The organism is Chryseobacterium gambrini (assembly GCF_900156825.1).
GTDB classification, from domain to species: Bacteria; Bacteroidota; Bacteroidia; order Flavobacteriales; family Weeksellaceae; genus Chryseobacterium; species Chryseobacterium gambrini.
Window position 1 is genome coordinate 173,015 of the sequence record NZ_FTOV01000003.1, and the last position, 115,343, is coordinate 288,357.

The window sequence follows — 115,343 nt, forward strand, 5'->3', positions numbered from 1 at the left end:
AATAAAGCATTTTCTTCTAGATTTTAAATCTTCAATGTTAAGGTTTATATCTTCCTCTTTAATACCTGCTTCTTCTAATCGGGAAAATAAGATTTGTCTTATTGCTAACTCTGCTAAAACAGAGTTATTAATTCTTTTTCTTAATTTATCACCTTCTGTTATTTTATGCATTAAATTAGAAAATGCTTGTGTTTCTCCATTTTTTGAAACAACTGATTCAGTTTTATGCTGCTCTATAAATTTACTCAATTTAATAATTTCTACATCATAAAAATATTTTTTATTAAGTTGTTTTTTGATTTCTTCAATGACAACCTCTCTTGAACTACCTATAGGAGCACATATACCTATAAATAACTCTTCAGTTTGAGTATTTTCTACTTTATCTCTAGTTGTTTTACCTTTGCTTAAATTTAATTCATTATTTAGCTTTTTTGATGCGTCCATGGTTTTTTAGTTATATAGATAAATATATAAATTTTTTATTATAATATATTTAAATTTGTATTATGAAAAAATATTCTTCCAAAAGAAGTATTCAGATACTTGCACACCTTCTTCAGCAATACGGAATTTCAGATATCATTGTTTCCCCAGGATCCAGAAATGCACCTTTGGCGATTCATTTTTCAGAGATCGACAGTTTCAACTGTTACAGTATTGTGGACGAGAGAAGTGCGGCTTTTGTAGGAATGGGAATGGCGATGAGCGAAAAAAAACCGGTTGCAGTTACCTGTACAAGCGGTTCAGCCTCCGTAAATTATTATCCGGCAATCACCGAAGCTTTTTATTCCAATATTCCGCTTTTGGTGTTAACTGCTGACAGACCAACGGATTATGTGGATATTTTCGACGGACAGACGATTCGTCAGAATAATCTTTTTCATCAGCATTCTTACGGAGATTTTCAGCTTTTGGAAGATGGAAAGGAAAATGCGGAAGACATTAATTTTGATATCATTAAAAAAGCCATTGAACTTTGTATTGAAAAACAAGGTCCGGTTCACATCAATATTCCTCTTGAAGAACCTTTATATGAATTAATTTCAGAATTACCGACTTTCCCGACGGTTGAAAAAACAATCAAACAGAAAGAATACGAAATTCCTTCTAACCTTATTGCAGACTGGAATACTTCGCAAAGAATCATGATTCTTGTGGGAACCAAAGATCACAGTCCGGAATTGGAAAATCAGCTGACGCAATTGGTTAAAAATCATACGGTTGTGGTGTTGAGTGAAGCGAATTCAAATTTATACCACGAAAAATTTTTCAGGCATATAGACCGATACGTTTTCAATTTCACGGAAGAAGATTTTAAAATGTATGCGCCTGATTTGCTGATTACAGTGGGACAGAATGTTGTTTCCAAAAAGGTGAAACAGTTTTTAAGAAAAGCAAAACCAAAACAGCACTGGCATTTAGATCCTGTATGGCAGCCGGATACGTATTTTGCTCTGACCGAAAAGATCGAGGTAAAACCTGAAGTTTTCTTTTCTAAATTATTAAAATTTGTCAATCTCGAGCCTAAACCTTATTTCAATCTATGGGATGTTTTAAGAGATAAAAAGGATGCAAAACATGAAAAGTTCATTAGTTCCGTGGATTTTTCAGATTTTTATTTTTTCAATAAAACGGCACAGATTGTTCCTGAAAATTACAATATTCATTTCAGCAACAGTTCGGCAATACGCTATGCGCAGCTTTTCGATTACGGCAAAAGAAGAATTTACTGCAACAGAGGAACGAGCGGAATCGATGGTTCAACTTCTACAGCAATGGGATTTGCAATCAAAAATTCTAATCCTACCTTGTTGATTACCGGAGATTTAAGTTTTTTCTATGACATTAACGGACTTTGGAATCAGTACATTCCTCCGTTTGTAAGGATTATGATTTTCAATAACGGCGAAGGAAATATCTTCAAAATTATTCCGGGACCGGGAAATGCCAATCCGAATACGTTAGACGAATTTATCGCTACAAAACATCATAAAAACGCTGAGTATTTAGCCAAACATTTCGGATTCTCCTACACAAGAGTAGATGAAGAGGTAACTTTAGACCGTGTTCTTGAAAATTTCTTTAAACCTGATGTTCAACCTAAGGTATTGGAAATCAATACGCAGGCATTGCATAATGCTGATATACAGAAATCGTATTTTAACTTTCTGAAAGAAAATTAAAGATCTAGATATTCTTCATTTCCAGGTAAATTGATAATCCTGTCCAAAGGATAAATGAAATTTTCGTCAAAATCGTTCATCGCGTTAATGATTTGGAAATGAGAGAATTGCTTGATGTTCTGTAAAGTGATCTCGGCTTCTTTTACTTTTTTGTGTTTTAAAAGATTTTGTCTCTGTACACCATTCAGAAGATACGTTGAAGGAGTAAACCAGTCTTTTCCTTTTAAAAATAAAAGGTTGGAGTAGGAAGTGTCTGTAATGTGATTGTTTTTAACGATGATGATTTCTTCGGCTTTGGATTTCATCTTCATCTTTTCGAGCTCTTTCCGGTCTTCAAATTTAAAAGAATAATCGTAGCTGTTGTTTTCTACCAACTGAAAATCGTCAATTTCAGGAATCGCATAAGGAATCATCTGAGTGCGGATTTTCTTATCAAGATCATACACGATTCTCAGCTTGAAAAGTCCGTCCTCATCATGCTCAAGATGTTTATAAATCTTGGCAATATCTATGGTACCTTCCTTTCCAAAATGGGCGAAAGTCTGGTCTACACGCTTTTGATGAAATTCCAATAAAAAAATTTCCTGATCTTCTACTTTAATGCTTTCAATGAATTGGGACATAGATTTTGTTTTTCATTTCCTGATATTCGTCTTCTAACCTGCTCATGTGTGTAATTCCGCCTCCGCTTTTAAAGAAAAGCTCTTCTCCTTGTTTTTCGATAAAACGGATCATCACACAACTGTCGACATTTTTTCCGTCAAACCAACCGCAAACGCCTGTATAATATCCTCTTTCATAACCTTCTGCATCCAGAATAATTTCCAGTGTTTTAGGTTTTGGAGCTCCCAAAATAGAACCTGCAGGAAGCAGTTTTTTCATGATGCTTCCCAGTTTTCCATTAAATTCAGGTTTGATGTTTCCTGAAATTTCGGAACTCATGGCATATAAATCTTTTTGCTTTGTTTTGATGAAATCGATGTACTGAAATTTGTCAACTTTCACATCGTCTGCCACCATGCTCAGATCATTCCGGAGCAAATCTACCACTGTGTAATGCTCGGCTTTCTCTTTTTTATCATTTTTAAGAATTTCCGCTGCATTATCCAGAGAAGCATCAATAGTGCCTTTCATGGGATAGGTAAAAATTTTTCCGTCGTTGATCTTTACAAAAGTTTCAGGAGAAAAAAATACGAAAAAATCTTTATAAAAAACTTTATATTTCGCCGAAGAATGATAAAATATTTCTTTTAGTGTTAAATTCGTCTCAATTTTAGTTTTTCGGGTATAATTTACCAGATAAGAATTTCCGAAGCGAATATTTTTCTGAACTTTATCAAACCCTGTTTTAAAGCTTTCCAAAGTTTCAGGATAAGAAATCCATTCTAATTTTTTGTTTAAATGAGGCTCTGTTTGTACTTTTGAAAAGTTTTGAAAATCAATTAATAAGCCTGATTTTTCAATTTCATTTTCTTTAAAGATTTCAACATTCTCCGTAAGAAAATCAATGATAAAAAAGTAGGGAACTTTCTGTACTGAAAGTTCATCCATTTCTATAAATTTTTGATGATTCGCCGAAAACATTCCGCAAAAGTAATTATTGATGTTTACTTTTGCACAAAATTTTTTTAATGGAAAACAAATATCCACAGAAACCGGGATTAGATTTTATACTGAAGCAGGCATTTTTCTACTGGAATAAGACGCTGATTTTTCAGCTGATGTTTTCGGTGCTTTACTTTGCCATATTTTTCACCTCAATGTTTTTCTTTGCAGAAAAATTCGGGGTATTGGAGCAGCAGCAGCAACTTATCGAAGCCTATCAAAACGGGATGGATGCTTATCTGGCAAAAGCGGCGGAACTTGGACAAACGGATAATTCTCGGTATTTCAGCTATGCTTTACTGGGAACACTGGTTTTCCTTTACCCTTTAAATCTTGGGTTTTTTCAGATTTTCCGAAAGATTGATTTAAAAGAAAAAATTGAGATCAGTGATTTACTGGCGGGTTACAACGGAACGAACTTTTTCAGATATATTTCGTACGGTCTGTTTTGGTTTTTGATCTATGCCATGATCTTCAATACCTTAATTTTGCCTGTTATCTGGGTTTGCATTACGATTTTTGTAGCACCGATGATGTTTTTCATGAACCGAACCATCTTCGAATCGATTTCTTTAAATTTTAAAGCGCTGAAGATGTATTTTCTGGAAATATTTGTGTGTGTGATGGTTGCAGTAATTTTTAAATACATAGGATTTGCCCTGTTTTTTGTAGGAGGTTTATTTACATTTCCTTTCTGGAATGCGATGATTTATTCGCTTTACAAAACCATTTTCTCCGAAAAGGAATAAATTTGGAGTGATTTTAATATTATTTCTGCCAAAAAAAGATTAATTTGGTAGTAACAACATTAAAAAATCACACCATGTCAGAATTTGATGAATTTGATCAGCAGGGTTCTGTTCCGGAAAGGAATACAGGATCTATTATTTCTCATGCTTTCGAAATCTATAAAGGAATTTTTCTTTATGCGATTGCTGCAATGATCGTTTATGTAATTGGCGATTTTGTATTACAGTCTGTTACAGGTTATAATTCCTGGGAAGGCTTTAGCGGTTTTAAAGATATTGAGGATGGCGATTTTTCTCAATATAATTATTTGACCCGACCGGGAGCTTCTTTGTATTATTCTGTTTCGAGTGTTTTTGGCATTCTGTTTTCTCCTATTTATGTAGGACTAATTTATATTGCCAATAAATTTAATACAAAAAATGCAATAGAATTTTCTGATCTATTTATTGGGTATCGTCAAAATTTAGGAAATATCCTTCTGTACTGCTTATGCACTACAATTATTTTTGGTATTTCCGCAGCACTGTGCGGGATCCCGTTCTTGTTTGTTTATCCACTTTTTCTTTTAGGTTATCCTATCCTTTTGTTTGAGAATGCAAATGCAATAGATGCAATCAGCAAGACTTTTAACATCGCAAAAGAAAATTACGGTACGTTTTTAGGTGCAGGTCTGTTGGGCGGATTAATTAGTATAAGCGGAATTGTTCTTTGCTGTATAGGCATCATAGCTACTTTTCCGTTTATCATGATCGTAATGTATTCTACTTACTGTGCCCATTTAGGAAAACCAAGACAAATAATAAACAAGTAATGAATAAAAATGAACAAATAAGCAGCGTCAAAATAAAGCAGGTGTTTCTGCTGGCAATTATTTTGATATTGGCGGCATTAATCTGTTATAATCTTGCGCTTTTTATCCCTTCCGTATTGGGAGCAATCACCATATATGTGGTGTGCAGGAGATATAATTTTTATCTGCAGGAAGAAAAAAAGTGGAAACCGTGGCTTGCCTCATTAACGCTGATGTTTGCGAGTCTGGTTATTCTCATTCTCCCGATTTATTTTATAGGAGATCTTTTAATTGAAAAATTAGGAAATGCGCAGGCTTACATGGATAAGTTTAATGTATTTCTGGAAAAAATTCATACTTATATTTTCGATAAAGTAGGGTTTGATATCTTAAGCAAAGAAAATATGGATAAGCTGAAAAGCAGTGTAGGACAGTTTTCTACAAAAGCCCTCAGCGGAACTTTTAATACAATGACGGTTGTTATGTCGGTGTATTTTATTCTTTATTTTATGTTGGCAAAACCTCGTTTATTCGAAAGAATTCTATCCTCTTCAGCTCCTCTGAAAAGATCCAATGTATCTATGATCGGAGAGAAAATGAGGAAGCTGATTATGGCAAATGCGATCGGAATTCCCGTTGTTGCTCTCGGACAAGGAATTGTTGCTTTAGTGGGATACTTCATTTTTGGCACACCAAGTCCGGTTTTGCTTTTTGCATTAACGGCGGCAGCTTCTATGATTCCCGTTGTGGGAGCAGCAATTGTTTATGTTCCTGTCTGCGTTTATATGATTGCAGAGGGAAACACCGGAGCGGGACTCGGGTTGGCGGCTTATTGTCTTATTGTGGTAGGATTAACGGATAATGTGCTGCGTTTTACCCTTCTGAAAAAGCTAGAAGACATTCACCCTTTAAATACGGTTTTCGGGATTATTATGGGGATGAATTTATTCGGTTTTATGGGGCTGGTTTTTGGTCCTATTTTAATTTCATTAACTTTGCTTCTGATTCAGGTATACAGAAACGAATTTTCGGATGATGATACTCCTGATCTGCAGTTACCGGGTAAAGATGATGCCCTGGAGCAAAAAATCGATTTAATGGTATAAGATGGAAGACGGAATAAACCCTGAAATTTTAAAAGAAATCTGTTTCTTAAAGATGCCTTTCGGGAAATACGAAGGAACAGTTCTCGCGGATCTGCCGATAAGCTATCTGGAATGGTTTGCCAGAACAGGAATGCCCAAAGGAAAGTTGGGAATGCAGTTATCAACAATTTACGAAATAAAATTAAACGGTCTAATGGATTTGCTGACTCCAATTCGGGGAGGAACGGTGAATTTTGAAAAACCTAAAACAAAAACGTATAAATTTTAGCATAAAGTTTCGGCGGCATCGAAGATGCCGCCGAAACTTTTTTCAAATAGATGCTATCTATAAGTATGTTTTCAGCTAATTAATTGATTTTTCAGTAGTATGCTTCAATTTTAATCTAAAGAATTCTCAGAGAGATAAAAGAGAAAAAGCCTGAATTCATTAAATTAGAAAGTTTAATTTCATTATTACTTAGTAAACCTGCCACGGAATTGTTTATTTTTTTTGTTTTGCCTCTGAAGGTTTAGTTTTTCTGCATGCGCATTCATGATGTTTGCTTAAATATTCAATGGTTGATCTGCACATTTTTTCTAAAACAGAAAGATGGATATCAGATAATTTTTTTACATAAATACACGATTTTCCCATTCTATATTTTCCAAGTTCTTCCAGTAAATATTGGGTTTCTTCAGTTGGAGAAAATACATATAGTGAAAATGCGGATTTACGAGGTGAGAAGCTGATCAGAGGCATGTCTCCTGCATGTCCGCTTTCGTATTTATAATGATAACTGCCAAATCCGATAATTGCAGAGCCCCACATTTTGGGTTCAAAGCCAGTCCAGTCACTCATTAGCGAGATCAGTTTAAAACTTTCCTCTTTCTTTTGTTCATTTTCCACATAAGAGTTGATGAAATTTGTAACATTTACTTCTGTTTCGACTGTTTTATTTTGGGGCATAGAAGATTATATTTTACAATTAATAATTTATTCCTTCAAAGCAGCAATTTCATCCCTTAATTTCGCGGCTTTAATAAAATCAAGATTTTTCGCAGCGGCTTCCATTTCCTTCTGCTTTTGCGCGATTACTTTTTCCATATCTTCAGAAGTGTAGCTTGCTTTGGCTTCAGCAACTTTCTGTAAAATTTCTTTTTGCGTATATTTCTCATCCGGAAAATCTTTGCTTCTTCCGACAAGGCTTTCAGAAATCTTCTTATTTAAAGCCACCGGAACTTTGCCGTGTTCTTCGTTGTACTGCATTTGTTTTGCACGGCGGTATTCAGTCTCATCAAGCGTTGCCTGCATCGATTTGGTGATCTTATCAGCGTACATAATCGCTCTTCCATTAAGATTTCTCGCGGCACGACCAACGGTTTGGATCATCGATCTTCGGCTTCTCAACATCCCTTCTTTATCCGCATCCAGAATCGCTACTAAAGATACTTCCGGTAAATCCAGACCTTCTCGCAATAAATTTACCCCGATTAAAACATCAAAAAGCCCCACACGCAGATCCTGCATGATCTGGATGCGTTCCAAAGTTTCCACATCGGAATGGATGTACCGTGTTCTGATCCCGAATTTGGTAAAATATTTTGTTAATTCCTCCGCCATTTTCTTGGTTAACGTCGTTACCAGAACCCTTTCATCAAGATCCGCTCTTTTCTGGATTTCCTCCATTAAATCATCAATCTGATTCAGCGTTGGACGGATTTCTATAATCGGATCTAAAAGTCCGGTCGGTCGGATAATCTGCTCAATATAAGCACCTCCTGTTTTTTCCAGTTCATAATCCGCAGGAGTTGCCGAAACATAAATAACCTGATTCTGAATGGCTTCAAATTCTTCAAATTTCAAAGGACGGTTATCCATTGCGGCAGGAAGTCTGAATCCGTATTCCACCAAAGCTTCTTTACGGCTGCGGTCGCCTCCGTACATCGCATGAACCTGCGGAACTGTAACGTGGCTCTCGTCAATCACCATCAAATAATCTTTAGGGAAATAATCCAATAAACAGAAAGGTCTTGTTCCCGGCAATCTTCCGTCGAGATACCTCGAATAATTTTCAATTCCGGAACAGTAACCCAGTTCTTTAATCATCTCCAAATCGAGTTCGGTTCTTTCCTGTAACCTTTTGGCTTCCAGTGGTTTTTCAATAGAATTGAAAAAATCAACCTGCTTTACCAGATCATCCTGAATATCGCGGATTGCGCCGTTCAAGGTCTCTTTTGATGTTACAAAAAGATTGGCAGGATAGATCTGAATCTGTTCAAAAGCTCCTGTCACATTTCCCGAAACCGGATCAAAACTCTGGATTTTTTCAATCTCATCCCCGAAAAACTGAATTCTGATTGCGTTATCCGCATAAGCCGGGAAAACATCAATCACATCTCCCTTTACACGGAATGTACCTCTTTGGAATTCGTTTAATGTTCTGGAATATAGTGCATTAACTAAAGAGTGAAGAAGTGCGGTTCTGGTCGCTTTTTCACCAATCGCAATGGAAATTAAAGATTTGTGAAATTCTGTCGGGTTTCCGATACCATAAATACATGATACGGAAGCAACAATCAGAACGTCCCGTCTTCCGGAAAGTAAACTCGCGGTTGCGGAAAGTCTTAGTTTTTCAACTTCTTCGTTGATACTCAGGTCTTTCTCGATATAAGTTCCGGTTGTGGCGATGTAAGCTTCCGGCTGATAATAATCGTAGTAACTTACAAAATATTCAACGGCATTTTCAGGAAAGAATTCTTTAAACTCCATGAAAAGCTGTGCCGCCAAAGTTTTGTTATGAGCTAAAACCAAAGTCGGTTTCTGTACATTCTGCACCACATTGGCAACGGTAAATGTTTTTCCGGATCCGGTAACTCCTAAAAGCGTTTGGTATTTTTCTCCGATTTCGATTCCTTCGGTGAGCTTTTCTATCGCTTGTGGCTGATCTCCGGTAGGTTTATATTCTGATTGAAGTTTAAAATTCATAAAAATTGTGATGTTATCCTAACAAAAATACGAAAGAAATATTTGACATCGGGAACTATTTCATACCACAGATTCATTAAAATAGACGAAAGACTTTATATAAAACAAAAACAGCACCCAATCTGAATGCTGTTTTATTTAAAAAAAATCAATCCTAATTTTGAAAATACATCGTTAGTGGAATTCTCATTCTGTAGCGAACTTGTTTTCCGTCTTTTTCAGCAGGTTTCCAGGTTATATTTTCATTGGCTTTTTTGAAGGAATTCACTGCCTCTGTATTAAATGCTTCATTGTTTCCCGCGGCTTTAACATCGGCAATATTTCCGTCTTCCAGAACAGTGTAGTTGATTTCAGTTCTGTACGTTTCTTTGCTTACATTAACTTTATTTCCGTCAAAAGATTTTGAAATATTATTCCTTAATTCATTAATCCCTCCCGGATATTGAGGAAGCAGTGTGGGCTCTTCTTTTACCGTTTCATTTGTTGTACTTTGTGAAGTTTCCTGCTTTACTATTGTGTTTTTACCCTCTTTTGGTCGGATGGTATCCTGAACTTCTTTTTCAGTATTTGCTTTTTTTAAAAGTTCTGCAACGTTCTCAGTTTCGTTATGTAAAGCATCATTTTTGAAAACATTACTATTTTCTTCATTATTTTCAATGATCTGATCTTTCACCGGTTCTGATATTGTTTCCTGTGTTTTTTCGATCATCTTTTCGATTGGAGTTGCATAGGTTCTCTGCACAAACAGTCCGAAAGCAATCATTAAAACAGGAATACTTATTACTTTTTTTAAGTCTGTAATTTTTGATTTTTTGGTGTTCATCATAATAAATCGTTTTTTGGTGTTTTTGAAATTGAATGTATGGGTAAGGTTATAGTTTTGGTTTGAAATAATTTCTTCCAGAATTAAATTCTGATAGTCTTTTATGGTAAAATCATTTTTTAAGACAGATTCGTCCGCCAGAAATTCATGATTGGTAATTATTGCTTTTTTGTAGAAATACACAGACGGATTGAACCACGTAAAAGCCTTTATGATTTCAACAATAATAATATCAATGCTGTGTTTCTGTTCCAGATGACTCTTTTCGTGAAGAAATATTCTGGAATCTATTTTGTTGTCAATCAGATAGTTTTTTCCTAAATAAATCGTATTCCAGAAGCTGAAAGGCGAAATAGATTCATTTGTGATGATGATATTTTGATTCTGATAGATCATTTTTTCACCCTTCAGATTTTTAATTTTTAAATATGAAATAATAGTTCTTGTCAGGAAAATCAATGTTACGATTCCGTACAATATCCAGATCAGATTCATCCAGTTAAAGCTTTCCTGTTTCGGCGTAATGTCCATAACCTGTAGTGTTGCTTCAATCGTTTTCTGCAAACGATTAACAGGTTTTTGAGCTTCCGATTGAATGGAAATGAACGGAACGGTGTAAGAAAATACAAGGGAAAACAAAAGGTAAAACCTATTGAAACCATACATTTTCTCCTTCTGCAAAAACACGTAATATACGGTCAAAAGCAAGGAAGAACACAGAATTATTTTTAAAACGATCATCATTTTTCGTCGATTTGCTGGTCGATAATTTCACGGAGTTCTTTCAGTTGTTTTTGGGAAAGCTTTGCATTGGACGTAAAAAACGATGCAAACTGCGTTACGGAACTGTTGAAAAAACGGTCAATCATGGAAGTCATTTCTTCTTTGAAATAGGCTCCTTTCGCGATCTTTGGATAATATTCGCGGGAATTTCCATACAATTTGTAGCCAACAAAATCCTTATTTTGCATTCTTTTCAGAAGGGTGGCAATAGTTGTAGTGGCAGGTTTGGGTTCAGGGTAGGATTCTAAAATGTCCTTCATGAAAACTTTTTCTTTTTCCCAAAGAATTTCCATGAGATCTTTCTCAGAATCGGTCAGTTTTATTTCTTTCATATTCTACGGATTGTTATTTGTTTCTACAAATGTAGAATAAAAATTTAAACCACCAAATTTTATGGCATTATTTTTCCATTTGAAATTAAAATAATAATCCTAATTCAATGAAAATCAGTAAATTTTATATTTCAGCAATCAGTTTAATTCTCCTGTTTTCATCATGCAAAGAAAATAAACTTAATGCCCAAAAGCTCGGAAAAGACGGAAGCGTAGAAACGAAAGAGCCTAATTCTCCCGAATATAAACCTGCTTTTGCCGGACAGACCAGAATAAAAGCTGTAAAAACCTCGACGCCTTACAAGGTTGAAATTTTAAATAAAGATCTTGGAAAACCTTGGGGAATTGTCAATTTACCGGACGGAAAATTTTTAATTACGGACAAAAGAGGATATATGAATGTGGTTTCTGCCGACGGAAAAGAAATTTCAAAAATCGAAGGCTTCCCGAAAGTAGATTCCAAAGGGCAGGGCGGAATGTTAGATGTGGCTTTAGATCCTGATTTTAAAACAAACAATATCATTTATTTCAGTTTTTCAGAACCTTATGAAAATGGAAATCATACTGCGGTTGCAAAAGGAAAACTTTCTCAGGATTTAAAAACGATTTCTGAAGTAAAAGTAATTTTCAGAGCAACTCCAACGTACGACGGAGACAAGCACTATGGAAGCCGATTGGCGTTTGATAAAGACGGAAATCTGTTTGTAAGTACAGGAGAAAGATCAGATAAGCAAACCAGAGTTTATGCTCAGAGAACAGATAATTATTTAGGTAAAATCTTAAAAATAACGAAAGAAGGACAGCCGGCTCCCGGAAATCCTTTCATGGAAAAAACAGGATTTAAACCTGAAATTTATGCGTACGGAATCAGAAATCCGCAAGGTCTGGCAATCGATCCGAATGGAAATTTGTGGGATGTAGAAATGGGACCGAGAGGAGGCGATGAGATCAATTTAATAAAACCCGGGAAAAATTATGGTTGGGGAGATGTAACCTATGGAATCGAATATTCCGGAGATAAAATCAACAATGGGACGACTCAAAAAGCGGGAACAGAACAGCCTGTTTATTACTGGGATCCTGTAATTTCACCAAGCGGAGTTACGTTCTATACCGGAAATATCGACGAATGGAAAGGAAATCTGATGATCGGCTGTTTAAGTGGAGAACACATCAACCGGATTGTAATGAAAGATAACAAAGTGGTGGGTGAAGAAAGGCTTCTGGAAGATCAGAACGAAAGATTCCGCGATGTTCTCAATGGAAGCGACGGAAATTTGTACGCTGTTACGGACAGCGGAAAATTGTATAAAATTTCTAAAAAATAATAGTTTTGTTCAGATAAATAATGGCTTCCGAATTTCCAGAAGCCATTATTTATTATGAGATAAGATTAAAATTTAAAATTAAATCTTGCAAAAACCTGTCTTCCTGCAAATCCCATCTGTACAGGATCAAAAATACCTCCTGATTCTGTATTTCCGGCTGAAGCCGCCTCTTTTTGTAATGTAGGATATCGGTTGAAGAGATTTTTGCTTCCGATCGTCAGATTAATATTTTTAGAAAATTCGTAGCCGAAAGAAAGATCCGCAGTTACTTTTGGATTGTATATTTGGTAATCATCCGGTCCGTTGTAGCCTACCAGAGTCACTTTGTCAAATCTTACCAACTGTAAATTAGCATTGAATTTACTGATCTTATAATTCAGGTTTAAATTGATCTTCGTTTTCGGTGCAGAAGCTAAGATAAAAGCTCTTTCTCTCGGACTGAGATAAATGTCTTCTTTTCCTTTCAGCCTGTCGGAAGTATTCACTTTTGTGATCTCCATTTCATTGTAATTTCCGGCTAATGTTGCGGTCAGTTTTCCTTTTCCGATATTTTCGTTAAAACTTAAAATAACATCAATCCCTTTAGTTCTCGTGTCTATTGCATTGGTGAAAAACTGAGCCTGATCGATACGGTTTTCAATTAAAATATTTCCGATGGCATCATCATCCTGCGAGAAATTTCCTGTTAAAACAATTCTGTCTTTTACCTTGATATAATACCCGTCAACTGTTGCTGTAAATTTTCCGGTGTTAAATGTGAATCCTGCACTTCCGTTCACAGAAGTCTCCTGTTTGAGCTGCGGAATTCCGACTGCTTTTGCCAGATTACTGTCATTAGACGCCAATTGAATGGTAACCAGACTTCCTCCCTGAAAATTCGTAAACTGCAGGCTGTAATATTTCTGAGCCAGGGACGGCGCTCTGAAGCCGGTAGAAAAAGATCCTCGGAATGCAAACTGTGGCGTTATTTTGTATCGTGTTGCCAGTTTTCCGTTCAGTGTGCTTCCAAAATCATTATAATTTTCGAATCTTCCGGCAACACTTACCATCCAGTTTTTGGTAATATCGAGTTCAGTATCTACATACGCTGCAAAATTATTTCTGGACTTGTTAATTTCCTGAGAATATCCGGGAAAACCCTGAGAACCGCCCGGTCTTACATCTCCACTTAAAGGATTGATTACCAATAATGTTGAAGGGGTACTTGCCGTCACGACATTTCCGTTCACGTCATACATCGCGTAAGAAGCTTCTTCTCCTTTGATAATATTGAATTTTTCATATCTGAATTCTGAACCGAATGCCACATTCAGCCCTTCCAGAACCGAAAACTGTCGGGTTGCATTAAACCCTGTTGTATTCTGCAGCAGAGAATGCCCTCCCGCATCAAAACTCGTAGGTGATTTTACGCCTAATGTTGCATTGATGGTATGATCTATCTGATAGGTAAATCTGTTGCTTCCAAACGCATTATACGCATCCACTTCCCAGTCTGCCACTTTAAATTTTAAGCCATTGTCAAAAGTAAAATCTGAAATGCTTGTATCCTGAACGGGATTAAAACCATTAGGATAAACCTGCGGAATATTACCGTCTGTATCCGCGCTTCTTGTCCATGCATAAGCGTCTGTATTTCTGTGCGAAAAGCCCTGTCTGGAATAAAATTTTAAATTATCGGATATTGGAATTTCAATATTTCCGAAAAAATAAAAATTCTGTGATTTTGCATCCCCGAATCTTTGTCTCGGAGCATCATATTTTTCAGGATTGGCATTACGGATGGCATATTCTTTATTGACAAATTCTGCCGTAAAATTTCCGAAACCACCTTTAGAACCTATTTTTGTTCCGTAGTTTCCATAGAAATCAAAAGTATTTCCGTCTATTTTTCGGTCAGAAACCACATCTTTATCTCCCGGACTTTTAAAAAGATTCACTCCATAAAAAGCATTGCCTTCAAAACCATGATTACGGTCATTTAAAATAACGTTGATTACTCCTGCAATCGCATCCGAACCATATTGCGCCGATGCTCCGTCACGAAGAACTTCAATTCTCTTTATCGCACCTACAGGAATCGTATTCATATCCGATCCTGTATTTCCACGGCCTTTTGTACCAAAAAGATTGATTAATGAAGACTGATGGTATCTTTTTCCGTTGAGCAAAAGCAAAGTCTGATCGGGACCAAGTCCTCTTAATGTTGCAGGATCTACTGCATCCGCTCCGTCTGATCCGGATTGTTTATTGGAATTGAATGAAGGCGCTGAAAACTGTAAAAGCTGGTTGACTTCAATCTGCCCTGTTGACTGGCTTACCTGCTTAATGTCGATGATGTCAATCGGAACCGGAGTTTCTACAACTGTTCTTTTTTTATTCCGGCTTCCTGTAATGGCAACCTCATCAATTTTTCCTTCTTTTGATATGGTGTCATTAATCTGTTGAGAATACAGAACGGAAGATGCTCCAAGAAAAAAGGCACTTATGTATTTAATTTTCATATTGTATTAGATTTAAATTAGCAATTATATCAAAAATATTAATTTTTGTTTTTAAATCATTAATAAAATATGGTTTTGTTTGATAAATGTATTTAAATTAAATAAAAATTATGATATCATGGAAAAAATGAATGGTATTTTAAATAAAAAAAAAGTTTCCGGAAAAAAGTTTTAGCCTTTTTAATTAAATCGCAAAAGCAGTTAAGTCTGAAATTAGGGTAAGATATATTTGAAAAAAAACGGATTCAAGTTTTATTGAATCCGCTTCGGTATTTTTTAAAAACTATTGATTATTCTGTTCAGTCCTTCGGTGAGGATTTCCTGTGAGGTTGAAAAACAGATTCTTACGTGTCCTTCAGCGCCTTTTCCGAACCATCGTTCCGAGCCGGGAACAATCGCTACTTTTCCTTCTTTTAAAACGTGCTGTGCAAATTCGTCACTCGACATACCGTTGTTGATTTTAGGAAAAATAACAAAAGTGGCTTCGGGAAGATTAGGAATTAGAACGCCCGAATTGCTCAGCATACTGTGGGCTAAATCTCTGTTGTGCTGTAAATGCGTAAGAAAATCATTAAACCACGGTTTTGCCTTATCAATGGCAACGCTTGCTGCAATCTGCGATAATGTAGAAACACCTTCAATGGTAGAATTGAACATGGATTTTTCTGTGAAATCATCCATTAATTCCTGATCGTTGCATAAGACCGCACCAATTCTCAATCCTGCAATTCCGAATGATTTTGAAAATCCGAATACGGTAAAACTTTTCTTTTTAGCATTCTCGGAAACAGAAGAGTAGGTGTTGAATTCTTTTTTATCATACACAATATCGCTCCAGATTTCATCGCTCATCACCCAAAGATCATGAGCTGCCGCAATGTCTGCAATCTTCTGTAAAATCTCTCTGGAATATATTCTTCCGACTGGATTATGAGGATTACAGATGCTGATGAGTTTTGTTTTCGGAGAAATTAAAGAGACCAACATTTCAAAGTCGATATCTCCTGTTTTGGAATCTACCGCGCACAATTTAATGTTTCCGCCCACAGAATCCACTGTCTTTTTGAAAAGGAAATCTACCGGATCGAAAATAATAGCTTCATCTCCGGGATTCAGCACATATTTGGCAACCATATACATTCCCATCGCGGCACTGTTAACAGCCAACACATTTTCTGGCGTAAAGCTGCCTTTTTTCCCCTTGTTAAAATGCTCTGCAACACTTTTTTTGAACTCAGGTAGTCCGGAGAAAGGACCATAGCTTAAATAGCCGTCCTTAATGTATTCTATGATTCCGTTTTCTATTTCTTTAGACATTCTGAAGTCCGGATCTGCTGCCGTTAAAGGGATAATTCCTTCTTCCAGAGTTGCCCATCTTCCGTTGTAGGCTTTTCTTTTCAGTGCTTCAAAATTGATATCGTTGTTTGTAAACATTTTATTTGTATGAAATTGGTAAAGTGTTTTTAGGCTGTTCGTTCAGAGGTAAAAGGAATTGTTCCAGCAGGGCTCTTCCGTTTTTGATGTGGATTTCGATTTCAGATTTCCGGTCTTCTTCGTATTTGCTGAAGGTTTCCTGAAGATCATTTCCTTCGGCTAAAAGTTGGGTTAAAGTGAAAGAGTCTTTCAACGCAGAGGTAACTCCCTGACTTGTAAAAGGAATTAATGGATGTGCTGCATCACCGATGAAAACAACATTTTGATGATAAAAAGGATTTAATTTTTCAAGCTCATAAACTCTCCAGATGTGTGCATTTTCATAGCCAGAACCTTCGATAATGGATGAAATCAGAGGATTCCAGTTGCCAAAATTATCCAACATAAACTGCTTGATGCAATCCGGAGTGTAATCTTCGTTGATGAAATGTTTGGTGATATCAAACTGGCAGTACCAAAGGATTTTTGAGGATGAAAGTTTTAAAACGCCAAAAGTAAGCCCGCCGTTTTCATGATGAAATTTCAGAAAATTGCTTTCGATTTTGCCTGCCAGTTCTTCGTTTTCAATGATGTTTACCACTTCATTTTCCAGAACGGCTTTCATGATTTCATCCTGAAAAATAGTTCTTCTGATGCGGCTTCTTGATCCGTCTGAAGCAACAACCACATCTGCTTCCAGAATAGTATTTTCGTCCAGTGTAATTTCTGCTTTTCCCTCCGAAAATCCGTTCAGCGCAACCGTTGAATTGTAAGAAATTTTATCTGAAGGAATTCCTTTGGCAAGAATCTCAATCAGGGCGCTTCTGGAAACTACAAAAACATCATCCAGATCTTTTTCGGAAAGAATTTCTCCGCTTTGGTTATAATGGATGTATTTTTTCAGAAAACTTCCTTTTGCGTAAAGGTCATTAATATCAATAATGGCTGAAAGATGTTCAATTCCTTCTTTGGGAAGTATAAATCCGTGTCCTTTCAGATCATTTGGGGTTCTTCTTTCGTAGAGATGATAGTCGATATTATTTTTTTCCAAATAATTTGCCATACTCAGACCGGATACACCGGCTCCTATGATTGCAACTTTGCCCATCTTTTTATTGTTGTTAATTTTGTTTTAATTTGTAAAATTTTCATTAAAAATGAATAATCTGCGAAAAAATTTTATTCTAAAAATCAGATGTATTCTTTTAATGAACAGGATAAATGTTTTCTTTAGTGCTGTATTCAGCTAAATAAAGAAAATAATCGCAGAGAAGATCTTCTGCAATAGTATTTAAGTAAAAAAGAAAGACTATTCCGGTGCCTTGAAAATATTATCATCGGAATGGAACCCTGCAACACCGCCGCTTACCGCAAATTTCATTGCCGAAGCTGCCGTCATCCCTACAACAGGTTTAATGTTTTTTTCTTCGGTAACGATTACCCAGCCCGAAATAGCATAAGAATGGGGGAGGTATACCGCTACATAATTGTGTTTTTCAACGTCTGCCATTTCTTTTTGCGTTAAAAAACCAATTCTCCATATTTCAGGATTTTCGTTGGTTTTTACCCAGACAGGATCGTTGAATTTTTTTTTGTCTCCTACAAATGAGGACATTACATCTTTTGTTGGAGTATAAATATGTTTTACGCCCGGAGTCTTTTCAAGAAGACGGTCCATAGAATCGAAAAAGAACTTTCCGACCACGAATTTGTTTCCTAAAAACCCAAGAAGCGCCGTAATTAAAATGGTTGAAATAAAAACCAGCCCCGGAATTTCCTTGGCAACAGAAGGAATAATATTATCAATAGACGTTACAACATACCAGATAACAAAAATTGTCAGCCCGATCGGACCGATAATAACGAGTCCCTGAAAGAAATTTTTCAGGAAAAAATTGGCAATATTTTCAAACGTCAGTTTTTTCAATGTATCTTTTTTTATCCGTGGATGGTTTCGCCTTTTCCGTAAGACTGAATGACTTTGGCTTCATATTCCAGCCATTCTTCCCAGCGTTTGTTTACTTTTTCTTCGTCTCCGAGCTGTCTTGCAAACCCGATGAAGGTGGTGTAATGGTTGGCTTCCGAAATCATCAGTTCTCTGTAGAAGGTTTTAAGCTCTTCATCTTTAATATTTTCAGTCAGAACTTTAAATCTTTCACAGCTTCTGGCTTCGATCATGGCTGCAAAAAGCATTTTATCGACAATAAGATCATCCCTGTTGCCGCCTTTCTGGATAAAATTTACCAGTTCGTTTACATAATCGTCTTTCCGGGTGCGTCCGAAAGTATAGCCTCTTTTTTTAATAATCTCATGAACCTGACGAAAATGCTCCAGCTCTTCCTGCGCAATCGCGAGAAGTTCCGTTACAATTTCCGGATATTCAGGAAGCATGGTAATTAATCCTATTGCATTGGTAGCGGCTTTTTGCTCGCACCAAGCATGATCCGTTAAAATTTCTTCGATGTTTCCTTCAGCAATATTTGCCCACCTTGGATCGGTAGGAAGTTTCAACTTAAACATGTTTTAAAATTTTCTGTAAAATTAAAATAATTTGCGATACGATTAAAGTTTATTTAAATATTCAGAACGTTTAAAAAATATTTTTCTTAATAATTTAAAAATCTTGGTATTTAATTTGTTTTAACTAAGAAACCAAATTAAAAATATAAACAATGGAAACTATTACCACTTTAAAATCTAAAGCAGGAGCTATACTTTCAGCAATGCTTATTCTATTCATGTCGGCTTTCAGCTTTGCTCAGGAAACAGCAACGGGCGGCGGAACGGTAACCACTGAACAAACAACCACCACGACAACAGAATGGTACACCAATCCAACGTACATCATTATCGGAGCTGTTGTTTTAATCGTTATTGTTGCCCTTATTGCAAGAGGCGGAAGAAGCAGAGATTAATGAGAAGCCGTTCTGCTTCTTAAAAACTCTAATATTTTCCAACCCCATTCATCAACTTTTTTCAAGCCGGCTGAAATGATGAATGCCAGAATAATATTGATCCCGTAAATTAAAATCATTAAAATCCACCAAGGCATATTTCCCTTCATTGGAACGACTAAAAAGTAAACCAGTGAAGAACTTATCCCTTGTGCGAAATAGAAAAATATCGCGTTTTTACCAATGTGGGTCACCACATTTTCTTTTGTGATCTTTAATCGGTTATAAAAAACAAAAAGCGTTACCAAAGAGAAGAAAGTCCAGATAATGTACGGAATTTGTGGCGGAAATTTATTTTTATTGATTTTGTAAAATATTTCCTGTCCGTAAAACCCGAACAGTCCTGCCAGTGCAACCGCAACCAATCCGTATAATACAGGAATCATCCTGTCCGGAATTTTCTTGCCTTTCATTCTGTTACCAATTAGGAATACAGTCATGTAAAAAGCAACATATCCTACTTGTCCCGAAGGATAAATTTCCGGAAAAATATTAAATAATAAGGTTAATCCGGCACAGAGTCCGATGAACCAGTTAACATGTTTCGGAAAGAATTTTAATATTAAAACTCCGAAAACCGTTAAAATATAATAGACTTTTAAATACCAGAAGCTCCCCATTACCACAGGAAAAGTATCTGCATTGATGTATTGGTGAAGATACCAGTTGCCCAAATTTTCCCATTGCGGAGCGGAAGAAATACTTGTGGTAGCATACTTTGATCCGAAGGTTGAATAAAAATTCTGCAGCCATTCCAGAGAAAAGAAAGTGAGCCCGAAAACTTTAAAGAAATAATCCAGAAAGAAGAGTAAGGTTACAAAAATCATATACGTGATCTGCAGTTTCAGCAATCTGTATAATGTTTTTTCGATATTGGAACCGGATGTAATTCCACTTAAGGCATAAAACAGGGCAACATCGAAAACTAAAGAGAAAACCCTTACTTCCGGCTGAATATAAAACTGTCCCGACCAGAAAGCGGTATGGATAAAGATAATGGAAATGGTAGCCAGTCCTTTTGCGAAATCAATATAGAGGTCTCTGTTCATTTGTTACGTATGATGCTTCAAAAGTAAGAAACTTTACGAATATCCGGATAAAGAAAAAGAGACAGGAATAATGTCCTGCCTCCCGAGAAAGATATTTCAAAAATGATGATTTACTTTAAGTTTTTAAATTCTTCAGCAGAAATTTCGCCGGTCTGAATTTGTTTCAGCTCATCAAGATACTGCTTCATGTAAGCATCAAGTTCCGGATACTGGCTGTTTTTTGCCATTTTGTAGGTTCCGTTTAAAACTCCCTGATAATAATAGAAGAAGTTGTAATCGAAATCTGCTGCAGTAAGGCTGTACTGTCCTAATAAAAATCCTAAACGGACTGCGGATCTTCTCTGCGGAGGTGTTCCGTGGTGTCCCGGACTTGTGGTCTGATAGTCTCCGATGCTCTGTGCAAATTCATAAGCGGCTGCAATCTGTGCAAAACTTGTCTGGTTGTAACCGTTGGGTCTTCTCAGGTAATATCCTGCAAAGCCGTCTGCTTCCAGTTCGTTGGGTCTTGCTGTGGATTCTGTTACCGTAGGAAGTCCGAAAATATACTGCAACTGGTGACCATACTCATGAGCAAGGATCATTGCATTTACAATATCTCCTCCTTTTGCTTTTGCATCATAATAAATGGCATAGCCGTAATAAATTTTTCCTGTAGAATACGAAATGGCATTGTAGGTAGAGTTAAAATTTGAAGGATCATTCACAAATCTTAAGGTTGGGTTGCTTCTTCCCCACATACTGGCAATTTTTGTCATTTGGGAATTCATAAAGTTGGTGTCTGCAGAATTCTGTAGTGAAGTAAGCAATACAGATGAAGAACTCCAGTACTGATCTACGTAATAACAAACTCTTTCAAGAGCATTCGGCTGTTCCGGTTTCAGGTTTTCTGCCTGTTGTTCTGGTTGTACAGGCGTTTCCATGGTGTCGTCGTTACATGCTGACAAAGAAAGTGCAGTGATGGCTCCCAAAAGAATCGGGAATTGGATTTTTCTTTTCATATATATAAATATTTTGGTGAAAACGAAGATATAAATTTAAACGGAATTTCATATCACTTTATTGTGAAAAATTATTCAAAACATAGTTAAAATTTTATTTTAAAAAAGATTGAATTGAATTTGAACAGATTAGAAAATATTTCTTATATTTGCACCTCGAAATAACTAAAAATCTATAAACAATGTTTGCAATTGTAGAAATAGCAGGGCTTCAATACAAAGTTGAGCAAGACCAGAAGTTGTTTGTAAACCGTTTAAAAGGAGATAAAGGAGGAAAAGTATCTTTTGATAAAGTACTTCTTACTGTAAACGGAGCAATCACGGTAGGCGCCCCAGCTGTAAGCGGAATCACTGTAGAAGCAGAGATCCTGGATCATGTAAAAGCTGATAAAGTAATCGTTTTCAAAAAGAAAAGAAGAAAAGGTTACAAAGTGAAAAATGGTCACAGACAATCTTTAACTCAAATTCAGATTACTGGTATTACAGGATTTGAAGGAGCTAAAAAAGCAGAAAAACCTGCTAAAAAGACAACTAAAAAAGCTGACGCTGAGGCAACTGAAAGCGCAGAATAATTTTTTAAACCAAAAAACCTTAAAATAAAATGGCACACAAGAAAGGAGTTGGTAGTTCCAAAAACGGTAGAGAATCTCACTCTAAAAGATTAGGTGTAAAGATTTTCGGTGGTCAAGATGCTATTGCGGGTAACATCATCGTTAGACAAAGAGGTACTCAACACCACCCAGGTGCAAACGTGGGTATCGGTAAAGATCACACTTTGTTCGCATTAGTTGACGGAAAAGTAGTTTTCAGAAAGAAAGCAAACAACAGATCTTTTGTATCTGTAGAAGCAAACGCATAATTTCAGCGTTTTATAAAAATTAAAAGCCTTGGCAATTTTGCTGAGGCTTTTTTTGTGCCCTGAAATAAGGAAAAGTTAAAGTTTTTATATTTATTCAATTTAACGGGAAATATTTATATATTTGGTAACTATCAAATAACTAATATATTGCGTAAGCCGAAAAGCAAACAGAGTAGGCGACAAATTAAACCAAACTAATATGAAAAATCTAAAAAAACTAACGAAAAGACAGCTTAAAGCCATTGCTGGAGGAGAAAGATGTCCGATTCCCGCAAATTGGTGTTACGAATGGTGTACGTGGACAGCATGGCAAAAACAACACTGTATTAATTCGGTTATTGATGTAATGCCTTGTGACTGTTAAATATGAAACTCAAGCCTCATATCGGGGCTTTTTGTCAACTTTATAAAATCTATTACTATGAAAAATTTAAAAAAAATCAAAAGACAGGATCTTAAAAATGTAATGGGAGGAGCTGCTCCGGATCAGGGATGTTTACCATGCGATGTCTATTGCAGCATTCCGGAAGGGCAGAGACCGCCGTGTAAAATTGTGTACATTGTAGCGCATTGCAATAGCTGCAAAGGTTATGGTGAAGAATCTTAAGAAATAAAAAAAACTCCTTCGCGCTGAAGGAGTTTTGTATTTTAAAAGCCGACCTGAAAACCTGCTTTAATTCCGAAAGTTGAAATATCCGGTCTGTTGAGGTAATTTCCGCGCCAGTTGAAATCCACTCTGAAAATTCTTAGGTTTCCGAAGCCGATATTTTCGATTCCGAAACCGTATTCATAATAAACGTGTTCGCTTGGAGCAGAATATTTGAATCCTTCCACATTAATTGCTTTTGAAGCATCGCTTAATGTTCCGTAAGCTCCTCTGATAAACGCAATTTCTCTTAGTTTTAATTTCTTGATCAAAGGAATATAAGAAAGGATTTTCCCGTTAAAATGATGCTCTAAATGCAGCGTTGTATAAGTGTCTGCAACAAATTCATAATAGTTGAGCTGTGCAAAGGTATTTTGCGCCAGACTGTACGACTGGTTCCCCGGAATGACGTTCTGCAAAGCCAACGGAACCGTATCGAAGTTCTTTCCAGCTTCAAAGTTGATTAATGTTTTTCCCCAGCTTCCAATTAAGACGGGTTTATAGAACATGAACTGCAGTTTGTTATAATTAAAATCTGACCCGAATAATCCCTCAATTCCTCTTGTGTATTTTAACACAATAGTCGGAGCCAAAGTTCCGTGCTCATATCGGTCGATTCCGGTTTGGGAGAATTTTGCACCCGGTCTTGCAATTAAACTTAAAGTAAAATGTGAATCGTTGGTTGTTTTTCTCAGATCTCCGTTTTTGTAATACATCAGATTAAACCCGTCTGGATTTGCTGATTTAATGCTTTGCATGGTTCCGTCTAACCTGATCTGGAAGTTTTTCCATGGCTCAATAGACGTAAACAGGTTGGTTTGATTAACGGAGCTTAAAGAAGCATTTTCTCCCCTTGCGAAAAGCGTTGAAGAAGCAAAAGTTCTTGCCATAATTCCATCGTCATTTGTAAGCTGAACACCCAATTGCAGAATGTCTCTTCTTGTTCCAGCACCTATTGTAAAACGGTTTACTCTGTTAAACATGAATCTTCCTTCAGCACCATATTTTACCTGTTGGTCTTTAAAACCGTAAGCCGTGTAAAACTGAACTCTCCAAGGGTCATTTCTTGTGAAATACGTTCTTGCTCCGATTCTGATTCGGTCTCCTTCAACATCATTTTTTCCGTAAACGGAGAAAATCGGACCTAAATCTATTCCTTTTGTAATGTTGTAATATCCTGAACCCAACGTTTCATAAAGCTTTACAATACGGTTGAACTTCGGAGTCTGCTGAAGTTTATCAAGCATATCATAAATTCCCTGTTCGCTTTTTGAGAGAGAATCCGGTCTGGCTTTTACCCAGTAAGCATCATCTTTTTCTACGAATTTATCATCATATTCTTCCTCGTTTCTTTTAAAAATTTTATCCTCAAGAGGTTTGTTGAACTGATATTCCGAATAATCGACGGATCTTTTGGCAATAATGCTCTTTGAGGTTTTCTTCTTGGAAAAAGGAGTCATCTCGATCTCTGTTACAAATTTTCTTGGCAGAAAAGTGTTTTCATCGGGGTTGTCGTATTCCAGTTCTGTAGAAATCCCGTTAATGAAGTTTACATTGATCTTTTGCGTGGATTTTAGGGTTGCTCCCAAAACGGCATAGCTGTCGGTATCAATGTAAAGATATCCCTGAAATGCTAAAACTTCTGTTCTTTTGGGCTGATAACGGATTTTAAAGGCATTTTCTCCCCGCATGGAAATGGTATCTACCAAATTGTAATCATACGTACTGAACCCTGTTTCTCCGACCGGACTTGGAAATCCGATGTCGAAATAATTTAACGTGTTATCGTAAATGTTGATGTCACGGTAAAGGTTTTTTGCCGTTAAAGTAATGATCTGGTTATCCTGAAAACCTGATGTCTTTTGAGCAACCAAAAGTCTTTTTGATTTTTTGGAAGGTCTGTTTTCGCCGTAATTTTCATAGATGGCTTCATTCAGGAAAACGGGAAGTCCTATTTTTCCGCTTGCGGTAGAATCTTTATAATCGAAAATAAATTCGAGTTTATTAAAGATTTTTCTCTTCATAAATGCACTGTCCAGATTGTTGGCATCAAACTGAATTTTCTCGTATTCTTTATAAGTGTAGGTATCGAATTTATCTAAACCGTTGTTTCTTTTTCGTTCCCAGACTTTCTGCATAATGGCATAAGCGGGATTTTCTTTTTTGTTTTTATATTTCGGCTTTTCGTTGTGGATAACGACTTCCTGTATGCTGCTTACTTTTTCCTGAGCCAGTTTTACAAAAATATTGGTGGCATTTTGAGGAGTTACGTCTATACTTTCTAAGGAATAGTTTTTTCTTAAAAACCGAAGTTTATAGATTATGCTGTCCGACTGTACGGCAAAGGTTCCTGAGGTTGTTGTAAGGGCAGCTTTTTCATTTTCATTGATGAAAATATCCACTCCGGAAACTTCTTTATTGGTTTTTGCATCTACAATTCTGCCGTTTGCCGAATTTTGTGAGTATACGAGATCCGCAAAAAATAGAAATAAAAAGAGGGAGTAATATTTGGAATTATTAATTAACATTTGTAGTTTCTTCAAGCTATTTGCATAAACAAAAATTATGCACTTTTATTATAAAAAAATAAATATTATTTAAACTTTTAATGGTTTAAATACAAAACTGCAAATGTAATGAAATAACACCATCGTTTTGATGGTGTTATAGTTATTGTTTTGTTAAAATATGATGATGTTAATTGAATTTGTGAAAAAAATATTCATTCAAATAAATTTCTGTTTAGAGTAATTTCATTTGATAGAATAGCTTATTTTGTGTAAAGGATTAGTTCCTTATATAAAAAAAGTTTTTTTCCATTTCGTAATGGTATTACGGCTTAGATTAAAATGATGAGCAAGCTGAGTATTATTCAACTTATTTTTTTTCTGATAATTTAAAATTTCAAACACAGTTTCTATGTCGTATGATTTGTGAAGTTGATTTTCATTTACTTCTAACGAATTGTTAGAATTAAAAATCTTTTGGTTAAGCTGAATAACATCTAATGCGGAGATAATTTTTTTCCTGAAGAAATAGGAGCAGTCGCTTTTCTTATTGGGGAATTTTTTTTCTATAATATCTAAGTAAATTTTTTTATAATCAGGTTTTAATTTTTCCATAAAATGTTTTTATTTTAATTGTAGAAACGACATCATCTTTGAAAAAAAGAATCAATACAGATTTTGATCCCATCCAACCGGTTTTAATAATGTATGTCCAAATGTTGTCAGGATAATAATTGAATTCCTGTCCAAAATCATTTATTAACTGTATTTTGTTTTTACCTAAAAGATGTTGGTAATCGGAATATTTCATCTTATAATGATTATTACTATACTTTATCTATCCTATCCGTAACATTATATTTACTAACCCACTTGTGCAAAGTAGCTTTAGGAATTCTGTATTCTTCGATAATCTGTTTTTTTGTTTTTTCATTATTAACCAGAAGTTCCAAGATAAAGTCTATTAGTTCTTTTGTATAAACATTCTTTCTGAATTGAGGAACCAGGCTTTCTTTTTTTATGTCTCTGGATTTGTGAAGATGAACTTGTGGTGAAAATAAAATAAGATGCTGTGTGTAAACTCGAAAGAAATCGTAATCCAACACTTTGCACCATCTTAATAAAATCTCGCTTTCAACACTTTTTCTTTCATACGTTTCTTTTATTTCTTTTTCTGTACATTGAAAGAATTTGCATAAGCGCATCATTTCGATTTTTATATCGTCTGCTCTCATTTTAATTAAAGAGCCGATATGTATATCTTTAAAGTCAATATTCATCGCAAAATAGTATTATTCTCAAGCATTATGTAAAAACTAGTGATTCTAAATATTAACTAGTTTATTTAATTATGTGAAGCAAATATATTAGCAATAATCAATCAAAACAGATTTGATTATAGTTAAAATCCGATAATGGAATATTTTATAGATGTATTCGTTATTTGTCATACCTCTGTAATATTTTCAATAATGAGTCTTCCGAAAAGTTTGTCTTCAAAATATCTTCAATATCATTTTTCTGTTCTTATTGCAATATTTTGTTTTTCTATAGCAAGATTAGAACTTGATTCTTGTCAAGAAGCAGATTGTTTATAAAATATTCATTATTGATATCTAATTTTTAATATTCAGATACTATACGAAATTATTTTAAAATGATATTGTAATTTGTGTATTTTTTAGTTAAAAAATAAAAAATGTAATGAATATGTTATTTATTTGTATCTTTATTTGATAATTTATTAATCTTTTTTTTAATTCTTATTTAAAAAAGATGGGTCTTAATTGTAAATTATATCAATCTCTGTTTTGATGAACGAAAAAGAAATTCAGTCAAAAATATACAAGATAAAAAAGGAACTTATTTCCAATTATATTCTTTTTTTATCTAATATTCTCTTTATTTTTTCTTTAATCTTTATTTTTTTTATAAAAGATAAATTCTTAGCTTACTATATTTCTGTAGGGTGTTTGTTTTTAATCTGTACTTGGAACATAATCAGATGGAGGTTTTCAATTGATAAAATTGTTCATTGCTATTTTATGCTTTCACCTCTTTACGCTTCTTGTTTAATTTTAAAATATTGGGATATAACTATGGTTAATTTCCTGTGGATCATTATACTGCCTTTGGGGGCTTTTGTGTTTTTTGGAAGAAAGGAGGTGGTTGCATACACTATTTATGCATTTTTTATTATCATAATACTTTTTATTATAGTGCATACCTCAAACATAGAAATTGTTCACAATAAAAGAGAATTAATAACAGATGTTATAAATCTTATTGTTATTATTTTTAATATGCTTACGATTGCATTGGCACTCTATTATAAAGATAAAATCAGAGATTTACGTTCGATGGTAGATGTTGCCAGAGTTAAAGAAGATATTATTGTTTCTGAAGTAGTAAGTGAAAAAGCAATTGAACGTTATGAAGAATTGTTCGCAAAAATTGAGCAAACGATCCATATGAATAATTATTTTAAAGACCCCAATTTCAATCTTACGGATCTCTCTTCTGTTATGAAAATTAATAATGGCTATCTTTCTAAAGCTATTCGACATAAGGGCTTTGCAAATTTCAATCATTACCTAAATTTTCACAGGATAGATTTTGTAAAAAAACTTATCGCAAAAACGGATTTAAGAAAGGTTACTATTATGTATATCTATTCAGAAGCTGGATTTGGCAGCCAGTCTACATTTAACCGTGTATTTAAAAATATTGAAGGAATTACTCCCTCTGAATATATTGATAAGTTTACCAAAGGGGTTGAATGTTAAAATTTTTAGACCTTACATGGTTTTAAATTTATAAATACATAAAAAAAGACCTACATTTCTGTAAGTCTTTCTGCTCCTCCTGCTGGGCTCGAACCAGCGACCCTCTGATTAACAGTCAGATGCTCTAACCAACTGAGCTAAGGAGGAATTTCCTATTGTTTTATTGGTGCAAATATAACAGGAATATTAATATCAAACAAATTTTTATTTTAAAAATATCTAAATTTTTCCTTTGATAATGGGTGTTTTGAAGCTATTTGACTATTTATCAGATAATTAAATTTAATGATAATTGCAAAAAAATATTTGATGAGACCACATAAAAAAAGACCTACATTTCTGTAAGTCTTTCTGCTCCTCCTGCTGGGCTCGAACCAGCGACCCTCTGATTAACAGTCAGATGCTCTAACCAACTGAGCTAAGGAGGAATGTCCTTTGTTTTAAGTGGTGCAAATATAGGACGAATATTTATACCCTGCAAATATTTTTTAAAATTTTGTAAAAATATTATAGTTTTCCGGCAAAGATCTTGAAAATGTCGCTTCCGAAGATCAGTAACATCAAGCCTAACAGGAAGATAACACCGATCATCTGTGCGTTTTCCAAAACTTTCTGAGGAACAGGTTTACCAACGATCATCTCATAAAGCGTGAAAAGAACGTGTCCTCCATCCAATCCCGGAATAGGGATCAGGTTTAGGAATGCAAGCCAAACCGAGAACATTGCGGTAAAGCCCCAAAATGCAGCCCAGTTGATCGAAATTTCGCCATTGGCATTTCTGTCTACCGGCATGTTTTTTACAATCGCAATCGGGCCTCCTACATTTTTGTATCCCTGAATCTTAGAATTAAACATAATTTTAAACTGCTTCACCTGCATGGTTAAAGACTCAATAGATCTTTCAAAACCTCTGGGAATAGATTCTCCGAAAGAATATTTTTTATCCGTAATAACGTTCGCTAATGCTTTCTGATCTACACCAACACCTAATTTCCCGTTTTTATCAACAGACGCAGCAATTGTTTCAGGTTTTCCGTTTCTTACAACTTCTATGTTTACTGTTTTTCCTTTATTTTCAGATAAAGAAGAACTTACTTCATCAAAATAAGGCGTCTGTTTTCCATTGATGGCAACAATTTGATCCCCTTTTTTCAGCCCTGAAGCCTGAGAAGCAGGAGTTGCCAGAGTATCGATAATCATTGGAAATCTCGGCGTAATATAAAGTTTGCCTTCTTTTTGTTTTAAAACTTCTGCAACCCCATCCTTATTAACAGGGAAGGTTACTTCTTTCCCGTTTCTCAGTACCGTTACATTATCTCCCAAAAGAATATTAATAGAAGCATTTTCTAATCTTTCAGCAGGTTTTCCGTCGATATTAATGATCTTATCACCATTCTGGAAACCCATCTTTTTTCCGGCTTCCGTAACCCCGATTCCGTTGTTGAATTTGGTAAGATCTGTGTATGTTTCACCATTAAAAAGCGAAAGGCACGAGTAAATTAACCAGGCTAAGAAAAAGTTAACCGTAACACCGCCCAACATGATAATAAGTCTTTGCCAAGCCGGTTTTGCACGGAATTCCCATGGTTGTGCAGGCTGCTTCAACTGTTCGGTATCCATGCTTTCATCCACCATTCCGGCAATTTTTACATATCCTCCGAAAGGAAGCCATCCGATTCCGTATTCCGTTTCGCCAATTTTTTTCTTGGCTAAAGAAAACCACGGATCGAAGAACAGATAGAATTTTTCAACTTTGGTTTTAAAGTATTTGGCGGGTAAGAAATGCCCAAGTTCGTGTAGGATAACCAGGATAGAAATGCTCAATATAAATTGAAACAGTTTGATTGCTATTTCCATTAATGCTTTTTATGTTTAATTTGCAAAGGTAACAATTATCAAAACTATGCCAAATAAAAAAGCTCCCCGAAACGAGAAGCTTTGTCATATAATGTAATGATTTATTATAAATTAATCGAAACTCCGAGACTGCCATTGTTGCCGACTTCTGCAAAAACGCCGATTCTTTCAGTAAAAAAGTACCTCGCTCCGATGTGAGCTCCCAACCCGAAATTACTGCCCACAACTCCCACATCTGCACCCGGATAAATATCAAGTTTTTCAGGAAGCTGTAAAGCGTCTTTCAGATGAAAATTGATTCTTCCAAACACAAAAGCACGGTTTTTATCGTCATTGTCTTTGTAATTATCAAAATAAATATTCAATCCGGCTCCTACAGAAATTAATTTATTCAATCCGTAATCATAGGTTCCTGTAATTCCTGTTCCGTAACCCCATGCGCTCAGTCCGGCATTGATTTTCTGATCTCCTTTTCCTGTCCACGCCTGAGCATTGACAAATGTTCCCGCAAGCATGAGAACAAACATAAAAAACAACTTCTTCATAAATTTTACTTTTTACTGATTACTAATATGATTTACTTTTTGTTGGTTTATCGCAAGAACGTTAAATTTTGACTATCATGACACTTTAAGACGCATGAAAAGCATAGACTATTCAATGATAATTCATTATAAATCTTATCGGCGATAAAATTCTTTGCAATTAACCAAAAAATAAGGCCAATTTCTATTGATTAAATATCCGCAACAAAAATAAAACCGAAATCATTGAAAAATCGTATTTTTAGGGAAGTTTTTTAACAAAGTTTATGAAGATTACGGGACTTAATTTAGATATCATCTGGAAAAACAAAGCAGAAAACTTTAACATTATTGAAAAGGAATTACAGAATCAGGACGCGGATCTCTTTCTTTTACCTGAAATGTTTTCCACAGGCTTTTGTATGGATGCTTCCGAAGTTTCCGACAGAAATCTGGAATCGCTGGAGTTTTTAAAAAAGATGGCGAAGGAAAAAAATGCAGCGTTTTGCGGAAGCGCTCCGGTTGAAGAAAACGGAAAGTTCTACAACAGAATGTATTTTGTGAAGCCCGATTCTCAGATTGATTTTTATGATAAAAGACACCTTTTTTCTTTTTCGGGTGAGGATAAGGTGTACACTCCCGGAAAAGAAAGGGTGATTGTAAATTATCTGGGATTCAGAATTCTTTTGCAGGTTTGCTATGATCTTCGTTTTCCGATTTTTGCAAGAAATAATGATGATTATGATGCGGTTTTGTATGTGGCAAACTGGCCCGAAAAAAGAGTGGGAGCATGGGAACATCTGTTAAAAGCGAGAGCTATTGAAAATCTGTCCTTTGTTTTTGGATTAAACAGAATCGGGACCGATGGAAATAACCTGTTTTATCAGGAAAGCTCACACTGTTTTTTTGCAGACGGAACAGAAATTTCACAAAAGAGCGGAAATCTTGTAACGGCAGAATTAAATTTAGAAGAACTGAAAGATTTCCGAAGCCATTTTCAGTTTTTAAATGACCGCGATTCATTTTCAATTGAATTTTAAAGGAAATATATCAAAATTAAGGCTAAAATTTTCTCAATCTTAGCCTTAATCTTTATTTCTATGCATACTGCTTTAGAAGCTGAGTCAATGTATTTACATCATGCACACCGCTTTCTTTCCACAGCATCTCTCCCTGTTTGAAAATAGCTAATGTCGGAACACCACGAACGCCATACTGATTGGCAAGAGCAGGATACTGATCCACATCTACCTTAATGATTCTTGCCGAAGTTCCTATATTTTCTTTTACGGTATTTAAAACAGACGACTGTACTTTGCAAGGTTGACACCACGTTGCAAAAAAGTCAATGAGAACAGGTCTTTCCGAATCAATAATTTCCTGAAATGCTTGAGACATAGTTGTTGGTTTTATTTTAAAAGAAACACTTTAGTTTAAAGATCCCGAAAAGCTTACCATTTAAAATCACTTAAAAAAACGGAGGTTACCGAAAACTTTGTGCTGTTAAATGCTTTTCAGTCAATAAACTAAAGCGCTGTGACATTTATATTTAATGCAAAATTCTAAAAATCTTAATATTACATTGTTTTCGACTGACATACGAAATCTGAAGTCGGGAATTTTTCCGTTTTCTTAATTGCGCCGAAACCTCCTTCTATTTCAGTAAAGTTTCTGATTCCGTTAGAGTTAAGAATGCTTGCTGCAATCATGCTTCTGTAGCCTCCTGCACAATGAAGGAAAAAATGCTCAGAATCATCAATCGTGTGAACCCAGTCGCTGATTACGTCCAAAGGTTTGTTGTAGGCATTATCGATATGTTCCGCAGAATATTCCGAGATCTTGCGAACGTCAATTACTTTTGAGTTTTCATTATAAAGTTCTGCAAATTCTGCAGAAGAAATTCTTTTTACCTCATCTGTTTCTTTTCCGCTGTTCTTCCAAGCTTCAAAACCTCCTTTAAGATAGCCAAGAACATTGTCGAATCCAACGCGGCTCAGTCTTGTGATGGCTTCTTCTTCCATGCCTTCATCTACAATAAGCAGTAAAGGATGCTTTACATCCACAATCAGAGTTCCCACCCATGGTGCAAAATCTCCTTTTAATCCGATATTTACAGAATTCGGAACAAATCCTTTATAAAACTCTCCCGGACTTCTTGTATCTAAAATTAACGCGCCTGTTTCTTCTGCAAATGCTTCAAAGTCTTCAACGGAAACTGCCGTTAAACCTTTATCCATTACCGCATCAAGACTTTCATAACCGCCTTTGTTCATGGCAACATTCATCCCGAAATATTTCGGTGGAGCCGTTAAACCGTCTAAAACTTCACGGATAAAAGATTCTTTATCTGGCTGATTTAAAGCATAATTTGTTCTTTTTTGATTTCCCAGAATATCAACTGTTTCCTTCTGCATATTTTTTCCACACGCAGAACCCGCTCCATGAGCGGGATAAACCGTGATGCTGTCATCCAAAGGCATAATTTTCGTGTGAAGACTGTCATATAAAATTCCTGCAAGGTCTTCCTGAGTAATACTTCCCGCTTTCTGGGCAAGATCCGGTCTTCCCACGTCTCCTAAAAATAAAGTATCTCCTGTAAAAATGGCTGTTTCAACTCCTTTTTCGTCGATCAGAAGGTAAGTGGTGCTTTCCATCGTGTGACCGGGAGTGTGAAGAGCTTTTATTTTTACTTTTCCGATTTCAAAAACCTGGCTGTCTTCTGCAATAATGGCTTCAAACTCAGGCTGAGCGGTAGGTCCGTAAACAATAGGCGCTCCTGTTTTTTTGCTTAAATCCAAATGTCCCGAGACAAAGTCTGCATGGAAATGCGTTTCAAAAATATATTTTAAAGTTACACCGTCTTTTTCCAACCGATCCAGATAAGGTTTTACTTCCCTTAGCGGATCGATAATCGCTGCTTCATTCTCAGATACGATGTAGTACGCACCCTGAGCCAGACATCCCGTGTATATTTGTTCGACTTTCATTATGTGATTGTAACCGTTTTAATGTTTTATATTTGAAATACAAAAATCGGATTTATTTTTTTAAATACCACCAAAATAAAAAATGGATACTGATAGAATAAATCTATAAAGTTTTTATTTGTTCTAATTTACGATTCTTCATCTAAATAATTCTGAAAGATTCGTCTGATTTTTTGATTATATGAAATATTTCAGAACCAAAATTAATTTAACGGTTCTTCATGGTCAGATTTTACAAAAAACTTTATATTTATAGGTTAAAAAAGAGCAAATGGCAGACAAAACACAATTCATTGAAGAATTAAATGCGAGATACACTCCCAAAGGAGATCATATTATATTAGGAAAAGGAATGCTGGATGGCGAAGTCGTTCCGGAAGTTAATGTTACCATTCCGTTAAAAACCATTAACCGCCACGGATTAATTGCCGGAGCAACCGGAACCGGAAAAACAAAAACACTGCAGGTTTTCGCAGAGCAGCTTTCGCATCAGGGAATTCCTTCTCTGGTTTTGGATATTAAAGGAGACTTTTCGGGGATCGCAGAAGCGGGAACTGAAAATCCTGCCATTCAGGAAAGATATGCCAAAACGAAACTTCCGTACAATCCGCAGGCTTTTCCGGTAGAATTAATGACCATTTCCGGCGAAAGAGGCGTGAAGCTGAGAGCTACCGTTACAGAATTCGGTCCGGTTTTATTAAGCAAAATCTTACAGTTGAATGATACTCAGCAAAGCATCATGTCGATTGTATTTAAATATTGTGATGATAAAGGTCTTCCTTTAATTGATCTGAATGACCTGAAAAAAGTCCTTCAGTACGTCACAGAAAATCCACAGGGAAAAGCCGAACTTTCTTCCAATTACGGTTCGATAGCTTCTGCTTCTCTGGGCGCAATTTTAAGATCCATCGTCGCATTGGAACAGCAGGGAGCTTCCGGTTTCTTTGGAGAACTGAGTTTTGACGTTCACGATTTACTGGAAACAAGAGACGGAAAAGGAGTGGTTAACATTCTGAGAGTTGCAGACATTCAAAGTAAGCCGCAGTTGTTTTCAACATTTATGCTTTCTCTCTTTGCGGAAATTTACATGACCTTTCCGGAGGAAGGCGACAGCGGAAAACCGAAATTGGTTTTGTTTATCGATGAAGCGCATTTAATTTTTGATGAATCTTCAAAAGCTTTGGTCTCACAGATTGAAACCATGGTAAAACTGATCCGTTCAAAAGGAGTCGGAATTTATTTTATCACGCAAATTCCGGGTGATGTTCCCGAATCGGTGCTTTCTCAGCTCGGTCTGAAAATTCAGCACGCATTACGAGGGTTTACCGCTAAAGATAAAAAAGAAATCTCCAAAGCAGTAGAAAATTATCCGACTACAGAATTTTATGATGCTCCAACGCTGATCCAGAATCTGGGAATTGGGGAAGCTTTCGTTACCGCTCTGGATGAAAAAGGAATTCCGACACCGCTGGTTCATACCTATTTAATTTCACCAGAATCCAGAATGGACGTTCTGAATGACGATGAAATTTCAGATTTAACAAAAAGATCAGCTTTGGTTGCCAAATATGACAAAGTAGTGGATAACGAATCTGCATATGAAATTTTAGTGGACAGAATGGAACAGGCTGCACAGGAAGCATCGCAGAGTTCTAACCAGAAGACAAAGCCTGTAAAAGAAGAACCCGGAATTTTCGAGCAGGTTTTACAGAGCAGGGCGGGAAGAACCTTTACCAGCACACTGATGCGTGAAGGAGCAAAAGCAATCTTGGGAATGCTTGGTCTGGGAGGAAGACGAAGATAAATATTTTTATTATTTTAGCAGAATTGCCTTATTCCTATTGATGTATTGGCATAAGTTATGTTTCCAGATGTAAAGGAAATGAATCGTTAATCTAAAAGAAGTTGTAAAAAATTTAAATGTATTCAATAATAGACATAGAAAGTAATGGTGCAGGTTACAGGAAAGAATGCATTATCGATATTGCGGTTTACAGATATGACGGTCAGAAAATTGTGGACCAGTTTATTTCATTGGTAAACCCCGAAAGTGATATTACCCCTTTTGTGCAGAAATTAACCAATATTACCCCGAAAATGGTTAAAACTGCACCGAAATTCCATGAAATAGCCCGAAGAATTGTTGAAATTACGGCAAATACAACTTTAGTAGGTCATAACATAGATTTTGATTACAGAATGCTTCGTCAATCGTTTCAGAGGTTGGGTTATGAGTTTAAAATCAATACTTTAGATACAATTCCTTTAGCTAAAAAACTGATTCCAGATGAGGTAAGTTATTCTCTCGGAAAATTGGTGAAATCTTTAGGAATTCCTCTAACCAATCATCACAGAGCAGAAGGCGATGCAAGAGCAACGCTGGAATTATTCAAACTTCTGATTTCAAAAGACACAGAAAACGAAATCATTCAGAAGCAGCATGATGAAACCAATGCGAAAACCTACATCAACAAAATCAAGGAATTAACGCAGGATCTTCCCAACGAGAAAGGCTTTGTGTATTTTCAGAATGAAGCAGGAAAAATAATTTTTTCCGATCATGTTCAGGATGTTAACAAATTTTCGAAAAAAGTTTTCAATTCCAAATCTAAAAAGTGGGAAACCATTCAGAAAGACGTTGAACAGATCAATTACGAACTTACCGGAACGGATATCATTGCCAAGCTGATTCTGAATTCAAAAGGAATTAAAAAAAGAGAAATCCTTCCTTTCGGTCTGTATTGTAGAAACGGAAAATATGTGGTGGAAAAAAATAAGCTGAATAAACTGGAAAAACCGATTTTGAAATTCAGGTCTTTTACGCAAGGCTCGAAAGCCGTTCAGTTCATCGCAAAGTTCGAAGAATATAATGATATAGAGGTTTTTAAAAAGAAAATCGAATTCAGAAAACGAAATGAACTCTGGTTAGGACAAGGCAGAAAGTTAGGCGAAAAACTATTTTTGATTGTCGAAAACGGAAAAGTGGTTTCTTACGGTTTCTACGAACTTTTTACGCAGATTCAGACTTTAGGCAAGCTTAATAAATTAAAGATCGATCTGCTTTCACAATCTGCAGACCTCGTTAATGAGCTGCAGTTAGCTTTGCTGAGAGGAGATTTTGAAACCCTGCCTTTGCCGAAATAGAAGAGAAATGAAATTTATCTGATTAATAAGAAACCATTTTAAAATCAGGTTTTTAAAAATAAAAAAGAATTAGTATTTTTGTAAAAAATTTAAAGAAAGCAATGCTAAATTTTAAACAACATAAAACCGGTAAAAAGGGAACTGTAAAGTTCTCTAAGGTTTGGAATGTATAAAAGAGTTGTATTGCATAAAAAATAATTATGAATGGCAGACTCTTTATTCGAAGAATCTGCCTTTTTTATGCTAAAAAGAAATTATGAATTCAAAAGAATTATTAAAGATTGCCAATGAGTTTGGCACCCCGGTGTATGTTTACGATGCCGAATCCATTAAAACACAATACGAGAAACTTACCTCTTCTTTCCTAAAACACACAAAGTTTTTCTACGCAGCAAAAGCGCTTACCAATATCAACATCCTGAAGTATGTGAAAAATCTGGGAGCTTCATTAGATTGTGTATCCATCAATGAAGTAAAACTAGGTTTAAAAGCAGGCTTTACGAAAGAAAAAATACTTTTTACGCCCAATTGTGTAGATCTTGCCGAGATTGAAGAAGCGATGACTTTCGGGGTGCACATCAATATCGATAATATTTCTATTCTGGAGCAGTTCGGGAACAAATACGGAAACTCTTACCCGATTTTGGTAAGAATCAACCCGCATATTTTTGCCGGCGGAAACTATAAAATTTCTACAGGACATATCGACAGTAAATTCGGGATTTCCATCCATCAGGTTCGTCATATCGAAAGAGTGATGAAATCTACCAACCTTAATGTGGAAGGTCTTCATATGCACACCGGAAGCGAGATCAAAGATCCGGATGTTTTCCTTCAGGCTTTGGAGATCATGCTGGAATTATCCGAACATTTCCCGAATCTGAAATATCTGGATATGGGAAGCGGATTTAAAATTCCTTATCAGGACACCGAAGAAGAAACCGATGTAAAAACATTAGGAAAAAAAGTGGAAAAAGTAATCTCCGAATTTTCAAAATCAACCGGAAAAAAATTCGAATTATGGTTTGAACCGGGTAAATTCCTTGTCGGAAAAAGCGGATATTTACTGGTGAAAGCCAACGTGATTAAACAAACAACGGCAACTGTTTTTGTCGGGGTGAATTCAGGATTCAATCATCTGATCCGTCCGATGTTCTACGATTCGTATCATGTGATTGAAAACTTATCGAACCCGAAAGGAGCGGAAAGAATTTATACCGTGGTAGGAAACATCTGCGAAACGGATACTTTTGCATGGGACAGAAAGCTTAATGAAGTAAGAGAAGGCGATATTCTGGCGTTCCACAATGCGGGAGCTTACGGTTTTGAGATGAGTTCCAACTTTAATTCAAGATTAAAACCTGCCGAAGTTCTGTTTTTAGACGGAAAAGCACATCTCATCAGAAAAAGAGATGAGTTTGAAGATCTTTTGAAAAATCAGATCGAGGTATTGTAGATCGGGAAAAATGCCTTAACTTTATAGAACAATAGTAATAATTTATGAAAAAAATATTTTCAGTTTTGGCAGTAACGGTTTTTGCCTTTTCATTTTCCCAGACTTATGTAAATGTTTCTTCGGTTAAAAAGCAGGTAGATAATGTTTACAAAGGCGGACAGGAAAAATTTGAATATGACCTCACCAATAATTTGAGATATACAGCAAATGCATTTCAGGTAAACGGTGATTTTACATTGAATTTTAAAGTAAATGAAAAGGGAGATATTACCGATGTTAAACTTTTACCTGAGCTTTATGATAAAGGATTTGAAAGAGAAGTGAAGAGAGATTTGGGCAGAATGAAAAAGCATTTTGCAGTAAATCAACCAAAAAATGTTTCCGTTGGATTAAGTTTCGGAAGAGATTTGAAACCTTCAGACGGCAGACTGGCGTTTCAGGGAAGAGATTCTTTTGCGAATCAGAATACAAAATAATCCGGCTCGAAGATATATGGAAGCTCCGCAAAATGCGGAGCTTTTTTTATTGTTTTTTAATATTTATTTTACACTCTTGGCATAATCTTTACATCTCTACATTATCAGTCCATTCCAAAATATTTCTGAAACATCAACACTAAAACATCAAAATATGGCTAAAAATATTGCAGAGCAAATTGTAGAAATGCTCGAAAACGCCAATGTGAAAAGAATTTATGCCGTTACAGGCGACAGTTTAAACCATTTAAATATAGCCGTTAAAAAAAGCAGCATCGAATGGATTCACGTAAGGCACGAAGAAGCCGGAGCTTATGCAGCAGCTGCGGAAGCGGAACTGGATGGTTTTGCGGTTTGCGCGGGAAGCTGCGGACCGGGACACGTTCATTTAATCAATGGGGTTTATGAAGCGCACCGTTCTCATGTTCCGATGTTGGTTATTGCTTCCACGATTCCAAGTGAAGAAATGGGGATGGATTATTTTCAGGAGACCAACACCATTAAGTTATTCGACGATTGCAGTCATTACAACCAAATGATTACAAGACCGGAACAGGTTCAGCGAACGGTACAGACGGCTATTCAGCATGCAATTTCCAAAAAAGGCGTTGCCGTAATCGGTCTTCCGGGAGACGTTTCGGAACTGGATGCGGAAGAAGCGGTGACTTCCAATAAAATTTTCAGAACAAATCCTGTTATTCGTCCTTCAGATGAAGAATTAAAAGAACTCGCAGATTTAATCAACGACAGTAAAAAAGTAACGATCTATTGCGGAATCGGCGCGGAAAATGCCAATCCGGAAGTTGTGGAACTTTCAAAATATTTAAAAGCTCCGGTGGGATATTCTTTCCGCGGAAAAATGTCTATTCAACCCAATAATCCCAATGAAGTCGGATTAACCGGACTTCTGGGACTTCCTTCAGCTTATCATGCCATGCACGAAGCCGATCTTCTGATTCTTCTGGGGACAGATTTTCCTTACGAGAAATTTATGCCCGTCAAAAATAAAATTGTACAAATTGATGAAGCCCCTGAACGATTGGGAAGAAGAGCAAAACTGGAACTGGGATTAACGGGCGATGTAAAAGAAACCATCAAAGCACTTTTACCATTATTGAAAGAAAAAACAGACAGTAATTTCCTTAAACAGCAGCTTGAGTTTTATGAAAAGGTTAAAGAAAATCAGCTAACCTACGTGAAAGATCCGGGAACCGAAAACGCCATTCAGCCGGAATTTGTTACCCATACTTTGGATAAACTGACAAAGAAAGATGCCATTTTTACGGTAGATACAGGAATGTGCTGTGTTTGGGGTGCGAGATACATCACAGGAACCGGAGAACGGAAAATGCTCGGTTCTTTTAATCACGGTTCGATGGCGAATGCGATGCCGATGGCAATTGGAGCGTCTTTAGCGTATCCTGAAAGGCAGGTTGTAGCTTTATGCGGCGACGGAGGTTTATCCATGCTTTTGGGAGATATGGCAACGATTTTTCAGTATAAACTACCAGTGAAAATTATTGTGTTCAATAACCGGTCTTTAGGAATGGTAAAACTGGAAATGGAAGTCGGAGGAATGCCGGACAATGAAACGGATATGGTTAATCCGGATTTTGCAATGATTGCCCAAGCAATGGGATATCCCGGAAAAAATGTAAATAAACCTGAAGATGTGGAAGCTGCCATTAAAGAATGTCTTAATTATAACGGTCCTTATCTTTTAAATATTTTTACCAATCCGAATGCACTGGCTTTACCGCCGAAAATTGAAGCCGCGCAGGTTTTAGGAATGACAAAATCCATGGCTCAACTCATGTTGGGTGGAAAAATGGAAGAAGCGCTCGACACTGTGAAAAGCAATTACAAACACATTAAAGATCTATTGTAATATCCATCATCAGATAATGCTTTTCTCTCATTGGTTTAAGTATTATCTTTGTTTAAGTAAATTTAATTTTAATGAAAAATCCTATGAGAACGATACTGATACTTCTTACGTTTTTTGCATCAAATTTTGCTTTTGCCCAATTTAATGATGTAGAAGAAAGAGACGATAATTTTATGACTGAGAACAATAAAAATATTCTCAAAATAGATATAAAAGAGCCCCTGTTGCAGGTAGCCGTAAAAAACTGTAACGATTTTAAGGCGGCAAGTTTCGAAGGCGGAATTCCCGCTTACAAAGAAATGCTGAGAAAATATATGTACGATTACCTGAATACAGATTTCTATGTGCTGAATGGTGATTTCACATTTACCCTTACCGTAGACCAAAACGGAAAAGTCACCAATATCGAAGGAAGCCCGAAAGTTTCAAACAGTCAGGTGTTTTTTGATGATATGAAATATGTCGTAAGAAGAATCAAGAAAAACTGGATTCCTGCAAGCTGCAACGGACAGCCTGTAACATCTCAGGTCAAAATAAAAATGAATCTGTCTTCCATTGCAACAGATGTATAAGACAACTTTTAATAACCATGAAAAAATATCTTTTAATTTTACCTTTATTGCTTATTGGCGGTAAAGGCTTTTCTCAGGAAAATACAACTCAGGTTCAGCAGACAGCGGAAAATTATCAGAAAGCAGAATTTCCGGGAGGCGATCAGGCATTTCAGAAAGAATTCATGAATATGGTTCATGCCTATATCGATATGGCTCTGTATGCCATTCAGGGAAAAGTTACCTTTGTGTTTAATATTGATTCCAGAGGAAAAATCAGCCAGATCGATGTTCTTCCGAAATTCAAAAACAATGAAATGTTTATCGACGATATGAAATATGCGGCGAAAAAAGTAAAAGGAAAATGGACTCCCGCAAAGAAAAACGGCGTTCCGGTCGATTCAAAATTTGTTATGAAGGTGAATTTCAGTACGAATACTTATGATCATGATTAGAAAATTATTTCCATTTATTATTTTATTGTGTTTTTCATCTGTCTGTGCGCAAATCAGTAATGCTTACTATTCCGTAGGTGAAGAAGCTTACAAAGGGGGGGCTGAAAAGATGTATCAGGATATCCACGATGTAATGACAAGAAAAAATCTTCAGAAATGTCCTAAAAACGAGTATTTTTATGTCAAACTAAGAATAGATCGCACAGGAAAACCGGGACTTATACAAGACAAGCGAACAAAAGAGTTTATGCAAAAATCTCCGTGTGCATATGATTATGTGATAAAAACACTCGGTGAGCTTCACGATTGGATTCCCAGTAAAAACGTAACGCTTTCGGATGGTACACTTTATGAATTTCCGTTTTTTCCTAATGATTTGGTTGGAGATAATTACAAAAAAGATTATAATGCAAAAGAACAGACAGAAAAGGCATCCTATGAAGGAGGGACTGATGCTTTCAGAAAGGAACTTGCTTATTTAATCGGGGAATATCTTGCAGATTTGTACAAGCCGGAGGGGGTTTTTGAATTATCTTTTACGGTAAATGAAAACGGTAGAGCATCGGATTTTGATATTTTTCCCAAATCTCCCTCATCTGAACAGTTTGTGAAAGATATAAATACAATTACTAAAAGAATGAAGGACAAGTGGACCCCTGCAAAATTCAGAGGACAAAATATTTCTTCAAGAAATGTAATTAAAATAAGATTCAGAAATGATTAACTCCTGACATTCTGTCACAATATTTTGTATCTTTGCAAATTCAATAAGTTCAGAATTTAATGTTTTGAGTTCAAACCGGTATGTGTAGAACCTTAGACGTTAAATTTTAAACCTCAAATTCGATTATCGTGCAGGAAAAATATATAGACGAAACAAAACAGGGAGAAGCTTTTGCCATTGCGGAAAAAGCAGAAAACTCAAAGAAATTATTCTTGGAGAGCTACGGTTGTCAGATGAATTTCTCTGACTCTGAGATTGTTGCATCCATACTTAATGAGCAGGGGTATAATACCACTTTAAAAGCGGAAGAAGCAGATTTAATTCTTTTAAACACCTGTTCTATCCGTGAAAAAGCAGAACAAACGGTAAGAATGCGTCTTTCACAGTTCAAAAACCTGAAAAAAGAAAAACCGAACATGACGGTTGGAGTTTTGGGCTGCATGGCAGAAAGACTGAAAACCAAATTCTTAGAAGAAGAACAGTTGGTGGATCTTGTGGTTGGTCCCGATGCATACAGAGACTTGCCTAACCTTTTAAAAGAAACTGAAGACGGAAGAGATGCCATCAACGTAATCCTTTCCAAAGAAGAAACATATGCAGATATCAATCCTGTTCGTTTAGGCGGAAATGGGGTTACGGCTTTTGTAACGATTACAAGAGGCTGCGATAATATGTGTACGTTCTGCGTTGTTCCTTTCACAAGAGGAAGAGAAAGAAGCCGTGATCCGCATTCTATTCTGGATGAATGTAAAAGTCTTTGGGAAAGCGGGTATAAAGAAATTACCTTATTAGGACAAAACGTAGATTCTTACCTTTGGTATGGAGGCGGTCCTAAAAAAGATTTCGCCAAAGCATCAGAAATGCAGAAAGCTACAGCCGTGAATTTTGCCCAGTTGCTTGATCTGGTTGCAAAAGCCGTTCCTGAAGTGAGAATCCGTTTCTCTACTTCCAATCCGCAGGATATGAGTTTGGATGTATTCAGAATGATGGCAAAACACGATAACATCTGTAAATACGTTCACCTTCCGGTTCAGAGCGGAAGCAACAATATGCTGGAAGCCATGAACAGACAGCACACCCGCGAAGAATATTTAGATTTAATTAAAAAAGCAAAAGAAATCGTTCCCGAAGTTGCTTTTTCTCAGGATATGATCGTCGGTTTCTGCAACGAAACAGAAGAAGATCACCAAGGTACATTAAGCTTAATGAGAGAAGTGGAATACGACTACGGTTATATGTTCGCTTACTCAGAAAGACCGGGAACTCCCGCTCACAAAAAGATGGAGGACAATATTCCGGCAGACGTTAAACAGAGACGTTTGGCAGAAGTCATTGCCTTACAGGGAGAACTGTCCAGAAAAAGAATGAAATCTTATGTAGGAAGAGTTCACCAGATTTTAATTGAAGGAATTTCCAAAAAGAACGAAAACCAGTGGAAAGGAAGAAACTCCCAGAATGCAGTTTGCGTTTTCGATAAACTGGAAGGTCAGAAAATTGGTGACATTGTGGACGTTTTTGTTTTTGACAATACACAGGGCACACTTTTAGGGGAAACGGTAAAGTAATTTATTGGGCAGCTTAGAACTTTGTTCATAGCTTTCGATTAAAGCCTTCGCTTTTATCTCATGTATGCCTTCCGTTCCTGCTTTTTTATTTTTTTGGAAAAATAAAAAGAGCTCCATTCAAGTCGGGCTGCGTGCATCTCAATAGTGAGTAAGTTTTAATATAAAATTGAGAATACTCTTTCAAAATGAAAGATTTACAAAATACACAACTTTTACAAAATATTTCTTCATTACTCGATAATGCAAGAAAAAAAGTTGCTGTAGCTGTAAATCAGACCATCGTTCTTACCTATTATGAAATAGGAAGAATGATTGTTGAAGATGAACAGAATGGAGAAAACAGAGCAGAATATGGAAAAGCTGTTCTTAAAGATTTGTCATTACATCTTACAGAAAGATTTGGTAAGGGGTTTTCTGTTTCAAATCTTAAACAAATTAGGCAATTTTATATTGTCTATTCAAAAGGACAAACACTGTCTGACGAATCGGGAGTAATAACAAATCAAAAACCAGCCCGGCAAGATTCTATAAAATTCAACCTTTCATGGTCTCATTATTTGAAGTTAATGAGAATCACTGATATTAATGAAAGGAGGTTCTACGAAATTGAAAGTTATAAAAACAACTGGAGCCTAAGAGAATTGCAGATACAGTATGATTCTGCTTTATATGCAAGACTGTCTTTAAGCAAAAATAAAGAAGAGATTCTTCAGCTTGCTGAAAAAGGACAAATTATAGAAAAGTCCAAAGACCTCATCAAAGATCCTTATGTTTTGGAATTTCTGGGGTTGTCTGAAAAGCCTCATTATTCTGAAAAAGAATTAGAATCTGAATTAATTGATAAACTTGAACATTTTCTTCTGGAATTAGGAACCGGATTTACCTTTGTTGCAAGACAGGACAGAATAACCTTTGATGAAAAGCAATTCCGTATAGATTTGGTGTTTTACAACAGAGTTTTGAGATGTTTTGTCTTAATTGATTTAAAAATCGGCGAACTCAAACATCAGGATATCGGGCAAATGCAGATGTACGTCAACTATTACGATAGAGAAAAACGCCTTGAAGGTGAAAATAAAACCATAGTCATTATTCTTTGTCAGGATAAAAGTGAAGCTTTGGTAAGATATACTTTACCGGAAGATAACGAACAGATTTTTGCAAGTAAATATTTTACCATATTGCCAAGTAAACAAGATTTTATTAACATTTTAAACTCAGACAATGGAAAAATTTCATAAATATTGCCTAAGTGTATTGTTGGTAATAATCTGCAGCAATATTTCGGCTCAAATTTCCAACGGAACAGCCGAAAGTGAAGACTGTAAACAGCTTTATGAGCTTTATAACCGGATTTTAAATCAGGGTTGTGAAGATTTACAGGAAACCTGTACAAAAGAAAATCCTGTACAGAATATAACGATCAATCAAAAGCATCCTGCAATTGATCTTATCGGTAAAATTTTCTTCCATAAACAAAAGAACAATTTTCATCACGATAAAACAGGAACCGATTTTTATGATAAAGAAAAACATGATCAGCTCCTGAAAAATTTTGAAAAGAACAGCAGAGAAACGCTCTTCGCTGAAATTTTATATTTTAAAACCAGAGTTTCAAAAGTCAGAAATAAAGATTATTTGGACGTTGTAAGTTAAATTTAAACTCAATTATTTTTAAACTAAACAGCAGATTTACAATTAATTAATGTAAATCATATTCAAATCAATAATCTAAAAATTTACTTATGAGCAACGAGCTTCAAAATATAAAAAACCGTTTCGGAATTATCGGAAACTTTCCGGCTTTAAACCGTGCTTTGGAAAAAGCCATACAGGTCGCACCAACCGACATTTCAGTCCTTGTTATCGGGGAAAGTGGAGTGGGGAAAGAATTTATTCCGAAAATTATCCATTCAGAATCCAAAAGGAAACATCAGCCTTATATTGTCGTTAACTGTGGAGCAATTCCGGAAGGAACGATTGATTCTGAACTGTTCGGACACGAAAAAGGAGCATTTACAGGAGCTACAGCAACCAGAAAAGGATATTTTGAGGTTGCCGATGGCGGAACGATCTTTTTAGATGAGGTGGGAGAGCTTCCTTTACAGACCCAGGTTCGTTTACTTCGTGTCTTGGAAAGCGGCGAATTTATGAAAGTAGGTTCTTCACAGGTTCAGAAAACCAATGTAAGAATTGTCGCTGCAACAAATGTGAACATGATGAAGGCAATTCAGGACGGAAGATTCCGGGAAGATCTTTATTACCGTCTCAATACAGTGCAGATCGATATGCCGCCTTTGCGTGAAAGAAAAGGGGATATTCATTTGCTTTTCAGAAAATTTGCCATCGATTTTGCTGAAAAATACAGAATGCCGGAACTTGAACTTGAGCCAAGTGCGGTACATTACATCGAAAATTATACGTTTCCCGGAAATATTCGTCAGTTGAGAAACCTGGTGGAGCAAATGACGGTCGTAGAAAGGAACAGACACGTAGCCGTTGAAAAACTGGCGGAATATATTCCCATGGAATCACACCTTCCCATGGTTGTCAATACACCAAATACGCCAAAGCAGAACGATTTCGGAAGCGAAAGAGAAATCATGTACAAAATTCTATTTGACATGAGAAACGATATTAATGATTTAAAATCCTTAACTTCGGAATTGATAAAAAATCGCGGAACATCTGATTTGAGCAGTCACGAGAAAAATTTAATCAACAGAATTTATACTCCTGAAACACAGCAGAATGTGGCTCCCGGTTCTTTACTGTATTTTGAAAACAATAATAATCATAATCCGGTAGTTCAGAATCCGACAATTATTTCAGAGCCGGACAACAGCTACGAAGATATTGAAGATATTGAAATTGAAGAAAACAGACCCGAATCTTTATCCCTTCAGAATAATGAAAAAGATCTGATTATCAAAGCATTGGAGAAACATAAAGGAAGAAGAAACAAAGCGGCAGACGAACTGGGAATTTCCCAAAGAACTTTATACAGAAAAATAAAACAGTATAACTTAGAAGAATAATAAACTAAAAATTAAATCATGGTGAAAATTAATGCAAAACCGGTCAATTTCAAATTAGGAGATTACATCAGCGACGGATACGAATTCTACAAAGCAAATTTTGGAAATTTGTTGGGCGCTTTCTTCCTCGCAATGATCATGTCAATCATTCCTTTTTGCGGACTTTTGGCAGTGGGAAATTTTTATAAATATTGCCGTGATTTAAGAGCCGGAAGACAGGTAAGCGCAGGAGATATTTTCAATTTTGATAATTTCACGCCTTACTTTATGATTCAGCTTATTTTATTCGCCGGAATAATGGTCGTTTATATTCCCATGATTATCATGATGGTCGCAATGGGAGAACAGGATCCTTCAACCGGGGCTCCTGCTGTTTTTTTCATTTATATGTTCTTTGTGTATGTTGGGATTTTATTCGTAGCCCTGAAAGGTTTTTATATGCCCGCTTTAATTTCCCTTGCAGGAGTTACAGAGATTAAACAGGCATGGAAAATCTCTTCGGTGATGAGTAAAGGAAACCTTTGGTCCATCTTTTTATATTCACTGGCGGTAGGATTTTTATCTCAGTTAGGAGTTATAGCATGTTTTATTGGCTTGATTTTTACAATACCATTTGCCTATGCTTCTCACTATTTTGCCTATGAAGATGCATTGAAGCAGGTTACTTATGATGAAATTCAGGAAATTGGAATTAAAAATGAATTTTAAAATTAAAAATATTAAAATAGGACAGCCGAAATTTTGGCTTTTAGTACTGTGCTTATCAGTGCTGAACTCGTGTTACAGTTTTACGGGATCATCTCTTAAAGATGAAAAAACAATTCAGATCAATGAATTTCCCAACAATGCTCCTTTGGTAAACCCTACATTGTCACAGCAGTTTTCTACGGATATCCAGAACAGATTCCTTCAGAGAACCACTTTGAAAGGGACGAAGGAAAATCCGGACATTCTGGTAGAAGGTGAGATTACAGATTATTCCATTACACCCACAACTATTGGTTCCAATACGGTTACCAACCAAAGTACAGGAGGAGTGGTACAGGAATCCCAGAATAAACTTACCATCACGGTAAAAGTTCATTACGAGAACAAACTTCATCCGGAGTTAAGTTTCGACCGAACATACAGTGATGAGGCAGTGTTCAACAGCAATCTTTCCCAGTCTCAGATCGAATCTTCACAGGTGAAAATTGCAACGGACAGAATTATAAACAAGATATTTAACGATATTGTAGCGAATTGGTAAGATGAATCATAGAGTTTTAGAATTATTAAAGACCCCGAAAAACATTCAGTCAGAGGATCTCCATCTTCTGAAAGAAGAGATTAATTCTTTTCCCTATATTCAGAATATCAGAGCGTTGTATTTGTATGGGGTGCATTTGTATGATAAAGACAATTATCAGAAAGTACTTTCTACAACAGCCGCTTATACCACAGATAAAAAAATCCTTTATCAGCTGATTAACGGTAAAATTCAGCAGAAACCAAAACCTGAAATAAAACAGGAACAGGTAAAGGAAAAAAATATTCCTTCAGAAAATCCGCTTAAGATTTTGTATCAGGCAAAAGCGGGAGGTTTTCCGCTTAAAAGAGAGGAAAATCCTATCATTGAACCTCAACCGGAAATTGTTGAAGAACCAGTATCGGAAATCGTTAAGCCCGAAGAAGAACCCCGTATTCTTCCGGCTCCGAGAGAAGAAATTAAGCATCTTTACATCAATGGAGAGCGAAACAGAATTCTGTTCGAAGGAGAAGAAAATTTTCTTGAAGATGATACTTTTGAAACAATTGATCTCGAATCTACACTGGAATCCGGTTCTATCGTAACCCAGAAAGCTGAGAAAAAAGAAGAGTCTGCTTCGGAAGAAAAGCCGACTGAAAATATTCCGGCTGTAAAAGAAAATGAGGAATTCATTCCTGAAACTACAGTTGAAGAAGAAAACGTAAATTCTGAAGCTGAACAAGAGGAAACTTCAGATAACTCAGAGTCGGAATCTTCTAAAGAGGAAACTGTATCCGAGATTCAGATTCAGGAAGAAGAAAATAAATCAACAGAAGAGCAGTCTGATCATATTTCAGATGAAGCTGAAAACGAAGAGCTAAAACCGGCGGAAGAAATTTCAGAATTCACCCCTGAAACCATTGTTGAAGAGGAAAATCTAAATGCTGAAACTGAAAAAGAAGAAGTTGAAGACCTGTCAGAATTAAGCTTCCATGAAACAGAAGCTTTCCTTCCGGAAGTACAGGTCTCTGCAAATGAATCTGTTGGAGAACCAAAAAATGAAAGCAGCCAGTCTGAAAATTCAGAAATAATTTCTTCAGAAGAGTCCGCAGAATTTACGCCTGAAACCATTATTGATGAAGATGAAATTTCATCCGAGAAAGAAGAAAAGGTTGTTCAGAATGATGCTGAACTAAGCTTCCACGGAACAGAATCTTTCCTTCCGGAAGTGAAAATTCAGGCAAATACAGAAGAAAAAATTACGGAAGCTCCTCAGCTTAACCTCAATAAACATGAAGACGAAATGCGCCGTCTCATTGAGGAAGTGGAGAAAAAGATGAAAGAAAAAGCGGCTGCGGAAGAATATAAAAAAGAAGAAGAGCCTGAAAATATCGGTCACGACATCAGTTTTGCCGAAACCCAAAGTTTTGAAGTAAAACCTGTTGAAACGGAAACTCAGGAAGAAATTAGAACGGAAAATCCAGTAGCAGAAAACAGTTCTGAACAGACAGAGGAACCAAAAGCCGAAGTCAGTGAAGAAAAAGAAGAAGTTCCGGCAAAAGAAGAAGAAGCGGAAGTTCAGTCTGCGTGGAAACCAATGTCTTTTGATTCCAATCTTCTGGATTCTCTGATCAGTAAATCTCCCGAAGTTCCTCAGCCTAAAACTGAAGAGCTTAAAACAGATGAAGCTGTGGAAATTCAGCAGCCGGAGATTGCAGAGCAGGAGCAAGTTGCAGAAGCCGAAACTGAATCGGATTTCGACGAAGAAAGCATCGTGTCTGAAATTTCAGAAGAAACAACTGAACAAAATACCGATGAAGATGTTTCTGAGAATTCAGAAGAAAATAAAGAGGAAGTTCCGGTAATGAACGTTTCGTTTTTCGGATCGGGATGGACGATTCCTCAACCAGAAAAAGAAAAAATGACAGAAGAACCCAAACAGGAAAGCAAAGAAGAAAAAACAGTTGAAATTCCTGTGGAAAAACCTGCAAAAACAACCAAACCGAATGTCTTCGACAGCAATGTTCCGGGATTCATCAATACATGGCAAAGCTGGCTGAAAATCGACAGAACGGAAGAAAAACCTAAAGAGGAGAAACCCGATCTGAAAACAAAAGTGATTGAGACTTTTATCGAAAACAATCCGAGAATCAGTCAGTTAAAAGAAGAAAGTACCTTTGTCGTGAAAGAAAAAGGAGACGATATCTCGCATTTGATGACAGAAACACTGGCAAATCTTTATTTTGAACAGAAATTATACACCAAAGCCATAAAAGCATTTGAAATTCTGATCAAGAAAACCCCTGAAAAGAAAAAATATTACGAAGGTAAAATTCAGGAAATTAAAGATTTCAGAACCAAAGGATAACCTAAAAACGAAACAATGAGCTTATTGTCTATTAACGCTTTTCATATCCTTTTTGGTGCGGTTGCGGTCATCATCTTATACATTGCGGCAATTGCTGTTCTCTTGAGAACAAAATCTGGAATTCTGCCTTATATGGCGTTAATCCTTTTTCCCGTCATAGGTCCTTTAGGAATTCTTCTTGGAAATTATAACAGGAAAATAAAATAAATAAAAGAGCGGAAAATTTTTCCGCTCTTTTGCTTTTATGTCTGTTGAGAAAGTTCTTTATTTTTCCTGAATTTCCGCCACAATCTTCGTCCGAACACGATAACACCTATAACGATTATAATAGCGCAGATTCCTGCAATAATTGGAGCGACCATCGCTAAAAAAGCCATGATTCCCGCTCCGGCTGTTTCTGCGGTTCCGACGACGGAATTTCCCAAACCTCCCGTTGTTACCGTAGATGCAGCCCGAAGTCCCGCAAATCCAGAACTGATGGTGCCTGCGGTTCCGCCTCCCGCAATTAAAGCTAAAGCCCACTGTGGAAAAGTTCCCAGATCTGCAAACTGACTGGCAAACAAAACAGAACCCGCAATCGTCGCCATCGGAACAGAAATCGTGTCCAGCAAATGGTCTATAAAAGGAATGTAATAGGCTAAAATTTCTACAATGGTTGCAATTCCTGTTGTGATTAAAGTGGGAAGTCCGGAAAGCCATTCAAAATTTTCGCTCATGGGAATCCAGTGCATATAAGAAGCAAGACTTACGGCAAACATCGGAAGAAATACCCGGAATCCGCTTGCTGCAGCCAGTCCGATACCAATAAACGCACTCAGAAGATAGGGTAAATAAGGAACGTTGTCTAACATGTTAATTTTCAGATTGATTGTTTTCCCGAAGGTACAAAAAAATAAATTCTGAGAAATTTTCTGATAAAAATACTGTGAATGAAATTCAACTTAAAAAATAAACGAAAAAATAAGCGATAGAAAAGATTAAGACTTCTTCTGAGCCTGACAAAGCTTAATAAACTGTGCCTCTACATCCTGAAATTTTTCGGGCATTTCCGGAGATGCCCAAAACATCATCGCCATTGTTTTATCGCCGAAAGCCTCTTTAAAAAGATCTTTATTCAGACGGTAACATTCTCTTAAAAGCCTTTTGATACGGTTTCTGTGAACCGCTTTTTTAAAATATTTTTTGGAAACCGAAACCGCAAATTTCGTGCTTTCAACAGGTGTTGTCGGTTTGTTTTTAAGAATAATGATTCTCAGATTCCCATTCGTTCTCCATTTACCTTTTTCGAAAAGTAAAGAGATCTCGGTATTTTTCTTGAGTTTTTCGGCTCTGGGATATCTGAAGTTTGTCATTTACGGACTGTAAAGATAGGATTTGTATGATGTTTTTCCCACAGATTTTAAAAATTCAGGCAAAAATATCCGAAACTTTCGCAAAATCTGCGGGAAAAAATTAATTTTTCTTGGTTAAATAATTGATGACTTCCGCTGCGGCATACAACCCGAAAATTGCAGGAATAAAGCTGATGGTTCCATAAAAAGACCGTTTATAATTCGTTCCGTCCGTCATTTTTAAACTGTCGTCTTTTTGCAGCTCATCAGAAAAAACACATTTAAATCCTTTGTTTATTTTTTCTTTTCGAAGCCTTTTTCTTACCTGTTTTGCGAGATAGCAGTTCTGGGTTTTGCTGATGTCTTTCACCATTACTTTGCTCGGATCTGTTTTTCCTCCGGCTCCCATGGAACTCACAAGTTTTATTTTTCTCTTTTTTGCCGCTTTTATAAGGCAAAGCTTAGGCGTTACACTGTCGATACAGTCCAGAACATAATCAAACTTTCCGTTGTCAAGAATTTCTTCCATTCTTTCAGGATTCAGGAATTCGTTGATTTTGATGAGGTTAAGTTTCGGATTAATATCCAACAACCTTTCGGCAACTACTTCTACTTTGTGTTTTCCTACTGTAGAATGCAAAGCGGGTAACTGTCTGTTAATGTTTGTAATATCTACCGTATCGCCGTCCACAATCGTCATGTTTCCGACTCCGGCTCTTGCAAGAAATTCTGCAGCAAAAGAACCGACACCACCCAAACCGACAACAAGAACTGTTGCTTTATTCAACTTTTCCAAACCTTCCTCCTTTACGAGAAGCTCCGTTCTTTCCAACCAGTATTTATCCATTTTTTATTGTCTCTAAATTTTCTGCAATCTGTTTGTTTAAATTTTCCAGCGAAATTCCCTTTATTTCAGATACTTTCTTATACAATTCTTCGAGGCTGAAATCGTCATTGTCGGTTTCCAGAAAGATTTTATCTAAAGGAGTAATTTTCAAAGTATTTTGCAAAGATAAATTATACAAAACCGCTTTTCCAAAACTCAGGTAAAAATTATTTTTCATAAGATCTTCCGCAATCCTTTCCTTTTTATTAAAACCATGAATAATCATGGGTTGTTCTGCATTTTTTTTAAAAGAAATCACTTCATAAAATTTTCTTACACAATGAATGATCATCGGCTTTTTTACTTCATTCGCAAATTGTATCTGTCTTAAGAAAACTTCTTCCTGAATCTTCTGATCAGTCTCTACGAAAGAATCCAGACCGCATTCTCCAATCGCGAAACAGTTTTCAGACACCCTATTTTTCATCCATTCAAACTGCCTGTCAACAGCATTCACATCAATATCTTTCGGATGTATGCCTATTGAGTACGGAATATCGGTCGGAATCTGTTCAATATCCAGATTGTAAATTCCGTTTGGCATATTTTTCTTATGATGATGAAAATCAAAAAAATCCATTCATCAAAATTACTATTAATTTAGATTTAACGTAAATTTCTTAAACGAACGTTTATAAATCTGTTAAAAATTTCTTAACTTTACTCAAAGTGCACTTCATGAAGAAAAAATTTACAGAAAAGCAAATACATATTTTAGATATCGCGGAAGAGCTTATTGCAAAAAAAGGATATGAGGGAACCTCCGTAAGAGATATTTGTTCAAAGGCAAATATCAACGTCGCGATGATCTCCTATTATTTTGGCTCGAAGGAAAAGATGATGTCGTATCTTTATCAGTACAGGGTTTTAAAAACAAGAGAGACTTTTTCAGAATTTGCAGATACCATTAAAGACGGAAAACCGGAGATGCAGCTGAAAGAAATTATTAAATATATTGTTTCCCAGTTATTTAAATATAATTACTTCCATGGGTTTGTTACGCAGGAGCTTCGCCACACAGAAAATTTAAAAGATGAACTGCTCGATTTTTATCAGCTCTTCGTTAAAAAATTAGATGAAGTCATTAAAAAAGGAGTGGCTTCAGGCGTTTTTACCTTTACTCCCAAACCGGAAGATATTTTAACAACCATTATCGGTTCCACTTTATTTGTGATCCGCAACAGGAATTTTTATGAACTGTATGTTCCTAACAAAAGCGAGGAAACCTATGCTAAAGAAGCCGAGAAAAAAGTGAGAATGAATCTTTTAATGACGGTTTTTGCCATTTTGGGATACGCTGCAGACTAAAATTACGTTAAATAATCATAAAAAAAAATCTATTGGCAAAAAAGTTATATTTTTGCAAATTAGTAAATCGGCTGTGTAATCCGAAAACTGTTGAACTTTTTATATGAAAAAATATATTTTAGGTATTTTTACTGTAGCAGTAGTAGCTTCTTGCGTAAGTAAGCAGGAAAGAGCAATGAAAAGTGCGGATAAAAATCTTATCTTAAAAACTGCCAATGAAAACTTTGCTAAAAAGAAGTGGAAAAACGCTTTGGCACTTTACGACAGGCTTCCGAACCTTGTTGCAGGAACAGATGATGCTCCCAATGTGGTTTTTAATTCTGCGTATGCGAATTATTACGACAAAAACTACAGATTAGCGGGAAATCAGTTTAAAAATTTCGCAATCAGCTTTCCTCAGGATAAAAGAAGAGAAGAAGCGGCATATATGTCTGCTTTGTGTTATTATGAGGGATCAATGGATTACAATCTGGATCAGTCTACAACACAGACGGCAATTAATGAGCTTCAGGACTTCCTGAACAATTATCCGAATTCAGAAAGATCTAAAAACATCAATACCCTTATTGACGAATTGTCTTACAAGCTTGAATTCAAAGCGTACGAAAATGCAAGACAGTACTACAAAATGGCAGAATACAAAGCAGCCAATGTAGCATTTGAAAACGTTCTGGAAGATTTTCCGAGTACCAAACTTCGTCCGCAGATTTACGATTATATTGTAAAATCCCGTTACGAACTGGCAACAAAATCGGTGTATGATCTTAAAGATGAGCGTATAGAAAGCGCATTGTCTTTCACAAGACAGATCGAAAAAGAAATGCCGAACACGGAAGTTTCTAAAACAGCTTTGGAAATCAGAAGCAAGCTTGAAAAAGAAAAGAAAGATTTTGTCGTAGTTAAGAAAAATACGGAGGCGAGAATTGCAGCTTTAACGGAGAGACAGAAAAAGCTGGAAGCTCAGAATGCAGAAAAGGCAAAAACAATTCAGCAGGAGAAAGATCAGATCGATGCAGAAAAGAAAGCAATGCAGATCCAGAGGGACAGTGCAGCGATTAGCACACCTCCGCCGGCGGCGACTTTCAAAATTAAAAGATAATTCGTAAATTTGCGAACTTAAATAAAATTAATATTCTCAAAATGAGTGTAAAAGATACAAAAGCAGAAGTAAATACCATTACTTACGATAAGGATAAGATTGAAGACAAAGTAGGCTCAATCTACGAAGCGATTGTTATCATGGGAAAAAGAGCAGAGCAGATCAACGCTGAAATTCGTACAGAACTTCACAATAAGCTAGACGAGTTTGCTGTTCATAATTCTACATTGGAAGAAGTTTTCGAAAACAGAGAACAGATCGAGATCTCTAAACATTACGAAAAACTTCCAAAGCCGACTTCTATTGCAATCGAAGAATGGCTGAACGAAGATGTGTACTTCAGAAAGACTGAAGAGAGAAAATAAAAATCAGTGTATTTTTTATATATGAAGGTCATAAGGAAATCTTTTTCTTTATGACCTTTGTTGTTTGGACGGCTTTGTGAGAAAAAATAAGTAATTTAGTATTCTTAAAAATTAAAATTGAATGAGTCTTTCCGGTAAAAAAATTCTTATCGCGATTTCCGGAGGAATTGCAGCCTATAAAATTCATTTTCTGATCAGAGATTTTGTGAAAAAAGGAGCCAAAGTTCAGGTGATTATGACGCCTGATGCAGAACATTTCGTTACCAAGCTCAGTATTTCCACTTTATCCAAAAATCCGGTGTACTCAGATTTTTACAGCCATAACGGCACATGGAACAGCCATGTTGAAATGGCTTTGTGGGCAGATGTAATGGTTGTTGCGCCCTGTACAGCAGGGACATTGTCTAAAATGGTTCACGGATTATGCGATAATCTTGTGATTGCAACCTATATGTCTGCAAAATGCCCTGTTTTTATTGCGCCTGCAATGGATCTGGATATGTATGCACATCCGTCCACAACCAGAAATCTGGAATTGGCAGAAAGTTTCGGACACCATATTATTCCGGCGGAAAGCGGCGAACTGGCAAGCGGATTAATCGGGCAGGGAAGAATGGCAGAACCGGAAACCATTGCAAAATCAATTGAAGATTTTTTTGATTCTGAAACTGAAAAAACATTAGCTGGAAAAACCGTTTTAATTACAGCCGGACCAACATATGAAGCCATTGATCCTGTGAGATTCATCGGGAATCATTCCTCTGGCAAAATGGGCTTTTCTCTGGCGGAACAAGCTGCTAAAAGAGGCGCAAAAGTAATTTTAATTTCCGGACCGAGTGCTCAGAAAATCAATAACGAAAATGTTGAGCTGCATAAGGTAACCTCAGCAAAAGAAATGTTATCCAAAGTTCTGGAGTTTTACGATACAACAGACATCGGAATTGCGAGTGCAGCCGTTGCAGATTACGCTCCGAAAGAGATCGCCAAAGAAAAAATTAAAAAGAATGACGAAAATTTAACGATTGAACTGGTTAAAAATCCGGACATTCTTAAAACAATGGGCGAAAAGAAAACCCATCAGTTTTTAGTCGGTTTTGCATTGGAAACTCAGAACGAAGAGGAAAATGCCAAAGGAAAGCTGGAAAAGAAAAATCTGGATATGATCGTTCTTAATTCGCTTCGTGATGAAGGAGCCGGTTTTAAAAATGATACCAATAAAATAAAAATATTTACCAAAACGGGAAAAACAGAATTTGATCTGAAATCTAAAGAAGAGGTAGCGAAAGATATTTTGGATTTCGTTGAGGAGCAACTTTTAAAATAAATTGATCTTACCTTATTATGATGAATTCTTAGGGCTGCCTTTTGGGAAAATATTCTCAATAGCTCAAAAAGAGTATCACAACCCGTTTTTCATTATTCTGTCTGCGGTTTTAGGTAAAATTTTATGGATAAATTTCAGCAGTTTGGTTTTACCAATGTAGCTTTCCCATTTGTCTGACTTGAAATTCCGCATAAATTCATCAACAAGCTTTTCAGGAGTAATTTTTGATTTTCCTCGTCCTTCTGTCATAGGTGTGTCAATTAAAGCAGGAATAATTTCAAAAACTTTGATCCCTGTTTCTTCTAATTGATAGCGCAGTGTTTTAGTAAAACTATGCATTGCCGATTTTGTGGCACAATAAACAGAAGCTGATTTTTTTGGGGAGATAAAAAGTCCGCTGCTTACATTGATGACTGCGCTATTTTTGTTTTTCAGAAGTAAGGGCAATAAAAATCCGGTCAACTTTACAGGAGCTGTAAAATTGGTTGAAATTTCATATTCTATTTTATCAGCAAGTTCTTTTTCTTCAATAAAACTGTAGTTGAACTGAACGGCTGCATTATTGATCAGAATATTTAAATCCGAATGGTGTTTTTCGATAAACAAAACCAGCTCTGCTAAAGAATTTTCATAGGTTAAATCTCCCTCAAAAACTATAATTTCCGGAAATTCAGCTTTGATCTGTTCCAATTTGGCAAGATTTCTTCCTGTAATGATCACGGTATTGTTCATTAATAAGAAATGTTTTGCTAAAGCAAGCCCAATTCCTGATGAACCGCCTGTGATTAAAATGGTATTTCCGGTTGCCGTCATTTCTTTTCTTGTTTAAATTGTTCATTAAAATCCTCAAAAAGATTCTCCTGTCCTACAATGATGTCTTTGATTTCAAAATAGGGGATGCCATAAATTTTGGTGTCTCTCAGCAATTCAATTAACAGTTTGTAATCATTTAAATCTGTTGTGGTTACAATCATGAAATCTGAAACGGATGTGTGAAAGTACTCACTGTCAAAAAGCTTTACGTTGACTGTTTTGCTGACACGGATAAAAATCGGGGTAAGTTCTTTTTCCACAAACAGGCTTCGTTCATCTCTTGTTAAAGACAGCCATTGCGGTGTTGCATTCATTAAAACCAGAATAGTATAAGGTTTTTGTACCGTGCTGTTCTGTCTGTTCTGCGCATTGCCGAAAAAAGAGATCGCGGTTAAGAATGCAAATAATAATTTCTTCATTTTGCCTTGTTTTAAATTACAGGACAAAATTCTGAAAGCGGTAAGACAATTCCATTTACATAGGTAAAGAAATTTACTTTTCTGAAATTTTTCTTCTGATTCTGCTGAGCTGCGTTGGAGTTACTCCCAAATAGGAAGCGATGTGGTATTGAGGGATGAACTGCTCTAAGTGAGGATATTCCTTTTGGAAGATCTCATATCTTTTGTCCGCATCCAAAAGAACAATCTCTATTTCTCTTTGTTCCTTTTGTACAAAATACAATTCTGCTAAAATTCTTCCTGCTCTTTCTATTTCAGGATACAAGTCATAAAGCTTTTCGATATCCGAATAATTGGCTACCTGCAGACTACAATCTGTGAGAGCCTGTTGATTGATCTGATTGGGCGTTTTCGTGATCAGAGAAGAATATCCGCCAATGAAACAGGGGCTTACAAAGAAATGTTTATTGTACTCAACGCCTTCTCTGTTTCTGTAAAATGCTCTCAGAATACCGCTTTCCAAAAAACCAATTTCTTTCGCAGTTTGTCCTTCAGAAATAAAAAATGCTCCTTTCTTTAAAGTTCTGGGAGAAAATATTTCAGACAGCTTTTCCCAGCCATCAGACGATATTGCAGTCAGACTGTTAAAAAATTCTTTTAAATCATTCATTATGTTTTCTTTAAAACAGATATAAAAATAAACACCTTGAACAGAATGAAATGCAAAAATTATTTCACTTCAGATGATTGTCTTTTCAGGGATTATATTTTTTATCAGAAAAATGTTTAAATTTTATGGTTTCATTCTGAGAGTACATTTTTAATGCAGTCGAATGATTTTAGATAAATATAGATATAATTCCCGATATTTTGTCGTATACTAAGAATAATTTTAATAAATTTCCGTTCTCAATTTTTAGTAGATAATGAAAAAATTTTTAAGCATATTTTTACTTCTGTTTTTATTCAGTCAGAGTTTTTCTCAGGAGTTACTGGCAACGGTACAAGTGAATTCCCAGCAATTGGGTGGAAGTAACCAGTCTGCCTACAAAGCTCTGGAGAAAAGTTTGAGAGATTTCATCAACAATACAAGCTGGACAGGAAAAAGACTTCAGAATTTTGAAAAAATAAAATCCAACTTCGCGATTGTGATCAGCGAAAGAGACGGAAACCGTTTCAGAGGAAGTATTGTGGTACAGGCTGTTCGTCCGGTTTTCAACACAACGTATGAATCTCCTTTGCTTAACCTTCAGGATACAAGATTTTCTTTTGATTACGTGGAAAATGAAAACCTTATCTTCAACGAAAGACAGTTTTCCGGAAAAAATTTGATTGATGTCATCAGTTTTTACATTTATGTCATTTTGGGAATGGATGCAGACAGTTTTCAGTCGATGGCGGGAACGCAATGGTATCAGAAAGCACAGCAGATTGCGCAGAACGGAGAATCTCAGAATACCTATGATGGCTGGAAGCAGATCAATGAACCGAGAAGCCGTTCTATCCTCATCAAAGAAATCATGAGCCCGAACTGGAGCCAGCTTCGTGCAACCATTTATTCTTATCACAGAGCGGGACTGGATAATCTGTTCAATCAGGACCAGAGTCAGGGAAAAAAAGTAATTTTTGATGCTTTAATGCAGCTAAAACAATACGAAAACTCATTCCAACAGGCATATTTCTTCAATCTTTTCATGGATTCCAAGGCAGATGAGATTTTCAACATCTTCAATTCCGGAAATAACGGAGGAATTGTTCTGGGCGATCTTAAGAATGAAATGATCATCCTTTCGCCAAAAAATACCGAAGCAAGATGGAATAAATGGAAACAGTAATTCTCTTGAATTCTGAAATCTAAAGTTCTATATTTGCAATAGCCAAATAATCGCTATTATCAATGCTTTCGAGAATTTACATTAAAAACTTTGCCCTTATTGATACCCTTGAAGTATCATTACACAACGGTTTACAGGTGATTACCGGAGAAACCGGTGCGGGAAAATCTATCATTTTAGGTGCGCTCCGATTAATTCTGGGTGAAAGAGCAGATGTAAAATCGATCTCAAAAGCAGAAGAAAAAAGCATCGTAGAAACGGAATTTTCCCTGAATAATCAGTTCAAAAAATTCTTTATCGAAAATGATCTGGATTACGAACACCAGACCATTATCCGAAGAGAAATTTTGCCTTCCGGAAAATCAAGAGCGTTCATCAATGATGTTCCTGTAACTCTGGATATTTTAAAGGAACTGTCTTCCCAACTGATCGACATTCACTCACAGTTTGAGACATCGAATCTTTTTACGGCAGAATATCAGTTTAAAATCATTGACGGACTTTCTGAAAACAAACAGATCATTCATGAGTATCAGAATGAATTTTCAGATTTTCAAAGCCTTAAAACACAGCTCAAAAAACTGCAGACGCAGCTTTCGGATTCCAATAAAGAAAGTGACTATAAAGCATTTCTTCTGAACGAACTTGAGGAACTTCATCTGGATAATGTAGATTATGAAGAACTTCAGAATCAGCTCTCCATTCAGGAAAATGCGGAAATGATCTCCGATAATCTGGCTCAGGTTTTATCAAGATTTCATCAGGAAGAAGTAGGGATTTTATCATTTTTTAATGAAGCGAAGAACAAACTTGCCAAAATTGCGGAAGTTTCCCAGAGTTTTGCGGAGCTCGATGAAAGGCTTGAAATGTCTTTTGTAGAATTAAAAGACATTATCTCCGAGCTGGAAGATGAAGCGGAAAGCATAGAAGTAAATCCTGAAAATTTAGCGCTACTGGTTGAATTAAACAACAGAATCAATAATCTTTTTGTAAAACATAATGTTTCCGATCTTACAGAACTCAAAGAAATTAGAGATCAGTTAGCCGGAGAACAGCAGGGTGCGTCCGAACTGGAGGCTCAGATTGAAGAAGTGGAGGAAAATATTTCCAAAAAGGAAAAAACACTTCAGTCTTTGGCTGAAAAACTTTCGAAAAACAGAAAAAAGAGCATTCCTGTTTTCATCAAAAAAGCGGAATCTTTACTGAAAAAACTAGGGCTTGAAAAAGCCAGAGTTGATATTGAACTTTTTGATACCTCCGAATTCAACCCGTTTGGAAAAGAAAATATCCAGCTTTTGTTTCAGGCAAACTCAGGATTTCCGTTAAAGCCGATACAGACGGCAATTTCCGGTGGTGAAAGATCAAGGGTAATGTTGGCGGTAAAAAAGATCATTGCAGAAAGCGATGAACTTCCAACCTTAATTTTAGATGAAATTGATACCGGAGTTTCCGGAAAAGTAGCCGAAGAGATCGGAAATCTGATGCGCGAAATGTCTGCCGATATGCAGCTGATCGTCATTTCTCACTTAGCGCAGGTTGCCGCAAAAGGAAACAACAATTATAAAGTGCTGAAACAGGACATAGCCGGAAAAACACAATCTACCATTGTCCCATTAAGTGACGAAGAAAAACTGAACGAGATTGCACAGTTGCTTTCCGGAAGTAAAATTACCGAAGCGGCTTTGGCGCAGGCGAAAGAGTTGATAGGATAGGTTTGAATTAATTTAGCTCATAGATGAAAATAAAATTATCAATGCTGTTATTGTTTATAACAATAACTGTCTTTCCTCAAAATATAAATTTAGAAGGAGTCTGGATTTTAGATAAAATTACATTTGAGAATGGAAATATTATCGAAATCAATGATCCCGATTTTTCTACCTATTCTCAATACAAATTTTCAAATAATAAAATGGAGGTAAATGGAGTGGAGGTTCCAATAACTATATTGCCAAAAAAAATATCTACTCCTGCTTTAAATATTGATTATGAATTTCAAGATAAATATCTTCTTCTTAAGAATTTATCTAGTGGAAAAATTATTTATCTTTTAAAGCCTGAATCATTCGTTGAAATGTATCCTGAATTTTTGCCTAAAAAAATTATTTTGGATGATAGATCAGTTTATGAAGAAAATTTGGTAATAAGGGCAGATTTTAATCGTTTGGGTGGATTTGATGTTTACTTACGAGATTTTATGTACAGTTATAAAGATTACCCAAAAGACAGAAATCAATTCATAGTGCAATTTGTTGTTACAAAAGAATCCAAAGTAACTGATATTAAAGTTATAAAGGGTTTGTCTAATGATTTTGATAGTAAGCTAATATCTTATATAAAGAATTCTGAAAAATTTTTTAAAAACCAAACGAATAAAGATTTTTTAATAAAAAAAACAAATTCAATCCATATTGAAAATGAAGGGCATTCAGATCTTTCTAAAGAAGATCCCAGTATTATAAAAATTTATGAGAAGGGTAATTCATTCTATTTAAAAAATGATTTTGCAAATGCTATTAAAATTTATGAACAAGTTAATTCTTTAGGAGCAAATAATGAGAATTCAATGCTGAGATCAATATATGTTAACTTAGGGGTTTCATATCTTGCGACTAACAAAATAGAATCAGCATGTGAAAGTTTTAATAAAGCTGGCGGACTTGTAAATTTTAAATCAAGAAATTATATAATTAATTTTTGTAATAAAAAATAAAAATTATTTTATATTTCACTGACTTTTAATCAAGGTCTGCGAATTTCTGTAACAATTCTATCTTTATATAAACTAATGTAATAAAAGATGGCTATGTTTTTAAAATTCCTCAGGTTAGAAATCAAAAGCTTTTTTCGGGGCAGTTCTTTAGGTATCAATCTGGCAATGAAGATTCTTCGATTTATTGGGATTCTTTATTTTATGGCTTGTCTTGTAGGAGGAGCTTTCGGCGCATTTTTTTATATTCAGGAAGAAATGCATCAGAATCCCATTAAAGTGGTTTCAAAATTCATGATTGCAGCTTGGGCGGTTGATCTCATTGCCAAATACATATGGCAGGAATTGCCGACACAGAATATCAAGCCGTTTCTTACGCTCAATATTCCCAAAAAGACATTGGTGAATTATATGTTGGGAAAAACATTTCTGTCAGCTTTCAGTTGGTTCAATTCCCTGTTCCTGATTACTTTTTCCATCATTGCATTATTCAAAGGATATGATGTTTTAGGCGTTGTTGGATGGCTCATTGGGATTTCGCTGTTATTTTACCTCAATAATTTTATCAACATTCTTTTTAACGATAAAGAAACCATTGCCATTGTTGTCGGATGTATTTTTGCAACAGTTGCAGGATTGGCGTATTACAATATTGTTCCGGTTCTGGATTATTCTGAGCAGTTTTTTTATAATTTTTTTGAAAGGCCTTATTTTGTAGTGATTTCCATCGGGTTGTTTTTCGGGTTGTGGAAAATCTGTTACAACCATATCCGGAAAATATTTTATCTGGATGAAGGTCTGGAAGCTAAAAAAGAAATCGGAAGAACCGAGAATATTACCTTTCTCAACAAATACGGAGCGATCGGAACGTTCATCAACAATGATATTAAAATGCTGAAACGCAATAAGGTAACGAAAGGGATTTTGTGGGGAAGCATTATGTTTCTTTTCTACGGATTGCTGATGTTTTCGTCACCGATTTACAAAACACCGGCGATGATGATGTTCATGGGATTATTTGTAACCGGAGGATTTCAGTTTATGTTCGGACAAAGGGTTCCTGCTTTCGACAGCTCTTATTATCCTTTGATGATGACGCTGAATGTCCCTTACAAAGAATACCTGAAAGCAAAATGGTGGCTGATGAATATTGTCAACGCTTTTTCCATGATTCTGGCGGTTTGCTATGCCTATTTCGGCTGGGAAATGTATCTCACCTTCTTCGCTGCCGGAATTTACAATATCGGAGTAAATTCCCAATTTACACTTTGGTCGGGCGCTTTTAACAAAACGCAGATGGATCTTAATGCCAAAGAAAAAAGATTCGGACAGAAAAACAGCTTTAACGTAAAAGCGCTTCTGCTTTTAATTCCGAAGATGTTTCTTCCGATGCTTGTTTTCGCATTGATGCAGAAATTTTTCAGTATTACAGCGGGAGTTATCAGTATCGGAGTTCTGGGAGTAATCGGATTTTTTATCAGAGAAAAGATCTTCGATATTATCGTAAAACACTACAAGGTAGAAAAATACAGTACATTAGAAGCATTCAAAAACAAAGATTAATATGATCACCATTAATAATTTAACAAAAACATACGGTAAAGCAACCGTTTTAAATATAGAACATCTGGAAATTCCGAAAGGGGAAACATTCGGTCTGGTAGGAAACAACGGAGCCGGAAAAACCACTCTTTTCAGCTTAATGCTTGATCTTATTCAGGCTTCTACGGGATTTGTAAGCATCGACGGGATAAAAGTAAATGAATCTGAAGCATGGAAAAACAAAGTTTCCGCTTTTGTAGACGATTCTTTCCTCATCGGTTATCTTACCCCGGAAGAATATTTCTATTTCATCGGGGAACTGAGAGGGCAGAATAAAGCCTCCGTTGATGCCTTTTTAAAACAGTTTCATGATCTTTTCAGTGGTGAAATTTTAAACTCCGGAAAATACGTCCGTGATCTTTCCAAAGGAAACCAGAAAAAAGTAGGAATTGTGGGCGCCATCATCGGAAATCCCGAAATCATTATTCTGGATGAACCTTTCGCCAATCTGGATCCTTCCACACAGATTAAGCTTAAAAATTTAATTAAAGAACTGTCTAAACAGGACGGAGTAACATTTCTTATTTCCAGCCACGATCTTTCGCATACTACAGAAGTATGCAACAGAATTGTAGTGGTAAACAAAGGGCAATTGGTAAAAGATATTCAGACCAATCCTGAAACCCTGAAAGATCTGGAGAAGTATTTTGCAGATCAGATTTCCAGTCCGGTAGAAGAGGATTCTGTATTATAGATATTACCAATACATCAAATTTGAAAATCGTTGATCTGTAATTGTGGTACATCCGCTAATTTTGTCAGGTTAAAATTTAATCTATGGAATTAATTGAAAAACTGAACTGGAGATATGCTGCCAAAGCAATGAACGGTCAGAAAGTACCACAGGAAAAAGTGGATAGAATAGTAGAAGCGGCAAGACTGGCTCCTACATCAAGCGGTCTACAGCCTTTTGAAATTATAGTGATTACCAATCAGGAAGTTAAAGAACAGATCAAGCCTCATGCATGGAATCAGCCGCAGATTACAGATTGTTCGCATCTATTGGTTTTTGCAGCGTGGGATACTTACACAGAAGAAAGAATCAATGCAATGTTTGATCTTACCAATGAAGTAAGAGGATTTAAAAATGAAGGTTGGGAAAATTACAGACAAATGCTGTTGAGTACCTATCCGCAAAGATCTGCAGAAGAAAACTTCACTCATGCCGCAAAACAGGCTTATATCGGATTCGGAGCTGCGATTATTGCAGCCGCTTTTGAAGAGGTAGATTCTACACCAATGGAAGGATTTATTCCTGAAGAAGTTGATAAGATTTTAAACCTGCAGGAAAAAGGTTTAAAAAGCGTTCTTTTATTACCGATCGGCTACAGAGATGCTTCCAATGACTGGTTAGTGAATTTAACCAAAGTAAGAAAACCAAAAGAAGAATTCATTACAGAAATCAAGTAATTATTGATTATTTTACTCATAGAAACACCCTTTCAATTGCTGAAAGGGTGTTTTATTTATTTTTCGCTAAATTTTAAATAAATCTTACATACGGTTTGTCATTCCGTAGGAATCTAAGCTGCGTTTTGTATAAAATATATTAATATATTGTTGAGATTCCTACGGAATGACAAAAACATCAAATTCCATGGCAAGATTAAAACTCAGCATTCGGTTTCCAATCCACCACTGCTCTGATGAAAGCTTCTGCATTTTCCACAGGAATATTCGGTAAAATTCCGTGTCCTAAATTGGCAATGTAACGGTCTTTGCCGAAACGGTTGATCATTTCCGTCACCATTTTTTTAATTGTTTCCGGAGTTGAATGCAGTCTTGCAGGATCAAAATTTCCCTGAAGCGTCATTGTATGATTGGTTAAAGTTCTTGCAAACTCAGGCTTAATCGTCCAGTCAACGCCCAAAGCAGAAACCGGAGACTGCGCCATATCTTCCAGAGCAAACCAGCATCCTTTTCCGAAAACCACAACGTGCGTTAAAGGGCTTAAAGCTTCAACGATCTGGTTGATGTATTTCCATGAAAATTCCTGATAATCTGCCGGAGAAAGCATTCCGCCCCAGGAATCGAAAACCTGAACCGCAGAAACCCCTTTTTCAACCTTTCTTTTCAGATAAGCAATCGTTGTATCGGTAATTTTTTGAAGTAATAAATGCGCCGCTTCCGGTTGTGTAAAGCAGAAAGATTTAGCAATATCAAAAGCCTTGCTTCCTTTTCCTTCCACACAGTAGCAGAGTATCGTCCACGGAGAACCTGCAAAACCGATCAGCGGAATTTCATTATCCAATTTCTGTAAAGTCAGTTCAATGGCATCAAAAACATAACCTAACGTATCATTCACATCCGGAACCACCACATTCTGCACATCTTCCATCGTTCTGATCGGATCATCCAGCCATGGACCTACAGATTCCTTCATTTTGAAATCAATTCCCATTGCCTGCGGAACAACAAGGATATCAGAGAATAAAATCGCTGCATCCAAAGGAAATCTTCTGATCGGCTGTACGGTAATTTCGGAAGCAAGTTCCGGTGTCTGACATCTTGTGAAGAAGTCGTATTTGTCGCGTAATGCAATAAATTCCGGCAAATATCTTCCAGCCTGTCTCATCATCCAAACCGGCGGTCTTTCTACGGTTTCTCCGCGAAGTGCTTTTAAGTATAGGTCGTTTTTAATCATAATATACTAGACTTTATTGCCAAGAATGACAATTAAAATATCAATTTTTATTTAAAATCTCTTTTCGGATCAGCTTCAGAACAGAAAGTAATGTGCTTCCTTCCGAAACCAAAACAGGCTTTGAAGTATGCTTTCTGAGTTCATTGGCAGTAGTTTCTCCAATGGAAACCAGAATCATATCCCCAAAAGAATTTCGATTTGCAAAACTACGAACTCCGCTCGGACTAAAAAACACTGCGGCATGATATTTTTCATTTATCAACGGATTGATTTCCTCCGTATTGTACACCGTTATTTTTCTGTAGCTGATGTTTTGAAGGGGAAGATTTTTGTCAAGCACGTCTAATGCGATATTTCCACAGAAATGAAGAAATTTTTCCTGCTGACAGTGCATAATAATAAACCGTGAAAGTTCTTCCGCGTTTTTCAGTACTTTAAACGTTCCGAATCCGTTTTTTCTCAGCTCTTTTTTCGTCTTTTCACCGACGCAGTAGATTTTATTGTAGTTTTTCGCCGTAAAATCTTCGTTAGGTTTAAATCCGTTTTTAAAAAATGAACTTACTCCTTTTGCGCTGGTAAAAATCAATGAATAATCTTTAAGATCAAAAGCATCAGTGTTTATAGAACTTGTTTTAATTACCTCAACACAGTCAAACGAAACATCGTCTCCCAATTCTTTGGTTACAATCGCCGGATCTAGGTTTTTGGTAAATAAAATATTCATTACGGTTGGTCTTTTAAATGTAAATCGGCAGTCTGAAGCCTTACTTTGTTCATAAAATCCTTTCCCGGATCTTCTTTTCCTGTGAAATAATTCGGATCAGATTCTCTCCAGAGTTTTGAATTTCTGAAGATTCCGTATTCCGAATGTCCGATGAGGTATTCTATTTTATATTTTTGGGTTAAATACCGTATCAGTTGTGCATTCGCGGAAACCTGTTTGTCCGTAAGCGGTTCTTTTTTACTTCCGATATTTTCAATTCCGATGGCGCAGTAATTCAAGCCAATCGTGTGTCTGGCAAACTGATTCGGTTCCATCAACTGGTAAACCGTTCCGTCTCTGTCAATGATGAATTGTGAAGAAACATTCAGCGTACTTTGCCTTTTCAGGGTATTTCTTGCGTTTTCAAGATGCGTTTTATTGAAATATTTAAAATTGCTTTCCACATTTCCGCCCGCTGTATAATGAAGAACGATCATTTTCGGAACAATCGTTGGTGTTTTCTGAACCAGACCATGATGCTCTTTCAGATATTCTAAACTTAAACGAACTCTTTCTTCAGAATAATTGATAGGCTTATTGATGATTTTCAGTTCGTTTTTTTGAGCTGATGCAAAACCCATCAACATAAAAACCAATAAGCAGATTACATTTCTCGTCATTATTTCTGATATTGATAATGTCCTGTAATGGTAAACTTAAACAAACAATCTTCCAAAACCTGTCCGCCTCCGATATTGTGTACAATTAGATACCTTTTCCCGTCCGCCGATTTTCTGTTCACTACAATTCCGATGTGCGTTAAATTTCCCGGAAGATCCCAGGTTACAATATCTCCGGGAACATATAATTCAGGTTTGGTTTCAATGGATTTTGATTTTCCAAATTTGGCAAAGAACACTCTCAGGTTGGGAACTCTGCGGTGGTCGATATTCGTGTCGGGCTTTTTCAGTCCCCATTTTTTAGGATATTTAGAAAAATTTTTCGCCATATCTTCATGCACTTCTTTCTGAAGATCAATCCCCAGTTTTCGGTAAGCTCTGATCACAACATCGGTACAAACGCCTTTGTCCGCAGGAACGTCTCCGTTCGGATATTTGATGTTAAAATAAGCAGGATCGTAAGTTACTCTGTCTTTTGTTAAGCTTAAAGCTGCATCAGACAGTTTTTGGGCAAACTGATTCTGTGCTTTTCCAAAAAACACGCAAAGAACTACAATAAATATTGAGAAATATTTCTTCATAGAAATCCGGAACCTTAAAAGTTAAAATGTAAAAAGTGAATTTTAGATCTGGCTTTTAATTTCCGCCATCAATTCTTTTCCGCCGTTTTCAAGAACAGTTTTTGCAAATTTTTCCCCGAAATTTTCTTCATTATTATATATGAAGCTTTCATCGGTTGCGATGCTATTCTTTCCATCCAGAGAACAAAGCGCTGCCTTGAAACGGATCTGGTCTTCAAAAAGTTCTGCAAATGCTCCGATAGGTGCGGTACAGCCTCCTTCAAGCGTGCTCAGGAAATTTCTTTCCATTTCCACACAGATCTGCGTATTTTTATGATTGGTAAACTGTCTGATGATTTCATTGATTTCAGTTTTGTCTGAATGTCCTGCGACAGCAATCACTCCCTGCGAAGGAGCCGGAATTAAAAACGGAATCATTTCATAATCAATGTCCATTTTCATTCTCTTAATTCCTGCCAGAGACAGAATGGTCGCATCAAAATCTCCTTCTTCCAGTTTTTGAAGCCTTGTCTGAATATTTCCACGAATGTCCGAAAATTCAGCATTGGGGAAGTTTTTCAGCCAGAATGCTCTTCTTCTTAAACTGCTGGTTGCCAGTTTAAGCTCGTGAAGTTCTTTGTTTTTTGCAGATTCCTTTCGAATCAAAACATCCTGCGGAAAATCTCTTTCCAGATAAGAAACGATCTCAAGGTTTTCGGGAAGTTTTGTAGGAACATCCTTTAAAGAATGTACGGCAATATCAATTTCGTCATTTAATAAGGCAGCATCAAGATCTCTGGTGAAAACGCCTGTAATTCCTAATGAATAAAGAGGCTGTGTAAGGTTTTTATCGCCTGAAGAGACAATAGGAACGATTTCCGTTAAATAATTGTTGTTCTGAAGATGCCTCGCAACTTCTCTCGCCTGCCAAAGTGCCAGTGCAGAATTTCTGGTTCCGATTCTAATGCTTTTCATTGAATTCGTTGTTTGGTTGTTCAACTAATATTTCGTGCATTAATTTACTAATTTCTTCGGCTTTTAAAGGATTATCGATGATATATTTTGCAAAACGGTTGGTGATTTTCTGGATCATTTTATCAGAAAGTTCCATATCCGTGATGTTTATGTATTTATTTTTTTTGTAAAAATTATGCATTTCATTGCGTTCCATATTCTTAAGAACCGCTTTGAAATGATGAATATTGGGCGCCAGTTTTCTCTTTTTTTCCCACTCAAGGAAGTCTTTCGTCATTTCCTTGATGATTTTTTCGGCTTTCGGGATCTCTTTTTCTCTCTGCTGAATGGTCTCCTGAATCTGTTTGGAAAGTTCATCCACGTCAATCAGCGTTACATTTTCATTCTCCTTTACGTTTTTATCCACATTATTCGGGATGGATAAATCGATTACCAAAGTTTCTTTTCCGTTCGGGAAATGAGACCTGTTCACGATGGGATGTCTTGCGCCGGTAGCAACGATAAGAATATCTGTATTGCCCAATTCTTTATCAAAATCGGCGTAATCAATATGCGGAATATTGTACTTCTCGGATATCTTAGCTGCCGTTTCCTGAGTTCTGTTGGCGATTTTTATTTTGGGCTGGTAAACGTGTTTTACCAGATTTTCGACCGTATTCTGCCCGATTTCTCCTACACCAAGCAGAAGAATATTTTTTTCGGTAATTCTTTTCTGGCTGTTTAAAATGTAATGAACCGCCGCATAAGAAACAGAAGCAGCTCCGTTGGAAATTCCGGTTTCGTTTTTTATTCTTTTCGAAATCTGAATGGCGGAATTGATGGCTCTTTCGAGATAAGGATTAGAGTTCTGTCTTTCTTTTTTGAAACGGTTGTAGGCTTTTTTAATCTGTCCGATGATCTCAAAATCTCCGATAATCTGGCTTTCCAGTCCGGCTGCGACTCTGAAAAGGTGGATTAAAGCTTCTTCTTTCGTTAAAATATTTGCAAACTGAAGAAAATCCATCAGATTAACCCCGATTGTTTTGCAGTATTCTTCAGCAACAAGAAGATAGTTAGGAGAAGTGGTATAAATTTCGGTTCTGTTACAAGTCGAAACGACAAATGAATCCCCTAAATCTTCATTATGGATCCGGGTAACGAAATTCTTAATGTTTTCATCAAAAAATGCAAATTTACCTCTTGTTTCTGCGTCAGCTTTTTCGAAACTAACGGAAAGCACAGCAAAATTAGACGTCTGATGTATGTTTGAATATTGTAACATAAGCGTGGCAAATTTACGTTTTTTTTAGCAAACCACTTTCTGAAAATGTATATGATAATTATCGTAAAAAACTATTTCGGAGATGGTAAAATAGGATGTCTTGTTGTTAATAAACGTTAAAATTATTTTTTAAAAAAGATAAATTTTCATCATTTGGATACTCCGTAAAGATATTTCACAAAAAAGAAGAAGTTAAGGACTGCCGTTTTACCTGCATTACGCCTGTGTTTATCTTAAATCCAGCTTAAAATAAATTATGTAAATGCTTAGAGCAAAAGTTAATAGCCGATTACAAATTTTAATAAAAATTTAACCAAATTATATGCCCGCGGAATTTCTTTGGTAGTCTTAAATTTATATCTTTGTAACTCTTTAAAAAATCAGAAGTAAAAGTATGAGTTTATTCGATATGTTTACGCAAGAAATTGCGATAGACCTTGGTACTGCCAACACCCTTATCATCCATAATAATAAAATTGTTATAGACCAGCCGTCTATTGTCGCGATCGAGCGTTCGACAGGCAGGCCGATTGCCGTGGGTGAACAGGCGAAACACATGCAGGGGAAAACTCATGAGGACATCAAAACAATCCGTCCGTTGAAAGACGGGGTAATTGCCGATTTCCATGCTTCTGAACACATGATTAAGGAATTTATCAAAAAAATTCCGGGAATTAAAGGGAAATTTATTCAGCCCGCATTAAGAATCGTAATCTGTATTCCTTCCGGAATTACGGAGGTTGAAAAAAGAGCGGTAAGAGATTCTGCCCAGAAAGTAAACGCTAAAGAAGTTCGTTTGATTTATGAGCCGATGGCTGCAGCAATAGGGGTTGGAATCGACGTACAGAAACCTGAAGGAAACATGATCATCGATATAGGTGGCGGTACTACAGAAATTGCTGTTGTAGCTTTAGGAGGTATCGTTTGCGATAAATCTGTAAAAATTGCGGGAGATGTATTTACGAATGACATCGCGTATTACTTAAGAACGCATCACAACTTATATATCGGAGAAAGAACAGCGGAGAGAATTAAAATCGAAGTTGGTTCTGCCGTTGAAGACCTAGACGTAGATATCGAAGATATTCCGGTACAGGGAAGAGACCTTATTACAGGAAAGCCAAAAGAAATTATGGTGGGTTATAAAGAGATTGCAAGAGCATTGGACAAATCGATCATCAGAATTGAAGATGCGGTAATGGAAACACTTTCTCTTACTCCTCCGGAATTGGCGGCAGATATTTATAAGACAGGAATTTATCTTGCCGGTGGCGGTGCATTATTAAGAGGTCTTGCAGACAGATTGCATAAAAAGACAGGTCTTCCTGTATTTGTAGCAGAAGATCCGTTGAGAGCGGTTGTTCGCGGAACAGGTATTGCACTTAAGAATATGGATAAATTCAATTTCTTAATTAAATAATTCTAACTTTTTACGAAACACATCTGAATGGGATTTTTGCTGAGATTATTTTCAAAGAATGCGTTATTTGTCTTCTTTATATTTCTGCAAATCATTGCTCTTGTTCTGATATTCTCTAAAAACGCCATGCAGCAATCATGGATTGCAGGGCAGTCTGCTGCTTTCAATTCTTGGGTTTCGGGATATATCGATGAAGGAGTTTCGTATCTTAAGCTGAAACAGATCAACGAAGATCTTGTGGCACAAAATAAAGCCTTGATGGTAGAACTTTATGGAAAACAGGGGGCGAAAAATCCAATGTTCAGAAAAGTTCATGATACCATCGGAGGCGGACAAATCTATACTTTTGTAGACGGAGAGATTGTTTTCAACAGCATCAACAGAAGAAATAACTACTTTACCATCAATAGAGGCAGGAGAGACGGTGTTTTTCCGCAAATGGGCGTGATGGCTCCGAAAGGGATTGCCGGAATCGTTATTAATTCTACAGACAGCTATGCTTTGGTTCAGTCGGTTTTAAGTGTTAATAAAATCAGAATCAATGCTGCTTTAAAAAACTCAGGATATTTCGGAACTTTAACATGGAACGGAGACAACTCCAGAGTAATGCATTTGGCGGATATTCCAAAATATGTTGCCCTGAAAATTGGCGATACTGTGGTTACCGACGGAAAATCAGCGATTTTCCCTAAAGGCGTACAGATCGGAACCATTGCAGGATATTCTGTGGATAATAAAACCGGATTCTGGGATATTTCTGTGGAACTAAGTGAAAAAATGGGAGCTTTAAGCAAAGTTTATGTGGTGAAAAACCTCAAGAAAGCTGAAGTTCAGAAGATTCAGGATACCATGCAGGCTGTAATAAAAAAGGAAAATGATTAGCAGAACATTATTTACGGATATATTGATTATGATTTTTCTGGTTGCATTACAGGTTTTTGTACTGAACAGGATCACCATTTTCGGAAAGTACACTCCGGTGCTCTATCCGGTATTCGTAATGTTTTATCCTTTTTTCAGAAATAAATTTCAGTTTTTAGCACTAAGTTTTCTCATCGGACTTTCCGTAGATGCATTTCTCGGAACCTGGGGAATGAATGCCTTTGCAACCACTTTGATTGCTTATTTCAGAACATTGATTTTCAGAACTTCTACAGATACTTCCACAGATTTTTTCTCTTTTCAGTCCCTGCAGTGGGCGCAGTTTTTACTGTTTTTATTTTCAAGTATCTTTTTGCATCAGCTTTTAGTACAGTACATTGAATTCTTCAAGTTGAGCAGATTTTTTGAAATATTGCTTAATGTATTGGTAACTAGTTTAATTTCGTTTATATTTATAGTTATTTACGCATTAATCTTTAAAATCAAACAAAAAGTTTGAACACACGTTATTTAAAAATCTTTTCCGTTCTTATCGTTATCGCTCTGATTTTTGTGGCGAGAATTGCTTATTTACAGTTGTTTACGGATCGTTATGCTTTAAATGCAGCGAATACTTCCATTAAAATTGAATACGTTATTCCGCAAAGAGGAGTCATTTTTGACCGCAACGGCAAAATTCTGGTGGGAAACCAGCCTGCCTACGAAATTTCCTTCACTCAGGCTTTAATGCGTCCTGATTTTGATACCGTAGGATTCTGCAACCTGATGAAGATTTCGAAAAATGATTTCGTCAGAACCATCGAAAATATTAAAAAAGAAAAATATTATTCCAAGCTGACTCCCATGACCTTCATGAAAAATCTAAGTCGTGAAGACATTGCGAGAGTTCAGGAAATTATATTCAAATATCCCGCTTTCAGTATTGTTTCAAGACCTCAGCGACAATATGAAGTTTCTACGTCGGGAAATCTTTTGGGATATACCAGTGAAGTTAACGAAAGGGAGATTAAAAAAGACTCTGCTTATTACTTACCGGGCGATTTCATCGGAAAAACAGGAGTTGAAAAAGCTTACGAAAAGGATCTTCGCGGAGTGAAGGGAATGAAATACATTCAGAAGGACATCAAACTGAGAAATGTAGGACCTTACAAAAACGGATCTTTAGACAAAGACGTCATCACAGGAAAAGACATTACGCTTACCATTGATTACGATCTGCAGAGAATCGCTGAAGAAATGCTTGTTAATAAGCACGGTGCCATTGTAGCGATTGATCCCAATAACGGAGAAGTTCTGGTTGCAGCAACCGGACCGGATATCGATCCGAATCTTTTTACAGGACCGAATAAATCTAAAAACCTCTACGCTTTATCCAAAGATACAATCTACGAGAACAAACCGACCTTCGACCGGTCTTTACAGGCAGCTTATCCTCCCGGTTCCACATTTAAATTGTTAACTGCTTTATCTGCGATGCAGATGGGCGTGATGGACGAAAATACAGTGTTTCCTTGTGGAGGCGGATTTAATTACAGAGGTTTGAGAATTAAAGGTCACGGTGGAGCAGATCCGTTAATTCCTGCTATTCAGGTTTCCAGTAACTGTTACTTTTCCTACGCGTATTTGGCGATCGTTAATAAATATCCCGGAAATCCTTCGAAAGGGGTTGACGAATGGAAAAAGATCATGAGCAGCTTCGGAGTAGGGGAGTTTTTGAACAATGATTTTGCAGTAGGTGCAAAAGGAAGAATTCCAACCGGAGAATTTTACGAAAAAAGAATGGCTTCCATTTATAAAGCAAGCGGTTCTAAAAAAGATCCTAAAAACTGGGATCCTTTGGCAACAGGAGCTGTTTTCAACGGAATGGGACAGGGTGATGTATTGGTTACTCCGCTTCAGCTTGCCAATTATGTGGCAGCAATCGCCAATAAAGGATGGTATTACACTCCGCATATCGTAAAATCGATCGACGGAAAACCCAATCCGGATCCGAGATTTAAAAAGAAGCATCAGACTTTGGTTGATAAAAAACATTTTGAACCGGTGCTGAAAGGAATGGAAGCCGTAGTTTTGAGAGGTACGGCACATGGCTTAAAATCCAACGATTTTACCCAGTTGGCAAAAACGGGAACCGCACAGGTTCCGCAGGGAAAAGATAATTCCATTTTTGTTTTGATTGCTCCGGCTGATAAACCTAAGATTGTGGTTGCAGCGGTAATGGAACACGCCGGATTTGGAGCGACTTGGGCAGGTCCAGCCTCAACGGTAATCGCCGAAAAATTTATTACAGGTGATCTGAAGCGTGAAAATCTCTACAAAAAAATGACTTCCTCAAGCTTTATGCCTGAATATAAAAGACAGTGGATTGCGGATCTGAAGCGTAAAGGATTGTACAAAGAACCGGTAGATTCTCTCAAGCAGAAAAGAATACAGGACAGCCTGAAATTTGTAAAAGAGCAGAAAGCAAAACTGCAGAAACAGATAGACATCGAAACGAAAAATAATAAAACAAAACCTGCTAAACAATGAAATGGGCAGAAGGAATAGATAAATTAGGTCTTGGCTTATATTTCCTGCTTTGTGCTTTTGCCATCGCAAATATTTATAGTGTAGACCAAAAGTTAGGAGAAAAACAGCTTATTTTCTTCTGCATTTCCCTGTTCGTCGGATTGGTGATTTTCGTGGGACGAAGCAAGTTCTTCGAAAATATGTCAGGAATTATTTACATTGGAGGTGTTTTACTGCTGATCGGGCTTTTTCCTTTTGGAAAAGAAATTCTCGGGCAGAAAAACTGGTATAAATTCGGAAGTTTTACCATGCAGCCTGTTGAGTTTGCAAAAATTGGAACGGCTTTAATGCTCGCAAATTATGTTTCCGGACCGGAATTTAATCTGAAAAACAGAAAGTCATTACTAACCACTTTGGCTATTGTCGGAATTCCGGCTGTTGTGGTTCTCGCCATTCCCGATGTAGGTTCCATGTTGGTTTTTATCGCCTTTTTTATTGCCTTGTATCGTGAAGGATTGAGCGGAGTTCTGTTTGGAGTAGGATTTCTTTTTGCAGGGGTTTTCCTCGTCTCTTTGGCGATAGATCCGATCTGGGTTGCGATTACCATCATCCTGATTATCGGAGGGTACATTGCAATGAATTATTACAAAATGTCGTGGAATATTATTTCCATCTCAAGTATTGCGGGTTCGGTGCTGCTTTTATGTGGTCTGGCTTTCGGTGCGCCTTATATTTTAGAAAAACTGCCGAAACACCAGAGAGAAAGAATTGAGGTTCTTTTTAAAGGTGAAAAAGCATTCAGGGATACTTCCGGATATAATTTGTTGTATTCTAAAACGGCTATCGGTTCCGGAGGACTTTGGGGAAAAGGATACCGTGAAGGTTCCGTTACGCAGGGGAAATTTGTTCCGGAGCAGGAAACCGACTATATTTTTTGTACCGTAGGTGAAGAGTGGGGATTCGTTGGAAGCGCCGTTCTTATTCTCTGTTATATGGTGTACATCGGAAGGATTTATTATCTCGCCGAGCAGCAGAAATCGGGCTTTAACCGCGTTTTCGGATATTGCTTTGCCTCGATTCTTTTAATGCACTTTACCATCAATTTAGGAATGGTAATGGGGCTATTCCCAACCGTTGGTATTCCGTTGCCGTATTTCAGTTATGGAGGAAGTTCTTTACTGGCGTTCTCAATGATGACTTTTATTTTCTTTAAATTAAATTATTCGGATAAGAATAGTCTGGTTTAAAAAGCTGGAGGATAGAAGATGGAAGTTTAAAATGCTATGTTTTAATTTTCATACTTGAATCTTCTAAATTCGCGAAATAAAATAACTCTCAACAAAGTTTATGAAAGAATCCTATTTTTCAGATCAGCATTTCGAGAACAGAAATTTCACGCAGCCTTTAGACAAAGGCGAATACGAAAACTGTACTTTCCAAAACTGTAATTTAGAATACGCCAATCTTTCAGGCTATAATTTTAACGACTGCGAATTTATTGGTTGCAACCTCAGCATGATGAATCTGGTTTCAACAGCTTTTCGCAAGGTGGTTTTTAAAGAGTGTAAAATGTTCGGACTGCATTTTAACGACTGCAACGAATTCGGATTATCGTTTACATTTGAAAGCTGTCTTCTCAACAATTCCATATTTTATAAAACATCAATTAAAAAAACACTATTCAGAAATTCAAAATTAATTGAGGTTGATTTTTCCGAATGTGATTTATCGAACGCAGTATTTTCCGGATGCGATCTCTCAGGAGCTGTTTTTGACCAAACCAACCTCGAAAAAGCGGATTTCCGTACATCGTTCAGCTATTCCATCAATCCGGCTTCAAACAGGCTTAAAAAGGCTAAATTTTCGCTTTCTGAAATTCATGGTCTTCTTCATCAGTTCGATATTGAAATTGATAAAAACGGATAGGTTACTGTTGATGGTTAATCGTTGATCGTTTGCTGTCTAATACCATTTTATGTTTGGATTTTCTGTACATAAATATTCCGTAGGAATTGTATCTGTGTAGCATAAATGAAGAATGCAGAATCAGAACTCCGCAGGAGTTCAATATCAGAGTAAATTTGAGAATTGATCTAAGCTCAATCTCAAAGTTTTTACAGGTGAAAATATTCTCTGAAACTTTTATCTTCTTAGTATTAGAAAAAAGCAATTCCCCTTCTCTGAAGAGGTGGATTTTGCGAAGCAAAAGACGGGGTAGTTAGAAACTAAACAATAAAAAAACCATCAAAATCTTGATGGTTTCATTATTTAAATCAATTATTTAAAATTAAAAACTTGCTGCGTTTGCTGCCGGAGTTGTTGTTGCAAGATTATTGTAAGCTTCTCCGTTTTCGTTGATGATTCTCTTTCCGAATCTGTATTTTGGACCCCAATAAGAATCATTTAATGAAGAAATCATGACTCCTTTTGAAGTTGCGGCGTGAATAAACTTCACTTCTCCGTCTTCTGTTACGCTTTCTACGATTCCTACGTGAGAAATTCTTCTTCCGTGAGAAAAGAAAATCAAATCTCCTTTCTGAAGGTTTTCTTTCTCGATTCTTTCACCTTCTTCAGACTGCGAAGCTGCTACTCTTGGTAAGCTAAGACCTGCTGCAGCACCGAAAACTGAAAGTACAAAAGCTGAACAGTCAATCCCGTTTCTTGTCATTCCTCCGTAACGGTAAGGCGTTCCAAGATAAGTCTGTGCTTCGTTTAAGATGTTATCGATTGTTGCGTTATGTTTGATTGCTTTTGCAATCTCAGAATTTTTGATAGAATTTTTTGCGTTGGCTAAAGTAGCTGCCTTTTCTGCAAGAAATGAGTTGATTAATTTCTGCTTATCCTGCTCCATTTTGTTTGTTTCAAGAGAGGCAAGTTTGGCATCTGTTTTGTATTCTTTAGCGTAAGTTGCTGGTTTTGAAACTACGTAGTTTGTAACACACGATTGTAACGATACAGTAGAGACGAAAGCAACTAGATAAAACAAAACTCTTTTCTTCATATATATTTGATTACCGTGTTAAAAAAAGGATAGTATATTTTCAAAAGCAATACAAAAATATAGAATCCAAGTAAAAGAGCCCCGATATGACAATTGTCAGGTTCTTTATTTAACACATTTTAACATAATTTTTACGTATGTTAAAAAAAAATAAACCGCAACCGCCTGTTTTGGGTAGGTGTGCGGTTTTTTTTATTAAGATTCTTTAACAAAATTATTGCGGATTATTGTAAAATGAAGGATAGGCAATCAAATTAATTCAAAATACCCCATTATAAATTTTGTTAATAAATGATTGGTTTTTCGGCAGTTTCAGATTTTTAACTCTTCTTTTTAATGCTTTTATTACCGCTGTTGTTTTCGTTTTAACAAAGCATTCATAGCTCATAAAAAAAACTCCCCGATCAATCGGAGAGTTTCACTAATATGGAACTTTACAAATGTTACTTTGTAAATAACATTTCTCTGTATTTCGTCATTGGCCAAAGCTCATCGTCTACCATCATTTCAAGATCGTCTGATGCATCTCTGATGGTGTCGAATAAAGGTTTTACTTTATTACAGTATTCTTCAGCCTGTTTTTGGCTCTCGGTAACTGCTTTTGCCGCTTCTCTTGCTTTAATAAGATCTTCAACGCCTACTTTAATTTTAGAAACATTCTCGGAAATGCTTGTAATTAAGCTCATTTGTTCTTTTGCCAAAGACTTGAATTCTTTGTCTCCGAAGATTTCTTTTAACCCTTTTACGTTCTCGATCAGTCTGTTCTGATAATTTAACGCGGAAGGGATAATGTGGTTTCTTGCGATGTCACTTAACACTCTTGCTTCGATATCAATAACCGTAGAATATTTTTCTAATTTGATTTCGTTTCTTGCTTCAACTTCTCTGTGCGTGAAAATTCCCATCTCTTCGTAAAGCGCTAAAAATTTCTCATCCATTTCCTGCTTAAGAGCTTCCGGAGTTGTTTTTAAGTTGTTTAAACCTCTCTTTTCCGCTTCTTTAGCCCAGTCATCAGAATATCCGTCTCCTTCAAACATGATGTTTTTACACTGCTTGATGTATTCTCTTAATACATTGAAGATTGCTTCATCTTTCTTAAGACCTGTTTCAATTAAAGCATCTACTTCTTTCTTGAAGTCGTTTAATTGTTTTGCAGCAATCGTGTTCATTACCGTCATAGATTCTGCACAGTTTGCAGAAGAACCTACCGCTCTGATCTCGAATTTATTTCCTGTAAATGCAAATGGAGAAGTTCTGTTTCTGTCTGTGTTATCCAACAGGATTTCAGGGATTTTTCCAACTACATTTAGTTTTAAATCTGTTTTTTCGTCCGGAGAAAGTTTTCCTTCCGTTACTTTTTCAAGCTCTTCCAAAACTCTGAACAACTGGCTTCCGATGAATACGGAAATAATTGCTGGCGGAGCCTCGTTTGCACCCAATCTGTGGTCGTTGCTTGCAGAAGCAATACTTGCTCTTAAAAGATCTGCATATTCGTGAACTGCTTTAATTGTGTTGACGAAGAACGTTAAGAACTGTAAGTTTTTCTTAGGATTTTTTCCAGGGCTTAAAAGGTTTTCACCTGTATCGGTTGCTAAAGACCAGTTGTTGTGCTTTCCGCTTCCGTTTACGCCAGCGAAAGGCTTTTCGTGGAACAAAATATGGAAATGATGTCTGTGAGCGATTCTTGCCATAACGTCCATCAACAAAGAGTTGTGGTCAACAGCAACGTTTACTTCTTCAAACATCGGAGCAAGCTCGAATTGATTCGGAGCTACCTCGTTGTGTCTCGTTGTTACAGGGATTCCCAATTTCATACATTCGATTTCCAGTTCTTTCATGAAATTCATGACTCTTGTAGGAATTGAACCGAAATAGTGGTCGTCCAACTGCTGTCCTTTTGCAGGAGAATGTCCTAATAAAGTTTTACCTGTTAAAACCAAATCAGGACGAGACTGATATAATGCAGAATCTACTAAGAAATATTCCTGCTCCCAACCTAAAGTTGGGGTTACTTTCGTTACATTTTTGTCGAAATACTGCATTACATTGGTTGCAGCTTCGTCTACCGCGTTCAATGCTCTTAAAAGAGGTGCTTTATAATCTAAAGTTTCTCCTGTGTAAGAAATGAAGATCGAAGGAATACATAAAGTAGTTCCCATGATGAACGCAGGAGATGTAGGATCCCATGCGGTATAACCTCTTGCTTCAAAAGTGTTTCTGATACCTCCATTCGGGAAAGAAGATGCATCCGGTTCCTGCTGGATCAGTAAATTTCCGCTGAATCTTTCAATCGCTCTTCCACCTTCAATTGGTGTGAAGAATGAATCGTGCTTTTCTGCTGTAGAACCTGTTAAAGGCTGAAACCAGTGTGTGTAGTGTGTTACACCTTTGCTCATTGCCCAGTCTTTCATGGCTACCGCAACCTGATCTGCAATGTGTCTCTGGATTTTGCTTCCTTTTTTTACCGCATCCATAATAGACTGGAATGCTTCTTTCGTTAAATATTCTCTCATCGTTTCTTCTGAGAAAACATTCTGACAGAATAATTCTGATAATTTCACGGGAACTTCTACAGAATTATCTCTTCTGAAGTCCTTGAATGGTAAAGTTTCTAACGCTTTGAATCTTAAAGTTGACATATTAGGTTGATTTTTACGGGGCAAATTTACAAAAAAATTGAATTGAAAAATATTTTACCCTAAAAATTTAAGGGGTGTTTTTGAAATTTAATATAATTTTAAAATGTCATGAGTTTTTAAAGGGGCTTGAATTCCCAAATTGAAATTTTTATACCTATTAATATATGAGAAAGTGAATCGAACTTTAAACTGTAACTTTTAATATTAAGAAAATTTATTGCTGATACTTTAAAAAAGAACACCTCAAAAATCTTAATTTTAAGACAGAAAAATAATTTTTGTTTGTTACGCCAATTGTGTTAAAATGCTGGTTAGCAAATTAATAATATCATTTAAAATATTTTTCGTAACTTAGCAGACTTTTTATAAAAATTTTAAATATATGACAAATTCTAGAGCAAGAGAAACCACCGAGGCAATTGAAAGACTATACATATCTATGAGACACCTGTTTTATAGAGGTTTTTTCAAGCCGAGCGGAGTTTCAGGAGAAAGCATTAGAAGTTTGTTGAAGACGATCAATCCGGAAATTTACGGTACCATGAGTATGCCCAGCAAAGTGGAACTCGATGGTTTGATGTATGTTTTAGACAGACTTCCAGAAGGAATCGAAGAATGCGCTTTCATTCATCTTACATCAGACGAAGGTTTTGATAAAGGAAGTTTCGAACCGATCGTTCCTAAAAAAAGAAGAAGAAACTGTTACAGAATCGATGAACACCAGATGAACATTGAAGTTCTTTTGGGGCGTTCGGAAATTTATGATATTCTTACCCACCTTACCTTTTTATTCATTGAGGCAGATAAAGTTCGCAATCTGGCTTTCATTCAGGATGAAAACTGGAAACCGACAAGAGCCTTCAAAATTATTGAAGAAGTGGTGAAAGGCGAGAAAAAATTCAGCAGAAGAGAAAAAGAAGTTGCCCTTATTCATTTGTCTTCTTTAATAGGAAGAACGTTTGATGAAACTTTAAAGGCTTATAATACTTTCGGAGATGATGAAAATCCTGACCGTTTATTCAAAATCATCTACAATCTTGCGAAAGTAAGTCTGGAAGATGCAAAACAGACCAGAGAAAGAGAAATTCATTTCAGTGCTATCTTAAAGGAAAGAGTAGGACATCACTATTTTGGTGAAAAGTGGGCGAATAAAGTAAAAGAAGTTTTGTTTGAAAATAATCTTCACATGAGACCGCTTCACATCATTTCTGCCAATATGCACTCTGTGAAAAATATGCTGTATGCCAACGAAGCATTGAAGAAAAAAGATCATAAAGAAGTAGATTACAAAATGTACGGAGAAATTTCCGACAAAAAAGAACTTCGCGATAAGGTTTCAAAATACGCTTTGGAACAGGGAATGATCTATATTAATGACAAAAGCGGAAGTAATATCGATGTACAGATCATCGACCTCAGCAAAACAGATCTCAGAAATACACCTTTTCAGGATATTAAATTTGCAGGAGATGATGTTGTAATGGTTTTTGATTATGCATTCGGAGAACAGGCTTACGAAATAATGGACGAATTGCTGAGACCTTACGAACATAAAGGGGAAGTGTATATGATGAAGGTGAAATCTGTTTCCATTATGGGTAAAGCGGGAATTCTTGCCGGAGGAAAAGGAGACATCATGATCCCTACTTCGCATATTTTTGAAGGAACAGCAGACAATTATCCGTTTGAAAATGCCCTGAAACTGGACGATTTTAAAGACGATGAATTAAAAGCATTCGAAGGTCCGATGATTACTGTTTTGGGAACTTCACTTCAGAACAGGGACATTCTTTCGTATTTTATGAACACTTCCTGGAAAGCTATCGGTCTTGAGATGGAAGGTGCGCATTACCAGAAAGCCATTCAGGTGGCGTCGAAAATAAGACACCATATTTCTCCGGATCTGTTTGTGATGTATGCTTATTACGCATCCGATAATCCTTTAGAAACGGGAAGCACCCTTTCTTCCGGAGGTTTAGGATTAACAGGGGTAAAACCAACCTATCTTATTACCTTAAGAATCTTAGAAAAGATCTTACAAAGCGGAAAGAAAGAATCTTCAGCGAAAAAATAATTTGATTAATTTCAATTACATATAAACCTCGGATGTTTTCATTTGAGGTTTTTTGTTGAGACATGAATTCAGTTTATTCAAACACGAATGACGCAAATTTTCCACACGAATTTCACTAAGTTTATTTGTGCCTAAAATTGTGTTTTTTATTTGTGGAATTTGTGTTTAAGACATTTGCTTTAAAGAAACTAAACTCAGCCGCGCGAATTTTCCACACGAATTTCACTAAATTTATTTGTGCCTAAAATTGTGGTTTTTATTTTTGGAATTTGTGTCTAAGAACATTTGCTTTAAAGAAACTAAACTCAGCCGCACGAATTTTCCACACGAATTTCACTAAATTTATTTGTGCCTAAAATTGTGTTTTTTATTTGTGGAATTTGTGTTTAAGAACATTTATCTTTAAGAAAAATTAAAACAAATGAGTTCAGCAGCACAATTAGCCAAAAGATTCCGGGAGGTTACATTAGATGGTTTATGGATTGCCAATACCAACTTTAAAGATCAGCTTTCCAATGTTTCTTGGGAAAAGGCAACAGCCAAAGTTGGTTCCTTAAATACAATCGCAATGCTTACTTTTCATATTGATTATTATATTGCCGGTTTAATTATCGTTTTTGAAGGTGGCGATTTGGAAATCAGAGATCAATTCAGCTTCGACCTACCTCCGATTGAATCTCCGGAACAGTGGGAGAACCTGAAAAGTAAATTTTTAAGCGATGCCAAAAAGTTCGCAGATTTATTGGAGAAAATGCCCGATTCGAAAATGAACGAGGGTTTTGTAGACGAAAAATATGGAACCTATCTCAGAAATATAGATGGCATGATTGAGCATTGCTATTATCATCTGGGACAGATTACTTTGATTAAAAAATTGTTGAATTAAACACAAATGACGCTAATTTTTCACGAATCACACGAATTTTTATTTGTGCTTAAAATTGTGTGAATATTAGTGATATTCGTGTTTAAATAGATTATTATTTTTAAATACTTATCTTTAGAAAAAATAAAATTTTAAATGAAAAAATCGGTTGCAATCCTGTTTGCATTTATCATTTCACAGTTTCATGCTCAGCAGGGAGCTTATTATCAGCAGAGTGCGAAGTACAAGATGGATATTGATGTGAATGCTGAAAAGTTTACCTACGAAGGAAACCAGACCTTAGATTACAAAAATAACTCTCTGGACGAACTTAATGTTGTCTATTTCCATTTGTACTGGAATGCTTTTAAGCCCAATTCGATGATGGATCAAAGAGTTGCAGGACAAGGAAAAAACGGAGATTCCAGACTTCAGAAAGATGGTGTTTCAAGATTGGCTTCGATCCCGAAAGATCAGGAAGGGGCGCAAAATATCCATTGGATCAAACAGAACGGGAAAACACTGAAATTTGAAGTTCAGGAGACGGTAATGAAAGTTTATCTTGCGGAACCGATTAAACCTAATTCGTCCACTACATTTACTTTAGAATGGGATGCGGTAATTCCGCAGCAAATCAGAAGAAGCGGAAGAAATAACAGGGAAGGAGTGGATATGACGATGACGCAATGGTATCCGAAAATCGCAGAATACGATTACGATGGTTGGGCGACATTTGATTATATCGGAAGAGAATTTCACGCGCCGTTCTCGGATTTTGATGTAACCATTAAAATCAATAAAGAGTATGTAATCGGAGCAGGAGGAATTCTGGAAAATCCTTCTGAAGTAAAAGGGTATGATGCTAATGCTAAAATTAAAGCAGATAAAAATAAAGCAACATGGAAATGGAGCGCTAAAAATATCCTCGATTTTGCCTGGGCTGCAGATAAAGACTATATCGTAAAAAGTTTTGACGTTCCGCAAGGTCCGAAAGTTTTTTTAGTATATCAGAATAACGATAAAACAAAAGTCTGGGAAGAAGCACAGCCTTACATCACAAAATATTATCAGTTGATGAATTCCCATTTCGGCAAATATGTTTATCCGACATATTCTTTCATTCAGGGAGGAGACGGAGGTATGGAATACGGAATGTGTACCATGATTTTAGGTGAAGCAAATGATATTGAAGGATTGATGGGATTAATGGCTCACGAAGGAGCGCATTCTTGGTATCAGCAAATTCTTGCGACCAATGAACCGATGCGTCCCTGGATGGATGAAGGATTTACAAGTTATGCGGAAGGATATGTGATGAATCAGTTGTTTCCTCCTGCAAAAGAACTTCCGAATCCTTTTGCCAATTCTTTAAATGCTTACAGAAATTTTGTAAAAAAAGGTATCGAAGAACCGGCAATCTGGTTGGGAGATCATCATGATAACGGAACTTCCTATACGTATGCTTCTTATGTAAAAGGAGAATTGTATCTGGTTGAGCTGGGTTACATTATGGGGGAACAGAATCTTGCGGAAACATTGAAGCAGTATTACGATCAATGGGCGCTAAAACATCCTTCAGACAGAGATTTCTTACATATTGCCCAGAAAGTTTCGGGTATGGATCTTAAATGGTTTCAGAATTATTGGATCAATACCACAAAAACAATTGATTACGGAATCAAAGACGTAAAATACGATACAAAATCTACTACTATTACTTTGGTGAATAACGGACAGGTTCCGATGCCGATTGATTTCAGTGTTATAACTACGGACAAAAAAATAATCAATTATCAGATTCCTATGAACATGACGCATACGTGGAAGGAAAAAGATGCTTACGGAGAATTCAAAACAATGCCTTACTGGCCTTGGACGCAGAAAGAATACTCCATCACCATTCCTTATACAAAATCACAGTTATCGGTTTTAGGAATAGATTTCAGCCAAAGACTTGCTGATGTTAATATGGCGGATAATTTCGTTGAGGTGAAATAGAATTAAATTTAATGAAGCATAATAAATCCCTGAAGAGTTTTTTCAGGGATTTTTTTATACGATATTACGTGATAATTGAAAGTGAATTTTTATTGAATTCCAAATTGCTTTACCATCCAGTGGTTAGAATGATTTTTAACCAAATCGTTTTTTAGGGCTTCATCATTGGTATTGAGATAATGATAAACTTTTAAAGGAACAGAATCGGGATATTCTTTTAAACCCTTCGCAGCAACTGCTTTAGCTTCGTCCTTCTTGTTTGCACTGTCCAAAGATTCATAAGTATAAATATAAATGATGGCAGGAATTTTCCCGTATATTTTTTGAAATTCACTATTCAATATCTTCATTGTTTCTACCTGAAATTCAGAATTAGGCTTTTTGCCAACCATTGCTGTCTGGCTTATATGCTGTTGATACATCAAAAACAACATCAGCAGGTGAATGTTTTTTGTAGAAGGATCGGAAAGCAGACTCTGGATTTTTTCAATGGTTTCCGTGGTCATTTCATCATTTTCAGCCTGTAAGCTCTTGTTGTAGAACTCGTCCAGAATATGGTAAACCGTCTTATCGCTTCCGTCGATCTTTGCTTCTTTTTTTATTTTTTCAAATACTTCTTTTGCGCCGGCGGCAGTTTGTGAGAAAGCGTTAATTCCCGAAAGAAATAAAAATAGCAGAATCAGTTTTTTCATGAAAATTTGAGTTGAAGTGATTTTAGGTTTAAATATAAATAATTGTTTCTTAAATACAAGAAAATCTAAACCGTAGTTTTACTAAAATCAGTAAATTTAATGCCTTAAAATTAATCGGAGATTTCCATCTTTTTGAAAATAAATAAATGAAGTCAATTGTAATAAACATAGGAAACAGCAATATCAGATTCGGACTTTTTAACGAAGACAACTGTGATATTTCCTGGGTAATTAATACAAAACCATACAGAACGGCAGACGAATTATACGTACAAATGCTGATGCTGTATCAGACCTATAAAATTGAGCCTGCAGAAATCAGTAAAGTCATTATCGGATCTGTTGTACCTCAGCTTACAAAAGTGATGAGTGCAGCGATAAAAAAGATTCATGATATTCATCCTGTGATTGTTGACAGAAGTACGCCTTCCGAAGTTCAGGCAAAATCTAAACAGATGGGAACTGATATTTATGCAAACCTTGTTGCGGCTCATAATATGTATCCCGACAGAAAAAAAATTGTACTGGATTTCGGAACTGCACTCACGGCGAGCTGTGTTGCAGAAAGCGGAGAAACTTTGGGAGTAATTATCGCTCCGGGAATCGTTACTGCACTTAATTCTCTGATCAGCCAGACCGCTCAGCTTCCGGAAATTGAGCTGGTAAAGCCAAAAACCGTTCTGGGTTTAGATACGGTAACCTGTATGCAAAGCGGAATGGTCTACGGATTTCTGGGAATGGTAGAAGGATTTATAGACAGAATAAACGATGAGGTAAACGATGATTGTTTTGTGGTGGCAACCGGCGGAGTCTCTCATGTCTACAAGCCTCTAACGGATAAGATTCACGTTATGGACAGATTGCATACTTTGAAAGGGTTATATTTTCTGGGAAAAAATTTATAGTAAAAGGTTGAGGTTCAGATTAAAAAAACGATTGATAAATATTATCCTAAACCTCAACTTTTATATCATCTTTTAGATTTAAAGAATTCTTTCACAATTAAAGAACATTCATTTTCTAAAATACCTGTAACGATTTCTGTTTTGGGGTGAAGAGAAAGGTTCTTATTGATGAACCCCCGTTGTTCATCTCTTGCCCCGATGACAACTTTTGAAATTTGTGACCACGACAATGCGCCGGAGCACATTACACAAGGTTCCATTGTGACATAGAGTGTACAGTCTCTTAAATATTTTCCGCCCAGAAAATTGGCAGCAGAAGTTATTGCCTGCATTTCTGCGTGAGCCGTTACATCGTTTAAGGTTTCAGTAAGATTATGGGCTCTCGCAATCACCCTGTTATTGGAAACTATTACGCATCCGATAGGAACTTCATCTTTTTCTAACGCGGTTTCAGCTTCATGAAGAGCCATTTTCATGAAATATTCGTCGGTAAACATTTATGGTTCAATATTCATGGTTAAAGGAAGCCGGAAACGATATCGTACCGGACCACCATTGATGATAGCCGGAGAAAACTTTTGTGAAACAGAATAAAGAGCGATTTCTGCCTGTCTGTTGAATGTGAAATTATCTCCTTCTGCCTGAACATTGCTGATGCTGCCATCTTTTTCTACAATAAAAGCCACATTAGTTTTTACAGTTTTTACATCAGAATATACACCGCCAAGATAAAACAGATGGGCTACTTCTTTTCGCAGCTCATTAATTCCTCCGGGATAATCTGCCATTTTATCAATAACTACCGAGGGAGGCGCAGGAGCTTCGGGAGACAAAGTTTTCAGTAATTTTAATTTGCTGAGATCTTCAAGGTTTTTGGTTTTTAATAAAGCTCCGGTAAGCGCGACATTTTCTACACTGTCCATTTTCTGCATGAAAAGCATATAATCGAGCTTTATGGATGCCTTATGATAATTATCTGTCTCTGCATCAAATTTTTTCTTAAACTCTTTGCTGAGCATAGAACGATGCTGGTTATAATAGTTTTTAATAAGCTTGAATTCATCGGTCTGTTGCGAAGAACAGAAAGAAAAAACGCAGCAAAAAAGAAAAACAAAAAAAGATTTCACTTTGATATATTTATGTAAATGTAATCAAAAAATCTTGATAAGTTTCAGCTTTCAAGATACCTGTTTAAAGACTCCTGAAGATTTTTGCGGATATCGTCAACTAAAACTTTAGGTTCAATTACCTGAACTTCTTTTCCAAAGGAAAGAATTTCCTGCATAAAATCGTAAGTAGGATGCAGGAAAAACTCAAAAAATATTTCTTCCGGCGTTTCTTTGGTTTCTTTCTGAGACTGATGAAGCGGAAAACTTCTGATGTATTCTCCCTGATGTCTGCTGCATTTCAGAACAATTTTTTGCGGGTTTTGCTCTGCGAGATTCATCACACCAAAGGCATTTTTAAAGTGTTCTCTGAAATTGTATTTGTATTTTTCCCTGAAATTATTTTTAGAAACATCCAGATAATTAATTCTGTCTAGTCCGAAAGATTTCAGCATTTTATCTTTGGTATCAATAGCAATAAGGTACCATCTGTCTTTGGATTCTTTCAAAGCCAACGGATGAACTTTTCTGGAAGTCATCAGTTTATTTTTATAGTTGTAGTGCTCAAAGGAAACAATTCTTTTGTTTCGGATGGCAAAGAAAAGATCATAAAAATGTTCAACACCCGTCGGCTTTCTGCTTTCGAAAAAGATAAGGTTAGAAAAATCAGGATGAAGATTCAGAGCGTTGCTTACCTGAAAAGACTCCAGTAATTTCTGGTTGTATTCATCCACTTCCATAATCGGGCGGCTCTCAATATAATAACGGTTGTCTCCCTTCTTTTTATTATGAATGGAGAGATTGAAAAGATCTGAAATTTCCCGGATATCTCTTTGCAAAGTACGGATAGAGTAGCCTTTAATCCCTGCATCCTGAAATTCAAAGGAGTTAAGCAGATACTCTTCCAGCTGCGAATAGGTAGCCGGAGAACTTTCCAATCTTTTTATAATTAAAGCGTATCTTGTAAGATAAAAATCTTTTTTCATTGCTAAAAGTTTCTACCACAAATATATGCGGTTAATGCGACAAAACTTGTCGTGTTTTATTTTTTATAAAATAAATTCTGAATCTAATTTGTGATTCGCATAAATTTGAATCAGTATTTTGTTAATCAGTTAATTTAGTGTATTCTAAAGTAAGAGTAAATGAATCAATTTTAGAATAATCAGAATTTGGAATCTTCACATTTAGTATTTTTACTAGCATTTGATTTATGCTTATGAAAAGTTCTCCATTCCATTGGTTTCCTGCAAAAGCAATTTCGTTTGCCCACCATTCTGTAAACATCTGATTGGAAATTATTGTTTCTATATTCTCAAAATCTTTATAAATTTCTATAATGCCGTTTTGGGGAATTTCATCATAAAATACCGTTTTTGTATAAATTGTTTTTCCATTAATCCATTTACCGTTTGTTTTGATTTCTGTTTTAGAGTAAGATGATTTTTTGTCAATATATTTCTTTTGTACATAATCTAGCTCGTCTATATTATCTGTGTAATCATAATATCCAGTGAGCCCTCTTGATTTTGGTTTGTTACAAGTAATGGTAAATGATTCTCCTTGAGTTACAATACCTGATTTTGATATGCTCGCAACATCTGAACCGATTTCAATAAATTTTATACCATCAGAACCGAGTAGACTTCCAGTGTCAGAATTATCTGCGCTAAAAATATATTGTGAAGTAAGTTGCGTATAATTAGAAGAGTCTTTTATAAAAATATCTCCGGTAACAGGTTTTGTAGAATCTGCTCCAGTAAAGGGTATATATTCCGTTTTGTTTTCCCATCCAAAAGTACCGTCTGGTTTTGCTACGATATTTTTGGAAAACTCGGAACTTCCCTGAGCATTTGGCATGTATTGAGAGGGGATTGTTAAAGGAGCGTTAATAGATAGTCTGTTATTGGGCAGCTCTCCATATATAATTGCTTCCGATGAATTAATCCTGCGCGATTTATTTGAGCCAATTACCAAAGCATCTACCTGATTAGGTAAATTAATGCAGTTACCAATGATGATTGAGTTATTCATCGCAGAGTTTGCTGTCCTCATATAATTTCCTGCACCAATTACAATATTATTAAAATTTCTGTATAACGTATTATTTAAAGTTGACGCTCCGATAATAGTTGACATGGCTGCTCTTACAGGAGTACTTCCGTTACTATTGATAACCCCACCCACATAAGTGTTTAAAGAAGAATTAAATGATGTACCATTGTATCCCGATAACGCAACTTGTTCTTTCATATAGGCCGCTGCTGCGGGAGAAATATTTGCTAAATCCGATTCTAATATTTCTGATCTTAAATTAAATCCTGTATAATGACCGATAAATACATTTGTAGATGATCTATTTAGCTGATATGCAGTAGCGTATCCAAGGGTTGTGTTATTGCTTCCTTCTGAGACTTCAGAAAGACTATAACAGCCGACAGAGGTATTATAGGATCCTGAGCTTAACTTTTTTAAAGTATTGATCCCGAAACCTAAATTATTACTTCCGGTATGCTCGGGATTCATATCACCAAAATAATATCCGGAAGTTTTTTCATTAAATCCAAGTGCGGCAGATCTTCCTTTTGCAGAAGCCAAAACGATTTCATTCTTTGTTGTAGAGTTTCCTCTATTGGTTATGTTATCAAATGTATCACTGCTGTCAGCAGATTGTTTTGAAATAATTCCATTATTATCGGTTACAAAACGTTCGTGTGATCCTTCTTTTCTCGGAACCAGATATATTTCAAGGGGCTCAAAAGATTTAATTTCGTCTTGATTATTAGTATAATTGCCTTCTGCAATATTTATACTTTTTACTATAATTTCTCTAAATTTCATAATTGATTATTTTGAATTATCCGGAAAGATCCAGACTCCGCCGTCATCTGCTCCAATTTTTTCGTTCACGTAAGTTAGGGTTGCAAATTCAGAGGTATCAATTATATCTGGCAGAGAAGCCAAATCGATTTTCTCTTCTTTATGCCAATAAGAATCCATCCATTCCCAGAAATGCTCTTGTTTAGGCTGGTCTCCCTTCTCAAAGTAAAGTTTTAGTTCTTCTTTTGTTGTCATTTTTTAATTTTAAAGTTATTCTTGTAAGTCTCTGTAAGTAATTACCGCTGTTGCAGGAATTCCTGCGGTGCTAAGATCTAAACCGGCGGGTGCAGAGACTGTTTTTAATGAAGGGATATAAAAAGCATTTTGTCCTACTGATTGTACAGTGTTTGGTATATATAAGTCTTCAACTTTTGCTTTTGAACCACTAAATGCATATTCCCCAATTGTTGTTAATCCTTCATTCAAGATAATTTGCTCTAAGATACCTGATCCCCTTTGATTTCCCTGATTGGAAAAAGCATAAGATCCGATAGATTTAAGAGATAAGGGAGTTTTAATAATCTTGATATTTTGACCATTGAATGCAAATTGTCCTATTTCTTCTAAGCCTTCGTTAAAAATGACTTTGGCTATCTGATAATTAAATCCTTCATATAGGTATGCCGATATTAAAATCTTTTTTGTATTTAAGGGTATTGTTAATTTGATTCCGGGACCGATAAAATTATCTTCATCAAAAAGGGGAATTACTTTTTCAAATGTCTCAACGGCATCCTGCGGAATTTTCTCTTCCTTATGCCAGTAAGAGTCCATCCATTCCCAGAATTGATTTTGTGTGGGCTGATCCCCTTTTTCAAAGTAAAGTTTTAGTTCTTCTTTTGTTATCATAATATATGTAATTTTTATTTATTGATTTATAGATGTTTTGATGATGATTTTTAAACACAGTTCCGGCTGTTCAACATTTGAAAAATGAAGAATTTAGAAAAACGAAACAAGAATAGTAGTATACCAGACTGCTGAACAGCGGCAGAACTAGATGTGTTTAAAAATTAATTGATATATATTTTCTTAAAGGTCATCATTTTTAAAAATCCGTCGCAAGAGGTTTCGATGTCATTAAGATAATTATCGTAATCTGTTTCAGCATTTTCAATGTCGCTCCATTCAATGGTGTAACGGTTTCTATCGAAGATAATGTCAGAATAATGATGTTGTGTTTTCATTTTGTTTTTTTTGTATTTGGCGTTAAAAATTGAATATGTTTTTATCGTAAATGTTGAGTTCAAAATTTGTTTTAATTGTTTTTATGCTCTGTTTTATTTTATATTTCAAATGTAGAAGTGGCAAACGTCAAAACTTGACGTATTATTTATTATTTTCAAAAAAAATTAAAATTTTTCTACAATATATTTTCTGATGAAGATGAAAAATAGAATGGTAGAGACAAAAGCAGCGATTACCGAACATATTACATTTTCAATCGGCATATATGGATGTCCGTCTTCTGTAACCGGAGGATTGAACCAATCGAATAAAAAGTAAAAAATAAAACAGCCGGCAATGAAAGATAGAATGTTGAGTATAAGAAATGTAAATATTGTCTTCATGATTGATAATGATTAGTTATTATTTAAATATAATTAAAAAAGCTTATATTGATTTATTATAAGGTTTAAAGCTTATATTTTATTTTTAATTAGTTTTTGTACTATCTGGTTTAAGATTTCTCTGTTTTCGTCGATATAACATAATCCCGCCTGTATAAGATTTTCAATATTCGATCTTTTTACATTATCCATTGCAGGAGAAGCATTTTTTAATGAAGGATTAAGCCGGTAATAATTTTTCTGATTTCTCAGTCCTAAAGTCTGAAACATCTGAGAAAGCTGATAATCTACTGTTTCGGCATTGGCAGACATCAAAATATCGATTATTGGGTTCACCCAGCCGATTTTTCCGGATTTTTCCAGTTTTTTGAAAGAATAAGATCTTGCCTCGATGCCTGTTCCGATGGAAACAACAATCATATCATTTACGCTCGGATGATTGGCTTTCTGATGATTTTTCAAAACTTCTGCAAAAGGAATTTTTCTTGCTTCTGCGTACGCGCACAAAGCCGGGTTATTCGCAAACATTCCGCCGTCGATTAAGCTGAAAATCTGTCCGTACATGGATTTTATCTGAACCGGACTAAAATATGTAGGTGCTGCCGAAGTGGCTCTGCACACATCTTTTACATAAAAATTATCAGTACTCAGATTGGCTTTCCAGGAATTGAAAAGCTTTGCTCTTCTGTTTTCTATATCGTAACTGGTTATTAAACAGGGTTTTATTAATTCTTTTAATTCTAAATTTCCAAAAAAATCATTCAGATTTTTTTCCAGCGCTTCCTGAGAGATTTTTTCGTTCAAAAGTCCGAAAGGATTTACCAAACGTTCCCAAAAAGAAACCTGAAAGATATCGCCACCTTTTTCAGCATACAATTCTAATCCTTTCTGGATAGAATATTTTGCTTTTCGGTGTTCGTCGGGACAAAGAATAATAGAAGCAATCAGTCCGCCGGTGCTGCTTCCCGCAACAAAGTCGAAATAATCACCAAGTCTGGCGCCTGGCTTATCATAAAACTGAAGCTGCTCTTCGATGTAACGCAGAATAATACAGGTGATAATTCCCCTGATTCCGCCTCCGTCCAAAGAAAGAATGGTTGTCTTTTTCATATGATTTTCACTTTTTTTTAAAAGAAACATCTAACAACTTTAGACAAGTAAAACCAATAGATTTCCGGGAAATGACTATTGGTTTTAGCTTGATATAATAATTGCTTTGATGTTATCTTACTGAAGCAAAGATAGATGGGGACAGCGACAAAACTCGACGTATTAAAAAATAATTTTCAAATAAAAGAGAATTAAAATACAGGATAATTTTCTTTGTCTCTGGGCATTTTATAGAGCGTTCTCCAGCTTGTTTTTACCAATCCTTTTTTTGTTACAATATTTTTCTTTTCAAAATGCGGAAGATCTTTAAAGGTTTTCCAGTTTCCGCCCCAGTCCCAGCCGTATTTTGCGAAAATCTTTACACATTCGTACCAATCGGCAACCTTGTCGTTATCCCAATCTTTTACAGTGTCCCAGCTTGCTGTTTTTCCATCGATCATTAAACAGATGTCGACTGCCAATCCGTAATTATGGATGCTTTGTCCCGCTTTTGCATTAGTTACTTTTTTCCCTGAAGTAATTCTTCCGATTGCGTAAAGTTTTTCCTGCTCTTCAAAACTTCTTAAGCCTTGTGTAATTCTGATTTTTGCTTTTCCCGTTAATGCTTCGTTGCATTCTTTCACAATCTGTTTCACTTCTTCCCTTACATAGGGATGAAGTTTTTCAATTCTCTGTAAACTTACTTTATCCATTATTTAAAATTTTATGATTTTGAAATACAAATCTATACCTCGGAAACGCCAAAAGGTGACGTATTTTTTATGAATTTTTAAGTTGTCGATAATGATCAATTCAAGTAAGATCATATTCAGTTGCTTTTCAAAATATTAAATCTTTTTGTCTGAAATTTTAAACTTTTAGTTTTCCTGTACTGAAAAATAATTTTTAATACGTCGAGTTTTGGCGTTTCGCATTTCAATCTTTGCGACATAAAACAGCTTAGTTATTAAGGATAAATTTAATAGGAAAGAAACTTAAAAACTCTGATTTGTTTCCTTAAAACAACGATAAAATATCAATGAACAAAATCAAAAAATATGGAAAATAGTAACAGCTACGAAAATTCAGCACTTGCTTTAGACAGTATTTACAATGTCTTAAGCTGGTACGACAGGGTATCTCTTCATTCTTATATGCATGGAGGAAGTTTAGTAACGAAAAAGGCAACACAACTTTTAAAGTTTGTAAAAACACACGAATGGTATCCTCCTAAAATGAGATATACTCAAAATAATGTATTGGAGTATTATGAACCAAAACAGGAAAGCTGGTTAAAAATTGCACAATACATGAAAAATCACCCTAAACTGACGGTTCAGATTCAGGAATATCTTAATTAAAAATAGACACAAAAAACAAATTATTTATTATGAGTACAGACAAAAAAGAATTAAAAAGTTGGTTTTCAGAAGGTTTAAAACCTACTCAGGAGCAGTTTTGGGAATGGATAGACAGCTATTATCACAAAAATGAGTCTTTATCTATACATACTGTTAATGGATTAGAGAATGCTTTATTAATTAAAGCAAATAAAGATGCTTCAGACTTCTCTCCGGAAGATATTGAATCTTGGAAAAGAATTCTTGGAGTAAATGACATTCCTGAAAATATTGCCACTAATGACATTAAATTAGGGAATGGAGAATTAATTTCAGGAACTTCTTACACTAAGGAGCAAAGTGATGCTAAATATTACAAGAAAGTAGATATGGGATATTTTAATTCTAATTATGTGCTTCTTGCAGATGGTACACCCAAAGCAGCTGGAGATTTGGGGAAAAATATTGCGAACTCTTCCCTAACTTCTGTAGCCGGAGCCGGTTTAACGTTGGGAGCAGACTGGACAGTAAATACTTCAGGACTAAAATATTCAATCACAGGATTAAATGATGTTACCAATGATGCGACATTCACTACATTTTTATCTCAAAACGCAGCAGGAACAATTGGACGGTCAAATGGAGTAAAACCTTTTCTGAATATTCCGACAATAATGTCTGAATCTGAGAAAACAGCATGGAAGACATCTATGAATGGAGGATGGACGACTAATGCGATGAATGTGGGGCTGATTTATCCTTCAGTCGTTCCAAAAGCAACTAATTCTAATAATTTGACATTCATTACTTTAATTGGCTCTAATCTTAATTTAAATCCAAGCAATTTCAGTATCAAAATTATCAATTCATCAGGAGTTGTAACAGAAACTATTAATAACTCCAGAGTTACTTTAGTGAATGCAAATATGATCAGTTTTTCATTTAATACCCAGACTTATGAATTAGGAGATTATACTATAAGATTATGGAATGGAGTTGCAGATTATAACACATCTGTAAAATTGACAGTGTTTGATAATAGCTCGGCAAATGAAGTTGATATCAGCCGAAATGTATGGTCTAGAGTTACAATAGGAAATCTTCCGTTTGATAATGAACTGGTAAAAACTCCAAATGAACTGAATATAGGATATGATGCCGATTTATTTAATGCTGCAGGACAAAATGACAATGTTGTTCTCTTAGCGTATTACATGCAGTCTTTTCTTTCTGCAACCGATGATTTTGTAATTGAAGGAGTTATTACAAAAGTAGGAACAAACTACAATCCTTTTGGTGGTGCAATAGGATTCGGAATTACAACATCTCCTAACGACACACTTACATCTGAAAAAAATTCAGGTGCTGTTACTGTAGGTAATAATTCTGCTCATTATGCTTATTTTACAACAGGAGGATATGGCGGAGTAAATGTGGGAATCAATGATAATATGAAGTTTATTATCTCTAAAAAAGGAAATTTTGCAACCACATCTATCTATAAAGACGATGGTAGTTTCAGTGTTGCTACAAATATTATTGATAATAACCAGCCTACACCTGTAAGATTTAAAATTTTTGCCACCTCATTTCAATATACGACAAATGCCACTTTAGGTGTTAAAATATCAAGCATAAGAAAATTATAGAATAATAACTTACGTATTTTTTAAGCCCTGTTATGGGGCTTTATTATTACCTGACCACTAATCCTAAAATCAAATTATTCAAATTAAATATTGCTTCATTAGAAAACAATTTGTCAATGAGTTTTTTTTATGAATTTTATTTAACCGATCTCAATATGGACGCTTTTATTTGTGGAAAATAATTGGAATCTATACTGTAAAGTTTTGAAAAATATAAATTAGATGGTCAGTTATTTAAATATTTTAATTCATTCTATAAATTATAAAATTTTGTAAATAATATATTTGTTTCTTATTTTTTTACAACTATTCTTGTATATTTGCTTTTTAATTAGGGAATTACTGATTAAAATACGAAAAAAAAACACTAAATGAAAAAGAATTATTTAATAATCCAGGCATTATTATTGTTATGTACCCATCTGCTCTATTCTCAGGTAGGTATTAACACAACTTCTCCAAAAGCCACTTTAGAAATAGTAGGAAAAAATTTAGGAGGAGCGGTAGATTCTAAAGACGGGATAATAATTCCCAGAGTAAATCAGGTTTCCAATGCATCCGGTACTACACAAAGCCAATTGGTTTATCTTACTGCTAATGATGGTACTTTGGTTCCTGGATTCATATTCTGGGACGGTACAGTTTGGAAACAGCTAGGTGGTGCTTCCTTGACTTTATCAAATTTTTCAGCAACATCACCGCTGGCTTATAATAATTTAACGGGGGTGTTTTCAATTTCTCAGGCAGGATCTTCTGCCAATGGATATCTGTCATCTGCCGATTGGAATATCTTCAATAATAAGCAGAATGCCTTAACTTTTTCAACAGGACTTACGAATACGGCTAATACGATTACACTAAATCCGGCTACAGCTTCTTCTATCGGAGGCGTAAAAATAGGCAGCGGATTAAATGTAGCGGCGGATGGTACTATCAGTGTTCCTTCAAATGTGAGCAGTTTCAGTGCGGGAACTACGGGATTAACTCCTTCTGCTGCAACCTCAGGAGCTGTTACCTTGGCAGGAACCTTAAAACCATCCAATGGAGGTACCGGAAATACAACAGTACCTGCTGTCGGAACTGTTTTGCAGGGAGATGGTACCGTTTACCAGCCTCTTTTACCCGGAACGGCAGGACAGGTCTTAACATCAAACGGAACAGGAAATGCCTTAAGCTGGTCTACACCTTTTACTTCAAGTGTAGCGGAAATATACGATGCAGCAGGAACACAGACTTTTGCTACAGCAGCTGGATTTACAACGATGTTAATAACCACAGCCGGAGTTGTAGATAGCGGTTATACTGCGGGTTCAGGAACAATCACTATTACCAATGCAGGAAAGTACAGGGTAACTTATCGTATATCAGCATCTGTAACTACAAATTCTCAGGCTACAGGAGAATATAAACTACAGGTAAACGGAAGTGATGTTGCGGGAACTTCAGGCTTTACATTTCATAGAAATAATGCAGATCCAAGAGGTACCGTAACGGTAACTAAAATACTGAATCTTAATGCTAATGATGTTTTAAGAGTACAGGGGAAAGTATGGAATACGACCAATAGAACTCTTCAACTGGTCGCTAATGGATCATCTTTAATGGTAGAAAAACTGTAATTCTTCAAAAATGAAAATTTTAAATTTTGGGAAAATATTCCTTGTTATATTGAGTTTAACAGCTGTTAATTCTTTTGCACAGGAGACTATACCAACGGCAACAGGATTTGCAATAGCAGCTGAAGGAAATTTATACAGAGCAACGGATGATGGGCAAATATATATAGGCTTACGAAATGGAACTTTAAAATTAGTGGGAGGCAATATAGTTGTAGACAATGTAACACTTTCCGGAACGGGTACTGCTGCAAATCCTATTAAATTAGCTCAAAACGGAGCGGCAAACCAGCAGGTTATGACTTGGGATTCTGCCATTAATAATTGGAAGCCTGCAACGCCTGCAGCAGCATCCAATTGGCTGATTACCGGAAATGCAAATACCACAGCAAGTAATTTTCTGGGAACGACTAATGATGTAAAACTTCAATTAGCATCAAACAATACCCCTATGCTGGAAGTAGGGCGTAGACAGACTTTAGGATTGTATGATTCAAGCAGTACGGGGCTTTATCCTTATAACCAACCTGATGCATCAGTGATGTACGTTCGTGGAACTGGAGGCAACTCAGCACTACAGTTTGAAGCAGGAGGCGCAAGTTTTTACAAGCCTGTTTTTTATACAGACAGTAACGGAAACTTCAGACTGAGAGGTTCTTCTGCAGGAACAGATTTCTTTGAAATGGGAAGCAGCGGAGCATCCAATGCCGGAAGATTCGATTTTATCATCGGGGATGATGGAGATGAACCTTTTGTTTTTAATAAATACAATGGCACTACAGCAACTACTGTTGAGTTAATGCGCTTATCCGGAAATGGTCTTAATACCAATGTAAGGGTGGGAATAAATACCGGCGCTTTAGCCAATTCAACATTACAGAACAACGGATCGCTATCCACTTCAACCATTACAACTACAGGAGCTTTAACACTTACTGAAAGTCACTTTACAATAATCATCGGGGGAAACCACGCCATCACCTTACCGGCTGCAAATACCTGTACAGGAAGGATGTATGTGATTAAAAATCCTACAACCAATACTCCGGCAATTTCTTCCTACAGAAACTTATCAGGAACTGCTGTAACTGCACTCACAGCAAACTCCATTTTATGGCTTCAGAGTGATGGTACTAACTGGCAACGTATAAATTAATGAAAATGAAAGAAATTTATTCTGCTATTTTTATCGTCGCGATAAATATCTTTTCTTTCGGACAGGAAAGTATTGCATCTGCTTCTACCGCATCTGCGGCAGCAGAAGGCAATCTATATAGGGCAACTGATGATGGGCAGATCTATATAGGTTTGCGAAACGGTACAGTAAGTGCATTAAGTCCGGTTTTTGCCGCAACCCTATTTTCTGGTAACGGAACACCATCTAGCCCATATTCTCTGGGACAGATGGGAGCGACTAATGGTCAGGTTTTAAGCTGGAACAGTACCACAAATACATGGGCGCCTTCTACAGATGCTGCCACCAACAATTGGTTCCTCGCGGGCAATGCAAATGCTGCGGCAAGCAGTTTGTTAGGCACAACAAATGATGTGCGTCTGCAACTGCGTTCCAACAATACCGAAATGCTTGAGTTAGGAACAAGGCAGACTTTAGGTCTTACAGAAAGTTCAAAGCCCAGTCCTTATAATTCCACAACTGCATCTACGATGTATATGAGAGGGACATCAGGAAATTCGGCACTGCAATTTCAGGCAGATAATGCCACGATCTATAAACCAGTTTTCTTTACAGACAGCAATGGTAATTTCAGAATGAGAGGTTCTGCAGCTTCCAGTGATTTTTTTGAACTTGGAAGTAATGGATCATCAGAAAATGGCAGATTTGATTTTCTGGTAGGAGATGACGGCGATGAACCTTACCTTTTTTATAAATACAACTATACCTCTCAGACCTATATCGAAATGCTTCGTCTGCAAGGAACGGGATTGAACAATACAGTCCGGGTGGGAATTAATATGGCTGGAAGTGTTCCTAATTCAACACTGCAGATTTCAGGATCATTTTCTTTACCGATTGTTACTACTACCGCATCCTTAACATTAACCGAATTAAACTTCACAGTCATTTTGGGCGGAAATCATAATATAAGTCTTCCTTCCGCAAGTTTATGTAACGGCAGAATGTATATCATTAAAAATCCGACTACGAATACCCCCTCAATATCAGCTTATAATAATATTTCCGGAGGAAGTACTTCAACTATTGCTGCAAACTCTGTGATTTGGTTACAAAGCATTAATAATCAATGGGAACAGATTAATTAGAAATTTAAAAAATTTGCCGAATAAAGTTTTAATTCTTCAATTTATCATTCACTTCTTTAATATCTCTTCTTAACTCCAGAAACATATCTTTTAAATTATAATTATCAAAATTATCAGGCTCAAAATCTTCCGGAAAAATTCCAGATGCATATTGCCAGATTTCAACAATTTCTCCCAAAGGAATATCATAAGGTTTATAAAATGAATTGTCTGAGGCTACTGTTATTGCTTTTTTCTTTTTGGTTTTAAATCTTTTGTAAGAAATACCGTCATTCAGAGTCACAAAAACATAACTTTTATTCGGTTTTAGATCTTCAATATTTTCAACATATTTTCCGATGATATAAGAACCGTCTTTAAAAGGAGGCATTGAATCTCCTTTTGCGGGAAATGCCCTGTACTTTCCGTTAATTAAAAACGGAAGAGAAATCCTTTGTAAACTCTCAATATATTCCGGATCACTGTAACCGGATAAATAACCCATCGATGCTTTTTGAGGAACAATTTCAATGCTGTTGTTTCCCGATTGATCCACTACAACCGGAAGAACAATTCTGTTATCCGGAAGTTTTAATACATCTTCTATCGGATATTTGCGGATATCTACCGTAAGAAGCAGATCAATACTTATATTGAAATACTTCGAAATTCTGATGAGCAGTTCATAAGGCGGTTCAGAACGCCCATCCTCGTATTTGGAATACCGGACGCGGCTCATTGATGTTTTGTCCGCAAGTTCCTGCTGCGATAAATTTTTCTGAGTCCTTAAAAACCTGATGTTATCTGAAAAAATCGACATTGATACAAATTGTATCTGTAAATATACTAAAAATGATACAAATAGTATCTAATTTTGTTCTGCAGAATCCACTATTATGTATGCTCTGGTAGATTGTAATAATTTCTTTGTTTCCTGCGAAAGAACGCTTGATCCGAAGCTTGAAAATAAGCCCGTTGTAGTACTTTCCAACAACGATGGCTGTGTAGTGTCCAGAAGTAAGGAAGCTAAAGATCTGGGAATTCCGATGGCGGCTCCGGCTTTTAAGTACAAGGAATTATTTAAAGAGAATGATGTACAATGCTTTTCCGCAAAATTCGAATTGTATAATTTTAAAAGTCAGCGTGTTATAGAGATATCCACAGCGTATGTGGATAAGTCTGATTATGAGGTGTATTCAATTGATTATCAAAAGAAAATTATTATTACAAGTTAGAAGCTAAAAAGGTTGTAATGTATTGATATTTAGTCGTGCTTATGATATTAATATTTTGATAAAATATATATGTCGATTCGGTAATTTTTTAGAATTTATAAATGCACCAAACATTCAGCAATTATTACAAACTGATAAATTTTCATCAATATTTTTGATAGTTAAAAAAAGTTTTCTTTAAATTAAGGATTAAACTTTCTTAAGCGTTTTCTGAAATTAAAGATGCCATAAAGAAGTAAATATGTATATTATTAAGATTTGTATTTCTTTAGATGATCTAAGAAACTGATTCTAACCTAACCATGAATAGGATGTTTGAAACGTGCATTTTTAGGGTTTTATAATGATCAAAGATTGAGGAGAATTTGTGCATTCTTAATGAAGACATCTGAAAATATGTTTAAATTATTTGTTATAAAAATGTTATTGAATAAAACAGTAAGCAGGATTATAATCTAACTATTAGAGTTTTTACCTGGAAATTATAATTTAAACCAATAGTTTAGAATTAAATTGACTTTGCTGAATGTTTGGTGTTTTTTATAATTTTATCCATGAAGTTGTTTAAACTTATTTGAGAAAAAAAGTTCCGAGAAAATTAGCAATTTTGGATTGCAATTAAAAAGACTAATAATCTGGAAATCATTAGCAAAGATAAAATAGAGAAATGGATTTTACCCCATTTAAGCAAAGTAAAAAGAGGATTTTCTACGAAGTTTGATCTGGTAAAAATAATTCAGACCATTATAAAACGGTTGAAAACCGGTTGTCAGTGGAGGGAAATTTCGGTAAAAGACTATTTCGGTGAAGAAAAAATAAGCTGGCAAAATGTGTATTATTTTTTTAACAAGTGGAGCAAGGACGGCAGTTTCAGGAATATTTGGGTTCATCTTTTAAATCGTAACAAACGGTTATTGGATATGTCGTGTGTTCAGCTCGACGGAAGTCAAACCCGGAGCAGAATGGGCGGAGAATCAGTAGGATATCAAAGCAGGAAGTCTGCGAAAACCAGCAATATGATTTTTCTTTGCGACAATCGTGGTCAAATGCTTTCGATGGGAGATCCCAGAAGCGGAAATCATCACGATTTATATGAAATAGAAGATGTGATGAGCGAGATCATTGAGATTTTGTCCGAAGCGGAGATTTCCCATAAGGGGCTTTTTTTGAATGCAGATTCGGGATTTGACAGTGAAAATTTAAGACTGAAATTAGAAATGGAGGAAATAACAGGCAATATCAAAACCAATCCCCGCAATGGAAAAACAGTAGATAATGATTACTATTTTGATGAAAAACTCTACAAAAACAGATTTAAAATAGAACAGGCAAATGCCTGGCTAGACGGCTTCAAATCTTATCAGCAAAGCCTTGAAGCCATCTAACAAAGCATTTTATTTAAAATCAAACCTGTTTAAACTTTTATTTTTCTATCGAACTGATAAAATTTTCTATAAATGCAGTTTTATCTTTTTTAACAAGTTCAAGCATTTCATGTTTGTCTTCTGGAATTTCGCCATATTTATCAAACCACAAGTGGATTTCAATTAACACAGGCAAAAGATCAATTCCTTTTTTTGTTAACCTATACAAAACTTTTGCTTTACTATTAGGGTGTTCAAATTTTTGAATTACTTTGTTCTCTTCTAAGGTTACCAATCTATTGGCTAATATATTTGTTGCAATGCCTTCTTTAGACTTTAAAAAATCTCCATAAGTACATTCTTTAGCGAATAATAAATCCCTTATAATCAGAAAGGACCATTTATCTCCAAACACATCTAAAGTACAGCTAACAGGGCAGTCTGATCTTTTTTTTATTTCTTTCATAAAAATATTATTAAAAAATAACTTGCATTTTAAAAGTTGTTTGTATATTTGTACTTGCAAAACGCAAGCAAATTTACGAATAATATTTTAACCAAAATAATATGAAACAAAATATTTTAATTACTGGTGCCTCTTCAGGATTTGGGTTGTTAATCGCTAACAGGTTACACAAAAGTGGACACAATGTAATTGGTACAAGTAGAAATCCCGAAAAACTACAATCAGTAGTTCCTTTTAAAATGATCGCATTAGACCTTAATTCAGATGAGTCAATTAATACTTTACCCGATAGGTTATTTAAAGAAATAGGCAAATTGGATATTCTTATCAATAACGCAGGCTTTTTAGTGTCTGGTATTGCAGAAGAAACCCCCATTGAATTAGGAAGACAACAATTTGAAACTAACTTTTGGGGTACTATCAAGGTAACTAATTCCATATTACTTTATTTTAGAAAACAAAGATTTGGAAAAATAATCACTTTAGGATCAATTGTAGGTCTTGTGTCTTTTCCAAATGCGGCTTATTATGCCTCATCAAAACATGCGTTAGAAGGTTATTTCAAAGCATTACGATATGAGTTAAACGAGTTTAATATTAGAGTAGCTATGGTACAGCCTGCAGCTTTTAAAACCAGCATTATGGATAACTCGTCTTCTCCTGTAAATGAAATTACAGATTACAATTCTTTAAGGGGTAAGATTGAAAAATTCACCGATGAACTTGTAAAAAGCGCAGAAGATCCAATGATGGTTGCAAATGAAGTGCTAAAAGTAGTTCAAACTGCAAAGCCTAAATTCAGAAATATTGTTGGAAAAGGAACTTCAACCTTAATTAATCTTCAACACTTTGCCTATGGAATTTTAGAGAAAAATGTTCTTAAACAATTAAATAAATAACAGTATAAAAAATAAGAAAATGGAAAACAACGCATTAACAACAGAAACACAATATGCAAATATTGACAGCAAACAAATTGCCTATAGAAAAATCGGGAACGGAACACCTATTATTTTGGCAAACCGCTTCAGAGGAACACTCGATACATGGGATCCTTTATTTCTTGATTTATTAGCGCAAACCAATACAGTGATTACTTTTGATTATTCAGGTATTGGTTACTCTGAAGGCGAATTACCTTTAGATTTACATCTTGTATCAGCAGAAGTCATAAAAATTGCAGACTATCTAAACATTGGTAAATTTATTGTTGGAGGTTGGTCTTATGGTGGCCTTATTGCTCAGTATGTTACATTTTTATATCCGACAAGAGTTTTAAGTACAGTTATTATTGGTAGTAACCCAATGGGTAAAAACGAAACGTCTTTATCACCTCTTTTCTTAGAAAAAGCTTTGCAACCAAGCTATACACCCGAAGATATAATAACTTTATTTTTTGAACCTAAATCAGAAGAAAGTGCAGCTAGCGGTTTAGCGTCGTTACAACGTATTGCTCAAAGATATGACGAGTCAAAAGTTCCAATTAAGGTTGAAACATTACAGAGATATTTTGCTCCAACTGAACAATTGGCAAATGATATTGATAACTTCAGAGAAGCATATAAAACATTAAAAACACCAGTATTGGTAATTTCAGGGGACAACGATATTTCTTTTGCTGCAGAAAATTGGTTTCCCCTGCTACAAAATGCACCAACTCTTCAACATATTATCATGCCAAATACAGGCCATGCGCCTCATTATCAATATCCTGAATTAACAACTTCCTACATTAAAATTTTTATTAACCAAAACAACTAAATCTATGAAACACTTAATTATTTATTCGCACTTAAATCCGGAAAGTTTTACTAAAGCAATAGTAGATGAAGTTGAAAGAAAGTCAAAAGAAAAAGGACATGAAATCAAAATTATAGACCTATATGGAGAACAGTTCAATCCAATTCTAGGAATGCCGGATATTGAATATATGTTTATGGGCAAAGAAATGCCCAATGATATTCAGCAATACCAAGAATTGATAACCTGGGCTGATCATTTAACGATTGTCTACCCAATGTGGTGGGCGCAGATGCCTGCCATTTTAAAGGGTTTTATAGACAGGGTTTTTTCTCACGGATTTGCATTTCAATTAACCGAAAATGGTCCAATTGGTTTATTGAAAGGAAAAACAGCTCACGTATTTATAAATACTAATACGCCAACGGCTATTTATGAAGAGACATTAATGAATAAAGCACAAATCAGAGTAATTGAAGAAGGAATTTTTGAATTTTGCGGAATCCAAACAGAAACTACTTTTTTTGGAAACGTAGTAAGTGGAACAGATGAATTAAGAAAAAGCTATTTAGCAACAATTAAATAACTAAAAATGAGGAAATTATTGAAAATTGCACTAATATTAATTTCGTATATTAGTTTGGCACAATCACAAAATAATATGGACATGAAAAATACGGAAAACTATACTTATGCAACGGTCCCAACTCAATTTGTAGAAGCTAACGGAATTAAATTTGCCTATCGAGCGTATGGAAAAGAAGGTGGCATTCCTGTAATTTATTTAAATCACTTAACGTCAAATCTTGACAATTGTGATCCAAGAATCATGGATGCCATCGCTGCAAAACGTAAAATAATTGTTTTTGATTATCGTGGAGTTGGTACTTCTACGGGCAAACAAGGAGAAAGTATTGCAGATATGGCTAAAGATGGAATTGCTTTTATTCACGCATTGGGTTACAATCAAGTAGATATTATTGGATTTTCAATGGGCGGATTTATTACGCAGGAAATTCTTTTGATTGAGCCAACTTTGGTTCGTAAAGCAATATTGGCAGGTACAGGACCAAGAGGAGGACAAGGTATAAGTGATGTCGTTGGAAAAACATATAAAGATATTTTGAAAGGATTGTTCACTTTTAGAGATCCTAAATTTTATTTATTTTTTACACAAAATGAAGTAGGCAAAGTTGCGGCAAAAGATTTTTTAAAAAGATTGAAAGAAAGAAAAGTAAATCGTGATAAAAAAGTAAAATTAGCTGTGCTAAAAAAACAATTGAAAGCCATAAAAATATGGGGAAATGCAAAGCCTATGGATTTAAGTACATTTAATCTTCCTGTTTTTATTGCCAATGGCGATGCTGACAGAATGGTGCCAACCCCAAATTCTTATGATATGGCAAAACGGTTTCCGAATTCTCAACTAAAAATATACCCCAACTCTGGTCATGGTGGAATATTTCAATATCATGAAGAGTTTATTCAACAAGCAATTGAATTTTTAACTAAGTAAAAATGAAAAAATTATATTTACAACTATTTTTTATTTTGATTGGCTTGAACTTACTTCAAGCGCAAAATCAAAATTTAGAAGCTCATAATATAGCAACATCTTTTGATGTAGAAAAACATCTTTCATCCTCAATTTTATTGTGGATGCGAACAGACAAACCCCGTCAAGAAAGCATGGACAGATGGAAAGGGCCACATGCCCAAATTATTGTGGCTAATAAAGGTTTGTTAGAATACCGCCAACTACATTTTGCAGAAGAGAACACAGGCTTGTGGCCATCAACTGAAGGTGTTGAAACCAATATACCGCAAGATCGTAAAGTGGATGGGGTAGCTGATGTTACTTTAAAAAATATATTTTCAATTTTCAGAGGTAAGAAGCAAAACAAACTAGCCTATACTGATGAAGTCAATTTATTCAAACGCACCATCCTTTATGCGGCACTTTCGGCTAATTCTAAGTGGTACAATGTATCAAAGTCTAATGCAAAAAGCGATGCAGGGACAATGATTTTTTTTAGAATAAAAGATGGAGTAAAATTAAGCGATTTTAAGAAATTTATAAACAATGAACTTACTCCTACGCTCGCAAATACAGGTGTTCTAAGTGAATTACGAAGTAAAGTTTATAATGAATGGAAACAAAAACAATGGAATACACCTAATGTTCAGCATGATAACTCGGAAGAAGTACAATTTCAAGCATCAATTACTTTAGGCTTTACCGATAAAAGTACAATGGATAAGTTCTTTAAAAGTAATGAGTTAAAAAAAATATCAAAGAGACTATCTTTGTTCTGTTCTGCAATTCACGCTTACGAAGTTAAAGAAACATTAATCTTTGTTGAAGATGGAAAAAGAATTTTGCTTTTTAAGTGATAAATTTGAGCTCTCTACCAAAGAAATTTCCGATTACTACAAAAACGATCTAAATGTTAATCTTATTTATGTTTTTAACTAATTATCTATATAATACAGCAAAATAAAACTTTTAGTATGTTTTGTTTGTTTCTAAAATATACTATTTAGTATATTTGCATCAGGAAATCATGATTTGATAACCAAAAGATGGTTAAAAGTACATAAAAATTAAAATTGTGATATTATGACCAACAGAGAATTAGTAATAACAGCGGTAACAGCAGTATTCGTTGATAGAGATCTATCTGCACTTGACCAATATTTTGACAGTGACTACATTCAGCATAATCCTGCTCTGCCAAACGGTAAAAAAGTGCTTAATCCCACATTGAAGGAAGATTTCAAGTACGAAGTTAAAATAGTAACGGAAAATGAAGATATCGTGATGGCACATGGTCGCTTCTCCAACGGGCACGGCAAAAACTACATTGCTGTTGATATTTTTAAAGTCGAAGATGAAAAGGTAGTAGAGCATTAGGATGTAATGCAGAAAGAGGTTAGACCGAAAAATATCATAACCGGAAATGCAATGTTTCCTATTTCTTAATATCTTTCGGAACGCAATAAAAAGTAAATTAGAATGGCAACCAAAGGAGAAAAAACAAAGCAATTTATTCTCGAAATAGCAGCTCCGCTTTACAACGAAAAGGGGATTTCTGGAGTAAGCATTGATGATATTGTAGAAGCTTCGAAATTGACGAAAGGTTGTATTTACGGACATTTTCAGGGCAAAGACGATCTTTCCGAGCAAGTGATAGAATATTCTTTAAATCATCTTAGTGAAAAAATAACGGCAGCTGTTTTGAAAGAAAACACGGCAAAAGAAAAGATCGGTGCGTTTATGGATTTTTACAAAAACCCTATCAATACTTTTATAGATGGCGGTTGTCCGTTGTTCAACACAGCTGTGGAGGCAGACGACAATTTTCCTTCCATTAAACAGAAAGTGGCGGCAAGATTTGCGGCAGGTCAGGAAGCACTTTCCGGAATTCTTCAGGAAGGCATAGACAGCGGAGAATTATCTTCAAAACTCAACCCAAAAAGATTTGCTTTTAAGATGGTGGCGGCCATAGAAGGAGGCATCGTCATCTGTAGAACAATCGATTCTGCAAAACCAATGTATGATTTGGTTCAGGATTTGAAAGATGAACTTCAGAATTACAGTCTGTAATTTTTTTTAACCAAAAATATACTAAAAAGTATATTTTATAATATTAATCTCAATAAAATTTTTAATATGAATACAATCTTATTTGAAAGCTACGACCTTAACGGACAACAGCTGAAAAACCGCATCGTAATGGCTCCAATGACCAGAAGCCGATCAGACAATCCCGAGCACAAAGCGACTGAACTTACTGCCAAATATTATCAACAGAGAGCTACCGCAGGTCTCATCATCACAGAAGGTACTTTCGTGAGCCCTGAAGCGGTAGGCGTTATCAATGTTCCTGCCATTTACTCCAAAGAGCAGGTTGAAGGTTGGAGGTTGACTACAAAAGCCGTTCATCAGGAAGGCGGCAAAATTTTTGCCCAGCTTTGGCACACTGGAGCTTATTCTCACCCGGATTTGCACGGTGGTAAAAAACCTTTGGCTCCATCAAATGTCAATCCGCAGCAGCAAGTGTTCACCACATCAGGTTTTCAGCCTTCCCAAGAGCCACAGCCAATGACAACAGAACACATCAAAAGAACGGTAGAAGATTTTGCAAATGCCGCTGTCAACGCTTTCGAAGCGGGTTTTGATGGTGTAGAATTTCACGGTGCCAATGGTTATTTGCTACAGCAGTTTTTCAGTAAAAATGCCAACCTGAGAACCGATCAATACGGTGGTTCGGTAGAAAACAGAGCAAGAATTCTGTTCGAAATTCTGGATGCCATCCAAAAAGTGGCAGATACAGGGAAAGTTGCAGTTCGTCTTAATCCTTCGCTAAATGGCATTATGGGGATTTCGGTCGATGATGAAACCATTGAGCTATACAATTACATCGTCAACAGATTAAATGATTACAATTTAGCATACGTCCATCTCATAGAGCCATTTACAGACGTTTCAGATAATCCTCACGCAATACAGGAAGTGGCCAAACATTTCCGCAAAATTTACAATGGAACCATCATTATCAACCGTGGTTTCAACAAAGAAACAGCCGAAAAAGTGCTTCAGGACGGCGATGCAGATTTGGTTTCTTTCGGAGTTCCATTTATTGCCAATCCGGATCTGGTAGAGCGTTTCAGTACTAATGCTGCGCTCAGTCAGCCAGATCAGGCAACTTTTTACACTCCGGGAGAAAAAGGCTACACCGATTATCCTATCCTTAACCAATAAAAATATTTTTTGCGACCGGGCGAGCTTTCCGCTATATCTTTTGTTCCGCTGAAGCTCCACAAAAAGATGCAGCTGCAATCCCTGTCGCAAAAAAACGTCATCAATATCAACAATAACATTTAAACAATAAAAAAATGAAAACAAAAGGAAATACCGTATTTATCACCGGAGGAAGTGCCGGAATTGGCTTGGCCATCGCTAAAAAATTAACCGCTGAAGGCAACCACATTATCATCAACGGAAGAAATCAGGAACGTCTGGACAATGCATTGAAAGAGCTTCCGGGCGCTGTAGGAATTCAGGGAGATTTTGCCGTAGAAGCAGACAGGATTCGTATCGCAGAAGAGCTGAAAACCAATCACCCGGATGTGAATGTTGTCATCAACAACGCCGGAGCAGCTTTTGCATATCTGTTGAGCGAAACGGCCAATGCACACGAAAAAGCAATGACGGAGATGAACGTCAACTATATCGCCATCATTCATTTCACAGAATTGATGATGCCGCACCTTTTGCAGAAAGAGGCTGCTGCTGTAGTCAATGTTTCCTCGCTGGCGGTTTACGGAAGCCACAAGTTTTTGCCAACCTACTGCGCTACAAAAGCAGCGTTGCACAGCTATACCGTAGCGTTGCGATATACGTATGAAGAGCAGAAAAATGTTCAGATTTACGAACTGTATCCGCCAACGGTAAATACCGAGTTTTCTGCGGAAATAGGTGGTGCCAACGGTATTCCTGCATCAGAAGTTGCAGAGGAATTATTCCTTGGATTAGAAAAAGACCAGTTTGATATTCCGGTAGGAGAGGTGAAAAAATACGCCGCCGCCGTAGGAGAGGCCATGGCAAAATTAGCTGCTCAAGAAGCCAATTCTTAACCCATTGAGAAGCTACTCTTCATTTAGTCTTGAGAGTGGCTTTTTATCAAAAAAATCAGTAAAATGAAAATTCAGGGAAAAACAATTCTGATTACCGGTGGCGCATCAGGAATAGGTCTTGAAGCCGCCAGACAGTTTTTAGAGAATGGGGCAAAGGTCATCGTCACGGGAAGAAATCAGGATAAGTTAGCTGCCGTAAAAAAACAGTTTCCGGATCTGATTACGATTCGTAGCGATGTTGCAAAAGAGGAGGACGCAAATTCACTTTTTGAGTATGTTTTTAAGCTTGGTGGAATCGATATCCTTTACAACAATGCGGGAGTGGGAGTTCCCCCGGTCAATTTGGGAATAGCAAACGACAAACATCTTGAAGGTGCAATTTATGAAATGGAGGTCAATTACTTTGGAGTAATCCGACTGAATAACTTTTTTATGGAAATGCTCAAATCACGTAGGGAAGCTGCCATCATCAATACGACATCTATATTAAGCATTGTCCCTTCGGTATTGGAAGCCACTTATTCGGCTTCAAAAACCGCATTGGCTTTTTATACAAAATCTCTACGGTCACATCTACAGGCTATAGAAAGTTCCGTAAAAGTTTTTGAATTATTACCTCCCTTGGTAGATACAGATATGGTAGCAGATCGACCCGATAAGAAAATAAGTCCGAAAGTATTGGTGAATGGATTAATTGATGGTTTACAAAATGATGTCTATACTATACGTGTAGGAGATACAAGAGCTCTTTACATCCTAAATCGTTTGATGCCACAGAAAGCCTACAATATGGTCAATGCAAAAAAACATTACAATAAACTGAAATAAACAATGATTTTTGGCGCCTATATATTATGAAAAAGAACACTGTAATTTACTGGACGGCAACTGTGATAGCTATGCTAACGGGTGCTACCTCAGGTTATTTTTACTTTACAAACCCAATGATGATCGGAGTATTTCATCATCTTGGTTTTCGCGATCATTTCAGACAGGAACTGGGCCTCCTCAAGGTATTGGGGTCTTTAGCAATACTGATTCCAAAGGTCTCTTCAAGGATCAAGGAGTGGACTTACTTCGGTTTCGGGATTACGTTCCTTTCCGGCACATATGCCCATTTGGTTATCGATGGTCTTGGTAAAAGCTTATTCCCGCTGATACCCTTTGTATTTTTGGTAATTTCTTATTTGTATTTTCATAAACTAAACAATCTTACAACTTTAAACTAATCAAAATATATTATGAAAGCATTTATCATTAAAAATTATAAAAAAGGAGGCGAGCTGCAACTCAGTGATGTGCCTGATCCGTTTGTTAAAGACAATCAGGTTCTGGTGGAAATCCACGCGGCCAGCGTCAACCTTCTGGATTCTAAGATCAGGGATGGCGAGTTCAAAATATTTCTGAAATATAAAATGCCTCTTATTTTAGGTCACGATGTGGCTGGAATTGTTACCAAAGTAGGCTCGAAAGTTAAAAAATTCAAAATAGGCGATGCCGTTTATGCAAGACCGGCAGATTACAGGTTCGGAACTTTTGCAGAGCAGATTACAATGAATGAAGAAGATGTAGCGCTGAAGCCAGAAAACCTTTCTATGGAAGAGGCGGCATCTATTCCTTTGGTGGGATTGACGGCTTGGCAGGCAATGGTAGAAAATGCAACCCTGAAGAAGGGAGATAAAGTTTTTATTCAGGCAGGATCTGGCGGTGTGGGAACTTTTGCTATCCAGCTTGCAAAACATCTCGGACTCACTGTTGCAACTACAGCTAGCGAAAAAAGTTTTGATTTTCTTAAAAGTCTGGGCGCAGATGTACTGATAGACTACAAAACACAGCATTTTGAAGATCTTCTTCACAATTATGATTTTGTGCTAAACAGTCAGGATGCCAAAACTCTAAATAAATCTTTTGAAATTGTAAAGCCGGGTGGAAAAATTACCTCTATTTCAGGGCCGCCAACACCCAAGTTTGCCGATGAGCTTCATTTGCCGTGGTATGTGAAAATTATTGTAGGATTGCTAAGCAGTAAAGTGCGGAAGAAAGCAAAAAAACAAAATATCAGTTACGATTTTCTCTTTATGAAAGCTAGCGGGCAGCAACTTTCGGAGATTACCAAATTAATCGAGGCTGGAATAATAAAACCAGTCATAGACAAAGTATTTCCTTTCAATCAAACTAATGAGGCAATGAAATACGTAGAAAGCGGACGAGCGAAAGGCAAAGTGGTTTTGAAAATTAAATAATATATAATCAGTTCATTATGAAAGTAAGTAGATTTCACCAAAACGGCAATCCCGATGTGTTGGTGTACGAGGAAATTGAAACACCTAAGCCAAATGCGGGAGAAGTTTTGATAAAGATTGAAAGTGTTGGCGTTAATTATGCCGATACAATAAGAAGAAGAGGGGATAACTATCCAGAACCCTCGCCTGTCCCTTTTATTTTAGGAATAGAGGTGGCGGGGACAATTGAAGAATTAGGAGAAGGTGTTGATAATTTAGCGATTGGAACAAGAGTTTTTGCCATACCGGGATCAGGTGGTTATGCACAATATATCCCGATTTCTGCAACTGCCGTTATTCCATTACCCGAAAGTATTGATTTTGATACTGCTGCTGCAATATTAGCCCACGGCTTAACTGCAATGATTGTTTTGCAAAAGGCTGCCAAAATACAAAGAGGCGAAACCATTCTTATTGAAGGAGCTGCTGGTGGCTTGGGGCTATTTGCAGTTCAGATTGCTAAAATTTTTGGAGCAGTCGTTATCGCTGCAGCAAGCACTGAAGAGAAGAGAAAAATTGCCATTGATTATGGTGCTGATTTTGCAATAGATTACACGCAGGCTGACTGGAGTCAAAAAGTGATAGAATTAACAGATGGGAAAGGTGTTGATGTGATCTGGGAAACTACAGGTGGCGAAGCTGTAAATCAAGCCCTTGACGCGCTCGCCGTTTTCGGAAGAATGATTTATCTTGGTCAAAGTAGTGGTCAGTCTGCATCAATAGATCCTTGGCGACTTACAGCGCCGAATCATACAATTACAGGTATTTATATCAATAATTATTCAAATGATCCTGTATTAATAGGCACGGCATTACAAGAACTTATGGGATATGTCATATCAGGTGAAATAAAGGTGGAAGCAGGTCATATATTGCCTCTTTCTCAGGCCTCTGAAGCCCATATGCTACTAGAAAATCGTAAAAATATTGGAAAGATTGTTCTTAAGCCTTGGAAATTGATTGAATAGGAAGTACAAAAGTGT

At 36.1% G+C, this 115,343-nt stretch carries 118 protein-coding genes and 2 tRNA genes (1 of these 120 cut by a window edge); 69 read left to right on the forward strand and 51 right to left on the reverse strand.

Annotated elements, in window-relative coordinates:
- Positions 1-447, reverse strand: the 5' end (the start) of a protein-coding gene (locus tag BW951_RS07065; RefSeq protein ID WP_076391258.1) for an anti-phage dCTP deaminase. Its footprint begins 1,107 nt before the window's first position; only the first 447 of its 1,554 coding nucleotides appear in the window; the start codon lies at positions 445-447; its stop codon lies off the left edge, out of view.
- Between the two features lie 62 nt (positions 448-509).
- On the opposite strand from BW951_RS07065, the gene menD reads away from it, so the two are divergent.
- Positions 510-2,186, forward strand: coding sequence for a 2-succinyl-5-enolpyruvyl-6-hydroxy-3-cyclohexene-1-carboxylic-acid synthase (menD, locus tag BW951_RS07070; protein ID WP_076391260.1), 1,677 nt, complete (start codon positions 510-512; stop codon positions 2,184-2,186).
- On the opposite strand, the gene BW951_RS07075 is transcribed toward menD, so the two are convergent.
- Together BW951_RS07075 and BW951_RS07080 are read right to left on the reverse strand one after the other, a co-directional pair.
- Positions 2,183-2,809, reverse strand: a complete 627-nt coding sequence (locus BW951_RS07075; protein ID WP_076391262.1) for an aminotransferase class IV — start codon at positions 2,807-2,809, stop codon at positions 2,183-2,185. The genes menD and BW951_RS07075 overlap by 4 nt on opposite strands.
- Entirely contained in the window at positions 2,793-3,770 is a 978-nt protein-coding gene (locus BW951_RS07080; protein WP_076391264.1) for an aminodeoxychorismate synthase component I, read from the reverse strand. The genes BW951_RS07075 and BW951_RS07080 overlap by 17 nt, the downstream gene beginning before the upstream one ends.
- Positions 3,771-3,817: 47 nt before the next feature.
- On the opposite strand from BW951_RS07080, the gene BW951_RS07085 reads away from it, so the two are divergent.
- The 4 genes from BW951_RS07085 (at position 3,818) to BW951_RS07100 (ending at position 6,705) form a co-directional block, all read left to right on the forward strand.
- On the forward strand, positions 3,818-4,540 hold the full coding sequence (locus tag BW951_RS07085) for a hypothetical protein (protein WP_076391266.1): 723 nt from the start codon (positions 3,818-3,820) through the stop codon (positions 4,538-4,540).
- A gap of 74 nt (positions 4,541-4,614) precedes the next feature.
- Complete coding sequence (locus BW951_RS07090) at positions 4,615-5,352, forward strand: beta-carotene 15,15'-monooxygenase (RefSeq protein ID WP_076391268.1); 738 nt, start codon at positions 4,615-4,617, stop codon at positions 5,350-5,352.
- A complete protein-coding gene (locus BW951_RS07095) occupies positions 5,352-6,437 on the forward strand; it encodes an AI-2E family transporter (protein WP_076391270.1) in 1,086 nt (361 codons plus the stop codon). Before BW951_RS07090 ends, BW951_RS07095 begins: the two co-directional genes overlap by 1 nt.
- 13 nt (positions 6,438-6,450) lie before the next feature.
- On the forward strand, positions 6,451-6,705 hold the full coding sequence (locus BW951_RS07100; RefSeq protein ID WP_076391951.1) for a DUF3820 family protein: 255 nt from the start codon (positions 6,451-6,453) through the stop codon (positions 6,703-6,705).
- 213 nt (positions 6,706-6,918) lie between these two features.
- On the opposite strand, the gene BW951_RS07105 is transcribed toward BW951_RS07100, so the two are convergent.
- The 4 genes from BW951_RS07105 to BW951_RS07120 all read right to left on the reverse strand — a co-directional run bounded on the left by BW951_RS07105 (position 6,919) and on the right by BW951_RS07120 (position 11,340).
- Positions 6,919-7,383, reverse strand: coding sequence for a DUF1801 domain-containing protein (locus BW951_RS07105; protein ID WP_076391272.1), 465 nt, complete (start codon positions 7,381-7,383; stop codon positions 6,919-6,921).
- Between the two features lie 27 nt (positions 7,384-7,410).
- Entirely contained in the window at positions 7,411-9,402 is a 1,992-nt protein-coding gene (gene uvrB, locus BW951_RS07110) for an excinuclease ABC subunit UvrB (RefSeq protein ID WP_076391274.1), read from the reverse strand.
- 154 nt (positions 9,403-9,556) lie between these two features.
- Entirely contained in the window at positions 9,557-10,969 is a 1,413-nt protein-coding gene (locus tag BW951_RS07115) for a M56 family metallopeptidase (RefSeq protein WP_084196377.1), read from the reverse strand.
- Complete coding sequence (locus tag BW951_RS07120) at positions 10,966-11,340, reverse strand: BlaI/MecI/CopY family transcriptional regulator (RefSeq protein WP_076391278.1); 375 nt, start codon at positions 11,338-11,340, stop codon at positions 10,966-10,968. The genes BW951_RS07115 and BW951_RS07120 overlap by 4 nt, the downstream gene beginning before the upstream one ends.
- A gap of 107 nt (positions 11,341-11,447) precedes the next feature.
- Between BW951_RS07120 and BW951_RS07125 the strand changes: the two genes are divergently transcribed.
- A complete protein-coding gene (locus tag BW951_RS07125; protein WP_076391280.1) occupies positions 11,448-12,668 on the forward strand; it encodes a PQQ-dependent sugar dehydrogenase in 1,221 nt (406 codons plus the stop codon).
- 65 nt (positions 12,669-12,733) lie between these two features.
- Here BW951_RS07125 and BW951_RS07130 read toward each other — a convergent pair whose 3' ends face one another.
- From BW951_RS07130 to BW951_RS07150, 5 genes are all read right to left on the reverse strand, one after another.
- The gene (locus tag BW951_RS07130; RefSeq protein WP_076391282.1) at positions 12,734-15,169 is read right to left on the reverse strand and encodes a TonB-dependent receptor plug domain-containing protein; all 2,436 of its coding nucleotides are present in this window, start codon (positions 15,167-15,169) and stop codon (positions 12,734-12,736) included.
- Positions 15,170-15,445: 276 nt separating this feature from the next.
- Positions 15,446-16,603, reverse strand: coding sequence for a pyridoxal phosphate-dependent aminotransferase (locus BW951_RS07135; protein WP_076391284.1), 1,158 nt, complete (start codon positions 16,601-16,603; stop codon positions 15,446-15,448).
- Between the two features lies 1 nt (position 16,604).
- Positions 16,605-17,690 carry an FAD-dependent oxidoreductase gene (locus tag BW951_RS07140; RefSeq protein ID WP_076391286.1) on the reverse strand — a complete coding sequence of 362 codons (1,086 nt, stop codon included), beginning with the start codon at positions 17,688-17,690 and terminating at the stop codon, positions 16,605-16,607.
- Positions 17,691-17,891: 201 nt separating this feature from the next.
- Positions 17,892-18,509: a DUF502 domain-containing protein gene (locus tag BW951_RS07145; protein WP_076391288.1), complete on the reverse strand. Its 618-nt coding sequence runs from the start codon at positions 18,507-18,509 to the stop codon at positions 17,892-17,894.
- A gap of 11 nt (positions 18,510-18,520) precedes the next feature.
- Complete coding sequence (locus BW951_RS07150; RefSeq protein WP_076391290.1) at positions 18,521-19,102, reverse strand: MiaE family protein; 582 nt, start codon at positions 19,100-19,102, stop codon at positions 18,521-18,523.
- 152 nt (positions 19,103-19,254) lie between these two features.
- On the opposite strand from BW951_RS07150, the gene BW951_RS07155 reads away from it, so the two are divergent.
- Positions 19,255-19,497: a hypothetical protein gene (locus tag BW951_RS07155; protein ID WP_076391292.1), complete on the forward strand. Its 243-nt coding sequence runs from the start codon at positions 19,255-19,257 to the stop codon at positions 19,495-19,497.
- Here BW951_RS07155 and BW951_RS07160 read toward each other — a convergent pair.
- Together BW951_RS07160 and BW951_RS07165 are read right to left on the reverse strand one after the other, a co-directional pair.
- On the reverse strand, positions 19,494-20,585 hold the full coding sequence (locus BW951_RS07160; RefSeq protein ID WP_076391294.1) for an acyltransferase family protein: 1,092 nt from the start codon (positions 20,583-20,585) through the stop codon (positions 19,494-19,496). The two genes, BW951_RS07155 and BW951_RS07160, sit on opposite strands and share 4 nt — an antisense overlap.
- A 110-nt stretch (positions 20,586-20,695) precedes the next feature.
- Entirely contained in the window at positions 20,696-21,583 is an 888-nt protein-coding gene (locus BW951_RS07165) for a neutral zinc metallopeptidase (RefSeq protein WP_076391296.1), read from the reverse strand.
- 182 nt (positions 21,584-21,765) lie between these two features.
- On the opposite strand from BW951_RS07165, the gene rplU reads away from it, so the two are divergent.
- The 4 genes from rplU to BW951_RS07180 all read left to right on the forward strand — a co-directional run bounded on the left by rplU (position 21,766) and on the right by BW951_RS07180 (position 23,049).
- On the forward strand, positions 21,766-22,155 hold the full coding sequence (rplU, locus tag BW951_RS07170) for a 50S ribosomal protein L21 (protein WP_076391298.1): 390 nt from the start codon (positions 21,766-21,768) through the stop codon (positions 22,153-22,155).
- A 29-nt stretch (positions 22,156-22,184) separates the two neighbouring features.
- Positions 22,185-22,442, forward strand: a complete 258-nt coding sequence (rpmA, locus tag BW951_RS07175; protein WP_047399085.1) for a 50S ribosomal protein L27 — start codon at positions 22,185-22,187, stop codon at positions 22,440-22,442.
- A 199-nt stretch (positions 22,443-22,641) separates the two neighbouring features.
- On the forward strand, positions 22,642-22,806 hold the full coding sequence (locus tag BW951_RS22685) for a bacteriocin-like protein (RefSeq protein ID WP_165796691.1): 165 nt from the start codon (positions 22,642-22,644) through the stop codon (positions 22,804-22,806).
- A gap of 57 nt (positions 22,807-22,863) precedes the next feature.
- Complete coding sequence (locus BW951_RS07180; protein ID WP_076391300.1) at positions 22,864-23,049, forward strand: bacteriocin-like protein; 186 nt, start codon at positions 22,864-22,866, stop codon at positions 23,047-23,049.
- A gap of 41 nt (positions 23,050-23,090) precedes the next feature.
- Here BW951_RS07180 and BW951_RS07185 read toward each other — a convergent pair whose 3' ends face one another.
- The 3 genes from BW951_RS07185 to BW951_RS07200 form a co-directional block, all read right to left on the reverse strand.
- Positions 23,091-25,616: a DUF5686 family protein gene (locus BW951_RS07185; RefSeq protein ID WP_084196378.1), complete on the reverse strand. Its 2,526-nt coding sequence runs from the start codon at positions 25,614-25,616 to the stop codon at positions 23,091-23,093.
- Positions 25,617-25,883: 267 nt separating this feature from the next.
- Entirely contained in the window at positions 25,884-26,210 is a 327-nt protein-coding gene (locus BW951_RS07190) for a transposase (RefSeq protein WP_076391302.1), read from the reverse strand.
- Positions 26,211-26,422: 212 nt separating this feature from the next.
- On the reverse strand, positions 26,423-26,875 hold the full coding sequence (locus BW951_RS07200) for a transposase (RefSeq protein WP_338076378.1): 453 nt from the start codon (positions 26,873-26,875) through the stop codon (positions 26,423-26,425).
- Positions 26,876-27,409: 534 nt separating this feature from the next.
- Between BW951_RS07200 and BW951_RS07205 the strand changes: the two genes are divergently transcribed.
- Entirely contained in the window at positions 27,410-28,381 is a 972-nt protein-coding gene (locus BW951_RS07205) for a helix-turn-helix domain-containing protein (protein ID WP_076391306.1), read from the forward strand.
- Positions 28,382-28,454: 73 nt separating this feature from the next.
- Here BW951_RS07205 and BW951_RS07210 read toward each other — a convergent pair.
- The 4 genes from BW951_RS07210 to BW951_RS07225 form a co-directional block, all read right to left on the reverse strand.
- Positions 28,455-28,528 (reverse strand) — tRNA-Asn (locus BW951_RS07210).
- A 207-nt stretch (positions 28,529-28,735) separates the two neighbouring features.
- Positions 28,736-28,809, reverse strand: a tRNA-Asn gene (locus BW951_RS07215).
- Positions 28,810-28,888: 79 nt separating this feature from the next.
- Entirely contained in the window at positions 28,889-30,238 is a 1,350-nt protein-coding gene (gene rseP, locus BW951_RS07220) for an RIP metalloprotease RseP (protein ID WP_076391308.1), read from the reverse strand.
- 104 nt (positions 30,239-30,342) lie between these two features.
- Positions 30,343-30,783 carry a DUF6646 family protein gene (locus BW951_RS07225; RefSeq protein WP_076391310.1) on the reverse strand — a complete coding sequence of 147 codons (441 nt, stop codon included), beginning with the start codon at positions 30,781-30,783 and terminating at the stop codon, positions 30,343-30,345.
- Positions 30,784-31,049: 266 nt separating this feature from the next.
- Between BW951_RS07225 and BW951_RS07230 the strand changes: the two genes are divergently transcribed.
- The gene (locus BW951_RS07230; RefSeq protein WP_076391312.1) at positions 31,050-31,802 is read left to right on the forward strand and encodes a nitrilase-related carbon-nitrogen hydrolase; all 753 of its coding nucleotides are present in this window, start codon (positions 31,050-31,052) and stop codon (positions 31,800-31,802) included.
- A gap of 58 nt (positions 31,803-31,860) precedes the next feature.
- Here the strand turns inward: BW951_RS07230 and BW951_RS07235 are convergent, their stop codons facing one another.
- Together BW951_RS07235 and BW951_RS07240 are read right to left on the reverse strand one after the other, a co-directional pair.
- Positions 31,861-32,160, reverse strand: a complete 300-nt coding sequence (locus tag BW951_RS07235) for a thioredoxin family protein (RefSeq protein ID WP_076391314.1) — start codon at positions 32,158-32,160, stop codon at positions 31,861-31,863.
- A 179-nt stretch (positions 32,161-32,339) separates the two neighbouring features.
- On the reverse strand, positions 32,340-33,749 hold the full coding sequence (locus tag BW951_RS07240) for an MBL fold metallo-hydrolase (protein WP_076391316.1): 1,410 nt from the start codon (positions 33,747-33,749) through the stop codon (positions 32,340-32,342).
- 271 nt (positions 33,750-34,020) lie between these two features.
- On the opposite strand from BW951_RS07240, the gene BW951_RS07245 reads away from it, so the two are divergent.
- The 16 genes from BW951_RS07245 (at position 34,021) to BW951_RS07320 (ending at position 50,849) form a co-directional block, all read left to right on the forward strand.
- Entirely contained in the window at positions 34,021-35,553 is a 1,533-nt protein-coding gene (locus BW951_RS07245; protein ID WP_076391323.1) for a helicase HerA-like domain-containing protein, read from the forward strand.
- 116 nt (positions 35,554-35,669) lie between these two features.
- The gene (locus BW951_RS07250) at positions 35,670-36,893 is read left to right on the forward strand and encodes a 3'-5' exonuclease (protein ID WP_076391325.1); all 1,224 of its coding nucleotides are present in this window, start codon (positions 35,670-35,672) and stop codon (positions 36,891-36,893) included.
- A gap of 256 nt (positions 36,894-37,149) precedes the next feature.
- Positions 37,150-38,349 carry a diaminopimelate decarboxylase gene (lysA, locus tag BW951_RS07255; protein WP_175608795.1) on the forward strand — a complete coding sequence of 400 codons (1,200 nt, stop codon included), beginning with the start codon at positions 37,150-37,152 and terminating at the stop codon, positions 38,347-38,349.
- Between the two features lie 44 nt (positions 38,350-38,393).
- Entirely contained in the window at positions 38,394-38,825 is a 432-nt protein-coding gene (locus tag BW951_RS07260; protein WP_076391329.1) for a hypothetical protein, read from the forward strand.
- Positions 38,826-38,979: 154 nt separating this feature from the next.
- On the forward strand, positions 38,980-40,713 hold the full coding sequence (locus BW951_RS07265) for a thiamine pyrophosphate-dependent enzyme (RefSeq protein ID WP_076391331.1): 1,734 nt from the start codon (positions 38,980-38,982) through the stop codon (positions 40,711-40,713).
- Positions 40,714-40,796: 83 nt separating this feature from the next.
- On the forward strand, positions 40,797-41,285 hold the full coding sequence (locus tag BW951_RS07270) for a hypothetical protein (RefSeq protein WP_076391957.1): 489 nt from the start codon (positions 40,797-40,799) through the stop codon (positions 41,283-41,285).
- 17 nt (positions 41,286-41,302) lie between these two features.
- On the forward strand, positions 41,303-41,719 hold the full coding sequence (locus BW951_RS07275; protein WP_076391333.1) for an energy transducer TonB: 417 nt from the start codon (positions 41,303-41,305) through the stop codon (positions 41,717-41,719).
- Complete coding sequence (locus BW951_RS07280) at positions 41,712-42,443, forward strand: energy transducer TonB (protein WP_139326123.1); 732 nt, start codon at positions 41,712-41,714, stop codon at positions 42,441-42,443. The genes BW951_RS07275 and BW951_RS07280 overlap by 8 nt, the downstream gene beginning before the upstream one ends.
- 128 nt (positions 42,444-42,571) lie before the next feature.
- The gene (gene miaB, locus BW951_RS07285) at positions 42,572-44,008 is read left to right on the forward strand and encodes a tRNA (N6-isopentenyl adenosine(37)-C2)-methylthiotransferase MiaB (RefSeq protein WP_076391337.1); all 1,437 of its coding nucleotides are present in this window, start codon (positions 42,572-42,574) and stop codon (positions 44,006-44,008) included.
- A gap of 185 nt (positions 44,009-44,193) precedes the next feature.
- Positions 44,194-45,249 carry a PDDEXK nuclease domain-containing protein gene (locus BW951_RS07290; protein WP_076391339.1) on the forward strand — a complete coding sequence of 352 codons (1,056 nt, stop codon included), beginning with the start codon at positions 44,194-44,196 and terminating at the stop codon, positions 45,247-45,249.
- Positions 45,233-45,664, forward strand: coding sequence for a hypothetical protein (locus BW951_RS07295; protein WP_076391341.1), 432 nt, complete (start codon positions 45,233-45,235; stop codon positions 45,662-45,664). Before BW951_RS07290 ends, BW951_RS07295 begins: the two co-directional genes overlap by 17 nt.
- A gap of 89 nt (positions 45,665-45,753) precedes the next feature.
- Positions 45,754-47,046, forward strand: coding sequence for a sigma-54 interaction domain-containing protein (locus tag BW951_RS07300; RefSeq protein WP_076391343.1), 1,293 nt, complete (start codon positions 45,754-45,756; stop codon positions 47,044-47,046).
- An 18-nt stretch (positions 47,047-47,064) separates the two neighbouring features.
- On the forward strand, positions 47,065-47,754 hold the full coding sequence (locus BW951_RS07305) for a hypothetical protein (RefSeq protein ID WP_076391345.1): 690 nt from the start codon (positions 47,065-47,067) through the stop codon (positions 47,752-47,754).
- A complete protein-coding gene (locus tag BW951_RS07310; protein WP_076391959.1) occupies positions 47,744-48,295 on the forward strand; it encodes an LptE family protein in 552 nt (183 codons plus the stop codon). The genes BW951_RS07305 and BW951_RS07310 overlap by 11 nt, the downstream gene beginning before the upstream one ends.
- 1 nt (position 48,296) lies before the next feature.
- Complete coding sequence (locus tag BW951_RS07315) at positions 48,297-50,642, forward strand: putative sodium/potassium/calcium exchanger (protein WP_076391347.1); 2,346 nt, start codon at positions 48,297-48,299, stop codon at positions 50,640-50,642.
- Between the two features lie 15 nt (positions 50,643-50,657).
- Positions 50,658-50,849 (forward strand): hypothetical protein, encoded by a 192-nt coding sequence (locus BW951_RS07320; protein ID WP_076391349.1) that lies wholly within the window; start codon positions 50,658-50,660, stop codon positions 50,847-50,849.
- Positions 50,850-50,884: 35 nt separating this feature from the next.
- Here BW951_RS07320 and BW951_RS07325 read toward each other — a convergent pair whose 3' ends face one another.
- The 4 genes from BW951_RS07325 to BW951_RS07340 form a co-directional block, all read right to left on the reverse strand.
- On the reverse strand, positions 50,885-51,493 hold the full coding sequence (locus BW951_RS07325) for a DUF4126 domain-containing protein (protein ID WP_076391351.1): 609 nt from the start codon (positions 51,491-51,493) through the stop codon (positions 50,885-50,887).
- Positions 51,494-51,619: 126 nt separating this feature from the next.
- Positions 51,620-51,994 carry a ribonuclease P protein component gene (gene rnpA / locus BW951_RS07330; protein ID WP_076391353.1) on the reverse strand — a complete coding sequence of 125 codons (375 nt, stop codon included), beginning with the start codon at positions 51,992-51,994 and terminating at the stop codon, positions 51,620-51,622.
- 100 nt (positions 51,995-52,094) lie between these two features.
- Complete coding sequence (locus BW951_RS07335) at positions 52,095-52,820, reverse strand: tRNA threonylcarbamoyladenosine dehydratase (protein ID WP_076391355.1); 726 nt, start codon at positions 52,818-52,820, stop codon at positions 52,095-52,097.
- The gene (locus BW951_RS07340; RefSeq protein ID WP_076391357.1) at positions 52,813-53,439 is read right to left on the reverse strand and encodes a TatD family hydrolase; all 627 of its coding nucleotides are present in this window, start codon (positions 53,437-53,439) and stop codon (positions 52,813-52,815) included. Before BW951_RS07340 ends, BW951_RS07335 begins: the two co-directional genes overlap by 8 nt.
- 98 nt (positions 53,440-53,537) lie before the next feature.
- Here BW951_RS07340 and BW951_RS07345 point away from each other — a divergent pair, with 98 nt between their 5' ends.
- The 4 genes from BW951_RS07345 (at position 53,538) to coaBC (ending at position 56,955) form a co-directional block, all read left to right on the forward strand.
- Positions 53,538-54,167: a TetR/AcrR family transcriptional regulator gene (locus BW951_RS07345; protein ID WP_076391359.1), complete on the forward strand. Its 630-nt coding sequence runs from the start codon at positions 53,538-53,540 to the stop codon at positions 54,165-54,167.
- Positions 54,168-54,270: 103 nt separating this feature from the next.
- Positions 54,271-55,266 (forward strand): outer membrane protein assembly factor BamD, encoded by a 996-nt coding sequence (locus tag BW951_RS07350; RefSeq protein ID WP_076391361.1) that lies wholly within the window; start codon positions 54,271-54,273, stop codon positions 55,264-55,266.
- Positions 55,267-55,307: 41 nt separating this feature from the next.
- Positions 55,308-55,631, forward strand: a complete 324-nt coding sequence (locus BW951_RS07355; protein WP_034681463.1) for a DNA-directed RNA polymerase subunit omega — start codon at positions 55,308-55,310, stop codon at positions 55,629-55,631.
- A 121-nt stretch (positions 55,632-55,752) separates the two neighbouring features.
- Positions 55,753-56,955 (forward strand): bifunctional phosphopantothenoylcysteine decarboxylase/phosphopantothenate--cysteine ligase CoaBC, encoded by a 1,203-nt coding sequence (gene coaBC / locus BW951_RS07360; RefSeq protein WP_076391363.1) that lies wholly within the window; start codon positions 55,753-55,755, stop codon positions 56,953-56,955.
- A gap of 75 nt (positions 56,956-57,030) precedes the next feature.
- Here coaBC and BW951_RS07365 read toward each other — a convergent pair whose 3' ends face one another.
- The 3 genes from BW951_RS07365 to BW951_RS07375 all read right to left on the reverse strand — a co-directional run bounded on the left by BW951_RS07365 (position 57,031) and on the right by BW951_RS07375 (position 58,836).
- Complete coding sequence (locus tag BW951_RS07365; protein ID WP_076391365.1) at positions 57,031-57,768, reverse strand: SDR family oxidoreductase; 738 nt, start codon at positions 57,766-57,768, stop codon at positions 57,031-57,033.
- Positions 57,765-58,187, reverse strand: coding sequence for a darcynin family protein (locus BW951_RS07370; RefSeq protein WP_084196379.1), 423 nt, complete (start codon positions 58,185-58,187; stop codon positions 57,765-57,767). Before BW951_RS07370 ends, BW951_RS07365 begins: the two co-directional genes overlap by 4 nt.
- A 73-nt stretch (positions 58,188-58,260) precedes the next feature.
- Positions 58,261-58,836, reverse strand: coding sequence for a Crp/Fnr family transcriptional regulator (locus BW951_RS07375; protein ID WP_076391367.1), 576 nt, complete (start codon positions 58,834-58,836; stop codon positions 58,261-58,263).
- 256 nt (positions 58,837-59,092) lie between these two features.
- Between BW951_RS07375 and porD the strand changes: the two genes are divergently transcribed.
- The 6 genes from porD (at position 59,093) to BW951_RS07405 (ending at position 65,723) form a co-directional block, all read left to right on the forward strand.
- Complete coding sequence (porD, locus tag BW951_RS07380; protein WP_076391369.1) at positions 59,093-60,001, forward strand: type IX secretion system protein PorD; 909 nt, start codon at positions 59,093-59,095, stop codon at positions 59,999-60,001.
- A gap of 62 nt (positions 60,002-60,063) precedes the next feature.
- Positions 60,064-61,713 carry a DNA repair protein RecN gene (locus tag BW951_RS07385; protein ID WP_076391371.1) on the forward strand — a complete coding sequence of 550 codons (1,650 nt, stop codon included), beginning with the start codon at positions 60,064-60,066 and terminating at the stop codon, positions 61,711-61,713.
- 23 nt (positions 61,714-61,736) lie between these two features.
- Positions 61,737-62,714, forward strand: coding sequence for a tetratricopeptide repeat protein (locus BW951_RS07390; RefSeq protein ID WP_076391373.1), 978 nt, complete (start codon positions 61,737-61,739; stop codon positions 62,712-62,714).
- A 93-nt stretch (positions 62,715-62,807) separates the two neighbouring features.
- Positions 62,808-64,274, forward strand: a complete 1,467-nt coding sequence (locus BW951_RS07395; RefSeq protein ID WP_076391963.1) for a DUF5687 family protein — start codon at positions 62,808-62,810, stop codon at positions 64,272-64,274.
- A 1-nt stretch (position 64,275) separates the two neighbouring features.
- Positions 64,276-65,007 carry an ABC transporter ATP-binding protein gene (locus BW951_RS07400; RefSeq protein ID WP_076391375.1) on the forward strand — a complete coding sequence of 244 codons (732 nt, stop codon included), beginning with the start codon at positions 64,276-64,278 and terminating at the stop codon, positions 65,005-65,007.
- Positions 65,008-65,090: 83 nt separating this feature from the next.
- The gene (locus BW951_RS07405) at positions 65,091-65,723 is read left to right on the forward strand and encodes a nitroreductase family protein (RefSeq protein ID WP_076391377.1); all 633 of its coding nucleotides are present in this window, start codon (positions 65,091-65,093) and stop codon (positions 65,721-65,723) included.
- Positions 65,724-65,919: 196 nt separating this feature from the next.
- Here BW951_RS07405 and hemE read toward each other — a convergent pair whose 3' ends face one another.
- The 6 genes from hemE to hemA are packed head-to-tail and all read right to left on the reverse strand — an operon-like array spanning position 65,920 to position 71,136.
- Positions 65,920-66,957, reverse strand: coding sequence for a uroporphyrinogen decarboxylase (hemE, locus tag BW951_RS07410; RefSeq protein ID WP_076391379.1), 1,038 nt, complete (start codon positions 66,955-66,957; stop codon positions 65,920-65,922).
- Positions 66,958-66,997: 40 nt separating this feature from the next.
- Entirely contained in the window at positions 66,998-67,681 is a 684-nt protein-coding gene (locus BW951_RS07415; protein WP_076391381.1) for a uroporphyrinogen-III synthase, read from the reverse strand.
- Positions 67,681-68,340 (reverse strand): peptidoglycan recognition protein family protein, encoded by a 660-nt coding sequence (locus tag BW951_RS07420; protein ID WP_076391383.1) that lies wholly within the window; start codon positions 68,338-68,340, stop codon positions 67,681-67,683. The genes BW951_RS07415 and BW951_RS07420 overlap by 1 nt, the downstream gene beginning before the upstream one ends.
- Complete coding sequence (locus BW951_RS07425) at positions 68,340-68,921, reverse strand: DUF1287 domain-containing protein (protein ID WP_076391385.1); 582 nt, start codon at positions 68,919-68,921, stop codon at positions 68,340-68,342. Before BW951_RS07425 ends, BW951_RS07420 begins: the two co-directional genes overlap by 1 nt.
- A 42-nt stretch (positions 68,922-68,963) precedes the next feature.
- Positions 68,964-69,875: a hydroxymethylbilane synthase gene (gene hemC / locus BW951_RS07430; protein ID WP_076391387.1), complete on the reverse strand. Its 912-nt coding sequence runs from the start codon at positions 69,873-69,875 to the stop codon at positions 68,964-68,966.
- Positions 69,862-71,136 carry a glutamyl-tRNA reductase gene (gene hemA, locus BW951_RS07435; RefSeq protein ID WP_076391389.1) on the reverse strand — a complete coding sequence of 425 codons (1,275 nt, stop codon included), beginning with the start codon at positions 71,134-71,136 and terminating at the stop codon, positions 69,862-69,864. Before hemA ends, hemC begins: the two co-directional genes overlap by 14 nt.
- A gap of 394 nt (positions 71,137-71,530) precedes the next feature.
- Between hemA and BW951_RS07440 the strand changes: the two genes are divergently transcribed.
- The 6 genes from BW951_RS07440 (at position 71,531) to BW951_RS07465 (ending at position 77,872) form a co-directional block, all read left to right on the forward strand.
- On the forward strand, positions 71,531-72,556 hold the full coding sequence (locus BW951_RS07440; RefSeq protein WP_027381028.1) for a rod shape-determining protein: 1,026 nt from the start codon (positions 71,531-71,533) through the stop codon (positions 72,554-72,556).
- Between the two features lie 27 nt (positions 72,557-72,583).
- Entirely contained in the window at positions 72,584-73,438 is an 855-nt protein-coding gene (gene mreC, locus BW951_RS07445; RefSeq protein ID WP_076391391.1) for a rod shape-determining protein MreC, read from the forward strand.
- Positions 73,431-73,937 carry a rod shape-determining protein MreD gene (locus tag BW951_RS07450; protein ID WP_076391393.1) on the forward strand — a complete coding sequence of 169 codons (507 nt, stop codon included), beginning with the start codon at positions 73,431-73,433 and terminating at the stop codon, positions 73,935-73,937. Before mreC ends, BW951_RS07450 begins: the two co-directional genes overlap by 8 nt.
- Positions 73,934-75,967 carry a peptidoglycan D,D-transpeptidase FtsI family protein gene (locus BW951_RS07455; protein WP_076391395.1) on the forward strand — a complete coding sequence of 678 codons (2,034 nt, stop codon included), beginning with the start codon at positions 73,934-73,936 and terminating at the stop codon, positions 75,965-75,967. Before BW951_RS07450 ends, BW951_RS07455 begins: the two co-directional genes overlap by 4 nt.
- Positions 75,964-77,193, forward strand: coding sequence for a rod shape-determining protein RodA (rodA, locus tag BW951_RS07460; protein WP_076391397.1), 1,230 nt, complete (start codon positions 75,964-75,966; stop codon positions 77,191-77,193). The genes BW951_RS07455 and rodA overlap by 4 nt, the downstream gene beginning before the upstream one ends.
- 100 nt (positions 77,194-77,293) lie before the next feature.
- A complete protein-coding gene (locus BW951_RS07465; protein ID WP_076391399.1) occupies positions 77,294-77,872 on the forward strand; it encodes a pentapeptide repeat-containing protein in 579 nt (192 codons plus the stop codon).
- Positions 77,873-78,233: 361 nt separating this feature from the next.
- On the opposite strand, the gene BW951_RS07470 is transcribed toward BW951_RS07465, so the two are convergent.
- A complete protein-coding gene (locus tag BW951_RS07470) occupies positions 78,234-78,947 on the reverse strand; it encodes a C40 family peptidase (RefSeq protein WP_076391401.1) in 714 nt (237 codons plus the stop codon).
- 443 nt (positions 78,948-79,390) lie between these two features.
- On the reverse strand, positions 79,391-81,586 hold the full coding sequence (locus BW951_RS07475; RefSeq protein ID WP_076391403.1) for a glutamine synthetase III family protein: 2,196 nt from the start codon (positions 81,584-81,586) through the stop codon (positions 79,391-79,393).
- A gap of 382 nt (positions 81,587-81,968) precedes the next feature.
- Between BW951_RS07475 and BW951_RS07480 the strand changes: the two genes are divergently transcribed.
- From BW951_RS07480 to BW951_RS07490, 3 genes are all read left to right on the forward strand, one after another.
- On the forward strand, positions 81,969-83,660 hold the full coding sequence (locus BW951_RS07480) for a DUF6909 family protein (protein WP_076391405.1): 1,692 nt from the start codon (positions 81,969-81,971) through the stop codon (positions 83,658-83,660).
- Positions 83,661-84,081: 421 nt separating this feature from the next.
- On the forward strand, positions 84,082-84,546 hold the full coding sequence (locus BW951_RS07485; RefSeq protein WP_076391407.1) for a DUF1572 domain-containing protein: 465 nt from the start codon (positions 84,082-84,084) through the stop codon (positions 84,544-84,546).
- A gap of 135 nt (positions 84,547-84,681) precedes the next feature.
- Positions 84,682-86,523, forward strand: a complete 1,842-nt coding sequence (locus BW951_RS07490; protein ID WP_076391409.1) for a M1 family metallopeptidase — start codon at positions 84,682-84,684, stop codon at positions 86,521-86,523.
- Between the two features lie 89 nt (positions 86,524-86,612).
- Here the strand turns inward: BW951_RS07490 and BW951_RS07495 are convergent, their stop codons facing one another.
- Positions 86,613-87,215 carry a hypothetical protein gene (locus BW951_RS07495; RefSeq protein ID WP_076391411.1) on the reverse strand — a complete coding sequence of 201 codons (603 nt, stop codon included), beginning with the start codon at positions 87,213-87,215 and terminating at the stop codon, positions 86,613-86,615.
- Between the two features lie 146 nt (positions 87,216-87,361).
- Between BW951_RS07495 and BW951_RS07500 the strand changes: the two genes are divergently transcribed.
- A complete protein-coding gene (locus BW951_RS07500; protein ID WP_076391413.1) occupies positions 87,362-88,120 on the forward strand; it encodes a type III pantothenate kinase in 759 nt (252 codons plus the stop codon).
- A gap of 65 nt (positions 88,121-88,185) precedes the next feature.
- Here the strand turns inward: BW951_RS07500 and BW951_RS07505 are convergent, their stop codons facing one another.
- The 10 genes from BW951_RS07505 to BW951_RS07545 form a co-directional block, all read right to left on the reverse strand.
- Entirely contained in the window at positions 88,186-88,617 is a 432-nt protein-coding gene (locus BW951_RS07505; protein ID WP_076391415.1) for a nucleoside deaminase, read from the reverse strand.
- Entirely contained in the window at positions 88,618-89,247 is a 630-nt protein-coding gene (locus BW951_RS07510; protein WP_228427517.1) for an energy transducer TonB, read from the reverse strand.
- Between the two features lie 44 nt (positions 89,248-89,291).
- The gene (locus BW951_RS07515; RefSeq protein WP_076391417.1) at positions 89,292-90,212 is read right to left on the reverse strand and encodes a helix-turn-helix transcriptional regulator; all 921 of its coding nucleotides are present in this window, start codon (positions 90,210-90,212) and stop codon (positions 89,292-89,294) included.
- A gap of 121 nt (positions 90,213-90,333) precedes the next feature.
- Complete coding sequence (locus BW951_RS07520) at positions 90,334-92,067, reverse strand: hypothetical protein (RefSeq protein WP_076391419.1); 1,734 nt, start codon at positions 92,065-92,067, stop codon at positions 90,334-90,336.
- A gap of 6 nt (positions 92,068-92,073) precedes the next feature.
- Complete coding sequence (locus BW951_RS23030; RefSeq protein ID WP_076391421.1) at positions 92,074-92,301, reverse strand: hypothetical protein; 228 nt, start codon at positions 92,299-92,301, stop codon at positions 92,074-92,076.
- A gap of 15 nt (positions 92,302-92,316) precedes the next feature.
- The gene (locus tag BW951_RS07530) at positions 92,317-92,955 is read right to left on the reverse strand and encodes a leucine-rich repeat domain-containing protein (protein ID WP_076391423.1); all 639 of its coding nucleotides are present in this window, start codon (positions 92,953-92,955) and stop codon (positions 92,317-92,319) included.
- Positions 92,956-93,119: 164 nt separating this feature from the next.
- Positions 93,120-93,293, reverse strand: coding sequence for a hypothetical protein (locus BW951_RS22690; RefSeq protein ID WP_175608796.1), 174 nt, complete (start codon positions 93,291-93,293; stop codon positions 93,120-93,122).
- Positions 93,294-93,458: 165 nt separating this feature from the next.
- The gene (locus tag BW951_RS07535; RefSeq protein WP_076391425.1) at positions 93,459-93,677 is read right to left on the reverse strand and encodes a hypothetical protein; all 219 of its coding nucleotides are present in this window, start codon (positions 93,675-93,677) and stop codon (positions 93,459-93,461) included.
- A 72-nt stretch (positions 93,678-93,749) separates the two neighbouring features.
- Entirely contained in the window at positions 93,750-94,787 is a 1,038-nt protein-coding gene (locus BW951_RS07540) for a patatin-like phospholipase family protein (RefSeq protein WP_076391967.1), read from the reverse strand.
- Between the two features lie 191 nt (positions 94,788-94,978).
- The gene (locus tag BW951_RS07545) at positions 94,979-95,479 is read right to left on the reverse strand and encodes a M15 family metallopeptidase (protein ID WP_076391427.1); all 501 of its coding nucleotides are present in this window, start codon (positions 95,477-95,479) and stop codon (positions 94,979-94,981) included.
- 345 nt (positions 95,480-95,824) lie between these two features.
- Between BW951_RS07545 and BW951_RS07550 the strand changes: the two genes are divergently transcribed.
- From BW951_RS07550 to BW951_RS07570, 5 genes are all read left to right on the forward strand, one after another.
- A complete protein-coding gene (locus BW951_RS07550) occupies positions 95,825-96,127 on the forward strand; it encodes a hypothetical protein (protein WP_076391429.1) in 303 nt (100 codons plus the stop codon).
- A 29-nt stretch (positions 96,128-96,156) separates the two neighbouring features.
- Positions 96,157-97,755 carry an IPT/TIG domain-containing protein gene (locus tag BW951_RS07555; protein ID WP_076391431.1) on the forward strand — a complete coding sequence of 533 codons (1,599 nt, stop codon included), beginning with the start codon at positions 96,157-96,159 and terminating at the stop codon, positions 97,753-97,755.
- 371 nt (positions 97,756-98,126) lie between these two features.
- Positions 98,127-99,374: a hypothetical protein gene (locus BW951_RS07560; RefSeq protein WP_076391433.1), complete on the forward strand. Its 1,248-nt coding sequence runs from the start codon at positions 98,127-98,129 to the stop codon at positions 99,372-99,374.
- Positions 99,375-99,384: 10 nt separating this feature from the next.
- Positions 99,385-100,527, forward strand: coding sequence for a hypothetical protein (locus tag BW951_RS07565; RefSeq protein WP_076391435.1), 1,143 nt, complete (start codon positions 99,385-99,387; stop codon positions 100,525-100,527).
- Between the two features lie 5 nt (positions 100,528-100,532).
- A complete protein-coding gene (locus BW951_RS07570) occupies positions 100,533-101,654 on the forward strand; it encodes a hypothetical protein (RefSeq protein WP_139326124.1) in 1,122 nt (373 codons plus the stop codon).
- Positions 101,655-101,682: 28 nt separating this feature from the next.
- Here BW951_RS07570 and BW951_RS07575 read toward each other — a convergent pair whose 3' ends face one another.
- Positions 101,683-102,453, reverse strand: a complete 771-nt coding sequence (locus BW951_RS07575) for an XRE family transcriptional regulator (protein WP_076391440.1) — start codon at positions 102,451-102,453, stop codon at positions 101,683-101,685.
- Positions 102,454-102,529: 76 nt separating this feature from the next.
- Between BW951_RS07575 and BW951_RS07580 the strand changes: the two genes are divergently transcribed.
- Both BW951_RS07580 and BW951_RS07585 read left to right on the forward strand, forming a co-directional pair.
- Positions 102,530-102,868, forward strand: a complete 339-nt coding sequence (locus BW951_RS07580; protein ID WP_076391442.1) for a Y-family DNA polymerase — start codon at positions 102,530-102,532, stop codon at positions 102,866-102,868.
- 671 nt (positions 102,869-103,539) lie between these two features.
- The gene (locus BW951_RS07585; protein WP_228427525.1) at positions 103,540-104,253 is read left to right on the forward strand and encodes a transposase; all 714 of its coding nucleotides are present in this window, start codon (positions 103,540-103,542) and stop codon (positions 104,251-104,253) included.
- Positions 104,254-104,290: 37 nt separating this feature from the next.
- On the opposite strand, the gene BW951_RS07590 is transcribed toward BW951_RS07585, so the two are convergent.
- Positions 104,291-104,698 carry a winged helix-turn-helix transcriptional regulator gene (locus BW951_RS07590; protein ID WP_076391446.1) on the reverse strand — a complete coding sequence of 136 codons (408 nt, stop codon included), beginning with the start codon at positions 104,696-104,698 and terminating at the stop codon, positions 104,291-104,293.
- A 101-nt stretch (positions 104,699-104,799) separates the two neighbouring features.
- Between BW951_RS07590 and BW951_RS07595 the strand changes: the two genes are divergently transcribed.
- From BW951_RS07595 to BW951_RS07655, 13 genes are all read left to right on the forward strand, one after another.
- Positions 104,800-105,597 (forward strand): SDR family oxidoreductase, encoded by a 798-nt coding sequence (locus BW951_RS07595; protein ID WP_076391448.1) that lies wholly within the window; start codon positions 104,800-104,802, stop codon positions 105,595-105,597.
- Positions 105,598-105,616: 19 nt separating this feature from the next.
- Positions 105,617-106,459 (forward strand): alpha/beta fold hydrolase, encoded by an 843-nt coding sequence (locus BW951_RS07600; RefSeq protein ID WP_076391450.1) that lies wholly within the window; start codon positions 105,617-105,619, stop codon positions 106,457-106,459.
- A 4-nt stretch (positions 106,460-106,463) separates the two neighbouring features.
- Positions 106,464-107,024 carry an NAD(P)H-dependent oxidoreductase gene (locus BW951_RS07605; protein WP_076391452.1) on the forward strand — a complete coding sequence of 187 codons (561 nt, stop codon included), beginning with the start codon at positions 106,464-106,466 and terminating at the stop codon, positions 107,022-107,024.
- Positions 107,025-107,105: 81 nt separating this feature from the next.
- Positions 107,106-107,954 (forward strand): alpha/beta fold hydrolase, encoded by an 849-nt coding sequence (locus tag BW951_RS07610; RefSeq protein WP_228427519.1) that lies wholly within the window; start codon positions 107,106-107,108, stop codon positions 107,952-107,954.
- Between the two features lie 2 nt (positions 107,955-107,956).
- Positions 107,957-108,832: a strictosidine synthase gene (locus tag BW951_RS07615; protein WP_084196381.1), complete on the forward strand. Its 876-nt coding sequence runs from the start codon at positions 107,957-107,959 to the stop codon at positions 108,830-108,832.
- Positions 108,833-109,058: 226 nt separating this feature from the next.
- Positions 109,059-109,352, forward strand: a complete 294-nt coding sequence (locus BW951_RS07620; protein ID WP_084196382.1) for a nuclear transport factor 2 family protein — start codon at positions 109,059-109,061, stop codon at positions 109,350-109,352.
- A 102-nt stretch (positions 109,353-109,454) separates the two neighbouring features.
- Positions 109,455-110,045: a TetR/AcrR family transcriptional regulator gene (locus tag BW951_RS07625; protein ID WP_076391454.1), complete on the forward strand. Its 591-nt coding sequence runs from the start codon at positions 109,455-109,457 to the stop codon at positions 110,043-110,045.
- Positions 110,046-110,111: 66 nt separating this feature from the next.
- A complete protein-coding gene (locus BW951_RS07630; RefSeq protein ID WP_076391456.1) occupies positions 110,112-111,203 on the forward strand; it encodes an alkene reductase in 1,092 nt (363 codons plus the stop codon).
- Positions 111,204-111,337: 134 nt separating this feature from the next.
- Complete coding sequence (locus BW951_RS07635) at positions 111,338-112,078, forward strand: SDR family oxidoreductase (protein ID WP_076391458.1); 741 nt, start codon at positions 111,338-111,340, stop codon at positions 112,076-112,078.
- 63 nt (positions 112,079-112,141) lie between these two features.
- Positions 112,142-112,906: an SDR family oxidoreductase gene (locus BW951_RS07640; RefSeq protein ID WP_076391460.1), complete on the forward strand. Its 765-nt coding sequence runs from the start codon at positions 112,142-112,144 to the stop codon at positions 112,904-112,906.
- Between the two features lie 26 nt (positions 112,907-112,932).
- On the forward strand, positions 112,933-113,307 hold the full coding sequence (locus BW951_RS07645; protein ID WP_076391462.1) for a DoxX family protein: 375 nt from the start codon (positions 112,933-112,935) through the stop codon (positions 113,305-113,307).
- A 12-nt stretch (positions 113,308-113,319) separates the two neighbouring features.
- Positions 113,320-114,321 carry an NADP-dependent oxidoreductase gene (locus BW951_RS07650; protein WP_076391464.1) on the forward strand — a complete coding sequence of 334 codons (1,002 nt, stop codon included), beginning with the start codon at positions 113,320-113,322 and terminating at the stop codon, positions 114,319-114,321.
- A gap of 17 nt (positions 114,322-114,338) precedes the next feature.
- On the forward strand, positions 114,339-115,328 hold the full coding sequence (locus BW951_RS07655; protein WP_076391466.1) for a quinone oxidoreductase family protein: 990 nt from the start codon (positions 114,339-114,341) through the stop codon (positions 115,326-115,328).
- The last annotated feature ends 15 nt before the right edge of the window (positions 115,329-115,343 follow it).

Bases quoted from the DNA above. Each gene is read 5' to 3' on its own strand.
- BW951_RS07105 (WP_076391272.1), bottom strand. From the start codon at position 7,383: ATGCCCCAAAATAAAACAGTCGAAACAGAAGTAAATGTTACAAATTTC.
- BW951_RS07650 (WP_076391464.1), top strand. From the start codon at position 113,320: ATGAAAGCATTTATCATTAAAAATTATAAAAAAGGAGGCGAGCTGCAA.
- BW951_RS07225 (WP_076391310.1), bottom strand. From the start codon at position 30,783: ATGAAGAAGTTGTTTTTTATGTTTGTTCTCATGCTTGCGGGAACATTT.
- BW951_RS07640 (WP_076391460.1), top strand. From the start codon at position 112,142: ATGAAAATTCAGGGAAAAACAATTCTGATTACCGGTGGCGCATCAGGA.
- BW951_RS07095 (WP_076391270.1), top strand. From the start codon at position 5,352: ATGAATAAAAATGAACAAATAAGCAGCGTCAAAATAAAGCAGGTGTTT.
- BW951_RS07245 (WP_076391323.1), top strand. From the start codon at position 34,021: ATGGCAGACAAAACACAATTCATTGAAGAATTAAATGCGAGATACACT.
- BW951_RS07550 (WP_076391429.1), top strand. From the start codon at position 95,825: ATGGAAAATAGTAACAGCTACGAAAATTCAGCACTTGCTTTAGACAGT.
- BW951_RS07440 (WP_027381028.1), top strand. From the start codon at position 71,531: ATGAGTTTATTCGATATGTTTACGCAAGAAATTGCGATAGACCTTGGT.
- BW951_RS07500 (WP_076391413.1), top strand. From the start codon at position 87,362: ATGAAGTCAATTGTAATAAACATAGGAAACAGCAATATCAGATTCGGA.
- BW951_RS22685 (WP_165796691.1), top strand. From the start codon at position 22,642: ATGAAAAATCTAAAAAAACTAACGAAAAGACAGCTTAAAGCCATTGCT.
- lysA (WP_175608795.1), top strand. From the start codon at position 37,150: ATGAATTCAAAAGAATTATTAAAGATTGCCAATGAGTTTGGCACCCCG.
- uvrB (WP_076391274.1), bottom strand. From the start codon at position 9,402: ATGAATTTTAAACTTCAATCAGAATATAAACCTACCGGAGATCAGCCA.
- BW951_RS07160 (WP_076391294.1), bottom strand. From the start codon at position 20,585: ATGAACAGAGACCTCTATATTGATTTCGCAAAAGGACTGGCTACCATT.
- BW951_RS07565 (WP_076391435.1), top strand. From the start codon at position 99,385: ATGAAAATTTTAAATTTTGGGAAAATATTCCTTGTTATATTGAGTTTA.
- BW951_RS07240 (WP_076391316.1), bottom strand. From the start codon at position 33,749: ATGAAAGTCGAACAAATATACACGGGATGTCTGGCTCAGGGTGCGTAC.
- BW951_RS07230 (WP_076391312.1), top strand. From the start codon at position 31,050: ATGAAGATTACGGGACTTAATTTAGATATCATCTGGAAAAACAAAGCA.
- coaBC (WP_076391363.1), top strand. From the start codon at position 55,753: ATGAGTCTTTCCGGTAAAAAAATTCTTATCGCGATTTCCGGAGGAATT.
- rplU (WP_076391298.1), top strand. From the start codon at position 21,766: ATGTTTGCAATTGTAGAAATAGCAGGGCTTCAATACAAAGTTGAGCAA.
- BW951_RS07345 (WP_076391359.1), top strand. From the start codon at position 53,538: ATGAAGAAAAAATTTACAGAAAAGCAAATACATATTTTAGATATCGCG.
- rseP (WP_076391308.1), bottom strand. From the start codon at position 30,238: ATGGAAATAGCAATCAAACTGTTTCAATTTATATTGAGCATTTCTATC.
- BW951_RS07340 (WP_076391357.1), bottom strand. From the start codon at position 53,439: ATGGATTTTTTTGATTTTCATCATCATAAGAAAAATATGCCAAACGGA.
- rodA (WP_076391397.1), top strand. From the start codon at position 75,964: ATGAAATGGGCAGAAGGAATAGATAAATTAGGTCTTGGCTTATATTTC.
- BW951_RS07520 (WP_076391419.1), bottom strand. From the start codon at position 92,067: ATGAAATTTAGAGAAATTATAGTAAAAAGTATAAATATTGCAGAAGGC.
- BW951_RS07580 (WP_076391442.1), top strand. From the start codon at position 102,530: ATGTATGCTCTGGTAGATTGTAATAATTTCTTTGTTTCCTGCGAAAGA.
- BW951_RS07270 (WP_076391957.1), top strand. From the start codon at position 40,797: ATGAGAACGATACTGATACTTCTTACGTTTTTTGCATCAAATTTTGCT.
- BW951_RS07540 (WP_076391967.1), bottom strand. From the start codon at position 94,787: ATGAAAAAGACAACCATTCTTTCTTTGGACGGAGGCGGAATCAGGGGA.
- BW951_RS07190 (WP_076391302.1), bottom strand. From the start codon at position 26,210: ATGGAAAAATTAAAACCTGATTATAAAAAAATTTACTTAGATATTATA.
- BW951_RS07545 (WP_076391427.1), bottom strand. From the start codon at position 95,479: ATGGATAAAGTAAGTTTACAGAGAATTGAAAAACTTCATCCCTATGTA.
- BW951_RS07250 (WP_076391325.1), top strand. From the start codon at position 35,670: ATGTATTCAATAATAGACATAGAAAGTAATGGTGCAGGTTACAGGAAA.
- BW951_RS07085 (WP_076391266.1), top strand. From the start codon at position 3,818: ATGGAAAACAAATATCCACAGAAACCGGGATTAGATTTTATACTGAAG.
- BW951_RS07475 (WP_076391403.1), bottom strand. From the start codon at position 81,586: ATGTCAACTTTAAGATTCAAAGCGTTAGAAACTTTACCATTCAAGGAC.
- BW951_RS22690 (WP_175608796.1), bottom strand. From the start codon at position 93,293: ATGAAAACACAACATCATTATTCTGACATTATCTTCGATAGAAACCGT.
- BW951_RS07390 (WP_076391373.1), top strand. From the start codon at position 61,737: ATGAAAATAAAATTATCAATGCTGTTATTGTTTATAACAATAACTGTC.
- BW951_RS07600 (WP_076391450.1), top strand. From the start codon at position 105,617: ATGGAAAACAACGCATTAACAACAGAAACACAATATGCAAATATTGAC.
- BW951_RS07485 (WP_076391407.1), top strand. From the start codon at position 84,082: ATGAGTTCAGCAGCACAATTAGCCAAAAGATTCCGGGAGGTTACATTA.
- BW951_RS07470 (WP_076391401.1), bottom strand. From the start codon at position 78,947: ATGAAGAAAAGAGTTTTGTTTTATCTAGTTGCTTTCGTCTCTACTGTA.
- BW951_RS07080 (WP_076391264.1), bottom strand. From the start codon at position 3,770: ATGTTTTCGGCGAATCATCAAAAATTTATAGAAATGGATGAACTTTCA.
- BW951_RS07090 (WP_076391268.1), top strand. From the start codon at position 4,615: ATGTCAGAATTTGATGAATTTGATCAGCAGGGTTCTGTTCCGGAAAGG.
- BW951_RS07140 (WP_076391286.1), bottom strand. From the start codon at position 17,690: ATGGGCAAAGTTGCAATCATAGGAGCCGGTGTATCCGGTCTGAGTATG.
- BW951_RS07115 (WP_084196377.1), bottom strand. From the start codon at position 10,969: ATGATGATCGTTTTAAAAATAATTCTGTGTTCTTCCTTGCTTTTGACC.
- BW951_RS07375 (WP_076391367.1), bottom strand. From the start codon at position 58,836: ATGAATGATTTAAAAGAATTTTTTAACAGTCTGACTGCAATATCGTCT.
- BW951_RS07400 (WP_076391375.1), top strand. From the start codon at position 64,276: ATGATCACCATTAATAATTTAACAAAAACATACGGTAAAGCAACCGTT.
- BW951_RS07200 (WP_338076378.1), bottom strand. From the start codon at position 26,875: ATGAATATTGACTTTAAAGATATACATATCGGCTCTTTAATTAAAATG.
- porD (WP_076391369.1), top strand. From the start codon at position 59,093: ATGAAAAAATTTTTAAGCATATTTTTACTTCTGTTTTTATTCAGTCAG.
- BW951_RS07595 (WP_076391448.1), top strand. From the start codon at position 104,800: ATGAAACAAAATATTTTAATTACTGGTGCCTCTTCAGGATTTGGGTTG.
- BW951_RS07350 (WP_076391361.1), top strand. From the start codon at position 54,271: ATGAAAAAATATATTTTAGGTATTTTTACTGTAGCAGTAGTAGCTTCT.
- BW951_RS07480 (WP_076391405.1), top strand. From the start codon at position 81,969: ATGACAAATTCTAGAGCAAGAGAAACCACCGAGGCAATTGAAAGACTA.
- BW951_RS07625 (WP_076391454.1), top strand. From the start codon at position 109,455: ATGGCAACCAAAGGAGAAAAAACAAAGCAATTTATTCTCGAAATAGCA.
- BW951_RS07335 (WP_076391355.1), bottom strand. From the start codon at position 52,820: ATGGATAAATACTGGTTGGAAAGAACGGAGCTTCTCGTAAAGGAGGAA.
- BW951_RS07365 (WP_076391365.1), bottom strand. From the start codon at position 57,768: ATGACGGCAACCGGAAATACCATTTTAATCACAGGCGGTTCATCAGGA.
- BW951_RS07490 (WP_076391409.1), top strand. From the start codon at position 84,682: ATGAAAAAATCGGTTGCAATCCTGTTTGCATTTATCATTTCACAGTTT.
- BW951_RS07205 (WP_076391306.1), top strand. From the start codon at position 27,410: ATGAACGAAAAAGAAATTCAGTCAAAAATATACAAGATAAAAAAGGAA.
- BW951_RS07325 (WP_076391351.1), bottom strand. From the start codon at position 51,493: ATGTTAGACAACGTTCCTTATTTACCCTATCTTCTGAGTGCGTTTATT.
- BW951_RS07385 (WP_076391371.1), top strand. From the start codon at position 60,064: ATGCTTTCGAGAATTTACATTAAAAACTTTGCCCTTATTGATACCCTT.
- BW951_RS07395 (WP_076391963.1), top strand. From the start codon at position 62,808: ATGTTTTTAAAATTCCTCAGGTTAGAAATCAAAAGCTTTTTTCGGGGC.
- BW951_RS23030 (WP_076391421.1), bottom strand. From the start codon at position 92,301: ATGACAACAAAAGAAGAACTAAAACTTTACTTTGAGAAGGGAGACCAG.
- BW951_RS07495 (WP_076391411.1), bottom strand. From the start codon at position 87,215: ATGAAAAAACTGATTCTGCTATTTTTATTTCTTTCGGGAATTAACGCT.
- BW951_RS07630 (WP_076391456.1), top strand. From the start codon at position 110,112: ATGAATACAATCTTATTTGAAAGCTACGACCTTAACGGACAACAGCTG.
- rpmA (WP_047399085.1), top strand. From the start codon at position 22,185: ATGGCACACAAGAAAGGAGTTGGTAGTTCCAAAAACGGTAGAGAATCT.
- BW951_RS07165 (WP_076391296.1), bottom strand. From the start codon at position 21,583: ATGAAAAGAAAAATCCAATTCCCGATTCTTTTGGGAGCCATCACTGCA.
- BW951_RS07425 (WP_076391385.1), bottom strand. From the start codon at position 68,921: ATGAAGAAATATTTCTCAATATTTATTGTAGTTCTTTGCGTGTTTTTT.
- BW951_RS07315 (WP_076391347.1), top strand. From the start codon at position 48,297: ATGAATCATAGAGTTTTAGAATTATTAAAGACCCCGAAAAACATTCAG.
- BW951_RS07620 (WP_084196382.1), top strand. From the start codon at position 109,059: ATGACCAACAGAGAATTAGTAATAACAGCGGTAACAGCAGTATTCGTT.
- BW951_RS07570 (WP_139326124.1), top strand. From the start codon at position 100,533: ATGAAAGAAATTTATTCTGCTATTTTTATCGTCGCGATAAATATCTTT.
- BW951_RS07295 (WP_076391341.1), top strand. From the start codon at position 45,233: ATGGAAAAATTTCATAAATATTGCCTAAGTGTATTGTTGGTAATAATC.
- BW951_RS07290 (WP_076391339.1), top strand. From the start codon at position 44,194: ATGAAAGATTTACAAAATACACAACTTTTACAAAATATTTCTTCATTA.
- BW951_RS07635 (WP_076391458.1), top strand. From the start codon at position 111,338: ATGAAAACAAAAGGAAATACCGTATTTATCACCGGAGGAAGTGCCGGA.
- BW951_RS07130 (WP_076391282.1), bottom strand. From the start codon at position 15,169: ATGAAAATTAAATACATAAGTGCCTTTTTTCTTGGAGCATCTTCCGTT.
- BW951_RS07605 (WP_076391452.1), top strand. From the start codon at position 106,464: ATGAAACACTTAATTATTTATTCGCACTTAAATCCGGAAAGTTTTACT.
- BW951_RS07275 (WP_076391333.1), top strand. From the start codon at position 41,303: ATGAAAAAATATCTTTTAATTTTACCTTTATTGCTTATTGGCGGTAAA.
- BW951_RS07180 (WP_076391300.1), top strand. From the start codon at position 22,864: ATGAAAAATTTAAAAAAAATCAAAAGACAGGATCTTAAAAATGTAATG.
- BW951_RS07075 (WP_076391262.1), bottom strand. From the start codon at position 2,809: ATGTCCCAATTCATTGAAAGCATTAAAGTAGAAGATCAGGAAATTTTT.
- BW951_RS07450 (WP_076391393.1), top strand. From the start codon at position 73,431: ATGATTAGCAGAACATTATTTACGGATATATTGATTATGATTTTTCTG.
- BW951_RS07505 (WP_076391415.1), bottom strand. From the start codon at position 88,617: ATGTTTACCGACGAATATTTCATGAAAATGGCTCTTCATGAAGCTGAA.
- BW951_RS07355 (WP_034681463.1), top strand. From the start codon at position 55,308: ATGAGTGTAAAAGATACAAAAGCAGAAGTAAATACCATTACTTACGAT.
- BW951_RS07320 (WP_076391349.1), top strand. From the start codon at position 50,658: ATGAGCTTATTGTCTATTAACGCTTTTCATATCCTTTTTGGTGCGGTT.
- BW951_RS07310 (WP_076391959.1), top strand. From the start codon at position 47,744: ATGAATTTTAAAATTAAAAATATTAAAATAGGACAGCCGAAATTTTGG.
- BW951_RS07560 (WP_076391433.1), top strand. From the start codon at position 98,127: ATGAAAAAGAATTATTTAATAATCCAGGCATTATTATTGTTATGTACC.
- BW951_RS07120 (WP_076391278.1), bottom strand. From the start codon at position 11,340: ATGAAAGAAATAAAACTGACCGATTCTGAGAAAGATCTCATGGAAATT.
- BW951_RS07415 (WP_076391381.1), bottom strand. From the start codon at position 67,681: ATGAATATTTTATTTACCAAAAACCTAGATCCGGCGATTGTAACCAAA.
- BW951_RS07575 (WP_076391440.1), bottom strand. From the start codon at position 102,453: ATGTCGATTTTTTCAGATAACATCAGGTTTTTAAGGACTCAGAAAAAT.
- BW951_RS07655 (WP_076391466.1), top strand. From the start codon at position 114,339: ATGAAAGTAAGTAGATTTCACCAAAACGGCAATCCCGATGTGTTGGTG.
- BW951_RS07405 (WP_076391377.1), top strand. From the start codon at position 65,091: ATGGAATTAATTGAAAAACTGAACTGGAGATATGCTGCCAAAGCAATG.
- BW951_RS07305 (WP_076391345.1), top strand. From the start codon at position 47,065: ATGGTGAAAATTAATGCAAAACCGGTCAATTTCAAATTAGGAGATTAC.
- BW951_RS07135 (WP_076391284.1), bottom strand. From the start codon at position 16,603: ATGTTTACAAACAACGATATCAATTTTGAAGCACTGAAAAGAAAAGCC.
- hemE (WP_076391379.1), bottom strand. From the start codon at position 66,957: ATGATTAAAAACGACCTATACTTAAAAGCACTTCGCGGAGAAACCGTA.
- rnpA (WP_076391353.1), bottom strand. From the start codon at position 51,994: ATGACAAACTTCAGATATCCCAGAGCCGAAAAACTCAAGAAAAATACC.
- BW951_RS07615 (WP_084196381.1), top strand. From the start codon at position 107,957: ATGAAAAAATTATATTTACAACTATTTTTTATTTTGATTGGCTTGAAC.
- BW951_RS07535 (WP_076391425.1), bottom strand. From the start codon at position 93,677: ATGAAGACAATATTTACATTTCTTATACTCAACATTCTATCTTTCATT.
- BW951_RS07185 (WP_084196378.1), bottom strand. From the start codon at position 25,616: ATGTTAATTAATAATTCCAAATATTACTCCCTCTTTTTATTTCTATTT.
- menD (WP_076391260.1), top strand. From the start codon at position 510: ATGAAAAAATATTCTTCCAAAAGAAGTATTCAGATACTTGCACACCTT.
- BW951_RS07300 (WP_076391343.1), top strand. From the start codon at position 45,754: ATGAGCAACGAGCTTCAAAATATAAAAAACCGTTTCGGAATTATCGGA.
- BW951_RS07645 (WP_076391462.1), top strand. From the start codon at position 112,933: ATGAAAAAGAACACTGTAATTTACTGGACGGCAACTGTGATAGCTATG.
- BW951_RS07370 (WP_084196379.1), bottom strand. From the start codon at position 58,187: ATGAAGAAATTATTATTTGCATTCTTAACCGCGATCTCTTTTTTCGGC.
- BW951_RS07590 (WP_076391446.1), bottom strand. From the start codon at position 104,698: ATGAAAGAAATAAAAAAAAGATCAGACTGCCCTGTTAGCTGTACTTTA.
- BW951_RS07465 (WP_076391399.1), top strand. From the start codon at position 77,294: ATGAAAGAATCCTATTTTTCAGATCAGCATTTCGAGAACAGAAATTTC.
- mreC (WP_076391391.1), top strand. From the start codon at position 72,584: ATGGGATTTTTGCTGAGATTATTTTCAAAGAATGCGTTATTTGTCTTC.
- BW951_RS07530 (WP_076391423.1), bottom strand. From the start codon at position 92,955: ATGATAACAAAAGAAGAACTAAAACTTTACTTTGAAAAAGGGGATCAG.
- BW951_RS07420 (WP_076391383.1), bottom strand. From the start codon at position 68,340: ATGACGAGAAATGTAATCTGCTTATTGGTTTTTATGTTGATGGGTTTT.
- BW951_RS07280 (WP_139326123.1), top strand. From the start codon at position 41,712: ATGATTAGAAAATTATTTCCATTTATTATTTTATTGTGTTTTTCATCT.
- hemC (WP_076391387.1), bottom strand. From the start codon at position 69,875: ATGAAAAGCATTAGAATCGGAACCAGAAATTCTGCACTGGCACTTTGG.
- BW951_RS07150 (WP_076391290.1), bottom strand. From the start codon at position 19,102: ATGTTTAAGTTGAAACTTCCTACCGATCCAAGGTGGGCAAATATTGCT.
- BW951_RS07515 (WP_076391417.1), bottom strand. From the start codon at position 90,212: ATGAAAAAAGATTTTTATCTTACAAGATACGCTTTAATTATAAAAAGA.
- BW951_RS07555 (WP_076391431.1), top strand. From the start codon at position 96,157: ATGAGTACAGACAAAAAAGAATTAAAAAGTTGGTTTTCAGAAGGTTTA.
- BW951_RS07610 (WP_228427519.1), top strand. From the start codon at position 107,106: ATGAAAAATACGGAAAACTATACTTATGCAACGGTCCCAACTCAATTT.
- BW951_RS07265 (WP_076391331.1), top strand. From the start codon at position 38,980: ATGGCTAAAAATATTGCAGAGCAAATTGTAGAAATGCTCGAAAACGCC.
- BW951_RS07260 (WP_076391329.1), top strand. From the start codon at position 38,394: ATGAAAAAAATATTTTCAGTTTTGGCAGTAACGGTTTTTGCCTTTTCA.
- BW951_RS07125 (WP_076391280.1), top strand. From the start codon at position 11,448: ATGAAAATCAGTAAATTTTATATTTCAGCAATCAGTTTAATTCTCCTG.
- BW951_RS07235 (WP_076391314.1), bottom strand. From the start codon at position 32,160: ATGTCTCAAGCATTTCAGGAAATTATTGATTCGGAAAGACCTGTTCTC.
- hemA (WP_076391389.1), bottom strand. From the start codon at position 71,136: ATGTTACAATATTCAAACATACATCAGACGTCTAATTTTGCTGTGCTT.
- BW951_RS07155 (WP_076391292.1), top strand. From the start codon at position 19,255: ATGGAAACTATTACCACTTTAAAATCTAAAGCAGGAGCTATACTTTCA.